77 protein-coding genes (1 of these 77 running past the window's edge) are annotated in these 84,565 nt (G+C 32.9%); 31 read left to right on the plus strand and 46 right to left on the minus strand.

Features of this window, described 5'->3' with window-relative positions; all coding sequences use genetic code 11:
- The 6 genes from ACE01P_RS14320 to ACE01P_RS14345 all read right to left on the minus strand — a co-directional run.
- Window positions 1-304: the start of a DUF58 domain-containing protein gene (locus ACE01P_RS14320; RefSeq protein ID WP_379698968.1), read on the minus strand. It extends 1,028 nt beyond the left edge of the window; the window shows 304 of its 1,332 coding nt (coding positions 1-304); its start codon is at window positions 302-304; the stop codon falls past the left edge of the window.
- Window positions 305-325: 21 nt separating this feature from the next.
- Entirely contained in the window at window positions 326-937 is a 612-nt protein-coding gene (locus ACE01P_RS14325; protein WP_379698970.1) for a hypothetical protein, read from the minus strand.
- Between the two features lie 125 nt (window positions 938-1,062).
- The gene (locus ACE01P_RS14330) at window positions 1,063-2,076 is read right to left on the minus strand and encodes an AAA family ATPase (protein ID WP_379698972.1); all 1,014 of its coding nucleotides are present in this window, start codon (window positions 2,074-2,076) and stop codon (window positions 1,063-1,065) included.
- 38 nt (window positions 2,077-2,114) lie between these two features.
- Window positions 2,115-3,317, minus strand: a complete 1,203-nt coding sequence (locus ACE01P_RS14335; protein ID WP_379698974.1) for a DUF4350 domain-containing protein — start codon at window positions 3,315-3,317, stop codon at window positions 2,115-2,117.
- The gene (locus tag ACE01P_RS14340) at window positions 3,310-4,083 is read right to left on the minus strand and encodes a DUF4129 domain-containing protein (protein ID WP_379698976.1); all 774 of its coding nucleotides are present in this window, start codon (window positions 4,081-4,083) and stop codon (window positions 3,310-3,312) included. Before ACE01P_RS14340 ends, ACE01P_RS14335 begins: the two co-directional genes overlap by 8 nt.
- Window positions 4,084-4,092: 9 nt before the next feature.
- The gene (locus ACE01P_RS14345; RefSeq protein ID WP_379698978.1) at window positions 4,093-5,073 is read right to left on the minus strand and encodes a stage II sporulation protein M; all 981 of its coding nucleotides are present in this window, start codon (window positions 5,071-5,073) and stop codon (window positions 4,093-4,095) included.
- A 20-nt stretch (window positions 5,074-5,093) separates the two neighbouring features.
- On the opposite strand from ACE01P_RS14345, the gene ACE01P_RS14350 reads away from it, so the two are divergent.
- The 7 genes from ACE01P_RS14350 to ACE01P_RS14380 all read left to right on the plus strand — a co-directional run bounded on the left by ACE01P_RS14350 (window position 5,094) and on the right by ACE01P_RS14380 (window position 11,866).
- A complete protein-coding gene (locus ACE01P_RS14350; RefSeq protein WP_379698980.1) occupies window positions 5,094-5,837 on the plus strand; it encodes an RDD family protein in 744 nt (247 codons plus the stop codon).
- A gap of 108 nt (window positions 5,838-5,945) precedes the next feature.
- Window positions 5,946-6,800 carry a hypothetical protein gene (locus ACE01P_RS14355; RefSeq protein WP_379698982.1) on the plus strand — a complete coding sequence of 285 codons (855 nt, stop codon included), beginning with the start codon at window positions 5,946-5,948 and terminating at the stop codon, window positions 6,798-6,800.
- Between the two features lie 89 nt (window positions 6,801-6,889).
- Window positions 6,890-7,492 carry a trimeric intracellular cation channel family protein gene (locus ACE01P_RS14360; protein ID WP_379698984.1) on the plus strand — a complete coding sequence of 201 codons (603 nt, stop codon included), beginning with the start codon at window positions 6,890-6,892 and terminating at the stop codon, window positions 7,490-7,492.
- 1 nt (window position 7,493) lies between these two features.
- Window positions 7,494-8,441, plus strand: coding sequence for a FemAB family protein (locus tag ACE01P_RS14365; RefSeq protein ID WP_379698986.1), 948 nt, complete (start codon window positions 7,494-7,496; stop codon window positions 8,439-8,441).
- Window positions 8,438-9,580, plus strand: coding sequence for a DegT/DnrJ/EryC1/StrS family aminotransferase (locus ACE01P_RS14370; RefSeq protein WP_379698988.1), 1,143 nt, complete (start codon window positions 8,438-8,440; stop codon window positions 9,578-9,580). The genes ACE01P_RS14365 and ACE01P_RS14370 overlap by 4 nt, the downstream gene beginning before the upstream one ends.
- Window positions 9,581-10,855, plus strand: a complete 1,275-nt coding sequence (locus ACE01P_RS14375) for an O-antigen translocase (RefSeq protein WP_379698990.1) — start codon at window positions 9,581-9,583, stop codon at window positions 10,853-10,855.
- Window positions 10,856-11,029: 174 nt separating this feature from the next.
- Complete coding sequence (locus ACE01P_RS14380) at window positions 11,030-11,866, plus strand: hypothetical protein (RefSeq protein WP_379698992.1); 837 nt, start codon at window positions 11,030-11,032, stop codon at window positions 11,864-11,866.
- On the opposite strand, the gene ACE01P_RS14385 is transcribed toward ACE01P_RS14380, so the two are convergent.
- Window positions 11,846-12,733, minus strand: a complete 888-nt coding sequence (locus tag ACE01P_RS14385; protein ID WP_379698994.1) for a glycosyltransferase family 2 protein — start codon at window positions 12,731-12,733, stop codon at window positions 11,846-11,848. The two genes, ACE01P_RS14380 and ACE01P_RS14385, sit on opposite strands and share 21 nt — an antisense overlap.
- Window positions 12,734-12,814: 81 nt before the next feature.
- On the opposite strand from ACE01P_RS14385, the gene ACE01P_RS14390 reads away from it, so the two are divergent.
- Window positions 12,815-13,639: a glycosyltransferase family 2 protein gene (locus ACE01P_RS14390; RefSeq protein ID WP_379698996.1), complete on the plus strand. Its 825-nt coding sequence runs from the start codon at window positions 12,815-12,817 to the stop codon at window positions 13,637-13,639.
- A 5-nt stretch (window positions 13,640-13,644) separates the two neighbouring features.
- Window positions 13,645-14,049: an FdtA/QdtA family cupin domain-containing protein gene (locus tag ACE01P_RS14395; RefSeq protein WP_379698998.1), complete on the plus strand. Its 405-nt coding sequence runs from the start codon at window positions 13,645-13,647 to the stop codon at window positions 14,047-14,049.
- Here ACE01P_RS14395 and ACE01P_RS14400 read toward each other — a convergent pair.
- Genes ACE01P_RS14400 through ACE01P_RS14410 form a run of 3 tightly spaced genes read right to left on the minus strand, consistent with a single transcriptional unit; the run spans window position 14,036 to window position 16,545 of the window.
- Window positions 14,036-14,971, minus strand: a complete 936-nt coding sequence (locus ACE01P_RS14400) for a glycosyltransferase family 2 protein (protein WP_379699000.1) — start codon at window positions 14,969-14,971, stop codon at window positions 14,036-14,038. The two genes, ACE01P_RS14395 and ACE01P_RS14400, sit on opposite strands and share 14 nt — an antisense overlap.
- Window positions 14,972-14,977: 6 nt before the next feature.
- Complete coding sequence (locus ACE01P_RS14405) at window positions 14,978-15,862, minus strand: glycosyltransferase (RefSeq protein WP_379699002.1); 885 nt, start codon at window positions 15,860-15,862, stop codon at window positions 14,978-14,980.
- Entirely contained in the window at window positions 15,862-16,545 is a 684-nt protein-coding gene (locus ACE01P_RS14410; RefSeq protein WP_379699004.1) for a cell division ATP-binding protein FtsE, read from the minus strand. The genes ACE01P_RS14405 and ACE01P_RS14410 overlap by 1 nt, the downstream gene beginning before the upstream one ends.
- 343 nt (window positions 16,546-16,888) lie before the next feature.
- Here ACE01P_RS14410 and ACE01P_RS14415 point away from each other — a divergent pair, with 343 nt between their 5' ends.
- From ACE01P_RS14415 to ACE01P_RS14460, 10 genes are all read left to right on the plus strand, one after another.
- Window positions 16,889-19,903, plus strand: coding sequence for a tetratricopeptide repeat protein (locus ACE01P_RS14415; protein ID WP_379699006.1), 3,015 nt, complete (start codon window positions 16,889-16,891; stop codon window positions 19,901-19,903).
- Between the two features lie 97 nt (window positions 19,904-20,000).
- Window positions 20,001-20,864, plus strand: a complete 864-nt coding sequence (locus tag ACE01P_RS14420; RefSeq protein ID WP_379699008.1) for a PhzF family phenazine biosynthesis protein — start codon at window positions 20,001-20,003, stop codon at window positions 20,862-20,864.
- 190 nt (window positions 20,865-21,054) lie between these two features.
- Window positions 21,055-22,809 carry a TonB-dependent receptor gene (locus ACE01P_RS14425; RefSeq protein ID WP_379699010.1) on the plus strand — a complete coding sequence of 585 codons (1,755 nt, stop codon included), beginning with the start codon at window positions 21,055-21,057 and terminating at the stop codon, window positions 22,807-22,809.
- A gap of 176 nt (window positions 22,810-22,985) precedes the next feature.
- Window positions 22,986-23,435 (plus strand): hypothetical protein, encoded by a 450-nt coding sequence (locus ACE01P_RS14430; RefSeq protein ID WP_379699012.1) that lies wholly within the window; start codon window positions 22,986-22,988, stop codon window positions 23,433-23,435.
- A gap of 506 nt (window positions 23,436-23,941) precedes the next feature.
- Complete coding sequence (gene asnB / locus ACE01P_RS14435; protein ID WP_379699014.1) at window positions 23,942-25,618, plus strand: asparagine synthase B; 1,677 nt, start codon at window positions 23,942-23,944, stop codon at window positions 25,616-25,618.
- Window positions 25,619-25,933: 315 nt separating this feature from the next.
- Window positions 25,934-27,550: an asparagine synthase B gene (asnB, locus tag ACE01P_RS14440; protein ID WP_379699016.1), complete on the plus strand. Its 1,617-nt coding sequence runs from the start codon at window positions 25,934-25,936 to the stop codon at window positions 27,548-27,550.
- Between the two features lie 323 nt (window positions 27,551-27,873).
- Window positions 27,874-29,814 (plus strand): DNA topoisomerase (ATP-hydrolyzing) subunit B, encoded by a 1,941-nt coding sequence (gyrB, locus tag ACE01P_RS14445; protein WP_379699018.1) that lies wholly within the window; start codon window positions 27,874-27,876, stop codon window positions 29,812-29,814.
- A gap of 113 nt (window positions 29,815-29,927) precedes the next feature.
- Window positions 29,928-30,863 carry a malate dehydrogenase gene (gene mdh, locus ACE01P_RS14450; RefSeq protein WP_379699020.1) on the plus strand — a complete coding sequence of 312 codons (936 nt, stop codon included), beginning with the start codon at window positions 29,928-29,930 and terminating at the stop codon, window positions 30,861-30,863.
- Window positions 30,864-31,088: 225 nt separating this feature from the next.
- Window positions 31,089-34,079: a protein translocase subunit SecDF gene (gene secDF, locus ACE01P_RS14455; RefSeq protein ID WP_379699022.1), complete on the plus strand. Its 2,991-nt coding sequence runs from the start codon at window positions 31,089-31,091 to the stop codon at window positions 34,077-34,079.
- 87 nt (window positions 34,080-34,166) lie between these two features.
- Window positions 34,167-34,778 carry an acyloxyacyl hydrolase gene (locus tag ACE01P_RS14460; protein ID WP_379699024.1) on the plus strand — a complete coding sequence of 204 codons (612 nt, stop codon included), beginning with the start codon at window positions 34,167-34,169 and terminating at the stop codon, window positions 34,776-34,778.
- A gap of 56 nt (window positions 34,779-34,834) precedes the next feature.
- On the opposite strand, the gene lgt is transcribed toward ACE01P_RS14460, so the two are convergent.
- From lgt to ACE01P_RS14485, 5 genes are all read right to left on the minus strand, one after another.
- On the minus strand, window positions 34,835-35,767 hold the full coding sequence (gene lgt, locus ACE01P_RS14465) for a prolipoprotein diacylglyceryl transferase (protein WP_379699026.1): 933 nt from the start codon (window positions 35,765-35,767) through the stop codon (window positions 34,835-34,837).
- A 61-nt stretch (window positions 35,768-35,828) separates the two neighbouring features.
- Window positions 35,829-36,074 (minus strand): membrane protein insertion efficiency factor YidD, encoded by a 246-nt coding sequence (yidD, locus tag ACE01P_RS14470; RefSeq protein WP_379699028.1) that lies wholly within the window; start codon window positions 36,072-36,074, stop codon window positions 35,829-35,831.
- 67 nt (window positions 36,075-36,141) lie between these two features.
- Complete coding sequence (gene cysS, locus ACE01P_RS14475; protein ID WP_379699030.1) at window positions 36,142-37,623, minus strand: cysteine--tRNA ligase; 1,482 nt, start codon at window positions 37,621-37,623, stop codon at window positions 36,142-36,144.
- 72 nt (window positions 37,624-37,695) lie between these two features.
- Window positions 37,696-38,367 (minus strand): GTP cyclohydrolase I FolE, encoded by a 672-nt coding sequence (gene folE, locus ACE01P_RS14480; protein ID WP_379699032.1) that lies wholly within the window; start codon window positions 38,365-38,367, stop codon window positions 37,696-37,698.
- A 203-nt stretch (window positions 38,368-38,570) separates the two neighbouring features.
- Complete coding sequence (locus tag ACE01P_RS14485) at window positions 38,571-39,767, minus strand: pyridoxal phosphate-dependent aminotransferase (protein WP_379699034.1); 1,197 nt, start codon at window positions 39,765-39,767, stop codon at window positions 38,571-38,573.
- 123 nt (window positions 39,768-39,890) lie between these two features.
- On the opposite strand from ACE01P_RS14485, the gene ACE01P_RS14490 reads away from it, so the two are divergent.
- The 5 genes from ACE01P_RS14490 to ACE01P_RS14510 all read left to right on the plus strand — a co-directional run bounded on the left by ACE01P_RS14490 (window position 39,891) and on the right by ACE01P_RS14510 (window position 47,638).
- Window positions 39,891-41,216 (plus strand): PDZ domain-containing protein, encoded by a 1,326-nt coding sequence (locus ACE01P_RS14490; protein WP_379699036.1) that lies wholly within the window; start codon window positions 39,891-39,893, stop codon window positions 41,214-41,216.
- 142 nt (window positions 41,217-41,358) lie between these two features.
- The gene (locus tag ACE01P_RS14495; RefSeq protein ID WP_379699038.1) at window positions 41,359-43,995 is read left to right on the plus strand and encodes a gliding motility-associated C-terminal domain-containing protein; all 2,637 of its coding nucleotides are present in this window, start codon (window positions 41,359-41,361) and stop codon (window positions 43,993-43,995) included.
- A 31-nt stretch (window positions 43,996-44,026) separates the two neighbouring features.
- On the plus strand, window positions 44,027-44,953 hold the full coding sequence (locus tag ACE01P_RS14500) for a type IX secretion system membrane protein PorP/SprF (RefSeq protein ID WP_379699040.1): 927 nt from the start codon (window positions 44,027-44,029) through the stop codon (window positions 44,951-44,953).
- Between the two features lie 10 nt (window positions 44,954-44,963).
- A complete protein-coding gene (locus tag ACE01P_RS14505; protein ID WP_379699042.1) occupies window positions 44,964-47,093 on the plus strand; it encodes an OmpA family protein in 2,130 nt (709 codons plus the stop codon).
- Window positions 47,094-47,158: 65 nt separating this feature from the next.
- Window positions 47,159-47,638 (plus strand): hypothetical protein, encoded by a 480-nt coding sequence (locus tag ACE01P_RS14510; protein ID WP_379699044.1) that lies wholly within the window; start codon window positions 47,159-47,161, stop codon window positions 47,636-47,638.
- 73 nt (window positions 47,639-47,711) lie between these two features.
- On the opposite strand, the gene ACE01P_RS14515 is transcribed toward ACE01P_RS14510, so the two are convergent.
- On the minus strand, window positions 47,712-48,092 hold the full coding sequence (locus tag ACE01P_RS14515; RefSeq protein ID WP_379699046.1) for a DUF1573 domain-containing protein: 381 nt from the start codon (window positions 48,090-48,092) through the stop codon (window positions 47,712-47,714).
- A 254-nt stretch (window positions 48,093-48,346) separates the two neighbouring features.
- Here ACE01P_RS14515 and ACE01P_RS14520 point away from each other — a divergent pair, with 254 nt between their 5' ends.
- Window positions 48,347-50,980, plus strand: coding sequence for a valine--tRNA ligase (locus ACE01P_RS14520; protein ID WP_379699048.1), 2,634 nt, complete (start codon window positions 48,347-48,349; stop codon window positions 50,978-50,980).
- A gap of 158 nt (window positions 50,981-51,138) precedes the next feature.
- On the opposite strand, the gene ACE01P_RS14525 is transcribed toward ACE01P_RS14520, so the two are convergent.
- The 5 genes from ACE01P_RS14525 to ACE01P_RS14545 all read right to left on the minus strand — a co-directional run bounded on the left by ACE01P_RS14525 (window position 51,139) and on the right by ACE01P_RS14545 (window position 59,441).
- Window positions 51,139-52,452, minus strand: coding sequence for an APC family permease (locus ACE01P_RS14525; protein ID WP_379699050.1), 1,314 nt, complete (start codon window positions 52,450-52,452; stop codon window positions 51,139-51,141).
- 140 nt (window positions 52,453-52,592) lie between these two features.
- Entirely contained in the window at window positions 52,593-54,821 is a 2,229-nt protein-coding gene (locus ACE01P_RS14530; protein ID WP_379699052.1) for a TonB-dependent siderophore receptor, read from the minus strand.
- Between the two features lie 233 nt (window positions 54,822-55,054).
- Window positions 55,055-55,780, minus strand: coding sequence for a hypothetical protein (locus tag ACE01P_RS14535; protein ID WP_379699054.1), 726 nt, complete (start codon window positions 55,778-55,780; stop codon window positions 55,055-55,057).
- Window positions 55,781-55,883: 103 nt separating this feature from the next.
- Window positions 55,884-57,035 (minus strand): PepSY-associated TM helix domain-containing protein, encoded by a 1,152-nt coding sequence (locus ACE01P_RS14540; protein ID WP_379699056.1) that lies wholly within the window; start codon window positions 57,033-57,035, stop codon window positions 55,884-55,886.
- 81 nt (window positions 57,036-57,116) lie between these two features.
- Window positions 57,117-59,441 carry a TonB-dependent siderophore receptor gene (locus ACE01P_RS14545; RefSeq protein ID WP_379699058.1) on the minus strand — a complete coding sequence of 775 codons (2,325 nt, stop codon included), beginning with the start codon at window positions 59,439-59,441 and terminating at the stop codon, window positions 57,117-57,119.
- Between the two features lie 216 nt (window positions 59,442-59,657).
- Here ACE01P_RS14545 and ACE01P_RS14550 point away from each other — a divergent pair, with 216 nt between their 5' ends.
- Window positions 59,658-60,818 (plus strand): MFS transporter, encoded by a 1,161-nt coding sequence (locus ACE01P_RS14550; RefSeq protein WP_379699060.1) that lies wholly within the window; start codon window positions 59,658-59,660, stop codon window positions 60,816-60,818.
- Between the two features lie 70 nt (window positions 60,819-60,888).
- Here ACE01P_RS14550 and ACE01P_RS14555 read toward each other — a convergent pair whose 3' ends face one another.
- The 7 genes from ACE01P_RS14555 to ACE01P_RS14585 form a co-directional block, all read right to left on the minus strand.
- Window positions 60,889-61,482, minus strand: a complete 594-nt coding sequence (locus tag ACE01P_RS14555) for a hypothetical protein (RefSeq protein ID WP_379699062.1) — start codon at window positions 61,480-61,482, stop codon at window positions 60,889-60,891.
- A gap of 73 nt (window positions 61,483-61,555) precedes the next feature.
- Complete coding sequence (locus tag ACE01P_RS14560) at window positions 61,556-62,032, minus strand: DUF6265 family protein (protein ID WP_379699064.1); 477 nt, start codon at window positions 62,030-62,032, stop codon at window positions 61,556-61,558.
- 157 nt (window positions 62,033-62,189) lie between these two features.
- Window positions 62,190-64,499: a DNA topoisomerase 3 gene (locus ACE01P_RS14565; RefSeq protein ID WP_379699066.1), complete on the minus strand. Its 2,310-nt coding sequence runs from the start codon at window positions 64,497-64,499 to the stop codon at window positions 62,190-62,192.
- 99 nt (window positions 64,500-64,598) lie between these two features.
- Complete coding sequence (locus ACE01P_RS14570; protein ID WP_379699068.1) at window positions 64,599-65,012, minus strand: lysozyme inhibitor LprI family protein; 414 nt, start codon at window positions 65,010-65,012, stop codon at window positions 64,599-64,601.
- A 6-nt stretch (window positions 65,013-65,018) separates the two neighbouring features.
- Window positions 65,019-65,447, minus strand: a complete 429-nt coding sequence (locus ACE01P_RS14575) for a hypothetical protein (RefSeq protein ID WP_379699070.1) — start codon at window positions 65,445-65,447, stop codon at window positions 65,019-65,021.
- Window positions 65,448-65,485: 38 nt separating this feature from the next.
- Window positions 65,486-65,980 carry an SRPBCC domain-containing protein gene (locus ACE01P_RS14580; RefSeq protein WP_379699072.1) on the minus strand — a complete coding sequence of 165 codons (495 nt, stop codon included), beginning with the start codon at window positions 65,978-65,980 and terminating at the stop codon, window positions 65,486-65,488.
- 157 nt (window positions 65,981-66,137) lie between these two features.
- On the minus strand, window positions 66,138-68,045 hold the full coding sequence (locus tag ACE01P_RS14585) for a S9 family peptidase (protein WP_379699074.1): 1,908 nt from the start codon (window positions 68,043-68,045) through the stop codon (window positions 66,138-66,140).
- A 265-nt stretch (window positions 68,046-68,310) separates the two neighbouring features.
- Here ACE01P_RS14585 and ACE01P_RS14590 point away from each other — a divergent pair, with 265 nt between their 5' ends.
- Window positions 68,311-69,096 (plus strand): DUF5995 family protein, encoded by a 786-nt coding sequence (locus ACE01P_RS14590; protein WP_379699076.1) that lies wholly within the window; start codon window positions 68,311-68,313, stop codon window positions 69,094-69,096.
- 6 nt (window positions 69,097-69,102) lie between these two features.
- Here the strand turns inward: ACE01P_RS14590 and ACE01P_RS14595 are convergent, their stop codons facing one another.
- The 4 genes from ACE01P_RS14595 to ACE01P_RS14610 all read right to left on the minus strand — a co-directional run bounded on the left by ACE01P_RS14595 (window position 69,103) and on the right by ACE01P_RS14610 (window position 70,913).
- The gene (locus ACE01P_RS14595) at window positions 69,103-69,444 is read right to left on the minus strand and encodes a hypothetical protein (RefSeq protein WP_379699078.1); all 342 of its coding nucleotides are present in this window, start codon (window positions 69,442-69,444) and stop codon (window positions 69,103-69,105) included.
- Window positions 69,445-69,456: 12 nt separating this feature from the next.
- A complete protein-coding gene (locus ACE01P_RS14600) occupies window positions 69,457-69,780 on the minus strand; it encodes a hypothetical protein (protein WP_379699080.1) in 324 nt (107 codons plus the stop codon).
- Window positions 69,781-69,785: 5 nt separating this feature from the next.
- Window positions 69,786-70,211, minus strand: a complete 426-nt coding sequence (locus tag ACE01P_RS14605) for a hypothetical protein (RefSeq protein ID WP_379699082.1) — start codon at window positions 70,209-70,211, stop codon at window positions 69,786-69,788.
- 105 nt (window positions 70,212-70,316) lie between these two features.
- Complete coding sequence (locus tag ACE01P_RS14610) at window positions 70,317-70,913, minus strand: hypothetical protein (protein WP_379699084.1); 597 nt, start codon at window positions 70,911-70,913, stop codon at window positions 70,317-70,319.
- Window positions 70,914-71,111: 198 nt separating this feature from the next.
- Between ACE01P_RS14610 and ACE01P_RS14615 the strand changes: the two genes are divergently transcribed.
- On the plus strand, window positions 71,112-71,435 hold the full coding sequence (locus tag ACE01P_RS14615; RefSeq protein ID WP_379699086.1) for a hypothetical protein: 324 nt from the start codon (window positions 71,112-71,114) through the stop codon (window positions 71,433-71,435).
- A gap of 225 nt (window positions 71,436-71,660) precedes the next feature.
- On the opposite strand, the gene ACE01P_RS14620 is transcribed toward ACE01P_RS14615, so the two are convergent.
- From ACE01P_RS14620 to ACE01P_RS14630, 3 genes are all read right to left on the minus strand, one after another.
- Entirely contained in the window at window positions 71,661-72,461 is an 801-nt protein-coding gene (locus ACE01P_RS14620; RefSeq protein WP_379699088.1) for a DUF6602 domain-containing protein, read from the minus strand.
- Between the two features lie 69 nt (window positions 72,462-72,530).
- Entirely contained in the window at window positions 72,531-72,800 is a 270-nt protein-coding gene (locus ACE01P_RS14625) for a hypothetical protein (RefSeq protein ID WP_379699090.1), read from the minus strand.
- Between the two features lie 20 nt (window positions 72,801-72,820).
- Window positions 72,821-73,372, minus strand: a complete 552-nt coding sequence (locus ACE01P_RS14630) for a hypothetical protein (protein ID WP_379699092.1) — start codon at window positions 73,370-73,372, stop codon at window positions 72,821-72,823.
- Window positions 73,373-73,714: 342 nt separating this feature from the next.
- On the opposite strand from ACE01P_RS14630, the gene prfA reads away from it, so the two are divergent.
- Together prfA and ACE01P_RS14640 are read left to right on the plus strand one after the other, a co-directional pair.
- Entirely contained in the window at window positions 73,715-74,791 is a 1,077-nt protein-coding gene (gene prfA, locus ACE01P_RS14635) for a peptide chain release factor 1 (protein ID WP_379699094.1), read from the plus strand.
- Between the two features lie 333 nt (window positions 74,792-75,124).
- Window positions 75,125-76,255 (plus strand): hypothetical protein, encoded by a 1,131-nt coding sequence (locus tag ACE01P_RS14640; RefSeq protein ID WP_379699096.1) that lies wholly within the window; start codon window positions 75,125-75,127, stop codon window positions 76,253-76,255.
- 348 nt (window positions 76,256-76,603) lie between these two features.
- Here ACE01P_RS14640 and ACE01P_RS14645 read toward each other — a convergent pair whose 3' ends face one another.
- The 11 genes from ACE01P_RS14645 to ACE01P_RS14695 form a co-directional block, all read right to left on the minus strand.
- Window positions 76,604-76,981, minus strand: coding sequence for a hypothetical protein (locus tag ACE01P_RS14645; RefSeq protein ID WP_379699098.1), 378 nt, complete (start codon window positions 76,979-76,981; stop codon window positions 76,604-76,606).
- A 30-nt stretch (window positions 76,982-77,011) separates the two neighbouring features.
- The gene (locus ACE01P_RS14650) at window positions 77,012-77,371 is read right to left on the minus strand and encodes a hypothetical protein (protein ID WP_286967504.1); all 360 of its coding nucleotides are present in this window, start codon (window positions 77,369-77,371) and stop codon (window positions 77,012-77,014) included.
- Between the two features lie 47 nt (window positions 77,372-77,418).
- Window positions 77,419-77,703, minus strand: coding sequence for a YtxH domain-containing protein (locus tag ACE01P_RS14655; RefSeq protein WP_379699100.1), 285 nt, complete (start codon window positions 77,701-77,703; stop codon window positions 77,419-77,421).
- Window positions 77,704-77,763: 60 nt separating this feature from the next.
- Entirely contained in the window at window positions 77,764-77,916 is a 153-nt protein-coding gene (locus ACE01P_RS14660; protein ID WP_109192514.1) for a lmo0937 family membrane protein, read from the minus strand.
- 37 nt (window positions 77,917-77,953) lie between these two features.
- Entirely contained in the window at window positions 77,954-78,601 is a 648-nt protein-coding gene (locus tag ACE01P_RS14665) for a porin family protein (RefSeq protein WP_379699102.1), read from the minus strand.
- A gap of 44 nt (window positions 78,602-78,645) precedes the next feature.
- On the minus strand, window positions 78,646-79,215 hold the full coding sequence (locus tag ACE01P_RS14670; protein WP_379699104.1) for a DUF4142 domain-containing protein: 570 nt from the start codon (window positions 79,213-79,215) through the stop codon (window positions 78,646-78,648).
- A 291-nt stretch (window positions 79,216-79,506) separates the two neighbouring features.
- The gene (locus tag ACE01P_RS14675) at window positions 79,507-81,291 is read right to left on the minus strand and encodes a CHASE3 domain-containing protein (protein ID WP_379699106.1); all 1,785 of its coding nucleotides are present in this window, start codon (window positions 81,289-81,291) and stop codon (window positions 79,507-79,509) included.
- A 10-nt stretch (window positions 81,292-81,301) separates the two neighbouring features.
- The gene (locus ACE01P_RS14680; RefSeq protein WP_125719171.1) at window positions 81,302-81,751 is read right to left on the minus strand and encodes a response regulator; all 450 of its coding nucleotides are present in this window, start codon (window positions 81,749-81,751) and stop codon (window positions 81,302-81,304) included.
- A gap of 21 nt (window positions 81,752-81,772) precedes the next feature.
- On the minus strand, window positions 81,773-82,324 hold the full coding sequence (locus ACE01P_RS14685; RefSeq protein WP_379699108.1) for a helix-turn-helix domain-containing protein: 552 nt from the start codon (window positions 82,322-82,324) through the stop codon (window positions 81,773-81,775).
- A 158-nt stretch (window positions 82,325-82,482) separates the two neighbouring features.
- Window positions 82,483-82,668, minus strand: a complete 186-nt coding sequence (locus tag ACE01P_RS14690; protein WP_071636919.1) for a CsbD family protein — start codon at window positions 82,666-82,668, stop codon at window positions 82,483-82,485.
- A gap of 109 nt (window positions 82,669-82,777) precedes the next feature.
- Entirely contained in the window at window positions 82,778-83,251 is a 474-nt protein-coding gene (locus ACE01P_RS14695; protein ID WP_379699110.1) for a Dps family protein, read from the minus strand.
- 153 nt (window positions 83,252-83,404) lie between these two features.
- On the opposite strand from ACE01P_RS14695, the gene ACE01P_RS14700 reads away from it, so the two are divergent.
- On the plus strand, window positions 83,405-84,565 hold a 1,161-nt coding region (locus ACE01P_RS14700), incomplete at its 3' end, for a DUF5723 family protein (RefSeq protein ID WP_379699112.1).

Consider the following 84,565-nt stretch of genomic DNA (forward strand, 5'->3'; position numbering starts at 1 on the left):
ACGGAATTTCATCAATAATCTTAACCGAAATTGGAAAAGTATAATGATTTTTCAGATTGATTGTAATTGGATTTAAATCTCCGTTTGATAATTTTTCGGGTGTAATTCTTTCTGCTTCAAGTCCAGTTCGAGCTAAATATAAAAGCATAATATCGAGACCTAAAAAAGTGCCTAAACCTAAAACAAGCAGCCAAACTGCATTATACATATTCGGAAAAATAAAGGCACAGATAAACAATCCTATAATGCCGATAAGCACATAGAAAAAGAAATTGTTCAGATACAGACTTTTTATGAATTTCAAGTTTTCTTAGTTTTATATTTTCTAATAAATTTTAGTGAAGTCATCAAAATTAAAGCCTTCCAGAGATGCTATTTTCCAAACTCCGTTTTCTTTAACCGTTTTCACTTTATATTTAAAATCGCCTTTCCATGACCAAGTCCAATCAAAAGAAGCATTGTTGTTTTCAACTTTCAAATGGTTTACAGTCATTGTTTTCCAATAATTATCTGGATTGTCCTGGCAACTGCACCACGGATTAGCGCCATTTCCAAAAGGAGGTAATTCGCCTTCAAACCATTCAATCTTTTTAGTTTTAAGATTAGAATCTATTTTTAAAGCAATTTTATTGTAATTGTCTAAAAATTGTTGCGAAAAGAAATTGGTTTTCTTCAGTTCTTCCAGCCTTTTTTTATGGGCATTTAAATCTAAACCAATGTATTTGTCTCCTTTTTTATTCGCAATCGGATTGAAATCATTGTTGCTATTTTTCGTTTCTACCCATTCGTACAATTTCTTTACTAAAGCGTCAATCTCCTGTTTGTCATTTTTAAAATAAAAAGAATCTTTTTTGTTTTTTAAGACAACAGCATTTGCAGATTGAAAAACAATCAATAATAGGAGAGAGAATGATATAAGAAGTTTAGATGTTTTCAATGTTTTTTTCTCGTTTTTATTGTTTCAAGTTTAAGGTTTCAAGTTTTTTCCTTCGACTTCGCTCAGGGTGACAAGGCGTTTGCAAAGTTTGGAGTTTGTCCACCATTCACATTCACAATTAATAATTACCTTGGAATTTCTACCGTTTCAATAATTTGTTTAATGATTTCAGAACTTGTAATTCCTTCCATTTCGCGTTCTGGCGCAACAATAACACGGTGCTGTAAAACTGGAATTGCAGCTTCTTTAATATCTTCTGGCGTAACAAAATCGCGTCCGCGGATTGCAGCAAAACCTTTCGAAGCATTCAAAATAGCGATCGAAGCACGAGGCGAAGCTCCTAAATATAAAAAGGCATTTTCACGCGTATTTACCACGATTCTAGCAATGTATTCTAATAGATTTTGTTCTACTCTAATTTGTTTTACCAAACCTTGATATTGTTTGATTTCTTCAGCAGAAAGAATTGTTTTGATAGCATCTAATTTTCCGTGATCTTGTAAAGAATGCTCTCTTTGGATAATTAAAATCTCTTCATTCAATTTTGGATAATCGATTGTAATTTTAAAAAGAAAACGGTCCAATTGCGCTTCAGGCAAACGATATGTTCCTTCTTGCTCAATAGGGTTTTGGGTCGCAATTACCAAAAACGGAGCTTCTAACTGATATGCAGAACCGTCAATTGTAATTTGGCGTTCTTCCATAACTTCAAAAAGTGCAGCTTGTGTTTTTGCTGGAGCACGGTTGATCTCATCAATTAAAATTAAATTAGAGAAAATCGGTCCTTTTTTGAATTCAAATTCAGAGTTTTTTAAATTGAAAATAGAAGTTCCTAAAATATCAGAAGGCATTAAATCTGGCGTAAACTGAATTCTGCTGAAACCAATATTTAAAGTTTTAGCCAATAATTTAGCGGTAATTGTTTTGGCAACTCCAGGAACACCTTCCAAAAGAACGTGACCGTTTGATAAAATAGCTACCAAAAGCTGGTCAACCATTTTGTGTTGTCCAACGATTACCGTTTCGATCTCTTTTTTAATCGTGTTTACGTGTTCTAAAAGAGGCGTAAGATTAAGTCTTGTTTCAAAATTCACATTTTCGTTTGTGATTTCGCTTGATGTTGTATTGATGTCGTCCATAATTTGGTCTATTTTTCTTTTTAAATTTCGTTTAGATTTTAATGTAAAATCTTTTCTATCGCTGTATTTATTTTTAGAAGATCTTCTTCAAGACTTCCATGATAACTATTTCGGTGATCATTAATTAATCGAACCAAGTCGCGAATATCATTTTCGTCTTTTCCTGTTTTATAATGCAATTTGGTTATAAAATCGTCATCGAGTTTGGTTGTGTCAAGCAAATAATCTGTTCTTATTTTTTCTAAAAAGTAAATAATCTTTTTATCAATAATATTGGTGTGATCGCCTTCTTGATAATATAAATTTCCAACGGTTTTGGTAAATTCTACAGTTGAATTCTGCAACGGTTTTATAATTGGAACAATGCGTTGTTTTCTTTTTGCATTGAAAATCATGAAAATAAGAATTCCAATTAAACCTAAATACCAAGCCGATTTTAAAGCAGGCTGACTCCAGATATATCGCAATGGAGAACTTGAAATTCGTTGGTCATTAAAGCTTTTATTGTACCAATAGACATTTCCTTTCGAAATATACGAAACCAAATTTTCAGTATACTGATAGTGATCTTTTTTCAGCAGATTATAATTGGTAAAAGCTACAGGCTGCGTGTGCAGGTAGAGATAACCATTTTTATAAGGAACTTCAATAAAATTAATCTGCTTTTTGTTTTTAGCGCTGTTTTGGTAGCCTAAAACTGTGGTGTTTAAAGTATCTATTTTTGAAAAATAATCACTTAATCCTGTATTCAGAATATGTTTTTTTGAACTTACTTTTTTATTTGCCATCCAAACAGAAACGCTGTCAATTGGCATGAAATCAGTTTTCAATTCGATTTTTAAAGAGTCTAACAATACTTTCGGAAATGCCCTCATGCTTAGAAAAGCATTATTTCCGTGAGAAACAAAATATAAAATCTCTTTCATCGACTGTTCGTCAATATTATTAGCTTCAGAAATATTAACGAAAGTGCCTTTAATTCTATAGGTTTCTACATTTTCTCTCGCATCATATTGAGAATCCAAATATTCGTATGGAGTTTGTGTCGAAATTCGTTCTACTTTTTGTTTAAAAAGAGCATCTGCTTCATGATCAAAAACGTATAATGCGAAAGGAATTTTATCGTCAACAGAGTACGTCGGAGTCCAGTCAATAGGTTTTGGCTGACCTTTGTCTACTAATAATGTTATTCCGAAAATTAAAACCAGAATAGCAATGTATATTTTAACTTTATTATCCATTGCCAAAGGTTTTTAATGCTTTTTTAAATCTGTTTTCAGTCTTTCTGAAGGTTGTATCGTCAATTTCAAATTCGCCGTACCAAATATAATTGTACAAATAAGAAAGATACGTAAACTCTTCTTTATGAGCAGGATTGTGCAATTCGTACAAATAATCAGAATTGGTTTTTTCGATATCCCATTCAATATAATTATTCTGCGCCATTACTTTTAAAAGCCATAAATAATAATATCGAATTGCAATTCTTCTTTCGCCAGCTTCGATACTTTCCTTAATAAGTTTTTCAAAATCTAAAAGATGAATGTTTTTCTCAGCATCAGAATAAAACAAGGTTTTTTTTGCATTTTTTCCAAAAATCCATCTTCCTTCTTGTTTGGCTAAAGCTCTTACAATAAAGTAAATCAGAATAATAACGACCAAAACAGCAATTATTCTGAACAAAATGCCAACAAAATTTAGCGATGTTTTTACACTGCTGAAATTGAATAAATTAAAGATTAGTCTTGCCAGCCAATGCTTAAAATGGTCCCACCAGTTTTTTTCAGGAGCTTTGTATTCGTAGACAAATTCTTTATCGGTATATTTTTTCTTGAAATTCTTTTCGAAATGTTTGGGTTCAACGTTTCTAGAATCTACTTGAATGTCTTTTTCTGTATATTTAATTGCAGTAATTTTTGGAGGATCTATAGTTGGAACAATAGTGTCCTGAGCTTTAGAAATACCGCAGCACAAAAGAAAAGATAAAATAAATAATAATCTTGTCATTACTTGGTCTTAAAGTTTTTCGGCGGTTAAAGAATGAAATTTTTTGTGTACAATAAAAGGGTATATCAAGTAATAAAACGAAATTATTGCAAGTGTAAACAAGATAATAAAACTGCTTAGCCAATTGGGCATATCAATAGAATATCGTGTAATAAAACCTTCTAAAAATCCGGCACTTATCGTGAAAGGAAAAGTGCTTAAGAATATTTTGAAACTGTTTTTGAAACCAATTTTAAAGGAATTTAATCTTGAAAAAGTTTTAGGAAATAGGATAGAAGCTCCAAGAATAAATCCGGCAGTTGTTTCGATTACAATCGCGAAAATCTCCATCGAACCATGAATCCAGATTCCTCGAACGCTTTTCCAGAAAACGCCTTGTTCGTAGAAAAAATACTGAAAAGAACCCAACATAATGCAGTTTTGAAGAAAGACATTGAAAGTTCCGATTCCAGCAAAAATTCCGTAGAAATAACATTTAGCACCCACAAAAAGGTTATTTACCGTAATGCCAATAAAACTTCCCCAATTGCTTCCCGAACCATATACAGCCATTGGATTGCCTTTTTTGATGTTTTCTAAAGTCATATTGACGTAATCGTCGCCTAAAATCAGACGTACAAAATCACGATCGTAACGTGCGGAAAGAACTCCAATTGAAACCGTAATAAAAAACAAAACAAAAGCATAAGCCAAATACCTTTTGTATTCGTAAACCAATAAAGGCACTTCGATTTTAAAGAAATCTACAACTCGATTTTGGTCTGTGCGTTTGGTTTTATAAATTTTTTGATAAATCTGAGAAGCAAGATGATTCAGATACACAACCGTTTTGCTTTTAGGATAATACGTTTGGGCGTAAGATAAATCATTCATCATTTGAATGTACAAATTAGCTAATTCATCAGGATTTTTTTTAGCTTTACCAAAAATTGCCAGCTCAAACTCGAGCCATTTTTCTCTGTTTTGTTTTATAAAGGCGATTTCTCTCATTGTAGGCTAAAATATGAAATATGTCAGAATTATCTATTAATACGACACAAAATGTCAAAATAAATTTTATTGCCGCTTCTGTTGGTGAAAGACTAGGAGCTTTTTTTATTGATTTGTTTATAGTAATCTGTTATATAACAGTAGTTTCTATCGTTATTTTTGATTGGTTAAGACTAGAACGATTGATGACCAATTTGGATAACTGGTCACAAGGTGCCATTTTTTTAATGCTTTATTCGCCAGTTATAGTTTACTCATTGGTTTTAGAAAGTGTTTTTGAAGGACAGTCACTTGGTAAAAAATTATTGAAAATTAAAGTTGTAAAAATTGACGGTTATCAAGCCGGTTTTGGAGATTATTTAATTCGCTGGTTTTTTAGAGTAATTGACTTTTTTACTTTTTTTGGACTTCCAGGACTTATTTCGGTTATTACTAGTCAGAAATCACAACGATTGGGCGATATGGCGGCAGGAACAGCAGTGATTACGTTGAAGAACAGAATTAATATCAGCCATACCATTTTAGAAGAAATCGGAGAATCTTATGTTCCGACTTATCCGTTGGTAATTAAGCTTTCAGACAATGATATGCGTATTATAAAAGAAACTTTTCAAAAGGCAGCGTCTAAAAACGATCATGAGGTTATTTACAAATTAGTGGCAAAAATTGAAAGTGTAACAGGCATCAAAAATCAATCAGGAAATAATAGCGATTTTATACGAGTAATTTTAAAAGATTATAATTTCTATACGCAAAACATGTGATTTTTTTTCTTTGAATAATTAATTGTGTTTTTTAAGTTTTATTGATAATTTTTTAAAATTTCTTCGTAAATTTATATATAGATAATTAATTCGTAAAATTTTAAACAAATGAAAAATGTAAAAACCTTAGTGGTACTGTTCGTATTGTTGTCTGCTTGCGTAAGTTTTGCTCAAAGCGGAAAAAAATTAGATAAAATTATAAAAAGAGATTATCAGATTATAGAATGTACAATTTCTAAAATGTCTGATAAAACCGTAGAATATTCGCTTCCAGGCGAAACCATGCAGATCTCATTAGACGTTTCGCAGATTGCTAGAATCGATTTTGCAAGCGGAAGATCTCAAACTTTTGATGTCTCTCCGAGTACAAGTACAACAGCTCAAAACACATCATCTCCAAGCATTGTAAGTGCAGATATGCAACATAATACAATTGCAGTATTGCCAATTCCTTATGTAAATGCAGACAATCAGCAAGGTTCTGAAGATATGGCAAAATTTGCTCAAAACGATTTGTACAACAAGTTGTTAGATAAATCTGCTAATATTTTTCCGTTGACAGTTCAGGATTTAAGAACAACAAACAGCTTATTGCACAAAGCAGGAATTGACCACAATAATATTGACGAAACGCCAATACAAGATCTTGAAAAAATATTGGGAGTTGATAATATTGTTGCTGCAAAAGTTTCTTATACAATTGGAACCGGGACTACAGCTACAACTTATAACAGCGGAAATGCAAAAGTGAGCGACAACAATAAAAAAGTTACAACAAACGACATCTCGACAACAACCGCAAACAATCAGACGTATTACTACTACACGGTTTATTTTGACATGTACAGAAACACAGATAAAATCTATTCTCAAACGCGTAAACCTTTGCTAGCGCTAAAAGACGGCTGGATGGATTCTATCTCATATTTATTGAAAAGAAGTCCGATTTACGTAAAAAAATAATAAGTATTTCTTGAGTTAGATTTGCTAAAATTATTCCTTACAACTTTGTAACTTTGACCCTTTGCATCTTTGTAACTTAAGAAAAAAAAATGTTTCACCTACTTGATATTATTGGGACAATGGCGTTTGCTATGTCTGGCGCCTTAACAGCAATGCACAAAAAACTAGATCCGTTTGGAGTGTTTATCATTGCATTTGTTACTGCGGTTGGAGGCGGAACGCTTCGTGATGTCTTAATCGGAAGAACTCCTGTAGGTTGGATGCGTGACATGCAATACGTATATGTGATCATTTTAGGATTTTTTCTAGCCATTATTTTCAGAAAAAGATTTGATAAACTTCGAACCTCATTGTTTCTTTTCGATACAATCGGGCTCGGAGTTTTTACTTTAATAGGACTTGAGAGAGGAATTCTAACAGGGCTTCACCCAGCAATTTGTATCGCTTTAGGAACCATGACAGCTTGCTTTGGCGGTGTAATTCGTGATATTTTGTGCAACGAAATTCCAAACGTTTTTCGAGAAGAAATCTATGCAACAATCTGTATTTTTGGAGGAATGGTATTTTTTGGATTACGACAACTCAATTTAAACGATGATATTTTATATCTGGTTACCTCTCTTGTAATTATTGTAATTCGATTAATGGCAGTTAAATACAAATGGCATTTAAAGGCATTTGATCATATGTAGCATGAAATATACTATTAGAAAATACACTCAAGAAGATTATTCAGCTTGGAACGATTTTGTCGCTCAGGCTAAAAATGCTACCTTTTTATTTCATCGCGATTTTATGGAATACCACAAAGATCGTTTCGAAGATTTTTCGCTTTTAGTTTTTGAAGAAGAAAAACTGCGCGCCATTCTTCCAGCCAATAAAAAAGGAAATTCGTTGTATTCTCATCAAGGTCTGACTTATGGTGGATTGGTGTTTTTGTCGAAATTGAAAGCAGAAAAAGTAGAATCGATTTTGGATGAAATTTTACTTTTTTTGAAAGAAAATCAATTTGAAGCCTTTTATTATAAACCAATTCCAGATTTTTATTTTTTGGAAGGTAATAAAGCAATGGACTTTTTTCTAATGAAAAGAGGAGCGGTTTTAGAACATAAAGAAATGAATTTGGCGGTTAATTTGACAATTCCGTTGAAGATTTCGAAAAGTAAGATGAAACACTTCAGACGAATTGAAAATCTTGATTTAGATATTTTTGAAGAAGAAAATTTTGATCCGTTTTGGGAGAAAGTTTTAGAGCCAAGATTGTTGGAAAAATTTGATGCAAAACCAGTTCATTCCAAAAAAGAAATGGAGCTTTTGAAGTCTAAATTTCCTCAAAATATCAAACAATACTCTGCTTACAGAAATGACGAAATTATTGCTGGAATAACCATTTTTGAAACCAAAAATGTAGTTAAATCACAGTACGGTGCGACTTCAAAAGCAGGAGAAGAATTTAGAGCATTGGACTTTTTATTCATCAATCTGATTCATAAATACAAAAGAAAAGGAAAACATTTCTTTGATATGGGAACTGTTAACGAAACAAATGAGTCAGGTTATAATAAAGGACTTTTAAACCAAAAAGAAGAATTAGGCTGTTCAGTTTACAATCAGGATTTTTATAAAATTGAAATAAAGTGATACCATTTTTAGATCTAAAAAAAATAAACGAACCGTATGAAACTGCTTTTCAGGAAAAACTGAAATCGGTTTTAGAAAACGGCTGGTATATTTTAGGCAAAGAAGTGGAAACATTTGAAAAGGCTTTCGCCGAATATTGCCATTCTAAACATTGCATTGGAGTAGGAAATGGTTTTGATGCTTTGGTTCTTATTTTTAAAGGTTACATCGAACTCGGAAAACTCCAAAAAGGCGATGAGGTAATTGTTCCTGCAAATACGTATATCGCGAGTATTTTAGCTATTTTACAAGCTGATTTAGTTCCTGTTTTAGTAGAACCAAGATTGGAAACCTACAACATAAATCCAGATTTAATTCAGGAGAAAATCACTCCAAAAACCAAAGCCATTTTAGTTGTTCATTTATACGGACAATTAGCTGAAATGGAGAAAATAAATGAAATTGCGGTTCAAAATGATTTGATAATTGTAGAAGACGCAGCACAAGCTCATGGGGCTGAAAGTTTTAAACTCCAAAATCAAAATTCAAAATTCCAAGCGAGTGAAAATCTGAAATCTAAAATCGACAATCTAAAATCAACAATCGCCTACAGTTTTTACCCAGGAAAAAACCTTGGCTGTTTGGGCGATGGTGGAGCAATTACCACAAATGATTCTGAATTGGCAAAAGCACTTTATTCGCTTCGAAATTATGGTTCAGAAAAGAAATATCACAACGAGTATATTGGCGTAAATTCGAGACTGGACGAATTGCAAGCAGGTTTTTTAAATCTGAAACTTCCCAATTTAGATTCAGATAATGAGAAAAGAAGAGCAGTTGCAAAACGATATTTAGCAGAAATTAAAAATGATAAAATGACACTTCCGTTTTGGGATTTCTCCGATAATCACGTTTTTCATTTGTTTGTCATTCGAACAGAAAATAGAACAGATTTACAAGAATATTTAGCTCAAAATAATATTCAAACGGTTATACATTATCCAATTCCGCCTCACAAACAAAAAGCTTTTTTAGGCTGGAATAATATGTCTTTCCCTATTACAGAGAAAATTCATCAGGAAATTTTGAGTTTGCCAATGAGCCCAATTTTGACGGAGGCTGAGGTTGATTTTATTATAGAAATTTTAAATCAATACTAATTGAATTTCTATAGAAAAATAATTCAAACAAGTTTGTTTAAGATTGCCTCTTTAAACAGTTTTAGTGTTGTCTTAAAAATCGGAATCGGATTAATTACTTCTAAAATATTAGCGATTTTTGTTGGACCAAGCGGAATGGCTTTGGTTGGAAATCTTCGTAATTTTTTAACTTCAATAGAAAATATTTCAATTTTAGGTTTTCAAAACGGAATTGTAAAATATGTGGCTGAAAACGAAAAAGGTACAGCCGAACGTCGAAAAATAGTTTCTACAGTTTTTATTACTTTATTATGTGTTGCGCTTTTGCTAAGCGGATTTTTATTTTTTACAGCATCTTATTGGAACCAAAAAATCTTTGGAAATAACACCGAATATTTAATTGTTTTTAAGGTTTTAGCGCTGGTTTTGCCAACGTATGGTTTTTCTGTTTTCTTAATTGCTGTAATTAATGGCTTGGGTAAATTCAAAAAAGTAATTTGGATCAATATCATTGGAAATATCATTGGTTTGCTGACTTCCATTTTTCTGATTTTAAAATTCAAAACTGCAGGAGCTTTGTTAGCTATTGTAATTGCACCGGCTTTGTTGTTTTTTGCTACTTTTTATTTGGTTCAGAGAGAGATTTCATTGTTTCGAATTGTAAGATTGGATTCATTCAATTTTAAAATTTTAAGAAACCTTTCGTCTTATTCTTTAATGACGCTTGTTTCGTCTGTTTTAGGCCCTTTTGTATTGCTTGCAATTCGGAACCATATTATTCATAATTTAGGATTCGAACAAGCTGGATATTGGGAATCCATGACTAGAATCTCGTCCTATTATCTAATGTTTATAAGTACTATTTTGAGTGTTTATTTTCTACCAAAATTGTCTAAAGCTCAAAGTAATTTAGAAACTAAAAATATATTTTTTGAGTATTATAAATTTATTTTGCCTGTTTTCATTTTAGGATTAGCCATAATTTTTTTTTCGAGATTTTTTATCATTCGGCTACTATTTACAAAAGAGTTTTTACCCGTAACTGATTTGTTTTTCTGGCAGCTTCTAGGAGATATTTTTAAAGTTGCTTCGCTTATTTTAGGCTATCAGTTTTTTGCCAAAAAAATGACTTCAGCGTTTATTTTTACCGAGTTGTTTTCATTTGCGATTTTGTATTTCTTTTGTCTGTATTTTGTTAAAATCTACGGAATTGAAGGAGTCGTAATAGGGTATGCACTGGAAAATTTTATTTATTTGCTTGTATTATCTGTTTATTTTAAGAAGAGTTTATTTTAATTGACCAATTATGCTTTTCAATACATTAGTTTTGCATTTTTTTTCTTAATAATCTTATTTATTTTCTTTTAAATGAGAAATTTTATTCGACACACCTTTATTTTTTTATTTCCAATTGTATTGGTGCTTTTATTAATTGAAGTTTTTTACCGAGTAACACCAAACAATTACACTGTGAAAAATGAAAATTGTGTGGCAAACTATCAAAATGCAGAGGTTTTGATTTTTGGAAATTCTCATTCTTTTTACGGATTAAATCCAGTTTTTTTTGATAAGACAACATTTAATTTATCTAATATTAGCCAATCACTATATTTCGATAAACTTTTAATTGATAAGCATATTGATAAATTTAAGAAACTTAAATATATTATTTTAACTATAGAATATACAAGTTTAAGCCAGTTGAAAAACACCCATGAAGATATATGGAGGAAATATTATTATCAACATTATATGGACTTGGAAGTTCCTATAATAAACAGTTTTGATCTTAATAGTTGGTTTATTTCAGGAACAAAGAGTTTTAGTTCCAATCTTCAGTTAGTTTCACGTTATTTTTTTGAGAAAACCATTGTAGAGTGTAATAAAAGTGGTTTCGGTACAAATTATACGAAGCAAAGCAGAGTTGGAAATTTAGAGAAAAGCGCATTAATAACAATCAAGAGGCATGAAGACAATTTAATTGATTTTACAGAAAATATCACCGCTATTGAATTGATTATTGAAAAATGTAAAAGCAAAGGAATTCAAGTGATCTTGGTAACAATGCCGGTGTCAAAAAATTATGCAGCAAAGGTGAAAAAAGAAAAATTGAATAAGATTTTTGAAAGTGCTTTACTTTTGCAAAAAATGAATTCGAACACTTTTTATTTGAATCTATTCAATGATTCTCGTTTTTCTAATGATGATTTTTACGATGCAGATCATTTGCATAATGTAGGTGCAGAGAAATGTTCGATGATTGTAAACGATTTTTTAAAAAAGGAATTAACTAAAACGCAATTTTAATTCTAAAGGAATATATTTTATAAAAAGCAAAATATCCAAAGTTCTATAGGCTTTCTCCATTTCAAAATGCAGTCTTTTTAAAAGCGCTTTATTTTCTTCTTTTGTTTGGTTTAAGGCAATTGCTTTTTTTATAACGAGATAGCTAGATCGATTTATCTTTTTGGTTTTAGAGTTAAATCTTTTATAAAATATATTTCCTAAAGAATTGGGAACATCTCTTTTCTGAACTAAAACAGCATCAATAAATTCAAAATTATAGTTTCTTGAAGCTCTAATCCAAATGTCTAAATCTTCGTAAGCTAAATTTTCATCGTAACCATTTAGCTCTTTTAATACTTCTTTTTTTGTCATCGAACTAATAGAACAAATCATGCTGTTTTGACTTAAAATAGCCTTGTAAATGTCTCCAGAAGCTGGTTTTACGATTGCTTTTTTATCAGCATCAACTTTATAATAATAGTTTAGATGCGTTTTATTTTCAGAGATAATTTCCGCATTTCCATAAACTATTCCAAGTCGATCCATTTTAGAATTTAGGAAAGTGTTTATCTGTTTTTCGACACAATTAGCCAATAGCACATCATCTGCAGCCAAATCAATAATGAAATCGCCATTTGATAATTTTAATGCCTTGTTAAAGGTTTTGGTATTGCCTATATTGCTTTCATTAATTAGAAGCTGAATGTGAGGAAAGTTTTCGTGCCATTCCTTAATTTTTTTTACAGAAGAATCATTACTAAAATCATCTGCCACTATAATCTCAATATTTTTGTAAGTTTGATTTACAATAGAAGTTAATGCTTCAATTACAAACTTTTCGTGATTGTAACACAAGCAAATAACAGTTACTAAAGGCAGATTGTGCATAGGAAATGATCGATTTTAAAATGAATTTCAAGATTCAAAAATAAGAATTGGGATACTATGATTGTTTAATAAAATTGAAAAATGAATATTTTGTTTGAAGAAAAGGATTTGGAAATACTAATTTCGACAATGAACAGAGATTCGTTGGACTTTTTAGTTCCGATGTTTCCGTTTTTGGATTACACGAAAATTTCGATATTAATAATCAATCAGATTCAAAATGAAACCAAACTTAGCTCGAGTTATCCTAATATAAGAGTTATAAATTCACTTGAAAAAGGACTTTCTAAAAGCCGAAACTTAGCATTAGAAAATGCAATCGGAAAAATTCTTTTAATTTCAGATGATGATGTAGTGTTTCAGAAAGGATTTGTTTCAAAAATAATTGATGCTTATAAAAAATATCCTGATGCCACAGCGATAAAGTTTTATGCTTTAAAATCAAATCAAAAACCTTTAAATGCATCTGGGGTTAATTCGAAAGACAGATTAAATGTTTTTGATATTTTGAACACGAGTTCTATAGAATTGACATTAAATAAATTTCATATTGATTATGGAAAACATAAATTTGATGAAAATTTTGGTTTAGGCGGAATCTTTGAAATGGGAGAGGAAGCCGTTTTTTTATCCGATTTAAAGAAGGATGGAAAACAGCTTGTTTTTCAACCTGAAATAATTGTCGTGCATGATGATCTAACTTCTTCAAATAAAAAAGATATTGCAGAAAGGTATTTTATTAGCGGAGCAATGTTTACGAGGATTTTCGGAAAAAAATATATTTTTTGGATTTTCTTAAAAATGTTTTTTGATTTAAAGCATAAGAAAGTAAAAATAAAGAACCTGAAAACCATTTTTAAAAGCGCAATAAAAGGACACAAAACGTATCAAAAAATACAAGCATGATCTTGATGAATAATAAAGTACAAATTATACCAATTCCGAAAATAGAAGAACGAAGAGGTAATCTTTCAGTAATTGAAAATGATACTGTTCCATTTGATATTAAAAGAGTGTATTATTTGTACGATGTGCCGGCTGGAGCAGAAAGAGGAGGACATGCACATAAAAACCTACGACAATTTTTGGTGGCTTTAAGCGGAAGTTTTGATGTGGTTTTGAAAGATGGAGAAAAAGAACAAATTATTACCTTAAATAAACCTTACGAAGGGTTATTGATTAATCCAGGGATTTGGAGAGAGTTGCAGAACTTCTCTTCCGGTTCTCTTTGTTTGGTGATCGCTTCAGAAGTTTATATGGAAGAAGATTACATTAGAAATTTTGATGAATTTATAAAATACGCTAATTGTAAATAGAAAAATCAATTCCATGCTGTTTTAGTTTTCTTTTTAGCTTCAAAGAAAATTGTAAAAAGATAGGAGGAGTCTTTAATAAAATCCTAATTTTAAAAGGAATATTTTCTTTATCGACATCTTTAAAATAAAGGTTCATTTTGGTTTTATTTCCGAAAATGTAATAATGCAAAGCATATTCAATTCGATAAATATCAAGAAACTTTTTAAGTGATGGATTCTCTTTTTCGAAGATTTTAAATTGTTCGAAATCCATTAATATCCTCGAATTTATTTTTTGTTTAGTTAAGCTATTGTCAACATCGTAATCGTAAACGGCAGTAGTTTTATTAGTAATCGCTACTGGAAAACGGATTCCGATTTTTGTCCAAAGTTCTAAATCTTGCCCATTTGTTATTGCTGGAGTGAATTCTCCGATATTTTCTAATATTTCTTTTGAAACAGCTAAAGAAGAAGTCCAAGTAATTCTAAAAGGCTTGTTCGAAAAAAAATAATCGGGTACAATTCCTCTAAAAGATTTCTCTATTCCGTCATAATGCGGAATTTGAAAATGTTTTTTAGAGATTCTTATTTTATGACGCGAACAATACAAACCGCAATTTGGGAAATCAACAATTAATTTATGTAATTCTTCCAGATGATTTGGAAACCAATAATCATCGGCATCGAGAAAGGCTATAAATCTTCCTGACGATTTCTCAATTCCAAGGTTTCTGGCAACAGATGCGCCTTGATTCTTTTGGTTGAAAATTTGAATCCTATTATCGTTAAATCTTCTTACAGTAGCTTCGCTTGCATCTGTAGATCCGTCATTTATTATAATGATTTCGTAATCAATAAAAGTTTGATCGAAAATACTTTTAATCGTGTTTTCGATATGATCGGCTTTATTGTACAACGGAATAACTACAGAAAAAAAGGCCATAATTGATTATTTTTTTAAATCGCAATAAAATCCTAATTTGTAAAAATCTAAAAGATATAAATTTGGATTTTCGGAAGTTAAATTAGCTAAGATTCTCTTTTTTGTTATTCTATAAATGACTCTTGCAATTCCAGTTAGGCCTAAATTATTTAAAAAGGAATGAACTTTTGTTAATCGAGTGCTTTTTGGATCAATTTTATGGAAGCGAACTAAGTTGTATAAGTTTTGAACTGCTATTTTAGATTTTTCAATGAAAGTGATGCTGTCCTCATTGTTGTAATGAATCAAAAGATTTTGGATATGTGCAACAGGAACAGAATTTAAACGCAGATTTTCTATAAAAATCAGATCTTCATATCCATAATCTTTTATAAACTCAGGAAATGGAAATTGTATTAGGATTTCTTTTTTTAAAAGCAAATTCCAGGTGAATACAAAATCGTAATTGTTTTTAAATCTTTGATTTAAAGATTTAGTTTCTCTTTTTATGCCATACTTCCATCGAAGCAGTTTTTCTTTAGAAGGAAAAACATCGGGGTATTTTACACCGCCAAAAATTACGGATGGCGAATTTGAAAGAGATTCAATATAATTTTTAAGATAAAATTCATTCTCTGGCAGAGCATCTGCTTCCATAATCAATATAAAATTATATCTTGATTTGAAGCACAATAAATTAATATTTCGTCCTCTGCCTAAGTTTTCAGTATTAATCGAAAAAGAACAATTTGTGAGATTGTTTATCTGTTTGTTTTCGTTGATAAAGTTTTTGCTAAGATCATCTTGTGCTAAAATTTCATATTCAATTCCCAAATTATCGGCTTGCCGCTTAAGTTCTAAAACAAGCGGTAAAACATTGTAATTATAAACCGGAATTAAAATGGAAAGCATTACACGCTTCTTTGCACCACTTCGAAGATTCTTTCATCTTCACATTTTAGGGTTTTAGATGGGAATTTCATCAATAAAGCGTAATCGTGAGTTGCCATAATAATCGTTTTTCCAGCAGCATTGATCGCTTTTAAAACTTCTAAAACCTCAGAACTAGTTTGTGGGTCAAGGTTTCCTGTTGGTTCGTCGGCTAAAATAAATTCTGGATCGTTTAGAAGTGCTCTTGCAATTGCAACACGTTGCTGTTCTCCACCAGAAAGTTGGTGAGGCATTTTGTTTACGAAATCTTTCATGCCTACTTTGTCCAAAACTTCGTCAATTTTGTGTTGCATGGCTTCTTTTTCAACCCATCCTGTAGCTCTTAAAACAAAAAGCATATTGTCTTTGATTGAACGGTCTGGAAGAAGTTTAAAGTCTTGAAATACGATTCCGATTTTACGTCTTAAATACGGAATTTCGCTTTCTTTTAAAGTTGCTAAATCAAATTCAACAATATGTCCTTCACCTTCAACTAACGGTAAATCAGCATATAAAGTTTTTAGAAAACTACTTTTTCCAGAACCAGTTTTACCGATAATGTAGATAAACTCACCATGATTAACATCCAGGTTAATGTGAGATATAATTTTTCTTCCTTCTTGATATATAGTGACTTCTTTAAGAGATAGTACGGTTTGTGACATAATAAAATTGGTTTGAATGGTAAAAGTAATAAGATAACGCCTGTATTCAAAATAAATTTCGCTGATTTCTGAATAAAATTGCTAAAAAAGACAATAATAAAAATAACCATTTAAGCAATATAAGCGCATTTTTGTGGCATGTGTGAGAAGGTTCTTGCTTATAATAACTTACGTAACTTGTATCGTTTAAAATTATAAGTATTAGAAATTTTGAGAATCAATAAATTGAAGTTTCAGAAAGCGTAAAATAGTTATAGTTTCATAATTTGTTCATAATAAAACGGCAAAACGTTTCGTTATAAACCGTATAAAATGATACATTTGAATACTAAATATTATTAAAATGCGTAAACTTTCCAGGTTCTTTTTATTCCAAATTTTCCTTGCTTCGTCTATAGCTTCAGCACAAAAATCGGCTATTTATACGTACGAATTAAAGGATTTTGACAAAGCACTGGCTTTATATAACGACAAACAATATGCTTCGGCACAATTGATTTTTGAAAAAGTAAAAAACAATACCACAAATGAAGAAGTACAGTCTGACTGTGCTTTCTATATTGCGAATTCTGCCATTAGAACCAATAAAGCAAATGCCGATGCTTTGGTGGAGCAATTTGTAAATGATTATCCAACAAGTACCAAACAGAATCAAGCTTACATTGAAGCGGCGCAATTTTTCTTCGAACAAGGAAATTACCCAAAAGCTTTGCAATGGTTTGATAAAGTTGACGAAAGCTACATGAGCAAATCGGAAGCTGATAAGTTTAACTTTATGAAAGGTTACAGCTATTTTAATGCTAAAAAGAAAAAAGAAGCAACGAACTATTTTAACAAAGTGGTGAATTCTAAAGAATATGGTTCTCAAGCTAAATATTATTTAGGATTTATGGCGTATGAAGGTGACGATTACAAAGAAGCTACGAAGTATTTTGATGAGGTTTCAGGCGAAGAAAAATACAAAGAAAAACTGTCGTATTATCAAGCTGATATGAATTTCAAGTTAGGAAATTTCCAAAAAGCGATTGATTTAGGACAGCAAGCGATGGGTAAATCAAACGACATTGAAAAATCGGAGCTTAATAAAATTATTGGAGAAAGTTATTTCAACCTAAAACAATACGGAAAAGCAATTCCGTATTTGGAGCAATACGCAGGTAAAAAAGGAAAATGGAATAATACCGATTTCTACCAGTTAGGTTATGCGTATTATGAGCAGAAAGAGTACGAAAAAGCCATTTCTCAGTTCAATAAAATTATTGAAGGAAAAGATTTTGTAGCTCAAAATGCTTATTATCATTTAGGTTTAAGCTATTTAAATACGGGTAAAAAGCAAGAAGCTTTAAATGCTTTTAAAAATGCTTCTGAAATGGATTTTAATGCTCAAATTCAAGAAGATGCCGCTTTAAATTATGCTAAATTAAGTTATGATATCGGAAACGCTTATCAAGCTGTTCCTGGTATTTTATTGGATTTCCTTAAAAAATATCCAAACAATTCAAGCCGTGCAGAAGTAGAAAAACTTTTAGTTGATTCTTATATTTCTTCTAAAAACTACAAAGAAGCTTTAGCTTTATTAGAAAAAAATAGAACTGCGGAAAACAAAGCGGCGTACCAAAAAGTGCTTTTTTACCGCGGATTAGAATTGTACAATGAAAACAATTACCAAGAAGCGGGTAAAATGTTTAAAAGTGCTATCAGCGAACAAAAAACGCCTGAATTTACAGCGCGTGCAACTTTCTGGAAAGCAGAAACAGAATATTTGAATGATGATATGCAAAATGCGCTCTTGACTTACAAACAGTTTGCTGGAATGGCTGCTGCAAAGTCTACAGACGAATATAAAAATATCAACTATAATATTGGGTACACATATTTTAAACTAAAAGATTACGATCAGGCGGCGAATTCTTTTCAAGCGCAGATTGATAATTCGCCTTCAGATAAAAACCGTTTAAACGATTCTTATTTGCGTTTGGGAGATTGCCGTTTTGTGACTTCAAAATATAGTGCGGCAAACGAAGCGTATGCAAAAGCAATTGCCGCAAAAGGAGTAGATGCAGATTATGCGCAGTTCCAAAAAGCACTTTCTTACGGATTTATGTCAAACAATGCTAAGAAAGTAGACGAGTTGAATAACTTTCTTCAGATGTACAAAAAATCGTCTTACCGTGACGATGCTTTGTTTGAATTAGGAAATACTTACGTTGCTGAAAAGAAAAATGATCAAGCAATTAAAACGTATGATCAGTTGATTTCTGAATTTAATAACGGATCGTTTACTTCAAAAGCAATTTTAAAACAAGGTTTGATTTATTACAATTCAGATCGTGATCAACAGGCTTTAACGAAATTTAAAAAAGTTGCAGCTGAGTTTCCGAAGACTCCAGAAGCTCTTGAAGCAGTGGCGACAGCAAGATTAATTTATGTTGATTCTGGAAAAGTAAACGAATATGCAACTTGGGTTCGTACGTTAGATTTCGTTGCGGTTACAGATGCAGAACTGGATAACGATACTTACGATGCAGCTTTCAAACAATACAGCCAAAACAATTCTAAGCAAGCGATTACTGGTTTTGCTGGTTACGTTTCTAAATTTCCTAATGGATTACATGCGGTTGAAGCTAATTTCTATTTAGCACAACTTACTTACGCAGAAGGTTCTGAAACGAAATCTGTTGCCAATTATCAGTTTGTAATCGATCAGCCTAGAAATGAATTTACAGAGCAAGCTTTAAATAGATTGGCTCAGATTTATTTGAAAACAAAAGATTGCGATAAAGCGATTCCGGTTCTAACAAGATTAGAAAGTGAAGCTGATTATCCGCAGAATAAAACTTTTGCACAAGCCAACTTGATGAAATGTTATTACGACAAAAAAGATTATGACCGTTCTGTAGTGGCTGCTGAAAAAGTATTAGAAAACCCGAAATCAGATGCAGGAGTAAAAGCAGATGCACAAATTATTGTAGCGCGTGCAGCAATGCAGACAGGAAATGAAGATAAAGCAAAAACTGCTTACGCAAAACTTTCAGCTACTTCAAAAGGAGAATTGGCTGCAGAAGCTTTGTATTACGATGCCTATTTCAAAACAAAAGAAGGAAAATTTGAGGCTTCGAATACTGCAGTTCAAAAGCTGGCAAAAAGTTATTCTGCTTATAAATATTACGGAGCAAAAGGTTTGGTATTAATGGCGAAAAACTTCTACGGATTGAAAGACAGCTATCAAGCGACTTATATTTTGGATAATGTAATCAACAATTTTACAGATTATCCAGACGTGGTAGAAGAAGCGAAGAGAGAATTAAGCGCTATCAAATCTGAAGAATCAAAAACGAATTCGTCAATTAACCGATAAAGATAAAATAGATGAAAGAAGCAAGAAGCAAGAATAAGATTGATAAGTCTTTCTTCTTTGTTCTTGCCTCTATTCTCTAAAAAGAAAAAAGAAAGAAATGAGTTTACCTTTTTACATAGTTGATGTTTTTGCTGATAAAAAATATGCTGGAAATCAGCTGGCGGTTTTTTTAGATGCTGAAAAATTGAGTTCGAAAGAAATGCAGCAAATGGCACGTGAGATTAATTTCGCGGAAAGCACATTTGTTACTAAACTAGATAAAGAAAATAATAAAGCGGAGATCAGAATTTTTACTCCATCTCAAGAAATGCAGTTTGCGGGTCATCCGATTATTGGAACTTCTTGGGTTTTGATGAATAAAGTTTTTGATCATTCGCCAAGCGAAATAAAATTAGAAGTTCCGATTGGACCAATTGCAATCAATAAAACCGAAGATTTGATTTGGTTGAAAGCAGCACAGCCAAAGTTTTGGGATACTTTTTCTAAAATAGATTTTACATTTTTCAGCAATTTGCAAGTAAGCGATTTCGAAAATCAGTTTCCGATTCAGGAAGTGACAACAGGAAGCGCTTTTGTTATGGTGGGATTAAGCAGTAAAAGAGCTTTGGAAAATTTGGTTTTAGATAAAGATAAAACAGATGAATGGCTGAAGAATCATTGTAAAACAAGTCACAGAGGTCTTTACTTTTATTACTTGGAAGGTTCAAAATTGTTTAGCCGAATGTTGTGCATCGAACATAATCAATTGGTAGAAGATGCAGCAACGGGAAGCGCGAGTACTTGTTTGCAGGCTTTTTTACTGAAATATCATTTGCCAGAATTCGAATTAACAAATCATCAGGGAGATTATATTGGTCGTCCATCTGAGATTTATTTTAAAGGAAAAGTAACTGGCGAACAGTACGATATTAATATTGGAGGAAAAGCTCAGTTTGTGGCTAAGGGAGAGTGGGAAGCTTAATTGATTTTAGATTTTAGAATGTAGATTTTAGATTTAAGAAGGAACAAAGAAGAAAGAAGCGAGAGCCAAGAATAAAGAAAAAGAGTTAGAATTTAAAAGAATAAAGAGTCAAGAAAAAGAGAAAATAAGGTATAAGAGTGAGAGTCTTTTCTCTAGCTTCTTTCCTCTGTTCTCTTAAAAAGAAAGAAATATGAAATTAAACTGCCGACATAAAATCATCATTTTGTTAGTATTATTTGCTGCTCAGTTTTCGTTTGCACAGGTAAAGAAAAACGAAACTATCGGAACTGAGACCGTAAATGTTGTAAAGCCGTATTCGCCAACTATTTCAGATGCTTTTAAAGTGAAAGAAACGCCTTCGCTTGACGATAGTGGTAATCAGCCAAAAGAAGTAATTAAATACAGTATTTTGTCTGTTCCTGTGGCATCAACTTTTACTCCTTCTAAAGGAAAAGCAGAAGGTGTGGAGAAAGCGAAAAAAGAAAGATTGTTTAATAATTATGCGACTGTAGGTGTTGGTAATTACGGTACTTTAAACGGTGAATTATTTGTAAACCAAGATTTAGGAAACAATGATTATGTGGCGGGAATGTTTCGCCATCACTCTTCTCAAGGCGGAATTAAAGACGTAGAATTAAACGATGAGTTTTACGATACAGCAATTAATGTTGGATACGGTCAAAACAATAGAGATGTAACTTGGGGAGTAGATTTAGGATATCAAAACCAAATTTACAATTGGTACGGACTTCCTTCAGATTTTGGTTCTACGATTCCAGATCAACGTTATGATTTGGTAAACAGTATCAATCCAAATCATTCTTATAATACTATTTCGCTTGGCGGAAATGCAGAATTTAATGAAAGTATTTTTAGTAAACTTTCAGCAAGATTTACGCATTTTTCAGACAGTTATTCTTCATCAGAAAATAGATTTTATGTAAAGCCGACTTTTACCGTTGATGTAATGGATCAGGCAATTAAAACAAATGTTATTGTAGATCACGTAAGCGGTTCTTTCAAGAATAATTATTTTCAGGACAATACAGAAGCTTTAAAATATAGCTTCACAAATGTTGGAATCGAGCCAAGTTTTGTAATCAATGAAAATGAATGGACATTAGAATTAGGAGCGGGAATTTATTACAGTGGAGATTCTGAAAACAGTGGAAACAAGTTTTATTTCTATCCAAAAGTAAATGCTTCTTATAAATTAGTTGGCGATTTAATGATTTTCTACACGGGAGTAAATGGGGCTTTAAACCAAAATTCTTATGCAGATTTTGTGACGGATAATCCTTTTTTATCTCCAACTTTAAACATGCGCCCGTCAAGCACGCAATACAATGTTTTTGCTGGTTTAAAAGGAAAATTGGCTAGTAATGTAAATTATAACTTGACTGCTTCTTATTTGAATGAAAAAGATAAAGCTTTGTTTAAAGCAAATGATTATACAGAAGTTGTTACAAATGAAGATTATGCTTTCGGAAACTCATTTGCAGTGGTTTATGAAGATATTAGAACTTTCCGTTTCTACGGAGAATTAAAAGCGGATATCTCTCAAAATGTAACTTTCGGAATCAACGGAACTTTTAATAGTTATAATACGGATAATGAGGTTCAAGCATGGAATTTGCCTTCAATGAAATTAAGTTCGACTTTAGACGTTAATATTACGAAGCAGTGGTACGCAGGATTGAATGTGTTTTATGTGGGCGAAAGAAAAGATATGCAGACCAATGCTTCTTTAGGACTAAATCCTGAGACAATAACCCTGAAAAGTTATTTTGATGCCAATGCTCATTTAGGGTATAAATTTAGCGAACGTTTGACATTTTTCTTGAAATTGAATAATATTGGAAATCAAGCTTACGAAAAATGGCTGAATTATCCTGTACAAGGATTCCAAGTTTTAGGAGGCGCAAATTATAAATTTGATTTTTAAGGCTTAATGCCGAAAAGATACCAGGGCACTAAAACATTTTAAATGAATGTGCCTTTTTTTTTCAGCCATGAACTCATGAATTTTTTGGAGTAGATTCGTGAATTCGTGGCTGTTTTTTTTAATAAAGAAAAAACCTTTGCATCTTTGTACCTTAGAACCTCAGTACCTCAAAAGAAATGACTTTTAAAGAAAAAATATATTCTCACTATACTCAAATGGTTCAAGACAGAATGGATATTTTTAAAGACATGATTTCTGGATTGACCGAAGATTCAAAAAATGATGCCAAAGGTTCTGCTGGCGACAAACACGAAACTGCTTTGTCGATGATGCATATTGAGCAAGAAAAATTGACAAATAAGCTTAAAGAAGCAATTGAGCAAAAAGGAATTTTGGATAAAATAGATCCGCTTAAAACGACTGAAAATATAGTTTTAGGGAGTTTAGTAAAAGCCAACGGAATTTATTTATATGTAAGTGTTGCGCTTCCAAAAATTGCAATTGACGGAATTAATGTTATTGCACTTTCACCGCAATCTCCTTTAGGGAATCACTTAATGGGGAATAAAGTAGGATTTCAATTTGAAATTAATAAGACGCATTATACTATAGAAAGTGTAGAGTAGGTTTTTTTCTGCTTTGTCATCTTTGTCAAAGTTTGAAACTTTGACAAAGTTCTGTACGCAAAAATGGTCTGCGCCCAATCTTGTCATTTCGACGTAAGGAGAAATCTCCACAAGTAACTCCGCAACGTAAATCGCCAATCTTTGTAGAGCTTCTTGCGGAGATTTCTCCTTACGTCGAAATGACAAATAGGATGTTGCCCTTGCTAAAATTATAATTCGAGAACAACTTTTCTTTTTCTCTTTACGAATCTTTCATTTGTAATTAAAAAACTCAAAATTTAATTCAAAAAACTAGATTAAACTTTAAATTTTAAAGCAGTTTTATACTCAAAATTAAAATTTTCAAGTTTAAGGCTTTTTTTTATATTAAAATTTTACATTTAGAATGTAAATTGGTTGTTTTGGTTAATATTTGTAATTGATATTGCCTAATGTGTTTTTCGATTGTAACTAATACTCCATCTTTGCCCTATCAAATTAAAATTTAAAACTAAAAATATAGAATTATGTGTGGAATTGTATGTGCCTTTGATCTTAAACAAAAAGCCGAAGCGTTAAGACCTCAAGTATTAGAAATGTCAAAAATCATTCGTCACCGTGGACCAGACTGGAGCGGAATTTTCAGTAATGATAAAGCGATTCTTTCTCACGAGCGTTTGGCAATTGTAGATCCAGCGTCAGGAAAACAACCTTTATTTACTGAAGATAAAAAATTGGTTTTGGCTGCAAATGGGGAAATTTACAACCACAGAGATCTTCGTAAGCAATTTGCTGGTAAATATAACTTTCAAACTGAAAGTGACTGTGAGGTTATTTTAGCTTTATATAAAGAAAAAGGAGTAAGCTTCGTTGATGAATTAAACGGAATTTTCGGATTTGCAATCTACGATGTTGATAAAGATGAATATTTTGTTGCTCGTGACCATATGGGAATTATTCCATTGTATATTGGATGGGATCAGCACGGAACTTTCTATGTAGCTTCTGAGTTAAAAGCTTTAGAAGGATATTGTACAAAAATCGAATTATTCCCTCCAGGACACTATTTGTCAAGCAAAGACGGAGAATTTGTACAATGGTACAAAAGAGACTGGACTGAATATGATGCTGTTAAAGATAACGAAACTAGTATTCCAGAAATCAAAAAAGCGCTTGAAGCAGCAGTTCACAGACAATTAATGAGTGATGTTCCTTACGGAGTTTTACTTTCAGGAGGTTTAGATTCTTCTATTACTTCAGCTGTAGCTAAAAAATTCGCTCAAAAAAGAATTGAGTCTGATGATACAACAGATGCTTGGTATCCGCAATTGCACTCTTTCTCAGTAGGTTTAGAAGGTTCTCCAGATTTAGCTGCGGCAAGAAAAGTAGCAGATCATATCGGAACAATTCACCACGAAATCAAATTTACAATCCAAGAAGGTTTAGATGCAGTTCGCGATGTAATTTACAACTTAGAAACTTATGATGTAACTACAGTAAGAGCTTCGACTCCAATGTGGTTAATGGCGAGAGTGATCAAGTCTATGGGAATCAAAATGGTTCTTTCAGGAGAAGGAGCAGATGAGTTGTTTGGAGGATATTTATATTTCCACAAAGCGCCAAACGCAAGAGAATTTCACGAAGAAAACGTTCGTAAATTAGGTAAACTTCACATGTACGATTGTTTACGTGCAAACAAAAGTTTAGCAGCTTGGGGAATTGAAGGTCGTGTGCCATTCTTAGATAAAGAATTTATGGATGTTGCAATGCGCATCAACCCACAAGATAAAATGATCAACAAAGAACATCCGATGGAAAAATGGGTTGTTCGTAAAGCTTTTGAAGATATGCTTCCAGAAAGTGTTGCTTGGAGACAAAAAGAGCAATTTTCTGATGGGGTAGGATACAGCTGGATTGATACTTTGAAAGAAGTTGTAGGTAGAGAAGTTTCTGATGAGCAATTAGCAAACGCTAGATTTAAATTCCCATTGCAAACACCAACTTCAAAAGAAGAATACTATTATCGTTCAATCTTCTCTGAGCATTTCCCAAGTGATGCAGCAGCATTATGTGTGCCTCAAGAAGCAAGTGTAGCTTGTAGTACAAAAATCGCTTTAGAGTGGGATGAAGCTTTCAAAAACCTAAACGATCCATCAGGAAGAGCAGTAGCAAATGTTCACGATGATGCTTATGTTAAGGCTTAATTAAGAGTTTAATTTTTAGAATTAGTATATATTTTTTTAGGAAAAACGTTCTCTAGCGAGAGCGTTTTTCTTGTCTAAAGTCATTTAATTCTCTAAATTTCTGATTTACTGCAGATAGGCAATGATATTAATTGATTTTCTTTTGATATATTTGATGTCCGCAGTATTATCGTTAAATACTAAATATTTTAACGGATTTAATAATGGAAAGCAAAAATTAATATTTAGTTTTGCTTTCAACCAAAAATTTTAATGATTTTTTAATGTTCGCTTCATTGCTGAACAATATTGAGAATAAAATAAAAAAAGAATATTATGTCTGGATTGTTAGCCGTAATTGGTAAAGGAAAAGACCCGAAGCTTGTAAAAGAACTTTCTGAAAGAATGTCGCATCGTGGTCCTGATGAAAGTGATGTTCGCATTATGGAAAATGGTAGTATACTTTGTCATGAGAGTTTATCGATTATCGATCTTAATTCGGGTAGACAGCCAATTCAAGGAACTGATAAGGCATGGATGGTGCATGATGGCGAAATTTATAATTATCAGGAACTTAGAAATACAGTTTTAAAGAATCATACTTTTAGAACAGAATCAGATTCGGAAGTAATTGTACATCTTTACGAAGAATTCGGATATGATTTCTGCAATAAACTAGACGGAGATTTTGCCTTTGTGGTTGTTGACGGCGATAAATATATTGCAGGTCGCGATCCGATTGGGGTTAAGCCTTTGTATTATGGTTTAGATGAAAGAGGAAGGATCTATTTTTCATCAGAAATGAAAGCCATTGCAGATCAATGCAAATCGTTTTCTACTTTTCCTCCAGGGCATTATTATACTGCAAAAACAGGTTTTGTAAAATACTATCATCCAGAATACGAAGATCATAAAAATGCAACTCAATCATTAGATTTAGGGTTGATTCGTGAAAGTTTGATTCAAGCTACACGCAAGCGTTTATTGGCAGAAGTTCCTCTTGGAGTTGTGTTGTCAGGAGGTTTAGATACTTCTTTGATTTCGGCTATCGCTTCAAGATTGTTAAAAGAAAAAGGAGAGAAACTGCACTCGTTTTCTATCGGATTAGATGCTGAAGCACCAGATAACGTTGCAGCTAGAAAAGCGGCAGAGTTTTTAGGAACGGAGCATCACGAAATACATTTTTCTGTAGAAGAAGGAGTGAAAGTTTTAGAAAAAGTCATTTATCATATCGAAACGTACGATATCATTTCTGTGCGTTCAGGTGTTCCAATGTTTTTGCTTTCTAAAGCAATTGCAGATCAAGGCATAAAAGTGATTTTGTCTGGAGAAGGAGCGGATGAAGTTTTTGGAGGACATTTGTATTTTAGAAATGCGCCTTCAGAGGAAGAATTTCAAGATGAAACAATAGAAAGAGTTCAGAAGCTATTTACGGCCGATTTACTTCGTGCAGATAAAACGACAATGGCAAATGGTTTAGAAGTTCGAATTCCGTTTTTGGATACAGAATTTTTAGATGTTGCCATTCGAATTAAAACAGAAGAAAAACAGCCAAAAACGTATGATGGCGTTGAAAAATACATTTTAAGAAAAGCATTTGATACTCCAGAAGATCCTTATTTGCCTTCAGAAGTTTTATGGAGACAAAAAGAGCAATTTTCTGATGGAGTTGGTTACAATTGGGTTGATGAATTAATTGAATATTGTGCTTCACAAGTTACAGACGAGCAATTGGCTGGGGCTAGTGCTGAATTTCCATATAATTCTCCAACGACTAAAGAAGCGTACCTGTACAGATCGATTTTTCATAAATTCTATCCACAGGTCAGCGCGGCGCAAACTGTTCGTAAATGGATTCCAAAATGGCAAGAAAACCAAGATCCAAGCGGAAGAGCAAATGCTGCCCATTTGAATGGAAATTTTGAAGCTGTGAAAACTACTGTTATTGCTTAAAAATTGAAATTCCAAAATTTTTGAAATTCCAAATTCCAATTTGGGAGCAGATATAGAAAAGCCGAAATATTATTATTTCGGCTTTTTGATTTAATGTATGTTTTGGAATTTCAAAAAGCTTCAGTTTTTTACGTTATTTCTATTTTTAGAAATTGGAATTTAAGAAAATTAGAAATTAAATTCATTTTTGGACTTATTTTTTAGTTTTTCAGACAATTGTGTTAATAACTTAAGCGCTTTATGTCGTATTTTACTGGGTATATAGCTCGCGTTTTTATATATTTGCGTGTTAGACAATAATTACATTTTTTAGAATAAATTATATGAGCGAAGAAATCAAGAAGAACAATTATTCAGCAGATAGTATTCAGGCATTAGAAGGGATGGAGCACGTAAGAATGCGTCCGTCGATGTATATTGGTGATGTGGGGGTTCGAGGACTACACCATCTGGTTTACGAGGTTGTTGATAACTCTATTGATGAGGCGATGGGAGGACATTGTGATACGATTAGTGTTGCAATAAACGAAGATGGTTCGGTTACAGTTGAAGATAACGGTCGTGGTATCCCAGTTGATTTACATAAAAAAGAAGGAGTTTCTGCACTTGAGGTTGTAATGACTAAAATTGGTGCCGGAGGTAAATTTGATAAAGACTCTTATAAAGTTTCTGGAGGACTTCACGGTGTTGGGGTTTCTGTAGTAAATGCACTTTCGGTTCATATGAAATCGACTGTTTTTAGAGAAGGAAAAATCTACGAACAAGAATACGAAAGAGGAAAATCATTATACCCTGTTAAACAAATTGGAGAAACAGAAAAAAGAGGTACTCGCCAAACTTTTTTCCCAGATGATACAATCTTTACTCAGACAACTGAGTTTTCATACGATACGCTTTCAGCACGTATGCGTGAGCTTTCTTTCTTAAATAAAGGAATCACAATTACTTTTACAGATAAAAGAGAAGTTGATGATAAAGGCGAATTCAGAAGTGAAGTATTTCATTCTGATGAAGGTCTTAAAGAATACATTCGTTATTTAGATGGTAACCGTGAGCCAATTGTTTCTCACGTTATCAGTATGGATAATGATAAAGGAGAAATTCCAGTTGAGGTTGCTTTAATCTACAATACAAGTTATACAGAGAATATTTTCTCTTACGTAAATAATATTAATACTCACGAAGGAGGAACGCACTTACAAGGTTTTAGAAGTGGTTTGACAAGAACACTTAAGAAATATGCAGATGCCTCTGGGTTATTGGATAAATTAAAATTCGAAATTGCTGGAGATGACTTCCGTGAAGGATTAACGGCGATTATTTCGGTAAAAGTATCTGAGCCTCAATTTGAAGGTCAGACAAAAACAAAACTTGGGAATAGAGAAGTAGTTTCTCCGGTTTCTCAAGCAGTTGGAGAAATGTTAGAGAATTATTTGGAAGAAAATCCAAATGATGCGAAATTAATTATCCAAAAAGTAATCTTAGCGGCACAAGCACGTCACGCAGCGAAAAAAGCGCGTGAAATGGTACAGCGTAAAACCGTTATGGGCGGTGGTGGATTGCCAGGAAAATTATCTGACTGTTCTGAGCAAGATCCAGCAAGATGTGAGGTTTACCTTGTCGAGGGAGATTCGGCTGGTGGAACAGCAAAACAAGGTCGTGATCGTAACTTTCAAGCAATTCTGCCATTACGTGGTAAGATCTTGAATGTTGAAAAAGCGATGCATCATAAAGTATTCGAAAACGAAGAGATTAGAAATATCTTTACGGCTTTAGGAGTAACAGTTGGAACTGCAGAAGACAGTAAAGCGCTTAATTTAGAAAAACTAAGATATCATAAGGTAATCATCATGTGTGATGCCGATGTCGACGGTAGTCACATTTCTACCTTAATATTAACGTTCTTCTTCCGTTTCATGAAAGAGTTAATTGAAGAAGGTCACGTATACATCGCAGCTCCTCCTTTATACTTAGTTAAAAAAGGACAAAAGAAAGAGTATGCGTGGAATGATGTTCAACGTGATCAGGCTAACGAAAGAATGGGTGGAAGCGCTGCTATTCAGCGTTATAAAGGTCTTGGAGAGATGAACGCGGAACAGTTATGGGAAACTACAATGGATCCAAACTTCAGAACTTTACGTCAAGTAAATATTGATAGTTTAGCAGAAGCAGATCAGGTTTTCTCTATGTTGATGGGTGATGAAGTACCACCTCGTAGAGAGTTTATCGAGAAAAATGCAGTTTATGCAAATATTGACGCATAAAATGAAAAATTAATAATTTCAATTCGTTTAATTGTTTAAATTTACTAGACAATTAAACGAATTGTCTTTTTAAGGAATAGACAAATAAATTAATAACCGATAAAGTAAAAAATATGAAAGTTACCATTGTAGGAGCAGGAAATGTTGGAGCTACATGTGCAGATGTTATTTCTTATAGAGGAATTGCGAGCGAAGTAGTATTGTTGGATATTAAAGAAGGTTTTGCCGAAGGTAAGGCATTGGATATTATGCAGTGTGCTACAAACACAGGGTTTAATACCAAAGTTTCTGGAGTTACCAACGATTATTCTAAAACTGCTGGAAGTGATGTAGTAGTAATTACATCAGGAATTCCGAGAAAACCAGGAATGACAAGAGAAGAATTAATCGGCATTAATGCAGGAATTGTGAAGACAGTTGCTGAAAATGTATTGAAATATTCTCCAGATGCAATTATTGTGGTAGTTTCCAATCCAATGGATACTATGACGTATTTAGCTTTAAAAGCTACAGGTCTTCCAAAAAATAGAATTATAGGTATGGGCGGTGCTTTAGATAGTTCTCGTTTTAGAACCTATCTTTCATTAGCATTAGACAAACCAGCAAATGATATTTCTGCAATGGTAATTGGAGGTCATGGCGATACAACTATGATTCCGTTAACTCGTTTGGCATCTTACAACGGGATTCCAGTAACACAATTTCTTTCAGAAGAAGTATTGCAAAAAGTTGCTGCAGATACGATGGTAGGAGGAGCAACGCTTACAGGTCTTCTTGGAACTTCTGCTTGGTACGCGCCTGGAGCTTCTGTAGCTTATTTAGTAGACAGTATTTTGAACGATCAAAAGAAAATGATTGCTTGTTCTGTATTTGTTGAAGGTGAATATGGACAGAACGATATCTGTATTGGTGTACCGTGTATAATTGGTAAAAATGGAGTAGAAGAAATCGTCGATATTAACTTAAATGATCAGGAAAAAGCATTATTTGCTAAAAGTGCAGATGCAGTTCGTAGTATGAATGATGCCTTAAAAGCTATTTTAGTATAATAAAAACGGCAAAAAAGAAAAAAAGCTGCACTTTTGCAGCTTTTTTTTTGAGATTAATTAATAAATAAATTGGTTAATATTTTCGTTAATTATATATTTGCTCGGTTTAAAAAAAAATTGGTAATTCGTGATCTCGTATTTTTGTTTTAGAAAATCATGTCAGGGCTTATTTTATGGGACTTTAAAACAAAATCAAAAATAAAACATAATTAATTTTTAGTAATAATGCAGAATAAAGGACTTATTAAATTTTTCGCAATTCTATTTGCATTGGTAAGTATTTACCAACTATCCTTCACTTTTGTGGCAAATAGTGTCAAAAGTGAAGCTAAAGCTTTCGCAGGAGATAATCCTGATAAAGAGCTGAAATATTTAGATTCTATTGGTAAAGAAAAAGTATTAAACCTTGGTTTTACTAATTTCACTTACAATGAAGTGAAAAACAAACAGCTTAATAAAGGTCTTGACTTAGAAGGAGGAATCAACGTAATTCTTCAAATTTCTATTAAAGATGTATTAAAAGGTTTGGCTAATAATTCTAAAAATCCAGTTTTTAATAAATCATTAGCTGATGCATCTGCAAACTTAGAAGGAAATAAAACATATTTAAATAAGTTTTTTGAAGCTTTTGAAGCAAATTCAAAAGGAACTGTAAAATTAGCATCTCCAGATATCTTCGCAAACAGAAGTCTTCAAGGAGAAGGTGGTGTAGATTTTCAAATGTCTGACGCGCAGGTTCAAAAAGTTATCAAAAGAAAAGTTGATGAGTCTGTAGAAAGTGCTTTTAAAGTATTAAGAGAGCGTATCGACAAATTTGGTGTTACACAACCAAACATCCAAAAATTAGGAGAAACAGGAAGAATCTTAGTTGAGCTTCCAGGTGCTAAGGATGTTGATAGAATTAAAAAATTATTAGGTGGAAAAGCTCAATTAGAGTTTTGGGAAACTTTCAAAATTGAAGAAATTGGTAATTTCTTAGTATCAGCAAACGAAGCTTTAAAGAAAACTGAAGTTAAAAAGACTGAAACTAAAACTGTTGCTAAAGATTCATTAAATGCATTATTAACTGATGCTAAAGATTCTTCAGACGTTAAAAAAGGAAATAATCCTTTATTTGATAAAATGATCGTTCAAGGTGGTGGACCGGTTTTAGGATACTTTGCTCCTAAAGATACTGCTGCTATCAATGATTATTTCAAAAGACCAGAAATTAGAGTATTATTGGCTGCTGACCAACACTATGCAAAATTTGTATGGAGCAAGCCAACAACTCTAAAAGATCCAAAAGCTAAAGATATTAAAAACGCAGCAGATATTGAAGCTGTTGAATTATACGCTTTAAAAGGAAACAGAGACAATAACCCAGCGATGAGCGGTGGTGTTGTAACTGATGCAAAAGACACTTTTGATCAAATGGGTAAACCAGCTGTTTCTATGCAAATGAACAGCCAAGGTGCTAAAGTTTGGGAAGAATTAACAGGAAGAGCTTTTTCTCAAAAAAGTTATATTGCTATTGTATTAGATGATATCGTATATTCTGCTCCAGGTGTAACAAGCGGTCCTATTGCTGGAGGAAGATCTGAGATTACAGGTTCATTTGATGTTGCTGAAACTAAAGATTTAGCTAACGTATTAAATGCAGGTAAATTACCAGCTTCTGCAGATATTATCCAATCAACTGTTGTAGGTCCATCTTTAGGACAAGCAGCTATTGATGCAGGTACAATCTCTTCTGTATTAGGTTTCTTATTAGTTTGTGTTTGGATGGTATTCTATTATGGTAAAGCTGGTTGGTATGCAAACCTTGCTTTATTATTAAACTTACTATTCTTATTCGGAATTATGGCAAGTTTTGGTTTTGTATTAACATTGCCAGGTATTGCAGGTATCGTACTTACATTAGGTACAGCGGTAGATGCGAACATTATTATCTACGAAAGAGCGAAAGAGGAATTACGTGAAGGTAAATCACTTTCTGAGGCAGTTCAAGCTTCTTACGGATGGCATGGTGCAATGCGTTCTATCATTGATGCTAACGTTACTCACGTTTTAACTGGAGCTATCTTATTTATCTTCGGAACAGGTCCTATTAAAGGTTTCGCATTAACATTATTAATTGGTATCGTAACTTCATTGTTTACATCAATCTTTATTGCTAGAATCTTTATTGATAGAAATATTGCAGGAAAAGCAGATTTAACTTTCTGTACAAATATTACTAAAAACTGGTTTACAAACTTCCACTTTGATTTTATTAAAGTTAAGAAATTCACTTATATCTTCTCTTCTATTGTAACTGTAGTAAGTTTAGTTTCTATCTTCTTCGTTAACGGATTAGATGAAGGTGTTGATTTTGTTGGAGGAAGAACTTTCCAAGTTAAATTTGAAAAAGCTGTTGATGCAACTGTAGTTTCAGATGAATTATCTGCTGCTTTCGGTACTCCGGTTGAAGCTAAAATTTTAGGTGATGATGATCAATTGAAAATCACAACTAAATATAAAATTAAAGAAGATGGTGTAGCTATCGATGAGGAAGTAAACCAAAAATTATACGCTTCATTACAGAAATATTTCCCAAATACAACTTACGATAAATTTATCAACTCTTTTGATGGTAAAAAAGTAGGTGTATTGCAAGCTTCTAAAGTTGGAGCTTCTATCTCTGAGGATATCAAAACTAACTCTTACTGGGCAGTTCTTGGTGCAATGGCAGTTATTTTCTTATACTTAATGGTATCTTTCCGTAAATGGCAATATTCATTAGGTGCGATTGCAGCTGTTGCTCACGACGTTGTATTTGTATTAGGAATCTACTCTTTATGCTACAAATTCATGCCATTCCACATGGAAATGGATCAGCACTTTATCGCTGCGATCTTAACTGTAATTGGTTATTCTATGAACGATACTGTAATTGTATTTGACAGGGTAAGAGAGTTTATTATCGGAAACCGTAAAGGAAGTTTCGAAGATATCGTAAACGCTTCTATTAATACTACATTATCAAGAACATTGAATACTTCATTAATGATGATCATCGTATTATTAACGATGTTTATCTTCGGTGGAGAATCTATTAGAGGATTTATCTTCGCTATGTTAATCGGTATTATTGTAGGTACTTACTCTTCATTATTCATCGCAACTCCAGTATTGGTGGATACGATTTCTAATGATGAGAAACACACAATCGAAGACAAACATAATAAAGCATAATTACTGTTTTAATTATATAAAAAAAAGATCCAGCGAAAGCTGGATCTTTTTTTTGTGCTATATTTAAAAGGAATTTTAAAACGGTTTATGACAAGAAAATTACTTTTATGCTTGCTATTCCTTTTAGCTCTAAAAACGATCGCGCAGGAGCGTAATTCGCGTTTTTCTTTAGGTTTTAACTATGGTTTTGGAAGTGAATTTAATAATAGAAACTATACGTTTACAAATCATTTTTATAAAGTTCAATTATATTATAAAATAAAAGAAACAAAGCATTTTCAATATCAGATTTTAGCTCAGCCTGAGATTAATTTTGCCGAACATCAATTATTGAATTTTTATTTTGTTAAACCTGATGCGTCAAATTATCAGCAAAAAAGAGATGAGTATACACGATTAAAAGATGTTCGCGAATATGTGCTTAATTGTGGTTTTTTAATTCGTAAACCTTTTGCTAAAGTTTGTTCTTTTTATGTTTTAGGAAGTATTGGTCCAATGATTACAGATACAGAAACCGAGCGTATGTCTAAAGGTTTTGCTTTTGCCGATGTTTTAGCGGTTGGTATTACTGCAAATTACGATAAGTTTCAGTTTGATATTCGTCCAAGCATAAGGCATGTTTCTAATGCGGGTTTGGGAAGTAGTAATGCGGGATATAATACAAAGAATATTGAATTTGGTATTTCGTATCAGTTATAAAAAGAAAATGCCCAATATGTGAAATATTGGGCATTTTGTATTTGATTGAAATAATTTTATGATTCAGCTAAAGGATTTCTCTGAGCTCTTATGACAAAGAAAAGTCCAATAATGATAAATGGTATGCTTAACCATTGTCCTGTTGAAAATAAGCCTAATTCGCTTTCAATACCGCCTTGGCTTTCTTTTACAAACTCTACAATAAAACGAACAACAAATAAAAGCACTAAAAATAATCCGAATAAAAGACCAGATTTAAGTCTTGCGTTTGTTTTCCAATATAAAAAGAATAAAATTGCAAAAACAAAAATATAACAGAATGCTTCGTACAATTGTGTAGGATGTCTAGAAGGAACTTCTGCTAACAATGTTGCAAATTTTGGATCTGTTGCAATTGCAGTATAAGCTTCTTTTGGATCTGGAATTCCCGTTTTTTGTACCGCTTCAGCTTTGCTGAATGTATCGTGAAGGAAACGGATTCCGAAAGCAGATGAAGTTTCGTGGCCGATAATTTCAGAATTGAAAAAATTTCCTAAACGAACAAAAATAGCACCGCTAGCTACAGGGATTACCACACGGTCTAAAATCCATAATAAAGAACGTTTAAGTATTTTTTTGCTATAATAGTACATTGCAATAATAATCGCAATTGCTGCTCCATGACTTGCTAATCCTTGGAAACCTGTAAATTGAAACTCAGGTTCGAATTTAAACGGAAGAAAGATTTCTAAAATATGATTTCTGAAATATTCCCAATCATAAAAGAAAACATGTCCTAAACGCGCTCCAATTAAAGTTGCCAAAACAGTCCAAACGAACAAAGAATCTAGTTTTTCAATTGATTCATTTTCTCTTTCGAAAATCTTTTTCATTAGGAACCATCCTAATCCAAAAGCAATTACAAACATTAAGCTGTAAAAGCGAATCATAAAAAATCCTAAGTTGATTCCCTCAGAAGGATTCCAAACTAAATTTAAGGCGTGTGTCATGTATGAAATTTTTATATCTGTAAAAATAAATATTTAATGTAAAGTACCGCTTTCTAAAAGGTTAATGTTTATGGTTGCATTTCTTTTCAGGCACAGGATCGTAGCCGGTTCGTCCCCAAGGATGACAACTTAAAATACGTTTAATGCCTAAATATCCGCCATAAAACAATCCATGAATTTGCAATGCCTGAATCATGTAAGTCGAACAAGTCGGCTCAAATCTGCAGGAAGCAGGTGTAAACGGCGAAATGGCAGTTTGATAAAAACGAACCAAGAGCACAAACGGATATATTAGAATTTTCTTCATTTAAAAATCAGTGATTTGTGTTCATTATATGGTGCCGCTTTTTAGCAGAACTGAATATAAAAACTTTTTATTGAATACTAAACGTAGTTCCTTCTTTTCCGTCTTTAAGCTGAATTCCTAAAGCAATTAATTGATCGCGAATCTGATCAGAAAGCGCAAAGTTTTTATCTGCTCTGGCTTGATTTCTCATTCCGATAAGCATATTTACCACGCCGTCTAATTTGTCGCTATCTCCATCAGCAGCTTTGTCATCGTTGAGACCTAAAACGTCAAACACAAAAGCATTTACAGCTTTTTTGAAATCAGCTAAGTCATTAGAAGAAATGGTTTCTTTGCCGTCTTTTAATAAGTTGATATAACGAACAGCTTCAAATAATTGCGCAATTAAAATTGGCGTATTGAAATCATCGTTCATTGCATCGTAGCAAAGTTGTTTCCAAGCTGAAAAGTCAATAGAACTTGTGTTTCCTGGAGTAATATTTGGTAAAGCATCAACAGCTTCCATTAATCTTTTGTATCCTTTTTCGGCAGCAACAATGGCATCATCAGAGAAATCTAAAATACTTCTGTAATGTGCTTGAAGCATGAAAAAACGAGTTACTGAAGCAGAAAATGGTTTGCTTAAGATGTTGTTGTCTCCGCTAAGAATTTCGCCTGGAAGAATATTATTTCCAGTCGATTTTGCCATTTTCTTTCCGTTTAAGGTAAGCATATTGGCATGCATCCAGTAATTTACTGGTGCTTGACCTGTACAAGCTTCGTTTTGAGCAATTTCACATTCATGGTGAGGGAATTTTAAATCCATTCCGCCTCCGTGAATGTCAAAATGATTGCCAAGATATTTGGTGCTCATTGCAGTACATTCAAGGTGCCATCCAGGGAAACCATCGCTCCAAGGAGAAGGCCATCTCATGATATGTTCTGGTTCCGCTTTTTTCCAAAGTGCAAAATCTTGAGGATTTCTCTTGTCAGATTGTCCGTCAAGATCACGCGTATTTGCTAGCATATCATCGATATTTCTACCGCTTAAGATACCGTAATTATTGGTTTCGTTATATTTAACAACATCAAAATACACAGAACCGTTGGCAACGTAAGCGATACCTTTATCGATTATTTTTTTAATAATTTCAATTTGCTCAATAATATGTCCTGTCGCTGTAGGTTCAATGCTTGGAGGTAAAAAATTGAAGGCTTTTAGAATGTTATGAAAATCTACAGTGTAGCGCTGTACAACTTCCATTGGTTCCAATTGCTCCAAACGTGCTTTTTTAGCAATTTTATCTTCACCTTCATCCACATCGTCTACGATATGTCCAACATCGGTAATATTTCTAACATAACGAACTTTATAATCTAAATGCAGAAAATATCTGAAGATTACGTCAAAAGACATAAAAGTTCTCACGTTACCCAAGTGAACATTGCTATATACCGTAGGTCCACAAACATACATTCCAACGTTTCCTTCATGGATTGGTTTGAAATCTTCTTTTTCGCCAGAAAGCGAATTGTATATTTTTAAAGGCTGACTTGTATATAGAGGCATAGTTTTGCTTGTTGTAATTTGTTTAAATTTTGATTTTAAAAAGCATTAATCTATTTAATGATTAATCAAATTTTAAAATTGAGTATCTAATTTGATATAGTCAAGAAATTCTCTCTTCGTTTGTGGATCTTGGAATTTTCCTCCGAATTCAGAAGTTACAGTGCTGCTTTCGATATCTTTAATTCCGCGAGAATTTACGCAAAGGTGTTTTGCATCAATAACACAGGCAACATCTTCTGTTCCTAAAGCTTTTTGTAATTCTTGAACAATCTGCATAGTTAGACGCTCCTGTACTTGAGGTCTTTTTGCATAATACTCAACGATACGATTCATTTTTGATAAACCGATAACGCGTCCGCTTGAGATATAAGCTACGTGAGCACGTCCGATAATTGGCAGTAAGTGGTGTTCGCAAGTAGAGTAAACCGTAATGTTTTTTTCTACAAGCATTTCGCCATATTTGTAATTGTTGTCAAAAGTCGAAGCTTTTGGCTGTTTTGCAGGGTTAAGACCTCCAAAAATTTCTTTTACAAACATTTTTGCAACTCGGTTTGGAGTTCCTTTGATGCTGTCATCTGTCAAATCCATTCCAAGAGTTTGCAGAATGCTTTCAACATCTTTTTTAATTTTTTCTATTTTTTCTTCATCAGTGATATCAAAAGCATCATCTCTAAGAGGATTTTTTGCATTACTGCTAAAGTGATTATCTCCTATTTCGTCTAAAAATTCTTCGTTGTTTATCATTAAAAACTACTATTAGTAAATGTATTCCTTTTTTAAGGGGGTAAAGATAATTAATAAATAGGAAACCTTTTCTATGGTTTTTAGGAATTAATTACTCGTTTTTGGATATAATTTAAAATTTAAGGAGAAATACTGTTATTAAAAACAAAAAAGACAACAACGAAAAACGTTATTGTCTTTTTAAATCTATTATAATGAATTGATTATCTGTTGTTGTAAACCAATAAAGCTTCCTTTAAAATGTTTACGGCTGTAATCAAATCTTTTTTATTTAAAACATAAGCAATGCGAACTTGATTCAGTCCCATACCAGGTGTCGAATAGAAACCTTTCGCAGGAGCGATCATTACCGTTTCGCCATTTAAATCGTAACTTTCTAAAAGCCATTGTGCAAAATCGTCTGAATCTTTGATTGGAAGTTCTGCAATACAATAAAAAGCGCCTTTTGGTTTTGTTACAATAACACCATCAATCTTGTTTAATTCGGCGATTAAAGTGTTGCGGCGTTCTTTGTATTCTCCAATTACTTCGTCAAAATAACTTTGAGGCGTATCAATTGCAGCTTCACAAGCAATCTGCTCAATAGTTGGCGGACTCAAACGTGCTTGAGCAAACTTCATTACAGTTGCCAAAACATCTTTGTTTTTTGTCACCAAACAACCAATTCTTGCTCCACACATACTGTAACGCTTAGAAACAGAATCGACCATGATTACGTTTTGCTGTACATCTTCTAAATTCATTACAGAAAAATGTACATCATCGCCATCATATAAAAACTCACGATAGACTTCATCAGCGATTAAGTATAAATCGTGCTTTTTAATTAAGCTAGCAAGCTGTTTAATTTCTGCTTCAGAATATAAATATCCAGTCGGATTTCCAGGGTTGCAAATCAGAATGGCTTTTGTTTTTGGTGTTATTAGTTTCTCAACTTCATCAATGCTTGGCAAAGCAAATCCTGTTTCGATAGTAGAAACAAGAGGCACTACAGTTGCACTTGTAGAAGAAGCAAACGCGTGATAATTAGCATAAAAAGGTTCTGGGATAATAATTTCATCTCCCGGATCTGTAATTGTGGCCAGTGCAAAAAGTAAGGCTTCAGAGCCACCAGTTGTTACAATGATGTCTTCTGTGTTAACGTTTACATTTTGGCGCTGGTAAAATTTTGCTAATTTTTTTCTATAGCTTTCATATCCGGCAGACGGACTGTATTCTATAAGTGTCAAATCAATATTTTTTACCGCCTCGATGGCCACTTCCGGTGTCTTGATATCCGGTTGACCAATGTTTAAGTGATACACCTTGTGTCCTTTTTTCTTTGCTAAATCAGCAAAAGGAGCCAGCTTGCGTATCGGAGATTCGGGCATGTTTTTTCCCTTGAGTGAAATTGTCGGCATGAGTATAAATTATTGAAGTGCAAATTTGCGTATTTTTTTCGTATTTAACGTAAATAATAAGGGTACTTCTAAAAATGTAACAATAATAAATATATTTAGTAATTTTATAATAAAATATTGTCAATGAAAAAATATATAGTATTGTTTTTTGGGTTATTCTTACCTTTTTTGCTTTTTGGACAAGGCGATTTTATATTGGAAAACAATGCAACAAAGGCTACAATCCCTTTTAAACTGATAAATAACCTTATTTTTATTCCAATAAAAGTAAACGGAGTGGAGCTAAATTTTCTGCTAGATTCAGGTGTTGAAGAAACAATTCTCTTTAGTATGGATGAAAAACAGGAAGTTAGTTTTAACAATGTGGTGAAAATTAAACTCCGTGGATTAGGAAGTGAAGAAGAAATAGAAGGTCTAAAATCAACAAGGAATATTCTAGAAACGCATGGTCTGAAATCAAGCGACCATATGGTTTTTATTATCTTAGATCAAAGCTTTAATCTGTCTTCGCATATCGGAATTCCTGTTAACGGAATTATCGGCCATAAATTCTTTAGAAATAATCTTGTTGAAGTAAATTATCAGAAAAAGAAAATAATAGTGCATGCGAAGGGCAATAAGTTTCAGGAAAAACTAAACAAACAGTTTAGAATGGTTCCAATAACTGTAGAAAAGGCTAAACCTTATGTAATGACAACGGCTACAGTAAATGATCAAGAAATTCCGGCGAAGCTTTTAATTGATATTGGAAATAGCGATGCTTTTTGGGTTTTTGAAAATGATAAAATAAAGCTTCCAAATAAAAATTTTCCTGATTTCTTAGGAAAAGGATTTAGCGGTGATATTGAAGGGCATCGCGCTAAAATTGATAAATTTTCGATTGATGAATTTGATTTTAAAAAACCAATAGTCTCTTTTCCTGATTCAGCATCCATTCGTAACGTTAAGATGGTTCCAGGACGTATTGGGTCTGTTGGAGGCGAAGTTTTGAAACGATTTACTCTGGTTTTAGACTATGGAGAAAAAAAACTGTACTTAAAAAGAAACAGCAAATTTGGAGAACCGTTTACTTATAATAAAAGCGGAATCACAGTTCAGCACAACGGACTTCAGTGGGTGCAGGAAACGGTGCATTTAGAAACGGTGCGAGTTGCCTCTACAATGGATGAATTGCAGGAAAAAGATAGAAATGATAATAATTTCAAATATAAATTTGCTCTTAAACCTGTTTATGAAATAGTTAATGTGCGAAAAAATTCTGCAGCCGAAAAATGCGGATTGCAAAAAGGAGATATTATTGTGAGTATTAATAAAAATCAACCTTATAAATATAGTCTTCAGCAAATAAATAGTCTTTTAAAGTCGGAAGATGATGTTTGGATTAATATGGAAGTCGAACGAAACAGTTTGGTGCTGAAATTTAGATTTAAATTAGAAGATGAATTGTAAAAAAACATTCAGTTGTATTTTTATTGAAAAACCTTGATTCATAATGCTGTATAGTAGGAATGTCTTTATTTTGTGAAAATAAGTTTGTTAAAAATTAGTTTTTTAGTTAAATATTTTCTTATGTTTAGCAAAAATTTAATTTATGGCAAAAAACTACTTTAGTTACCTACATTTTGTATTATTTTTTATTTTTTTTACGCCACTTTCTTCAAAATTATATGCCCAATGTGCTGGTGACGACAATGTAAACGAATTAATTTGTGATGTTGCTAATCCGATTTATCAATCTGTAAATTTATTTTCTTTACTAGGAGGTTCTCCAGTTCCTGGCGGAACATGGACAGATGATAATAATCTACAAGGCTTAAATCCTTCAACGGGTATTTTAAATGCTCAATTTATCCTCAGCGGAGGAGAATATCACTATACCTATACAGCTCCGGCAACTTCGGGCTGTACAGATAACAAAGCTGTAGTTACAATTACTATAGGTGCATACGTTGGAGTGGGATCTCAAGCAACAGTTTGTAACGAAAACCAAAAGTTTAATCTTTTTACAGCATTTGACAGTAAAGTGATGGGGCCGCATGTAAACGGAAAATTTACTACTAGTACCGGTCTACCCGTAGATCCTATAATAGATATTGGGAATTACACAGTCAAAACTACACTTGATTTTATTTATACTGTGCCACCTGTGCTTGCGTGTTCTCCTAACTCAAAATCGACCAATGTACAAGTAACCATTTATATAGCTCCGAAAATTGGTCAGCCACAAGATTTGGAGTTATGCGGAACTACAGATTTGGCTGGCTATACTGATTTAGATTTGTTTGATCAGTTAAGTGGAGGCGACAAAGGAGGAACTTGGACGGGGATAGGACTAACTTCTCCTACAGATCATAATATTAATCTTCAGGAATTATTTGATACAAGTGGACCTGGCACATACTCTTACACCTATACTGTTTTAGCAGTTCCTGGTAATAGTATATGCGCTAATAAAGATGTTACAGTACGTATAAGTCTAGAGAAAAGACTTGATTTTTCAGGGTCTAAAATTGAAGTTAGTAAAGATATCTGCGAATCTGAAATTGCAACGGCGACTTATTCGGCAAAAATTACTCAAGGTCCAGATAATATTCCCAATGGAACTTATGATGTTAATTTTAGTGTTGTAGGGCCAGGAGTATCAGCATCTGAGAATGTAAGAGCAAATTTTATAAATGGACAATTTAACTTTGGAATACGTTCCTCTTATTTTAGGCAAGTAGGGCAGTATACCATTACAGTTACGAGTATATCGCCTACGACGGGAAAAGGAAAATGTGTCAATATTTTTAGTCCATTTTCAAACGTTTTAAACATCTATCCACTGCCACTTTTAACTAATGCAACATTGACTTCGCTTCCGATTTGTCAAAATGATGCTGGATTAATCCAGCTTACAACGCCTCAATTGATTGACGGAACTTATCGTATTTGGTACAACATAAATGGAGACAATCTTGCTTTGGGAGAAACAGCTGTAATACAATCTGTTGGCGGAAAAGCATCTTTTACAATTCCAGGAAATTTGAATATAAGAAGCGGTCTGTCAGTAATTACTATTTACAGCATCACGAATATAACAAATCCTTCACCTCAATGTACTAATAGAGCAAATGTTGCAGGAAATCTGTATATAAATCCGTTGCCAAACGCTGCAACCGTAACTGCGGCAGTTAAAGATTTTTGTTTGAATGCGCCAGTAACCGTAGAAGTTTCGGGTTTAGGGAATTTAACGAATGCAAGTATTTCTTATGCATTATCAGAAAGTAATATCTCTGCTGTTCAAACCATAACTAAAGCAGTAACAAATGGTAAATTAGATTTTATTATTCCTGCCGAATTGCTTTTAAATACAGGCTCGACAAAAATTACATTATTGAATTTAACGAATACAGTCACAAATTGTGTTGTAAATCTAATTAATGTTACAGACGATTTTATAATAAATCCGATTCCGCCTGCGCCAATTGTGATAGATCAGAAATTTTGTAAAGTTGATGAAGCGGTAATTGCCAATTTAGAACCAAACGGAACTCAATACAAATGGTATAATTCGGCAACAGCAACAACGCCGCTAGCATTTGATTATGTTTTAAAAACAGAAGATTATTACGTTAGAGAAACCTCTGCCCAAGGCTGTACTTCAGAACCGGCAAAAATTTCAGTTTTAATATACGATACGCCAGCACCAGAAATGAACGAAGCCGCAGATTTTTGCGGACTAGCAAATCCAAAAATAAGCGATCTGTCTAATAAAACAAACGTTCCTTCAACGGTGGCTTGGTACGATGCAGTCGACGGAAATTTACTCCCATCAACCACATTATTAGTTCATAATGCAATTTATTATGGATATGATTTGAATGAGACAACAAGATGTATGTCTGAAAGTTATAAAGAAGTAAAAGTTTCACTTCAAGACTGCGAGGTTGCGCAGTACGATTTCTTTATTCCAGACGGATTTTCTCCAAACGGAGACGGTGTAAACGATTCATTTGTGATAAAAGACATTGAGTTTTTATATCCAAATTATGTGCTTGAAATTTATAACAGATACGGAAATGGAATGTATAAAGGAGATAATAGTAAACCAGCTTGGGATGGCAAAAATTACGAGAAAAGCGGTATCGCTGGAGGTATTGCGCCCAACGGAGTTTATTTTTATGTGCTTCATTTTAATAAAGACAATAGACCTCCAAAACAAGGTCGTCTTTATTTAAATCGATAAATCTCTTTTACATTTTTAATATAATTTTCAAATGAAAAAAATAATACTCCTTATAAATTTCCTTTTCTGTTTGTCCGTTTCTGCCCAGCAAGACCCAGAATACACGCATTATATGTACAATATGAGCGTTGTCAATCCTGCTTATGCAACGGGAGTTCCTGCCATGATGAACTTTGGAGGATTATACAGAACACAGTGGGTTGGCGCTTATGGTGCTCCAAAAACGTTTACATTTTTTGGACATACAGCGATTAATGATAAAATAGAAGCTGGAATCTCATTCATTTCTGATGACATTGGTGACGGTGCAAAAAAAGAAAATAACGTTTATGCCGATTTTGCTTATGTTTTAAAATTAGGAGGAAAGAATAAATTATCGCTAGGTTTAAAAGCTGGATTTTCGTCTATGCAAAGCAATTTTAACGGATTTAGATTTACAGATCCAGAAACCGATTTTGCTTTTTCAGAAAATATAAATGCAACCAAACCCAATATTGGAGTAGGAGCTTACTATTTTAGAGACAATCTTTATGTTGGATTATCTGCTCCGAATTTGTTGAAGTCAAAATACATTGAAGAAAAATCAGGAGTGAATGCTTTTGGTTCTGAAGAAATACATACTTTTTTGACAGCAGGTTATATTTTTCAGGTTAGTGATAAAGTGAAATTCAAACCAGCATTTATGTCAAAATTTGTAAAAGGCTCGCCAATAACTTTAGATGTTACTGCGAATGTTTTGTACAATGAAAAGTTTGAATTTGGAGCCGCATACAGAATTGACGATTCAGTAAGTGCGCTTTTCAATATCAATGTGACTCCGACATTGAGAGTGGGCTACTCTTACGATTACACGCTTACAAACTTCGGACAGTTTAATTCTGGAACACACGAAATTATGCTGTTATTTGATTTGGACTTGCTAGGAAAAGGATTTGATAAATCTCCAAGATTCTTCTAAAATGAAAAATATGAAAAAATTACTCGTTATTATATTCGTATTTTCAATACAGTTTATAAATGCACAAGATCAAGAATTGGCCAGAGCAAAACGTTTTTTTGATAAAACGTATTACAGTGAAGCTATTATTTTATACCAAAAATTAGCAGACGAAAGACCTTCGCAAGAAGTCATTAAAAATCTAGCCGATTCTTATTTCTATACTAATGATCTAGTAAAAGCACAACGCTATTATCGTCTTTTGGTTTCAAATTATAGCAATAATTTAGACCGAGAATATTATTTTAGATACGCTCAGACTTTAAAAGCAACCAATAGCAATGACGATGCAAATGCCAATTTAAAGGAATATTATTCTAAATCTGCCAATGCAGAAGATATTGTCAATTTCGAAAAAGAATTAAAAACCTTAGAAAATGTCACCGCAATTGGTAAACGTTTCGAGATTAAAAATCTTCCTGTAAATACTCCAAATTCAGAGTTTGGAGCTGTAAAATATAAAGAAGATTTAGTTTTTGCAGGAGTAAAATTGAAGCCAGGTTTGTTTGATAAAAAATACAAATGGGATAATGAAACCTATTTAAATTTGGTTTCGATTCCGCTTAAAAACATTAATTCGGCAGATTCTATCGTTCATTATTTTGCTAAAGAATTAAAAACCGGAATGCACGAATCGAATGCTGTTTTTACAAAAGATGGCAAAACGATGTATTTTACGAGAAACAATTCTAAAAACGGAAAGAAGAAAAAAGACGACAATAAAATCTCCAATCTTCAAATTTTTAAAGCAGAATTGGTAGAAGGAAAGTGGACGAATATTACATCGCTTCCATTCAATAGTCCGAATTATTCTGTTGAGCATCCTGCTTTGAGCGCCGATGAAAAAGTATTGTATTTTGCTTCTGATATGCCAGGATCTTTGGGCTCTTTTGATATTTATTCAGTTAATATAAATAAAGGTGCATTTGATACTCCGAAAAATTTAGGACCAGAAATTAATACTGATAAAAGAGAACAGTTTCCTTTTGCTTCGGCAGATAACAAACTTTACTTTTCATCAAATGGGCATTTAGGTTACGGATCTTTAGATGTTTTTGTTTCTGAAATAAATGGAAATGAATATTCAAAACCCATAAATGTTGGACTTCCTTTAAATTCTAATTTAGATGATTTTGCTTTTAATATTGATTCAAATACCAAAGAAGGATTTTTTGCTTCGAATAGAGAAGGAGGAAAAGGAAGCGACGATATTTATCAATTCAAAGAAATAAAAGATTTAATTGTTGAAGATTGCAAACAGTTTATCGCGGGAACAATTACAGATATTGATACGCAATTGGCTTTAGAAAATGCAACAGTAATATTGCAAGATTCTGAAAACAGGACCTTAAATACGATTACAACTTCTGCTGACGGGAAATTCAGTTTTACAGTTGCTTGCGAAGCTTCATATAAAATTTCTGCTTCCAAAGAAAATTACACTAATGCGTCTAAAACATTGACTTTAGATAAAACAAGAGATAAAGTTAACGACGGTTCTTTAGCATTAAAATCTTTAGAAATTATCAAACAAGAAGAAAAGCAAATTGCTGAAAATAAGAGAAAGCAAGAAATTATTATTGAAGAAGAAAACAAGAAAAAAGAAGCTTTAGCAGCAATCGAATTAAAAGATAAGGAGAAAAAAGCGAAGGAAGCAGCAATCGTGGCTGCTGAAATTAGAAAGAACGAAAAAGTAAAAGAAATTTTAGCGAAGGAAAAAGATATTGTAAAAGACAAAGACCGTTTGATCATTAAAACAGATCCGATTTACTTTGATTACAATATGTGGTATATCCGAAAAGAATCAAAAGTAGTTTTAGGAAGGGTTGTAGAGCTGTTGAAGAAATATCCAGACATGAAAATCGAAATTGGTTCACACACCGATTCTAGAGGAAATGATAAGTTTAATGAAAATCTTTCTCAAAAAAGAGCCGATTCTACTAGAGAGTTTATCATTCAGTCAGGTATAGATCCTAAACGATTGACGGCAAAAGGTTATGGAGAATATGTGCCAATTATAAAATGTAAAACAGACGAATCTTGCTCTGAAGAAGAACACGAATTGAACAGAAGATCTGAATTTGTAATCAAAAATTTATAAAATTATTGTAAGGAGAAAGTCTTTTTTCTTTAATTTTATAGTGATATCAACGAAATAGAAAAATTATGAGAAATCTAACCTTGTCTTGTTTGCTTTTATCCTTAATCGGATTGCAAAGCTGTAAAAATGAAGAAAAACAAAAAGCTGCCGAAGCTACAAAAGCAGAAGGAGAAGCAGTAGTAAGCACTGCATGCTACAAAGCAATTTATGAAAAGGATACAGTAGATTTAAAATTGAATACTTTAAAAAACGGAAAATTAGCTGGAGATATGATTATGAAGGTTGCGCCTTCAACTGTTAGAACAGGAGAAGTGACGGGCGAGTTTCATGGTGATACTTTGTTTGTAGATTATACTTTTAAAGACAATGTGAATGGAGAGAAAATATTCAAGAATCCGATGGCACTTTTAAAACGTAATAATCAGCTTATTTTGGGTAACGGAACTATGCAAACTACAATGGGAGTTACTTATTTAGTAAAAGACAAACCAATTGATTTTGAAAGCGTAAAATATAAATTTGACACAGTAGAATGTGCTAAATAAAAAAAGAGCTCTAAAAAAATAAAGCCGTTTCTAGTTAAAGAAACGGCTTTTATTATTTTAGAAATTTAAATTCTTATTGAACTTCACCCTTAATTTTAAGAGCGACTCTTCCGTCAGGATAATTTACTGCATTTGTTTCAACAGTAATTGTTTTGCGAATAGGTCCTGCAACCATATTATATTTTACATCGATTTTTCCTTTTTTGCCCGGCATGATTGCTGCCGCAGGTTTGGTTACAACGATTGAACTTAGAGTAGATTCTGCACCTGTAATTAATAAAGGAGCATCACCAGTGTTTGTAAACTCAAAGGAACGAAGTCCGTTGTCACTCTTAGAAATTTTTCCATAATCAATTGTATTGTCTGGGGCTGCAAATTCAATTTTCGGGCCATTTTGTGCATAACTTACTGCGCTAAACAATAAGACTGCAATAAAAGAGGCTGCATTTTTCATATGAAATCTTTTTTTTAATTGTAAGTAAATATACATTCTTTTAATTAACACACAAATTATTATTTCTCTTTTTATAGTCTACTTAATTATTTACTTTTGCTGTCAGTTAGAAATACAAAAATTGAACCAAAATTTCGTTTATTTGTTTAACTGTTAAATTGTTTAACCGATCTTCCTAAATGGATTTCAAAAAACGATTAAACAAATTAACGATTAAACGAATAAATAAAAAGTAAACGATTAAACATATATAAATGACAATTCCAGCACAATTTGACGCTAAGACGATTGAGAGTAAATGGTATGATTACTGGATGAAAAATAACTATTTTCATTCAGAACCAGATCATAGAACACCGTACACTATTGTAATCCCGCCGCCAAACGTCACTGGAGTCCTTCACATGGGACATATGTTGAACAATACAATTCAAGATGTTTTAATTCGTAGAGCGCGTCTTAAAGGATTCAACGCTTGTTGGGTTCCGGGAACGGATCACGCTTCTATTGCTACTGAAGCAAAAGTTGTAGCGAAATTAAAAGCAGAAGGAATCAATAAAAATGATTTGACTCGTGAAGAATTCCTAAAACATGCTTGGGAATGGACAGATAAATACGGCGGAACAATCTTAGAACAACTTAAGAAATTAGGTGCTTCTTGCGATTGGGAACGCACTAAATTTACTATGGATCCAGATATGTCTGCTTCTGTAATTAAATCGTTTGTTGATTTATACAACAAAGGATTAATTTACAGAGGATACCGAATGGTAAACTGGGATCCAGAAGCAAAAACGACTTTATCTGACGAAGAAGTAATTTACGAAGAACAACAAGGAAAATTATTTTTCTTAAAATATAAAATCGAAGGTTCAGAAGATTTCTTGACTATTGCTACAACACGTCCTGAGACTATCTTCGGAGATACTGCAATCTGTATCAACCCGAACGATGAGCGATTTACACATTTAAAAGGTAAAAAAGCAATCGTTCCAATTTGCGGTAGAGTAATTCCAATTATTGAAGACGAATATGTAGATGTAGAATTCGGAACAGGATGTTTGAAAGTAACGCCTGCGCACGATATGAACGATAAAACTTTGGGTGAAAAACACAACTTAGAAATCGTTGATATTTTTAATGAAGACGCAACTTTAAACAGCTTCGGATTACAGTATCAAGGAAAAGACCGTTTTGTAGTTCGTAAGGAAATTGAAAAAGAACTTGAAGAAATTGGAGCTTTAGCAAAAACAGAAATTCACTTAAATAAAGTTGGAACTTCTGAAAGAACAAAAGCGGTAATCGAACCAAGATTATCAGACCAATGGTTCTTAAAAATGGAAGAATTGGTAAAACCAGCAATTAAGTCAGTTTTAGAAACAGGAGATATTAAATTACATCCAAAACGCTTCGAAAACACTTATGCGCATTGGTTAAACAATATTCGCGATTGGAATATTTCTCGTCAATTATGGTGGGGACAACAAATTCCAGCGTACTATTATGGTGACGGAAAAGAAGATTTCGTAGTTGCTGAAAACATCGAAGATGCTTTGAAATTAGCACAGAAGAAAACTTCAAACTTGAAACTTGAAACAAAAGATTTAAAACAAGATGTTGACGCGTTAGATACATGGTTCTCTTCTTGGTTATGGCCAATGTCTGTTTTTGGTGGAATTATGGATCCAGAAAGTCCAGATTTTAAATACTATTATCCAACAAATGATTTAGTAACTGGTCCAGATATTTTATTCTTCTGGGTTGCGAGAATGATCATTGCAGGTTACGAATATGCAGGCGAAAAACCATTTACAAATGTATATTTGACTGGTTTGGTTCGTGATAAACAACGTCGTAAAATGTCTAAATCATTAGGGAATTCTCCTGATCCTTTAGATTTGATCGATAAATTCAGTGCAGACGGTGTTCGTGTAGGATTGCTTTTAAGTGCTTCTGCAGGAAACGATATCATGTTTGATGAAGAATTATGTAGTCAAGGAAAAGCATTTTCAAACAAAATTTGGAATGCCTTCAAATTGATTAAAGGTTGGGAAGTTTCAGAAACTATTCCACAGCCAGAATCTTCAAAAGTGGCAATCGAATGGTACGAAGCGAAGTTGCAACAAACTTTAGTTGATATTGAAGATAATTTCGAGAAATACAGAATTTCAGATTCTCTTATGGCGATTTATAAATTGGTTTGGGATGATTTCTGTTCTTGGTTCTTAGAAATGATTAAACCTGCATACCAACAGCCAATTGACAGCGTAACTTTCGCGAAAGCGATCGAAATGTTAGAAAACAACTTGAAGTTATTGCATCCGTTCATGCCTTTCTTGACAGAGGAAATTTGGCAATTGATTGCTGAAAGAACTCCAGAAGAAGCTTTAATTGTTTCGACTTGGCCAGAAGTAAAACCATTTGACGCAAAATTAATTGCTGATTTTGAAAACTCAATTGAGGTAATTTCTGGAATTAGAACGATTCGTAAAGACAAAAATATTCCGTTTAAAGATGCAATCGAATTAAAAGGAATCAATAGCGAAAATGTTTCAACTTATTTTGATTCAATCATAACGAAATTAGGAAACGTTTCTGCTTTCGAATATGTTTCTGAAAAAGTAGACGGCGCATTGTCTTTCCGTGTAAAATCAAATGAATATTTCATTCCGATTACAGGAAACATCGACGTTGAAGCTGAAATCGCAAAACTGACAGAAGAATTGAATTACACTAAAGGATTCCTGAAATCTGTTGAAGCAAAACTTTCAAACGAGAAATTCGTAAACGGAGCTCCAGAGAAAGTTCTTAATTTAGAAAAACAAAAACAAGCCGATGCATTAGCAAAAATTGCTACAATCGAGCAAAGTTTGGCTGGTTTGAAATAAGAAATCAAATTTAGTTTATAATACAAAACCCGACAGTTTTTGAAAGCTGTCGGGTTTGTTTTTTTTCGCCACGAATTCACGAATTTATTTTTTATAATCTTTAAGCAAAACAAATAATTCGTGAATTCGTGGCTATCTTTTTTTTAAAAGAATTGTAGCTATCTTTTCTTCTTCAAAGCCAAAAATAAAGGATAAGAAATAATCGTAATTGCAACAATAATCATAAAGCTTTTTGGGTCGCTGTAGATAAACCCTCCCAGTAATGCGATTGAAAATATAATAGCGAGTATGGTTGTCCACGGATACCAAAACGAACGATATGGTCTTGGTAAATCTGGTTCTGTGGTTCTTAGTTTTAAAAGAGAATAATAAGCCAATCCCCAAACGATTATCGAGATAAAAGCGGCGAATGAAAATAATACTTCGAACGAGCCTATGCAAATTAAAAACAAACTGAAAAGAGACGAAACCAGTAGCGCAACAATTGGTGTTCCTCCTTTGTTTACGTTTGTTCCTTTTTCAATAAAAAATCCGTCACGGCTTAATCCGTAAAGAATTCTTGGCGGAATCATCATAAAAGCATTCAAAATACTAATTAAAGAAAAGATCGAAATTACGGTTACGATTTTGGCGCCATTTTCTCCGAAAAGAATCTTTGCAACATCGGCAGCAGCCAGATTAGATTTTGCTAATGTTTCGATTGGCAGAACATGAAAAAATGCTGCATTAACCAAAATATAAATAGCAACTACAAGCAAAACGCCACTATATAAAGATTTCGGAATATTTTTGCTTGGATCGTCATTTTCTTCTGCGAAAAAGCAAACGGCATTCCAGCCATTATAAGTTCCGATAATTAATTGTAAAGATTTAAAAAATCCAAAAATAAGTCCGATTTGAAAGATGGAATTATCTGTTTTAATTGGCGGAATTTCAACTCCAGAATACATAAAGCAAGCTACAACCAAAGCCACAAAGCAAATCACTTTTAATAAACTCGTAATTTGCTGAATCAAACTTCCGTTTTTAACTCCGCTTAAGTGAAGCAAAACAAATGCAACCAATAAAGAAATCGATAATACCGTTGAATAATTTGCCAATTGCGGAAATAAAATAATCGTGTATTCGCTAATTACAATGCAATAAAACGCAGGCGGAATTGCATTTACAATATAATCGTACCAGCCAGAAAGAAAACCTGCATACTCGCCCAAAGCTCTTTTGATATAATTGTAAGATCCGCCGGCTTTTGGCAGCATAGTTGCCAGTTCTGAATACGAATTTGCTCCCAATAAAACATATAAACCTCCAAAGAGCCAAGAAGCCAAAATAAGCCAGTAATTGTTTAGCATTTCTGCAATAGTTCCGGGTGTTCTTAAAATTCCAACACCGATTGTTCCTCCAATTAAAACGGCGATATTAAAACTAAGGCCTAAACTTTTTTGTAATTGGTTTTTCTTGGAATCTGACATTCTTGAATTTGTTTTTATGGATTATAATTTCAAACAAAAATAGTGTTAATTGAATTAGGATTGGACTAAAAATAAAAATCCCAAGATTTTCGAGTGAAACTGAAAATCTTGGGATAAAATCAAAACTCTAATTCAATATTTTAGAACTTGTAACGCAAGCTTGTCATTACTTGACGAGGAGCGATTGGGTTCACGCTATAATTCTCGTGAACAGTATAATTTAATTCGTTTGTAATGTTTGATAATTTGCAAAGAATCGAGAATTTTCTCCAAGTATATCCAACAGAAGCATCAATTGTAACATAACCTTCTAATGGAATTTCTCTGTGGTAAATACCATCAGGATATTTAACAAGATCTGTACTATATTGGTCATTCCAACCGCCCATACGATCACCGATATAGTTTCCAATTGCTCCAACAGATAATCCTTTTATGAAACCTTCTTGAATAGTATAATAGAAACTTAAGTTTGCTGTGTTTGCTGGAGTTCTAACAAGACGATCACCTTCAATAAAACTTCCGTTTAAGCCAGATGTTTTAGTGTAACGCATATCGTTGTAGCTGTAACCTGCAATAATGCTAAGTCCGTCAATTGGTCTTGCAGTAACGTCAACTTCAACACCTTTACTTTTAGTTTCTCCACTTAAAACTTTTACGTTTGTATCTGTGTTTAAACTTCCATCAGCTTTAAATTCTGCTGTTTGAGCCAAGTTGCTGTTTGTAATTTGGTAAACAGTAACATTTGTGCTTAATAATCCTTTTAAGAAATCAGTTTTGATACCAGCTTCATATTGATCAATAATAGATGGCTCAATTGGTTTTAAATCTGCTGTAGTTCCTGTGTTTGGAGTAAACGAAGTAGAGTAGCTACCAAAGATAGAAACCTCTTTTCTAGGTTGGTAAATTAATCCAAATTTTGGAGAGAATGCATTGTCCAATTTTTTAGCTCCTACTGTAGGTACTGCATTTTCAGGTTTAACGGTTTGTTTGCCGCCAGCAAAAGTTTCTTTGTAAGTTGTAACTTCAGCTTCTTGCCATGACCAACGTACACCTGCTAATACTTTGAATTGCTCTGTAATTGAGATTAAATCTTGAAAATAGACACCAAAACGATTCGTTTCTGTTTTTGCAATCTGAGTCGCTCTCGCATCTGGAATGTCATTTCTTTGCGTTGACGGATCAAAGTTGAAAAGATTAATTGTGTCATAATTTGCAGGATTAAATGCAAAAGTATAAGCTGTTGCAAAAGAGTTTTCCCAGTCTGCACCTGTAAATACTTGATGTTTAATTGATCCTGTATTAAAGTTTCCTTGAAGACTTAATTGATCTCCTAAGATTTGTTCTGAGTTATCATTTTGAACTAAAGGTCTTGTCCAGTCTCCGTTATCTTTTACAGTAGATAATTGTGCTGTAGATTTTGAAGCTCTGTCATAAGTTTGGTAAGAGCTATTGAAATTAAGCTTCCAGTTTTTATTGAAATCATGATTCAACAATACAGATGCACTAGCAGATTTTGTAGTACCATTAGACCAAAGTGATCCGAAAAAAGCATTTCTAGGCAAGTCAAGAATTTGTGTGCCGATAATTCCAGTTCCAAAATCAGGTGTCCAGTCTGCGCTTAAGTAATCTCCTTGTAATGTAATTTGAGTTTTAGGATTAATTACAAAAAGCAACGATGGATTTACATATACACGTTTGTTTTTTACAACATCTCTAAAGCTTTCTGAGTTTTCGTAAGAACCATTAATTCTAAAAGCGATTGATTTCGTAAGACCTCCATACAAATCAAAAGCTGGTTTGTAATAAGAGTAGCTTCCAATTTGCATTGAAACTTCTCCACCGCTTTTAAATTGAGGTGTTTTGGTTACTAAATTAACAATTCCTCCAGGCGCTACGTTTCCGAATAATAGGGCAGAACCACCTTTAAGGAATTCTACTTTATCTAGACCAGAAACATCAGGAATTGATCCTGAATTGTAACGGAATCCGTTTTTAAACATATTGTTTGCAGACATGTCATAACCTCTAGAAAAGAAAGATTCCTGAGCACCACCACGAGCAGAACCAACGTAAACACCGTTAGCATTTTTAAGAACCTCGCTTAATCTGATAGCCTGTTGTTGTTCGATAACTTCAGAACCAATAACTTGTATGCTTTGTGGATTATCCATTGGTTTTAATCCAGAGCGAACAGCTGTTACCGGTTTTGGTTCTTTAGTTTTAGTAACAACTACTTCATTTAAAATTTCTCCCTTTTTATTCTTAACAGTATCGTTTACTGAAGAAGTAGATTCGGTGCTTGAATAGTCTTGCGCATAAGAGGCAAAACTCAATAATCCTAACGCAAATAGTAAATTATATTTCATGTTATTTATTTAGATTCAATAAAAATAGATCGCCGCAAATATACAATTGACTAAATGTGTTAACGAAATTTTAAGATCGTTTTCTTACTTAAACCTTACTTATTGTTTTCTTAAGATTGTCTTAAGGATTTTCTAATGTTATTTTAATTTAGTATTAATAGAAATAAAAAAACCTTGCCGTTAAGCAAGGTTTTTTAAATTGAAATTAAATCTAAGAATGAAGTTTTCTAAATTTATTTTACTGCAATTTGGTAAGTAGCCATTTTCCAGATTTCATCGTATTTTTTTCCATTGTGTTCACCAGCAGATTTCTCAGTATAAGCGAACTCAACCATATAATTTCCTGACCAAATAGGAGTAAAAGAGATTTCTCCTTTATCATTTGTCCACAATTCTTTTTCCCATCCGTTTGGAGCGATTACCTTAATTTTTTGAGATTTTGCAATAGCACCTTCGTATAAAGCAGAAACGTTAACCGCAGTGTTCTTTTTCGCTACATCTGCATTTTCAGAGAAAACGCTAATTTTATTATTGTTTGCAGCAGCCACATTTCCAGCCGATTTATTTCCAACAACAACTGTTGCGCTTGAGTTATAATCTAATTTCATTGTTCCGTAAACATCTCCAACTGTGTGGTGCATTACAATTGTGTAAACTCCATCTTCATCAGGTGTAAAGAACGCTTGATATTTATTTTCTAAAGCTTTAGACGTTAATTTTGTTTCTTTTTTTGAAGGAGAAATTACTACTAGCGAAAAATCTTTTAAATCAGAAAACCATTTATCAGCTTTTGTAATGTCGTTATCAGAGAATTCTCCAAAGTAAACAGAAATTTCCTGAGCTTTTCCTTTTGTTCCTGTAGCTTTTGTATCAATCCAAAGTGCGTGAGCAAAAAGCTGAGGTGCAGCGAAAAGCATTAGAAACAAAAAGCTTACTATTTTTAAAGTATTTGATTTCATAAGATCAAGTTTAAATGATTAGATATTTTTTACAAACATAAGTCTTATTTAGAATAATTAAAAATAAAATTCACAAAAAGCGCAATAAATAAAGGGAAAATCTTTAGGAAACCGTTTTTTTCTTCTTATTATTTCTTCCCCACCAAATTAAGAAACCTGTTATGGGCAAACTTGCAGCAACCAGACTGGCAAAAAAAGCAAGAACCTTTCCTGGAAATCCGAGGATACTGCCAACGTGCAAATCATAATTTATAAATCTGAATTTCTCCCCGTTGCTTTTATCATTATAAGTTGTAATTCGGAGCGATTTGGCTGTTGATCGGTCAAATTCCATCGATACATCATCAAAACGGTTTTTGTATCGCACAAAGGTTTGAAAAGTGGCCAAAGAATCTTCTGCTTTTGGAACAAACAAATAATAGCTTTTGGCGTTCGGATTTGCTTTTTTCGTCGCAGCGAATATTTTATCTGTGGCTGTAATTTTAGAATATTGAGTAGTATCAGAAACTAATTTTTCTTTTTTGAATGTTTTTCCTCCGTTAAATAACCATTGAACGCCTTTATCATAACATTCAAAAGCCCAAACCAATCCGGTAAGCGCAATAATTAAAGCGAAAATCATCGTGTAATATCCCAAAATATTATGCAAATCGTAGTTTTTACGTTTCCACTTTGTGGTGTTTTTCCATTGAAACCAAAAGCGTTGTTTTGCTGCACTTTTATTTTTCGGCCACCACAAAATTAAGCCTGTAATTAATGAAATAATAAAGATGATAGTTGCCGTTCCTGTGATTGGATCGCCAATTTCGCTTCTAAAACAAAGTGTCTGATGCAACGCTCGCACAAAAACAAAAAACTCAAAATTATATTCTTCCAGTTTTTGCACATTTCCTGTATACGGATTTACATAAGCGTATGTATTTTGATAACGATTCCAATACCAAATTGCGTCTTTATCTAATTCTTCAAAAAACCAGACAATAACAGTACGTTTATCATCATTTATAATCCTTGCGCCAGAAAGCTTTTGGTTAGGATGAACTTTTGCATTTGCTTCTTCGGCAATTTGTATCAGTTGGCTAATAGGAAGTTTTTTGCTTTCGACTTTATCTACATAATAATATTCATAAATTATGGGACGCAATTCTTCTTCAAAAGCATACAAACAGCCCGTAACTCCAAGGATAATAACAATTAGACCAGAAGATAATCCTAGCCATAAGTGAACCTTCTTTATAAAATTTTTAAATGTCATGTTTCTATAAACGCTTTTATCAAAAAAGCACCTCATGACTTTTGCTGAGGTGCTTTTTATATTTAAATTTTTAATTTGGTTTTAAAACTTAATAGTTAAACTAGCCAAAATATTGGTTGGAGCTTGAGAAGTTCCCCAGAAATCCCAGTATTTTTCGTTTGTTATATTGTTAAATTTCAAACCAACTCTCCATGATGTCTGATCATAATATACAGATCCATTAAGAGTAGTGTAAGAAGGCATATAAAAAGTATTATCGGCAGTAAAGAAATTTTTGTCAACATAATTTGCACCCAAACCTAAACCAAGACCTTTCAGTTTGTTTTGGAAAGTGTATGAAGTCCAGAAGTTTACTGCGTTTTCAGGAGAAGATGTGGCTTTATTTCCTTCAATAGTAGGATCCGAAGCTTTTACAATTCGATTGTCATTATAACCATATCCAGCAATAATGCTTAATCCGTTAATTGGAGTTGCCATTACTTCAAAATCAAAACCTTTACTCACTTGTTTTCCGTCTTGTTCTGTAAAGCCTGTAGCATTTACTCTTGTCGCATTATCGATTGTAATGTTGTAATAACTTGCAGAAGCCGTTAATTTTTTATTGAAAGCTTCAGCTTTAATTCCTCCCTCATATTGCACCGCATAAATAGGATCTAAAACGAATTGCGTTGCATCTGGCTGTGTTACCGGCTGCATATTTTGGAAACCATTCATGTAATTTCCGAATACAGAAACTTGATCTTTCACTAATTCATAAACCAATCCAAGTTTCGGAGCAAGAGCAGTTTGGCTATATCCTTCAACAGTTCCGACTTTTTCACGATCAAAATTATCCAAACGTAAACTCAACATAGCCGAAAGACGATCTGTAAAGTTGATTACATCAGACGCATAAACACTAAATGTTTTTTGATCTGCAACTGGAGATGTGGTAAGAACAAGACCTGCGTCAACAGCTTTTCTTCTGATAGGAGAGAACGGAGTAGTAACATCAATATTATCAAGAGTGAAAGTAGTTCCTCCAGAAAAAGCTCCGCTGTAAAGTCTGTAATTGATACCTGCAAGGAATTTATGTTTGATGTTACCAGTTGAAAACTTTCCATTTAAATTTTCCTGAATGTTAGTGTAGTTGTTATAAATTGGTCCCCAAAGTCCAACTCTTCTAGCTACTTGCGTTGGAGAACTCCAAACAGCATAACTTTGGTAACTGCGTTCTACATCTTCGCCAACAAACGAGAATAAAGTTGTAGATTTCCAGTTTTCTGATATTTCATATTCTGCTTGCGCGAAAACCTTAGTTGCTTTTGTTTTCGCATCATTATCATCATGAAACATCGATTTTCTATAATTTATTTGCAAATCATTCGGATTTGTAATTCCAGAAGTTGCTGCATAAGTATTGTAAGTACGTCTTGTATTATTTACGTTATAAAGTTCAGCATCAATATTGAAAGTCAATTTTTCAGATGCTTTGTAAGTAAGACTTGGCGCAAAAAGCAAAGCATTATTGAAACCATAATCTAGAAAACTTTTCTCTCTGTTAACCGCCATATTTATTCTGAATAAAACACTTTTGTCTTTATTTAATGGAGTGTTCACATCAGCAGTAAGTCGGTTTAAACCATAACTTCCAGTAGTGTATGAGACTTCGGCAGCAGTGGTTTCATGAGGTTTTTTGGTTACTAAATTTACAACTCCTCCAAAAGAAGAAACCGTAGAACCAAATAAAGTTCCAGATGGACCTTTTAATACTTCAATTCGTTCTACGTTTCCAAGATCAACAGAAGAACGTCCAGAAACTGTTTCCATTCCATTTCGAGCATTTACTCCAGTCGAGAATCCTCTGAAAATTACTCCAACACCTCCCGAAGGATAACTAATTGAAACTACACCAGGTGAGTTTTGTACGGCACTTCTAATATCAACAGCTACTTGTTCCTGTAAAAGTTCTTTGTGAATAACGCTGTAAACCTGTGGATTTTCAAGATTCTTAAGAGGCATTCTCGCAACGTAATCTGTTTTTTTAGATACAATGCTTTTCGGACTATTAATGATAACTTCTTTTAATTCTTTATTCGAAACTTTCAGTTGTAAATTAACTGTTGTAGTCTCGCTTTCTGCAACTGTAACTTCAGTTTCTGCGGTTTCATAACCTGCTAAAGACACTTGAAGTGTATAAGAATTTGCTCTTACTTTATTGAAATCGAAAGTACCATCGTCATTAGAAACAGTACCGTATTTAGAGTTTTTAAGAATAATATTTACTCCCGCTGCAGCGTCGCCGTCTGAGGTAGTTATGGTTCCTTTAATTTTTCCGTGATTTTGTTGTGCAAAAATCGATAAGAACGAAAATAAAAAACTGATTGAAAATAGAAAACGTGAAGTCTTCAGGCTGAGATAATTCATTGCTACTTTTTAATTGGTTTATAAAGTGTTTTTATTTAGAATGAATAAAAACAATGCAAATGTAGAAATTAAAATAACTTTAACAATTTTTATTTTTACCATTTGTAAACTAAATTGTTAAATGTTGATTCTGGAGCAATTATCAAAATTCTTATTTGAAATTGTAGTGCGATAAACTTTAAAAAGCCTTAATTTTGCGGTCTGAAAAATGACTTCATGATTTTACCATTCTTTAAAAAGATTCAAAATACGCCTAGAGGATATCGTATTGCCAACACTGTTTTTTTCTTTCTGTCAGGTTTTGGTTATTCTTCTTGGGTTTCAAGAATTCCACATATACAAGCGCAACTAAAATTATCTGAAGCCGAATTTGGAGCCGTTTTATTTGCTTTTCCAATCGGTTTAATGCTCACAATGCCTTTTACAGGAAAATTATTAAACAAATACAGCAGCCGTTATATAATGCTTCTCGGAGCAGTAATGTTTAATGTGGCGCTGTCTTTGCCTGGTTTGGCAGCTTTTGTCTGGCAGTTGGTAATCATACTTTTATTCTTTGGAGCGTCTCGTAATATTTTTAATTTATCGATAAATGCACAATCTCTTGAAGTTCAGAAATTATATCCAAAATCTATTATTACGCGTTTTCATGCCGTTTGGAGTATCGCTGTTTTTTCAGGAGCTGGTTTAGGATATGTAATGGTAACGCAGAAAATTGCGCCATCGCACCATTTATTAGGAGTAAGTATTTTTATGCTAGCGCTAACGGCTTGTTTTTATCCGATGAGTATTCATAATGAGCCTGTTCCAGTTAAGAAGAAATTCTTCTCTATGCCCGAAAAAAATCTAGTAAAATTTTCTCTGATTTGTTTTGTTTCTATGGCTTGCGAAAACACAATGTACGACTGGAGCGGAATTTATTTCGAAAATATATTAAAAGCCTCTCCAAAATTAACCAGCGCAGCCTTTGTATTTTTTGCATCGGCAGTAACGTTAGGTCGTATTTTTGGCGATTATGGTGTAATGAAATTTGGAACTAAAAAAATCCTGCTTTACAGCGGAATATTAATCACATTAGGGTTTGGCGTTTGTTTTGTTCTGCCTTATGCGTATCCAACTATTTTCGGGTACGTTTTAATCGGATTTGGTGTTTCTTGCGTAGTTCCTTTAGTATTTAGTATTGCAGGAAGATCTTCAAAATTAAGCAGCGGTTCTGCCTTAACTTCTATATCTACAATTGGTTATTTAGGATTCTTGTTGGTTCCGCCAATGGTTGGTTTTATCTCTGAATATTTAAGTATGAAATGGGCGTTTCTTATTATGGCGCTTTTAGGAATTTTGATGATCTTTATGGTGAATAAGATTGGGGAGAATGAGTAGTTTTTTTAGGTTCTGAAATTACTGAGACTACGAGTTTTTATCTCAATATTCATTTTAAGATAAATCATTTTTAGTTCTTTTTTTCCAATTTAATTCCCTTCAAATTAAGTTTTTTGCTTTTGTCCTTATCTAAATCGTATGACTCAAGAAAAAGATTATTTGTTTGTGGAAAATTATCTACTAATAAATGAACTTGATTTAAATTCATAAGTTCTTTTGTGCTATCACGTTCGGTAATTTGATATAATATGCCATTTAACTTTGAGTTTTTATGATTTTCAAATTCAAAGTTTAATGTTGCAGAACTTTTGGATGTAATATACTTTAAATATAAACTATCTTTATTTTGATTACAATAGCCGAATTCTATTGTACGTCTGTTTTTCTTATTTAATTTTAAATTTTCATATTTTGTATGAAGAGTTATTTTTCCTTTATAAAAATTCGGTTTATCTGTTTTAGATATTTCTAAATCATAATAACAACTTTCAAGAGTATCTATTTTGTTGTTTCTTATTAATTTATATTGATTTGTAATAGTATCATTTTTTTTGATGAGATATATTTCTATTTCTTCCGTTCGATCTGGAAAATTAAGTCTCATCATGCTTCTTAGATACTTTTTACTTTTATCTAATTTTTGAGAATTTGAATTTTTTGACATGTATTTTTTTTCTTCCTTTTGACAAGAAATAGTGAAGAAACAAACTATAAAGATTAGAAGTAAATTCCTCATTTTACTTCTTCTCCATTACAAACTTCTCAGAACTCGGTTTTCCGTTTATATTCCCAGAAATTTCTGCTGTCAAAGTATTATTTGCACCTTTTGTATAAGAGATTTTTTGAGGATAATCGTGTTTTGCATTTTCAAAAACCAATTGTTTATCTGTTTCTGAAGTAGAAGGGAAGAAGACTGGTTTATCATCGTTCTGTCCTTTTACAGTTGCTTTGTAAGTCAATGTTTCGCCCAATTGCGCTAGAATAATAGTTTCAAAATGAAGCGTGTCTTTTCCTTTTACAAAGTAAGATGAAGCGCTGAAAGTACTGTCGTTCAGTTTTTGCCAATTCTCAGATAAAACGCCTTCTGGAGTTTTGTTTTCCCAGTTTCCAATTAACCAATCTGCTTTTTTGATTTTGTCTTTTTCAACAGTTTCTTTTTTCTGGCAAGAAACAAAAGCTATGATAAGTGCGATAAGGGTAATTTTCTGAAACATATTGATGAGATTTTGGGTTTGTAATGAAGTACTAAAGTATGAAAATTTTTTCCGCCACGAATTCACGAATTATTTTTTTCGAATTTATTCGTAAAATTCGAGACAAATTAACATAATGATTAGCAATAAAAATTCGTGAAATTCGTGGCTAAAAAAACTATACGCTTGCGCTCAAAATCGAATAAACCAATTCTTTTGTTGGTTTTTGATCTTTTAGTTTTTCGCGGACTTCATCAAAAGTCACTTTAAAATCACAGCCCGATTTATATTCGGCGCAGCCATAAGCGGTTTTACCTTTTAAGATCGTTCCTTTTTTACATTTAGGACAAACCAATGCGTCTGAACTTTCTTTTGGTTCGGCTTTTTTATCTGTTTTCTTTGGTTCGAGTTTCAATTTGTAATTTTCTTCAAAACGAATTAAACCCTCAACACTTCCAGATTCGGTTTTAAAACCTTTTATATTTACCGTTGAACCTTTTTGAACCAATCGTAAATATTGACTTTCCGTGATTTTTTTATCATGAAAAACAAAAGGCAAAACAAAATCGCAACCTGATTTGTATTCACTGCATCCAAAAGCAGATTTTCCTTTAATCAGATTTCCTTTTTGACATTTCGGACAAGTTTCTGCTGAAATTCCGGCAGCTTTCTTTTTCTCTTTTTCTGCTTTTACAACAGGTTTCTGAATCGTTGCGGCATGCGAAATATTAGCATGTTTGGTTTCGCTACGAACTTCATAAACCAAAGCTTCAACCATGCGTTTCATATTTCTGATGAATGCAGCTGCGGTAAAAGTTCCTTTTTCGATATCTTTTAATTGCTTTTCCCAAGTTCCTGTAAGTTCGGCCGATTTTACTAATTCATTCTGAATCGTATCAATCAGCTGAATACCAGTTAAAGTTGGCAAAACCTGTTTTTTATTTCGAACAATATATTGGCGTTTGAAAAGCGTTTCGATAATATTCGCACGCGTTGACGGACGACCGATTCCGTTTTCTTTCATCAATTCACGTAAATCTTCGTCATCAACCTGTTTTCCAGCGGTTTCCATTGCACGCAATAAAGTCGCTTCGGTAAACTGATTGGGCGGTTTGGTTTCTTTTTGAAGAAATGAAGGTTCGTGCGGACCTTTTTCACCCACAACAAAACTCGGCAGTAAATCAGGTTCTTTTTCTTTCGCATTCGGATCTTCAAAAACAACGCGGAAACCTTTCTTCAAGATTTCTTTTCCTGTTGCTTTAAAAGTCACATCAGCGGCCTTTCCGATAACTGTGGTATTTGCAACCAAACAATCATCATAAAAAACAGCAATAAAACGTCTCGTAATAATATCGTAAACCTGCTGTTGATTATGAGGCAGATTATTTTGAACTCCAGTTGGAATAATCGCGTGGTGATCGGTTACTTTTTTATCATTGAAAACCTTTGGAGATTTCTTGATTTTTTTCTCTAAAATAGGCTGAGTTAATTCGGCATAATTAGTTAATTTCTGGAGAATCCCAGGCACTTTTGGATAAATATCTCCAGGTAAGAAAGTCGTATCAACTCTGGGATAGGTGATTACTTTCTGCTCGTACAAAGTCTGCGCAATCTTAAGCGTTTCTTCCGCAGAAAAACCAAATTTTTGATTGCAATAAACTTGTAAACCAGTCAAATCAAAAAGTTTTGGAGCGTATTCGTTCCCGTTCTTTTTTTCAACAGAAACAATTTCGAAATCACTTTCTTTAACCTTTGCGGCGATACTTTCTCCATCTTCTTTGTTTAGAAAACGACCTTCTTCATAACTGAAAAGTGTTTCTCTATATAAAGTCTGTAGTTCCCAATACGGTTGAGGTTTAAAGTTTTCGATTTCTCTAAAACGCTCTACAACCATTGCTAAAGTTGGCGTCTGAACGCGTCCGATAGACAAAACTTGTTTGTAACCGCCATGCTTTACGGTGTACAAACGCGTTGCATTCATTCCTAAAAGCCAATCTCCGATTGCTCTAGAAAATCCAGCGTAAAATAAATTATCGTAATTGGCTGAAGGTTTTAAGTTTTCAAAACCTTCTTTAATAGCTTCGGTAGTAAGTGACGAAATCCATAAACGCTGAATTTCGCCTTTGTAATGTGCTTCGTTCATTACCCAACGCTGAATCAATTCTCCTTCTTGTCCAGCATCCCCGCAGTTTATAACCACTTCGGCTTTCTCAAAAAGACTTTTAATGATTTTAAACTGTTTCTGAATTCCCGAATTCTGAACGACTTTAGTTTCGAATTTTTCGGGAAGCATGGGCAAATTATTCAAATCCCAACTTTTCCAGTGCGGTTTATAATCGTTGGGTTCTTTTAAGGTACATAAATGCCCAAAAGTGTAGGTCACAGCATAACCGTTACCTTCGTAATAGCCATCGTGCTTGGTATTGGCACCCAAAACAGATGCGATTTCACGTGCTACACTTGGTTTCTCGGCAATACAGACCTTCATTTTCTCCTTTCTTGATTAATAGGCGAAATTAGGGAATTTTGTAGAAAGGGGCAAAGGTTGTTAGGAACAAAGAGGCAAAGGTTTTTCTAAAATGAAAGTTTAATATTCAAACATTTTGTAATATCCCTCCAGTTCGACCGCTCTCGATTTCACAATTTCTTTCTTTCTGTTTTCGGCAACGGCATACCACATCGAGCCTTGTTGCACTTCGTAAAAGTATTTCGAAATAAAAGCATATTCTTTATCGCGATAAACAAGCCATTGTTTTTGAGATTCCTTTAAAGTTTCAAAAGCTTCTTTTGGGAGTTTTGTTTTTAGTAAATTGTAATATTTGTTCAATTCTTTGTCCCAAGATTCGCGAGCTTGTATGGTGCAATTGCACATGTCTGCGTTAGAAAGATTTTCTTTATTTAAACATTTGGATTCTAAAGCATCGATTGGATACTCTTTTTTGGTTTGTGAAAATGCTACGATTGATAAAAACAGAAAGATCAAAATGAATGTTTTTTTCATCCTAATTTATGATTTAAATATATCAATTCCTTTCATCCAGAAAATTTCCGATTCTAAAAATTGAAGTTTGGTTTTAACCACTTTGTCGCTTTTATCTCTCGGATTTTTGGTTACAAATCGAGCCGATGAATTAGTAAAATCTAAAGTATATTTTGAGTCAAAATCTTCTTTTTTATTTGCCGAAAAAGTAATCAGATTGTCTTTTGCGCTCCATTTTCCTTTTCCGTATTTATTGTCTTCCGCTGGATTTCCACCTTGTATTTTCGAATAGGAATGAAATTCAAATGTTCCGTTTGGATTTAAAGTCAGTTTATATTCAACGGTGTGTTTTTCTTTTTCAGAAAGTGAACGAGAATAGTTACCTGCAAATTGATTCGATTGCGCAGATAATGTGACGCTAGAAATAAAAAGTAAAGTCGCAATTAGTAATTTCATTGGTTTGGTTTTATTGGTTGTTATTTTTAAATAGTATTCTAATTATTAATCATCGGATCCAAATTACTATCCTTATTTCTCAAATCCAATCCGCCCTCGTAAACCGATTTAAGATTAGTCAGATAAAAATGCCAGCCGTTTGAACAGCCTAGTCTAATGTATTGCTTCGAATAGTCATCTGTTGGAATATTATGATGGCGAAGTTCTACAATCGTGTAATCGTCTTTCTGACTTAGTTTTATATCAACAAGACAGCTTCCTTCAAAAGTAAATTGCAATTGGTCTGTTCCATTCGCAGAAACTATTTTTCCTAACATCGAATCATCATACAAATACCAAAGCCAATCATAGGTATTATCTTTTTCAGCATTTTTGTCTTTACTTATAGATTCTTGATTCGCACCAAAAAAAGATACTTTTTCAAGAAACCATTTTTCTAACTCATTTGCTTTGGTCCAAGCGTCATAAATATCTGAAAGCTTAGCTTTAACGGCTATTTTTTTGGTGAAAGAAGTCCAATCGAAGTTTTCCATGAGAGCTGATATTATTTTCAAGTTAAAGAAAAGAGAATCAATTAAAAGATTGTATAAAAACAAATATAAGATATTTCGTCTAACTTTTTATTTTACAAAAAGCTACGGAAAAAAGTTTCTCCGCAGCTTTTTAAATGAAGTTCAATTTTGATAGTGTTTATTTCTTCTGTTTCAAATGTTTATCTAGAAATTTTTCCATCGCGCCATAAAAATCAAAACGATTATCCTGATTATGAAATCCGTGGCCTTCGTCATTTTTGACCATGTATTCTACAACCACTCCGCGTTTTTTTAAGGCTTCAACCATTTGGTCGCTTTCTGCTTTGTTAACTCTCGGGTCATTTGCTCCTTGTGCTATAAACAAAGGTGTTTTAATCTTGTCAGCATGTAAAGCAGGCGAAGCAGAAGCCAACAACAAACTGTCTTTTTTAGGATCTCCCACCATTTCGTGAAACTGATCAAGATAAGGCTTCCAATAAGGCGGAATCGTGTTCATAAACGTAAACAAATTGCTCACGCCCACATAATCTACTGCAGCTGCGTATAAATCTGGAGTAAAAGTGATTCCAGCCAGCGTTGCATAACCGCCATAACTTCCGCCATAAATAGCAATTCTATTTGGGTCTGCGATGCCTTCTTTTTTCAACCATTCAACACCATCGGTAACGTCGTCTTGCATGGTTTTTCCCCATTGTTTGAAACTAGATTCCCAAAATTTCTTTCCATAACCGGTGCTTCCTCTATAATTCATTTGCAAAACAGCATAACCGCGATTTGCTAAAAACTGAATCTCTGGATTATATTGCCAGCCATCTCTTGCCCAAGGCCCACCGTGAGGATTAATAATAACGGGAAGATTTTTTGGATCAATTCCCAACGGAAGCGTTAAGTAGCCATGAATTTCCAAACCATCTCTCGATTTATACGTAATAGGTTTCATGTAACTCATGTGTTTTTCTTCAATCCAAGGAAACGGATTGGCGACTTCTTTAACTTTTGTAGTTTTAAAATCGTATAAATAATATTTTCCTGGAGTTCTATCGTTACCAGCCCAGACTATAGCTTTCGTTCTTGCATCGTCGTAGCTTACAATTTGGGTTTCGTAACCTTCAATTTGTTTTTTCAGATTGTTTTTGATTTCCTCCCAATCTTTATCAAAAAAATGCTCTTCCTGTTTTTCAGCTTCCCAAACTACAGAAGTCAAAGATTGCTTTTTTCGGTCGTAATTAATGGCGTCCAAATCGTAGTTATTGTCGGCAAATAATTCTTTTACATTTTTTTTACCAATAGGATCATATTCAACCAAACCTATTTTGTCCTTGCCGATGTTGCTCAGCGCATAAATGTTTTTATTGTCTTTGTCGAAAGAAGAAGGCGTAAAAACATCTTTAAAAGTTGTGGTAATAAAAGGTGTAAAAGGCTCTTTATCAGAATTTCGATAATTCCAAGTAATGTTTACGCCGTCAGTTTTAGAAGCAAGACGAATCGCACCGTTATTGTCTGTCACCCATCCGTCAAAATTTTCTTTATTGTTGTAAAGTAATGTCAAGGTTCCAGTTTCGACGTTCAAAAGATACGGATCAAAATATTCTTTAACCCTTTTGTTAATTTGTACAATCAGTTCTTTTTCTTTGCCTTGCACATCAAGCAAATCATCTATAATGTCACTCCTAACACCCGGAAAAGGCGTTAATGCTTTTAAGTCGGTTCCATCTGCTTTTACCGAAAAAAGCTGAAAATTTTCGTCTCCGCCAACGTCTTGCGCGTATATAATTCGGTCACCTTTCCAGAAATAACTGAAAATGCTTCGCAGCGTATCATTAGTTACACGAACAGCTTTAGTGTCGTTTACTTTTTGAACAAAAACATTGGTTTTTCCTTTATAATCGGCACGATAGCTGAAATAATTTCCATCTGGCGAAATTCTGAAAGAGCTTTTTTCTCCATTTTTGAAGAAAGTCTTTACGTCGATTAATGGTGCGGGCGTTTCTTTTGGTTCCTGTTTGCAGGAATTTAAAGCCAATGCCAAAATAACTAAAACGGATAAAATGGAATTTTTAATCATATTTTGCTTGTTTTTGGGATGATTGATGAATTATAAACACTCTAGTAAATATATTGATAATCTGTTTTTTATAATCTCAAAAATAGGAAAAAGATTTCAATATGATAGAGGCTGAATTATTTTGTGGATTTACAAGGATTGCATCAAGTTCTTCATTTTTTTGTAAGATAAAAAAGTCGTTTATTCCAAAAAACAACGTTAATCGAAAGCTTAAAATAAGTATATTCGTTTCTCTCAATTTAAATATAACCAATTAGAAATGAGTATGAAACAAGCGGAAAATATAAATGAAGTAATTCTATTTTTGGATGAAATAATAGAAAGATCAAAAATAGAGCAGAGCAATCTAGGTTTATTTGCGATTCTATATCGTGAAGTTACGGTAAGAGTGAAAGAAGGAATTCTTGCAGGTGCTTTTCAGAATGGAGAGCGAATGGAAAAATTAGACGTCATTTTTGCCAATCGATATTTGAAGGCTTATTATCAATATCAAGCCAAAGAAAAACCATCTGAATGCTGGGGATTTGCCTTTGAACAAGCCGAAAAGTTTTGGCCAATTGTCTTGCAGCATTTACTCCTCGGAATTAACGCCCACATCAATCTCGATTTAGGAATAGCTTCGGCTGAGGTTAGTACGGTAGAAGATATCGAAGATTTAAAGCATGATTTTGATCAAATAAATTTCATTCTCAGCAATTTGGTAGGAGGTGTCGAAAAATGCTTAATCAAAATCTGGCCAACACTCACGTGGATCCTAAAATTTACAGGTAAAGTAGACACTTTCTTTATCGATTTTAGTATGGAAACCGCACGAAATGGCGCATGGAAATTTGCCAACGAATTTGTAGCCGTTCCAGAAAACGAAAGAGAAGCCTGCACGCAATTACGTGACCAAAGAATAACCGAAATTGCGCGATTGGTTTCTAATCCAGGATATTTTGTTAGCGCCGTTTTCAAATTCATTCGCCTGTTCGAAAGAGGAACGATCGCTCAAAAAATAATCGATATGCAGATTATGGAAGAAAAAAATATGGAATGTGCTGTCGCGTGATTTTCGTTAAACTTCTACATACTCAGATTTTCCTTTTTCGTTTCCGTTAGTGAGCCATTCCCAATCTAGAGACAATTTTATTTTTCCGTTTTCTGTCAGCGTAATTTGGGCTAATGCTTTTCCTGCTTTCAGTTCGTTGTCTGTTGTTAAGCATTGATACAGCATATTTAATTTATCGTCTTTCAATTCGGCAATAATTTTTCCATATTTAATTGTTCCGCCAAAATAATCGGCTGTTACGAGATTGTTGTCTTGTTTGTAATTAAAAACAGTTTCTGTATTCACTTGTCCGCTTTCTGAATTCTGAATAAGTGCAAATCGTTTATTGTTGAAGTTGAATTTTGACATTTTGGTTTTGGGTTAGTTATGTTTTTTTATTATTCTATATCTTATTCTCTCAAATTCGTCTTGCATTTCATGTGTTTCGTAAATTTTAATGATTTCGAGTTTTCCTTGTTTTACTAGAATCTCTAAGTCATCACTTGAAATATCATTAGCAGAAAAATTTAAAGAGTTTTGATCAATCATTATAAACCAAGGCATCCACATTACACCCCACATTTCCCAATAATATTCAAATTCATAACTATTGAGTTCTGTGCATTGTTTTTCTAATTCTAACCAAAGTAGATTTATTCTCTCAGTCAGTTCGCTGTCTGTGTAATTCCTTTTATAATCTATCACTTCTACTATTTTAAGTTTATGATTTTATTGATTTTTTCAAGAATGCTGTTTGCATATTCAATAGTTAGCCAATCGACGATTCGTATTGTTTGAGAATCTTTTTGAATAATAATGGAAAAATGAGATTTTGAAAATAGATAATTAAGGCGCGTATAAAATTTTGTTTTTTCGATTCCTAAATCTAAAATACTGATTTTTTTAATTTCAGAATTTATGTATTCTTTAGGTTTGGCGAAAAGTTTGTTTTTACTGATGACTTTTATTTTTTGAGGTGAAATTTCCAAAATCACTTTTCCAAAAGTATTCCAGAGCCAGATATATAAAACGAGAATAAAGACTCCTAAAAAAGGAATTACGGACAAAATGTAATTTAAGGCTGATAATGCATAAGTGTTTTCTGCGGAAGAGATTGGCAGAATAATTAATATCATAAAACACAAAATTAAAAGAACAAATGGAAAAAATAGTGCTATTATCCAGTTTGGTTTATTTTTAATTGTTATAGTTTCGGTCATTAATTTTATGTTTTGTAAATGTTAGTTTCCTAGATTTTTCTGAATTAATGAAATTAGTAATCCAACGGTCAAAATAATGATAAAGATAAGCCATCCATATCCTTGGAAGCTTTTTATATTTTTATTTCCTGTATGTAATTTAAAATAGGACTTCGTGACGTTTTTTAAATTTTGTGCTAGTATTTCGTAATTCGATACTTCAAACGAAGTAATTGTTATTTTCTTTAGCTCGAAAAATTCAATCGTAATTTGTCGGCCTTTGTAGACTTCAATTCTACTAGAATCATGTGAAGAATTTATTTGGTAATTACCTTCAGAAACCTTTCTTATATCGTCTAGTGAGACTTTTTTAGTTTTAAAAAGCAAAGGATATTCAACAGATAAAAATTCATCCGTCAGTTCTACTTTTTTTGAACTTAATAACATGTATAAACAACCTAGCGCGAAGAAGCAAAAGAGTGAAATTATAACCCACATTGCTCGATAATCGGCTTTCTGATAGGGTTCTAATTCGGGATTATAAACCAAATAACCTATTGATAAAAAAAATAGCATTCCAAATATGCTGAATCCAATTTGAAGAGAACTTGGATTTGCAATTATTTTATTATTACTCATGTTTAAATGTGATGTCTAATTTTATCGATTTCGTCAAAATGTAATTTGACTAAAAACAAATATAAGATATTCCATGTAGGATTTTTGATTTATAAAATTGATTATGAAAAATCGGTTGTATACACTCGATTGTTTGCAATCACGTAAATATAATTTAGTGTTTCTAATTTTGTTTCATTGAAAAAGCAACTAAAAATCATGGAAATACAAAATAAAGAAAGAGCCGAAGAATTGTTAGAATTAATAAATAAAGGAAGATATTTTACCAAACTAAAACCAGAGCCTAAAGAAAACAATTCGTTTACGATACCGCTAAAAGTATCTTCTTATAACGAATTAAATCTAATGGTTTCAGATTTGCTAAAAGCAAGTATTATTCTACTTAATCCAGAAGCTAAAAGTTTATCGAGTTTCACAAAAGACAATGAGCCTAATGTAATGACTCTTCTTGAAATTGCTTTGCAGTTATTGCCAGAGGATGAAATGGAATTGTTGGATGAGGTTTATAAGGTTGGGAGGTGAGTTTTGGGTATAAAAAAGCGCAAAGAGTTTTTTAGACTTTTGCGCTTTTTTTATTTCTATTTTAAAATAAAATCAAGTAAGATATCTATGAAAATTTTGAGCCAATTTTTCTTTTTTTGTTTTCTTCCATTATAATACAAATTTTGATTTTATTTGGATTTCTTGCACGAGTGACACCCTCGCGCCAGCGTGGGGCACGGATTGAAAATCCTTAAGTTAAGGTTTTCAGTACTGCCTCATAATAATTGAGGGAAAACTGATCGAAGTCAAATATTTCTTTATCATTGGCTCTGATAAAAAAGGCTCAGGTGGTGTGAAGCAATACAACAAATATATGAATAGTGGTAAACTCATTTCGTTAGCAGGAATTTCTAGGAAAATATTGTTTTTCTCTAATTTAATTTGAGAATTTATGTAATCTTTAAACAAACATTCTGATGCATATGCTGAATGAAAAATGATTCCATGATCGATGGTGAAAATTAAGTCTGGTAAATCTGTCGGTTTAAAAATTCCTTTGTTTACTTGTTGCAGTAAATAATTAGATATTTTTTCTAATGATTGGGATTTATTACTGAAAATAATACTTGGAATACTATGGTCAGTAGGAGTATACCCTGTTGGCATCAAATGTATATTTCTTTTCAATTTTTTAACAGATGCTATCTGTTTTAAAGCGCGATGAAATTCAGAACTTTCTGTTAAAGTCGAGATATCAGGTTTTACTTCAATAGCTGCATGAACGCCCTCAGCGAGAATAATATTTCTAACGGGAGTTACAAGTCTGGGATGATTTGGAGCAAGTAAAACACAATCAATTTCTTGTGAATTGTCATCAATCGAATATATTAAGCCTTTTTGTATTTGAAATGATTGAGGAAAGAAACTTTCAATAAATTGCTTTACGCTTAGTTCTTTTGCATCACCGGTTTTTTTTGTGTCTTTTGTAAAGGAACTTTCTGTTGGTTCAAAAATAATCTTAATATGTCTAAGATTTTCTTTTATTGCATCTAATATAACTGACATAATTTTTTTAAAATACTGATTTAGATATGGTTGTAAAATAAATTTGATAAAACACAGGGGTATAATATTTTAATTTCTTGCGGAAGAACTTCCTCCTCCAAATGCCCCAATTCCAATAATAAATCCAAGCCAGTAAGTAAATCCAGTATTATGTTCAGCATAGATTCCAATATTAAAACCAAATAGTTTTCCAATTAAAGAAAAAACAATGATCATTCCATGCCAAATACCTGAAAAAAAGCCTGATTGATACGATTCATAATGTTTGGGAGCACAAGACACAAAGCTAGTTACCAAAATTAGTAGCAATAGTCCAATAGTAATTTTTTTTGCTTTCATTTATTTTTATTTAAGTCCAATTATTTAATTTCCTTCAACATCTTTAGCAATTCTGGAATTTTACCTACTTGCGTTTCTGTCCAGAAATAATTTTCATAATCTATAACTCCATCATCTTTAAGATATATTGATATTCTTCGAGAAGAGTTTTGAATTTTAAAACTAAACATTATTTCTTTTGAATTAAAAACATATGTAGTTGATTGGTTTTGTTCTGTTTTATCTTTCAGATTTGGAATGACATATTGCTCTAGAAAGATTATAAATTCATCAACTTCATTTAAATCAATCCATGAAGATTTGAAATTATTGTTATTTGCGTGATATTTTAGAGTTATATCCAATTGTAATGATTTTACTTTTCTATTAGATTTCAAATCAATTACTTCAATTGGAAAGAAAGAAACTATGTCAGAAAGTCCAGACTTAAATTCTGCTTTTATATTCCAATCTCTATTTATTTGAGTAATTTCTGCATTCTCAATAAACTTGCGTGTTTCAGAATTCTTTCCTTGAGAATAATTTTGCGTTACTGCAAAGAGTAATAAGAATAAGATAAACAGTTTTTTCATTTGTAAAGTTTGTGGTTGTTAGTTAGTAGTTTCAAAACTAATGACTTAAAATCTAAATACATTACGGAAAACCGTAAACGATTTTATAAATACTAAAAATCTAGCCCTGATAGTCCCGAAGCTTCGGGAGGCATCCTTTTTGGGCAAACGAAAACTTCTTAATTAAAACCGAAGACTTTCTGCCTAAAAAAAGAGTAGTCCCGATAGCTATCGGGACAGGAAACAGCTCCTAAAAACAATCGTAATTCCACTAAATTTTCCCCTCAAAAAACACAAAAAATCAATTCTAGAATTTTCCACAAAAATTTTGTAATTTTGCAGTCCAAATAAAGGAAAAAGAAAATGTTAGATAGACTTCAATATGTAAAGCAGCGATTTGATGAGATTTCGGATTTGATTATTCAGCCGGATGTTATCTCTGATCAAAAGCGTTATAAGCAACTGAACCAAGAATACAAAAGTATTAAGGCTTTGGTTGAAAAGAGAGAAGAATACATTGTAGTTTTGGCAAATATCGATGAGGCTAACGAAATTATTGCTGACGGTAGTGATGCTGAAATGGTGGAAATGGCCAAAATGCAGTTGGATGAAGCTAAGGAGCGTTTGCCAGAATTGGAGGAGGAAATCAAATTTATGTTGATTCCGAAAGATCCTGAAGATGCTAAAAACGTTATGGTGGAGATTCGCGCGGGAACGGGTGGAGATGAAGCGAGTATCTTTGCAGGTGACTTATTCAGAATGTATACTAAATATTGCGAAAGCATGGGGTGGAGAACTTCTGTTGTAGATATGAACGAAGGTACTTCGGGAGGTTTCAAAGAGGTTATTTTTGAGGTTTCTGGAGAAGATGTATACGGAACTTTGAAGTTTGAAGCGGGTGTTCACCGTGTACAACGTGTTCCGCAGACTGAAACTCAAGGTCGTGTGCATACATCGGCGGCTACGGTTATGGTTTTACCAGAAGCGGAGGAGTTTGATGTTCAGATCGATATGAACGAAGTTCGTGTAGATTTCTTCTGTTCGTCTGGACCTGGAGGACAATCAGTAAATACAACGAAATCGGCTGTACGTTTAACGCACATTCCAACAGGATTGGTGGCGCAATGTCAGGATCAGAAATCGCAACATAAAAATAAAGACAAAGCCTTAATCGTATTACGTTCTCGTTTGTACGAAATGGAATTGGCGAAAAAACAAGAAGAAGATGCTTCTAAACGTAGTTCTCAGGTAAGTTCTGGAGACCGTTCGGCAAAAATCCGTACGTACAACTACGCTCAAGGTCGTGTAACAGATCACAGAGTTGGTCTTACACTTTACGATCTAGGAAACATCATGAATGGTGATATCCAGAAAATCGTTGCCGAGCTTCAGTTGGTAAACAATATGGAGAAATTGAAAGAAGCTTCAGAAGTTTACTAACGTAAACTTCTTAGATGCTAAGATACTAAGTTGCTAAGGTTCTGAGTTTTTCTCTTGGAACTTATAAATAAAAAAAGCCGAACAAAATGTTCGGCTTTTTTTATGGAAAAAACTTAGTATTGAAGCTTCAGGTTAATAGCGCAAAGAAAAACTCAGAGCCTTAGTATGTTAGTGCCTTTAGGAAAAAACTTAGAACCTTAGCAACTTAGTGTCTTAGAATCTTAATTATTTCAAAAAAAAATGTATTTTCGATTCGTTTTATAAGAAAATATTTAATTAAAGTACAAAACATGCCCCAGCCTAACATGATAAATAGGTTTAATCTTAAAATGTATGAAGAAAATAATTTTACTTTTTGTTTTAGCTTTAGGTATTGCTTCTTGTTCTAGCGATACGCCAACGCCACCGGAAGAGACTCCGACTTATGCAGATACGAAACCTACTCAGACGAAGTACAAAGCGTATTACGGAGAAAAACTGACTAAGTCTTCTGGTTCGGCTAAAAGTGCAGAAACGGGTTCGGGTACAGAAACTGTTAAGCCTATTTCTGTTATTGTTTATCCGTTAACCAAAACTATTTCTTTTTCAAATATATTTGAGAATACGACTTTTCAATACGCTATTCTCAATACAGAATACAGTGGTTCTGCGATAATTTATACTTTTAAAATCAATGAAACGACTTACACTTGTAAGATTACAGAAAAAACACTTTCTGCTCCAGCATCTGTTGTAATTTCTTCAGGCAGTGTTAGCTATAGTTTTACGGTTACAGAAATAGATAAGAAAAAAATAAAGAAACTGCTAATAAAAGAAGTTGCTACTTCGCCAAATGTGGTAAGTGCATATAGCAGAGAATATTTCTATTCGGATACGTTGGTTAGATCAATGGTTTTTCGTTATAAAGATCCAAATACTTTGGCAGATGTAGTTCGTGACATCAAATACAATTACAACGGATCGAAATTGGAAAGTAGAGAAACGGCTGATAAAAATGGTGTTTTAATCTCTAAAGTAACTTATCAGTATACTAATAATTTGATTATGAAAGCTGTTTTTACCAATGCTGACGGAAAAGTAACTTCAATAACAAAATACGAATACGACGGATTCGGCAGAATTACAGGTATTTTTGCCGGAAACAGTACAGAAACAAATTATGATTTAATAAGATATCATAGTTACGAAAAGAATAAATTGCTGACGGTTTATACCAACTCTAAAGAGACTTTTAGAGATACTGAAGTTTCTATTTATGATGAAACACGTAAGCTTTTTATGGTGACGCAGGATAAAAGTTTAGATCCTTTTATTTCTTTGCCAATAACAGAAACTACTTATACCAATACCGAAGGTCAAGTAACGAAATATCCAGACAGAAGCTATGAGTTTTCTGATGATGGTTATGTCCTAAAAACGGTAAGCGAAGCTGATACAACAATATATTCTTATAGAGAAGAGTAGTGGATAAAGATGGTTAAAACCAAAAAGCCGAACATTTTGTTCGGCTTTTTGGTTTTAAATAAAGACAAAGAAAGAAAACCTTTGTTACTTTACCCCTTTGAACCTTTGTACCTCAAAGAAAAAAAGCCCAACCTACTTCCCCAAAAGTAGATTGAGCTTTTTTGTAAAAATATATAGTGACGGTCTTGTTTCATCAATCGTTTCCCCAAAAACGTATGATGAAGTTAGACACCTAGAAATACTCTCGTATATTCAAAACATTTATATAGATTCGAGTAAACGTATACACCATTTTTTATCATTATTTCGCTAAACTTTTCCATAATAATTTAAATTAAGTTTGACAAATTACTCTCTAGACGGTTCATATTGTGATGACTCTTCTTCATCTTCGGAAGATTCATGATGAGGTTTCGAAACCAGATTCGTTACGATAAGTTGAACGATAGAACCCAAAACACCTTTAAACATCGAATCGCCTTTTCCGACAATGAATCTCTTTGCGAGATAACCAATTCCGATACTAATTGCAGATTGTGCAATATGGCTTTTAAAACCAACTGTTTCGTTGATTTCTTCGACCGTGTTTCGAATCAAGTTTATTGGCTTTAGGTTTTCCTTAATGTCATCGATATGGTCTTTTATGGCGCACCATTCTGTATCCTGGCGAACTTCTAATTCCTCGATTTTTCGATTTAACTGATCAATATTGTAAATAGCCTCCATAGTCTTTTTATGTTTATTAATAAATTAAATCTACTTTTTTGTTTCTTTTAGAATACTTGAAATGATAGTATTTCCGATCGGAGTTTTTATCAATTTATGATGTGATTTTACAACCACAATCACTACAATAAGATAAAATAGCGCCATGATAAAAAAGCCGTAGTAATACTCTCCAAGTTCTTTTCCAATCCATAAACTGATCCCGATATTTAGGAACAAAGTGAAAAATGCAACAACAATACCAATCGCTATCTTTGAAGCCAATGATGAAGCACCATCAGCTACTGAACATACCGTTTTTAGTTTTAATAATTCTAAACTTGTTTTAGCATAGTTTTCAGCTTTTTCATAAAGATTTAAGTCCTCGTTTGTTGTTGCATTTGGTTCCATGATATAGGGTTTTATGGTTTGAAAATTTCACTAATTAATACTGCAGATTAATAGTTTGATTTTACTGTTTTAACGTCGTCTTTCAGCGTATTGTAATCTTCTTTAACTTGGTTAAGTTTAGATTTTCCTTCTTCGATAATTTCTTTACCGTTTGAAGTAATTGTGTTTACAACGTTGTCAAATTTTGTTTTAAGATTATCTCCGTAATCTTTTGATTTATCTTTGATTTTTTTTCTTGTGTTTGACCCTTTGTCTGGTGCAAATAAAACACCTATGAATGCTCCCGCCGCTGCGGCTCCTAAAATTCCTAAAATTGTGCTACTAGTTTTCATAATAAATTAATTTTAATGGATTAATATTTAATAATTTGTTGATTTAATAAAATGTGATTTTTAAATTTCTCGACCTTTAATAAGTCGAAGCAATACTGCAATAATGGCAATTACCAATAGAATATGGATAATGCTTCCGAAACTGTAAACAAAGAACCCAAGAGCCCAAAGTATCACCAAAATCACTGCGATTGTATATAATAAATTTGACATGGTTTTTTATTTTAGTGGTTAATAATTAATTTTTCGTTTAGTTTAACTTATACGAAAGGTATAATGTCAAGTTGCTATTTTTTGCGTCTGGAACCGTAAAGGTTGTTCCTGCGACAGTTCTTTCTTTTCCAACAGTTGTTAAACCGTAGTTGTAACGAACACCAATACTGATTGGGTCAAAATCAACTCCAACACCTGCAGCGATACCTGCGTCAAATTTTGCAAGATCATCTCTGTCAATTTCTTGATCAAAATCGAAAGATCCGTCTCCCGTTATTTTTGAACTTACTAAGTACGATGCATAACCACCGGCGTGAATATTAAAGTTCTTAGTTACATTTACCCTAACTAGTAATGGAACTTCAATATAATTCAGTTTAAATTTTGTACTCCCACTTGCAAAAGCATTATTGTATTCAAATTCTGCTCCTTTTGTGGTAAACAAAATCTCTGGCTGGATGGCAACGAAATCTGAGATAGGAAGCGTGGCGTAAACCCCAGCATTAAACCCGTATAAAATATTGTTGTCATCGACGTCATCTCCACTACCGTATAGGTTCGACATATTGAATCCTCCTTTTACCCCAAATTCGGTATTTACATTATTGTCCTGAGCGTGCAGCATTCCAAACGAAGCTGATAAAAAAAGTGTTAAGGCGCATAAAAAATTGGCTTGTAATTTCATAGTAGATAATTTAGTTAATAGATAGATAAAAAGATAATAGGCGTTTATTCATTTTGTTTTTTTATTCTTTCAGCCTCTCGTAAGAGTTTGTATTGTTCTGGTAAAAATCTAAGAACCAGTTCTAAAATTTGTTTATCATTTGTTTCTCTAGAAATAGTTTCAAGTAACTCAATCTGGTCGCATATCGCGTCTGTCATGGCATCTAAATAGATGCTGTTAAAATCATTATTACTAGCATCTACGAGGTTGTACAGGTCTCGTTTGTGCATGGCATTTATTTCAGTAATGACAATGAGCTTTGATGTGGCCATTTTTGTTATTTCTTCAAGCAATTGATTTTCTTGAACTTCGATTCTTTTGCTTAATTCCTGAACAATAACATCTGAACTTTTTTGTTGCGCAATTTGACTTTTAGAAATAATAGATTTACTAACATTCGCCACCGAAATAAAAAAAAAGACTTCTGTTTCTTCTCTTTCATTTTTTGCAAAAGCCTGATTTTTCAAAGTATTTTCAATCGGATTAATCTTTCTGCAAGACGTGATGCATATAATTAATACGAATAAGAAAAAGACTTTAAAATACACAGTCTTTAAGTGGGGTATTGCTTTCATTATTACTTCCTGAAGTATTACATTACAAAGATGCTAACGAATGAAAGATTTTCCTTTACAGCATAAAAATGAATCGTTATATAATTCCCATTATAGAATTTTTTAAAGGGTTTATCCTTTTAAAATCAATGGTTTGTGGAGTTTGAGTTTAGTGTAAAAAAAAAGAAATTATAGATTTTTCTATAATTTCTTTTTCTGTTTTAGGTATGATGTCGAGATTTTTTTTCTTACAAATAAGTTGAGAAACAATCTCTTTTACAATTTTTAAGGTTTTCGAATAAAAATAAAACTTTAATCGGGAAGAAATACCGTAAATGTTGAGCCTTTACCCAAAGTGCTATCGGCTGTAATATGTCCTTTATGGTTTTCGACAATTTTTTTGCAGATCGCCAATCCGATTCCGGTTCCTGGATAATCTGTTTTAGAATGAAGGCGCTGGAAAAGAATAAAAATAGTTTCTTTAAACTGCGGGTCAAATCCCATTCCGTTATCTGTAAAAGTGATTTTATGAAATTTCTTTACAGATTGTTCCAAAATTTCTGGATAATCGGAAGAATTCACTTTTTCACTAGAAATTGAAATTTCAGGTTCAATATCAGGCTGACTGTATTTTAAAGAGTTTCCAATTAAATTAATAAACAGCTGTTCGACTTGATAAGGAATTACAGAAAGTTTAGGAAGTTTAGAAACCTTAATAACAGCTTTCTTTTCTTCAATCATTTCTGCCAATTCAGATTCTGCGTTGCTCAGAAGTTCGTTCAAGTTTACTTTAATGAATTCTTTTTTCGTGGTATTCGTTCTAGAAAACAGCAAAAGATCGTCTATTAAAACACGCATTCTTTTTGCTGAACTTTCAATTTTGGTGATATAATTTTTACCGCTTTCGGACATTTTTTCTTTATCGGCATCCGAAACTCTCGAAATAAAAGTCTGTATTTTTCGAAGCGGTTCTTGCAAATCGTGACTCGCAACGTGATTGAAAGAAGCCAATTCTTTATTGCTTTTTTCTAATTCTTTATTTCGTTCCTGCAATTCGATATTTAGAAGATGTTCGTCTGTAATATCAAAGTTAATTCCAAGCAAAATTTTACTGCCTTGTTGATCGGTAACTAGTTTTCCTGTTGTTTTAAAATAACGGACTTCAAAATCTGGGCGTACGATTTTATAGTACACAAACGGAAGATGTTTTTTGTCTAAAATTCCGTCTATGGCTTTTGCCACAGATTCTTTATCGTCTGGATGAACATATTTTAAAAGTGTCGCTTTATTTGGAGCGAAAGATTTTGGCTCAAGGCCTAATAATCGAAACTGATTGTCTGAAAAATCTATTTTATCCGAATCTAAATCCCATTGCCAAGTGCTGAATTTTCCAATACTTTCAGATTCAGAAATCAAACCGCTTGAGATTAAAAGTTTTTTATTGAATACTTTCAAACGCTCAAAATCACGGCTAATTTGTCTGTAAGATAATAAGATGAAACACAAGGCAACCAAAAATAACGAAATAGAAAAAAGTGGACTTAATGAAATTTCGGCATCGTAAATTTTAAGCCTTTTTTTAAGATACGTTTTTTCAATATCGTTCATTTCGTCGACCTTAAAACGAATGTTTTCCATCAAGATCCTTCCGCCAAACATGTGGTTGTCTAGCTTTCTTTTGTCATATGTTTTTGGATCGCTGTACTTTAAACAATTTTCAAAAGAAACAAAGCGCTGTGTTATGAGCTTAAAAAGTTTCTGAAGATTTTCCTGTTGCGGTTTGTTATCAGCAGTTAGTTTTTTTAAGGTAATAAAGGAAGTATTTACCTTATCGCGCGAATAGATGTAAGGAGTTAAAAAACGGGCATTGCGAGTGATGATGTATCCTCGCTGGCCCGTTTCTGCATCTTTTATAGCCGACATTAATCGTTCGAGCTGTATGTTAATTTCGTAAGTATGCATAACCAATTTACTCGATTCGTTCAAGTCTTGATTATGTTTGTAAGCGATTGAAGAAAGAAATAACAGAATGAAAACTGCGATTACAAAAATAACTCTCAAAGAGTTTGAAGAATTAAAATTTGGTATCCATTTCATTGGTATGCTCTTATTTTAGTCGCAGCAAGAAATTATCACGGTTTAACCCAGAGGTATGATAGTGCCAGTTTACAGTTACGACTTCATTAATTATTTTTTTCAATGTATTGAAATCGCTTGGCTTTTTGATGTAAATATTAGCTCCTTGAATAAAAGTATCTTCAATATCTTCTTCAGAAGAAGAAGTAGAATAAATGGCAATAATTATATCTTTTAAGTGGTCCGTTTTTTTGATTTCAATCAAACATTCTTTACCTGTTTTCTTAGGCATGTTCAAATCTAGAAACAAAATATCTGGAAGTTTATTGTCTGGGTTCATCAAATGATCCATCAACTGCATTCCGTCATGAACAAAATTTACATTTGTCTGTATTTTTATTTCTTCGAACGCATCTTTAAAAAAAAGACGGTCATCTTCATCATCATCGGCCAATAAAATGTGTAATGCGTTTTTTTGCATTTTGAATGTGGTATTTGGGTTTTATTTTAAATTTTCTCTTCGTTTCTTAATAATTCTCTGAAAAGCAGATGGAGTAATTCCAGTTGTATTTTTAAACTGTGTACTCAAATGCGCAACGCTCGAATAATTAAGTAAAAAAGCAATTTCAGTCAAACTCATTTCGTTGATAATGATTAGCTGTTTTGCTCTTTCAATTTTCTGCAAAATAATAAAATTTTCAATAGAAGAATAAGTTACTTCTGAGAAAACATTTGATAAATAGCCGTAACTGTGGTTTAGCTTTTCTGCCAAAAACACAGAACTTTTGTAATTATTGCTGTCGTCCATAAATACAAGTTCGATAATCGCATCTTTTATTTTTTGGACTAATACACTTTTTTGATTTTCAACTACTTCAAAACCACACGGAGCCAAATTTGTTTTTAAATTCTCCAATGCTTCGGCATCTAGATTGTCTTCAATCTCAATTTCACCAAAGCCTAGAGTTGTAAAATTTATGTTATTTTGTTCTAGGTTTTGTTTTAAATAAAGAGAGCAAATAGTGTTAATGTCGAACTTTATAAATAGTTTCATTTTATAGAAATTTGGTTAAAGATACTTATTTTATTTGGTGTTTTTGCTTTTAAATGATATAGAATTACAAGTAAATGTGATTTTAAAATAATTTTTTCAAAAAAATACCGCCTAATATTTTTTACTAGACGGTATTTCCCTGATTGAGTTGCAAGGATTTACAAATCAGACAGGATTTGATGAAATTCTTCTTTTGTTTTTCCTAGTTTTTGCTGAAGTTTTCCGTACATTTCATCTTCTTTTCCTTCAGCAAACATCAAATCGTCATCTGTTAATTCAGCATATTTTTGCTTCAATTTTCCTTTTAACTCATTCCAGTTTCCTTTTATTTCTGTAGTATTCATGATCGTGTTTTTTTATTGTTTTATGTAATGTAAAATTGCAAAACTTCAGTCGGCCTTTTGTTACATTTATTTTTTTGACTGTTGCATAATTTTCATTTTTGCACTTTTTTTATTCCTGATATCTTCTCAGAATCCAAGCCATTTTTTCGTGCTCCTGCAGTAATCCTGTTACAAAATCGGCAGAACCTATATCATTATTTTCGTTTTCAAAAACAGGAATATAACCTCTAAATTCGGTTACCAATTGTTCATGGTTTTCTAAAAGTTCAGATAGCATATTTTTTTGTGAAGCATATTCTTTAGGAGATTCTTTCAAAGTAGAATTATCTATAAACTCTTTCATTGTCCCGATTGTTTTTTCTCCCAATTGATTGATGCGTTCTGCAACTTCATCAATATTAGCCTCAAGAACGCGGTACTGTTCTTCAAACAATTTATGCAGTTCCATGAAGCTATTTCCTGAAATATTCCAGTGAAATTTTCTAGTTTTTACATATAATGTCATTTCATTTGATAAAATTGTTGCTAAAATAGTAGCGCTCTTTTTTAAATTCTTTGCGGTAATTCCAATATTTGGGCTCATAATTGTCTGTATATTAGGTTGTTCTCAAAGATACTTTTGAAGCCTCTTTTTTTCTTACATAATTCATCAAAGAAGTTACATGAATTCAATGTTTTCTTAACCTTTTTAGGTTTTAATTGTTGTAGTTTTGCGCGCAACTAAAACTAAATTTTAATGAGAAAACAATTACCTATTTTATTTTTTTTAATTATTTCTTTTAGCGCAAAGGCACAATCCTATTTAGGCTATTTTCATGACAACTATGCGGGAGTGCAAAGCGTTTTATTCAATCCGGCTTCTATTGCAGATTCAAGATTTAAGACAGATATAAATCTGTTTTCTATTAGTGGTGCTGTAGAAAATGACTTATATGGCGTTAAATTATTTGATGTTTACAAAGACGGATATGATTTCGAAAGCCAGTCAAAAGTATCTCCAAAAAATGCTAACAACGGATTGGCAAATTTTGATATCATGGGACCATCTTTTATGTTCAATATTGCACCAAAACATACTTTGGCTGTTTTTACAAGAGCAAGATCTGTTTCTAATATCAACAAACTTAACGGTTACCTTGTAGATCAGGTAAAAGACGGATTAGATCAGTCTGAAAGCTTTAATTACAATTTAGGAAATCCAAACGCATCATCTCATTCTTGGGGCGAACTTGGAATTTCGTATGCAGCTGTTTTATTTCAAAAAGATCAGCACTTTTTAAAAGGAGGTTTAACTGCTAAATATCTTCAAGGAGGTATAAATGGTTATGTTCACGGAAAAGATGTGAGAGTTGCTTATGTTGAAAACGCAGCAGATCCGAAAGAAGGATCTTTAGTTTCAAATGGTCAAGTTACCGTTGGAGGTAGTCAAGATTGGGAAGCAAATGATGATTACGAATTTGATTCGAAATCACGCGGATTTGGTTTTGATTTTGGTTTGGTTTACGAATGGAGACCAGATTACGACAAATATGATGTTAGCAAAGCAAAACCAGCAGACAATAATTTTAGAGATTTAAATAAATATAAATTACGTTTCGGTTTATCGGTAACAGATATCGGATCTATCAATTATAAAAACTCAAAAGTTGACACTTATAATGCAAACGGAGTTATTACGCAAGAGATGATCGACGAGGCATCAGATTTATATGATTTCTTAAATGAACATTATACTAAAATTTCAAGTTCAAAAGGAGTAAAAACAAACTTGCCAACTGCGATTCGTGCAGATGTAGATTGGAATATGTATAATAAATTCTATTTGAATCTTAACGGAGACATTAATATGGTTTCTACAAGTAAATTAAACGGTTACGGAATTGCTGATAGAGTTACA

This window comes from Flavobacterium sp. HJSW_4, from assembly GCF_042436695.1.
Classification (GTDB): domain Bacteria; phylum Bacteroidota; class Bacteroidia; order Flavobacteriales; family Flavobacteriaceae; genus Flavobacterium.

Coding starts and splice junctions, on each gene's coding strand:
- ACE01P_RS14335 (WP_379698974.1), bottom strand. CDS start 3,317: ATGGATAATAAAGTTAAAATATACATTGCTATTCTGGTTTTAATTTTC.
- secDF (WP_379699022.1), top strand. CDS start 31,089: ATGCAGAATAAAGGACTTATTAAATTTTTCGCAATTCTATTTGCATTG.
- ACE01P_RS14690 (WP_071636919.1), bottom strand. CDS start 82,668: ATGAATACTACAGAAATAAAAGGAAACTGGAATGAGTTAAAAGGAAAA.
- ACE01P_RS14425 (WP_379699010.1), top strand. CDS start 21,055: ATGAAATTAAACTGCCGACATAAAATCATCATTTTGTTAGTATTATTT.
- ACE01P_RS14395 (WP_379698998.1), top strand. CDS start 13,645: ATGAATAATAAAGTACAAATTATACCAATTCCGAAAATAGAAGAACGA.
- ACE01P_RS14415 (WP_379699006.1), top strand. CDS start 16,889: ATGCGTAAACTTTCCAGGTTCTTTTTATTCCAAATTTTCCTTGCTTCG.
- ACE01P_RS14655 (WP_379699100.1), bottom strand. CDS start 77,703: ATGAAAACTAGTAGCACAATTTTAGGAATTTTAGGAGCCGCAGCGGCG.
- ACE01P_RS14565 (WP_379699066.1), bottom strand. CDS start 64,499: ATGAAGGTCTGTATTGCCGAGAAACCAAGTGTAGCACGTGAAATCGCA.
- ACE01P_RS14545 (WP_379699058.1), bottom strand. CDS start 59,441: ATGAATTATCTCAGCCTGAAGACTTCACGTTTTCTATTTTCAATCAGT.
- ACE01P_RS14625 (WP_379699090.1), bottom strand. CDS start 72,800: ATGAAAGCAAAAAAAATTACTATTGGACTATTGCTACTAATTTTGGTA.
- ACE01P_RS14330 (WP_379698972.1), bottom strand. CDS start 2,076: ATGGACGACATCAATACAACATCAAGCGAAATCACAAACGAAAATGTG.
- ACE01P_RS14660 (WP_109192514.1), bottom strand. CDS start 77,916: ATGTCAAATTTATTATATACAATCGCAGTGATTTTGGTGATACTTTGG.
- ACE01P_RS14550 (WP_379699060.1), top strand. CDS start 59,658: ATGATTTTACCATTCTTTAAAAAGATTCAAAATACGCCTAGAGGATAT.
- asnB (WP_379699014.1), top strand. CDS start 23,942: ATGTGTGGAATTGTATGTGCCTTTGATCTTAAACAAAAAGCCGAAGCG.
- ACE01P_RS14385 (WP_379698994.1), bottom strand. CDS start 12,733: ATGCACAATCTGCCTTTAGTAACTGTTATTTGCTTGTGTTACAATCAC.
- ACE01P_RS14675 (WP_379699106.1), bottom strand. CDS start 81,291: ATGAAATGGATACCAAATTTTAATTCTTCAAACTCTTTGAGAGTTATT.
- ACE01P_RS14345 (WP_379698978.1), bottom strand. CDS start 5,073: ATGAGAGAAATCGCCTTTATAAAACAAAACAGAGAAAAATGGCTCGAG.
- ACE01P_RS14485 (WP_379699034.1), bottom strand. CDS start 39,767: ATGCCGACAATTTCACTCAAGGGAAAAAACATGCCCGAATCTCCGATA.
- ACE01P_RS14645 (WP_379699098.1), bottom strand. CDS start 76,981: ATGGAGGCTATTTACAATATTGATCAGTTAAATCGAAAAATCGAGGAA.
- ACE01P_RS14495 (WP_379699038.1), top strand. CDS start 41,359: ATGGCAAAAAACTACTTTAGTTACCTACATTTTGTATTATTTTTTATT.
- ACE01P_RS14535 (WP_379699054.1), bottom strand. CDS start 55,780: ATGAAATCAAATACTTTAAAAATAGTAAGCTTTTTGTTTCTAATGCTT.
- ACE01P_RS14460 (WP_379699024.1), top strand. CDS start 34,167: ATGACAAGAAAATTACTTTTATGCTTGCTATTCCTTTTAGCTCTAAAA.
- ACE01P_RS14560 (WP_379699064.1), bottom strand. CDS start 62,032: ATGTTTCAGAAAATTACCCTTATCGCACTTATCATAGCTTTTGTTTCT.
- ACE01P_RS14350 (WP_379698980.1), top strand. CDS start 5,094: ATGTCAGAATTATCTATTAATACGACACAAAATGTCAAAATAAATTTT.
- folE (WP_379699032.1), bottom strand. CDS start 38,367: ATGATAAACAACGAAGAATTTTTAGACGAAATAGGAGATAATCACTTT.
- ACE01P_RS14595 (WP_379699078.1), bottom strand. CDS start 69,444: ATGTCAAAATTCAACTTCAACAATAAACGATTTGCACTTATTCAGAAT.
- ACE01P_RS14575 (WP_379699070.1), bottom strand. CDS start 65,447: ATGAAATTACTAATTGCGACTTTACTTTTTATTTCTAGCGTCACATTA.
- ACE01P_RS14490 (WP_379699036.1), top strand. CDS start 39,891: ATGAAAAAATATATAGTATTGTTTTTTGGGTTATTCTTACCTTTTTTG.
- prfA (WP_379699094.1), top strand. CDS start 73,715: ATGTTAGATAGACTTCAATATGTAAAGCAGCGATTTGATGAGATTTCG.
- ACE01P_RS14515 (WP_379699046.1), bottom strand. CDS start 48,092: ATGAAAAATGCAGCCTCTTTTATTGCAGTCTTATTGTTTAGCGCAGTA.
- lgt (WP_379699026.1), bottom strand. CDS start 35,767: ATGACACACGCCTTAAATTTAGTTTGGAATCCTTCTGAGGGAATCAAC.
- ACE01P_RS14500 (WP_379699040.1), top strand. CDS start 44,027: ATGAAAAAAATAATACTCCTTATAAATTTCCTTTTCTGTTTGTCCGTT.
- ACE01P_RS14605 (WP_379699082.1), bottom strand. CDS start 70,211: ATGATATTAATTATTCTGCCAATCTCTTCCGCAGAAAACACTTATGCA.
- ACE01P_RS14640 (WP_379699096.1), top strand. CDS start 75,125: ATGAAGAAAATAATTTTACTTTTTGTTTTAGCTTTAGGTATTGCTTCT.
- ACE01P_RS14410 (WP_379699004.1), bottom strand. CDS start 16,545: ATGTCACAAACCGTACTATCTCTTAAAGAAGTCACTATATATCAAGAA.
- ACE01P_RS14340 (WP_379698976.1), bottom strand. CDS start 4,083: ATGACAAGATTATTATTTATTTTATCTTTTCTTTTGTGCTGCGGTATT.
- ACE01P_RS14650 (WP_286967504.1), bottom strand. CDS start 77,371: ATGGAACCAAATGCAACAACAAACGAGGACTTAAATCTTTATGAAAAA.
- ACE01P_RS14365 (WP_379698986.1), top strand. CDS start 7,494: ATGAAATATACTATTAGAAAATACACTCAAGAAGATTATTCAGCTTGG.
- ACE01P_RS14400 (WP_379699000.1), bottom strand. CDS start 14,971: ATGGCCTTTTTTTCTGTAGTTATTCCGTTGTACAATAAAGCCGATCAT.
- cysS (WP_379699030.1), bottom strand. CDS start 37,623: ATGCCTCTATATACAAGTCAGCCTTTAAAAATATACAATTCGCTTTCT.
- ACE01P_RS14430 (WP_379699012.1), top strand. CDS start 22,986: ATGACTTTTAAAGAAAAAATATATTCTCACTATACTCAAATGGTTCAA.
- ACE01P_RS14580 (WP_379699072.1), bottom strand. CDS start 65,980: ATGGAAAACTTCGATTGGACTTCTTTCACCAAAAAAATAGCCGTTAAA.
- asnB (WP_379699016.1), top strand. CDS start 25,934: ATGTCTGGATTGTTAGCCGTAATTGGTAAAGGAAAAGACCCGAAGCTT.
- ACE01P_RS14615 (WP_379699086.1), top strand. CDS start 71,112: ATGGAAATACAAAATAAAGAAAGAGCCGAAGAATTGTTAGAATTAATA.
- ACE01P_RS14555 (WP_379699062.1), bottom strand. CDS start 61,482: ATGTCAAAAAATTCAAATTCTCAAAAATTAGATAAAAGTAAAAAGTAT.
- ACE01P_RS14590 (WP_379699076.1), top strand. CDS start 68,311: ATGAAACAAGCGGAAAATATAAATGAAGTAATTCTATTTTTGGATGAA.
- ACE01P_RS14525 (WP_379699050.1), bottom strand. CDS start 52,452: ATGTCAGATTCCAAGAAAAACCAATTACAAAAAAGTTTAGGCCTTAGT.
- ACE01P_RS14510 (WP_379699044.1), top strand. CDS start 47,159: ATGAGAAATCTAACCTTGTCTTGTTTGCTTTTATCCTTAATCGGATTG.
- ACE01P_RS14570 (WP_379699068.1), bottom strand. CDS start 65,012: ATGAAAAAAACATTCATTTTGATCTTTCTGTTTTTATCAATCGTAGCA.
- yidD (WP_379699028.1), bottom strand. CDS start 36,074: ATGAAGAAAATTCTAATATATCCGTTTGTGCTCTTGGTTCGTTTTTAT.
- ACE01P_RS14405 (WP_379699002.1), bottom strand. CDS start 15,862: ATGCTTTCCATTTTAATTCCGGTTTATAATTACAATGTTTTACCGCTT.
- ACE01P_RS14530 (WP_379699052.1), bottom strand. CDS start 54,821: ATGAAATATAATTTACTATTTGCGTTAGGATTATTGAGTTTTGCCTCT.
- ACE01P_RS14540 (WP_379699056.1), bottom strand. CDS start 57,035: ATGACATTTAAAAATTTTATAAAGAAGGTTCACTTATGGCTAGGATTA.
- ACE01P_RS14630 (WP_379699092.1), bottom strand. CDS start 73,372: ATGAAAAAACTGTTTATCTTATTCTTATTACTCTTTGCAGTAACGCAA.
- ACE01P_RS14620 (WP_379699088.1), bottom strand. CDS start 72,461: ATGTCAGTTATATTAGATGCAATAAAAGAAAATCTTAGACATATTAAG.
- ACE01P_RS14505 (WP_379699042.1), top strand. CDS start 44,964: ATGAAAAAATTACTCGTTATTATATTCGTATTTTCAATACAGTTTATA.
- ACE01P_RS14610 (WP_379699084.1), bottom strand. CDS start 70,913: ATGAGTAATAATAAAATAATTGCAAATCCAAGTTCTCTTCAAATTGGA.
- ACE01P_RS14520 (WP_379699048.1), top strand. CDS start 48,347: ATGACAATTCCAGCACAATTTGACGCTAAGACGATTGAGAGTAAATGG.
- ACE01P_RS14360 (WP_379698984.1), top strand. CDS start 6,890: ATGTTTCACCTACTTGATATTATTGGGACAATGGCGTTTGCTATGTCT.
- ACE01P_RS14665 (WP_379699102.1), bottom strand. CDS start 78,601: ATGAAATTACAAGCCAATTTTTTATGCGCCTTAACACTTTTTTTATCA.
- ACE01P_RS14390 (WP_379698996.1), top strand. CDS start 12,815: ATGAATATTTTGTTTGAAGAAAAGGATTTGGAAATACTAATTTCGACA.
- gyrB (WP_379699018.1), top strand. CDS start 27,874: ATGAGCGAAGAAATCAAGAAGAACAATTATTCAGCAGATAGTATTCAG.
- ACE01P_RS14695 (WP_379699110.1), bottom strand. CDS start 83,251: ATGAGCCCAAATATTGGAATTACCGCAAAGAATTTAAAAAAGAGCGCT.
- mdh (WP_379699020.1), top strand. CDS start 29,928: ATGAAAGTTACCATTGTAGGAGCAGGAAATGTTGGAGCTACATGTGCA.
- ACE01P_RS14685 (WP_379699108.1), bottom strand. CDS start 82,324: ATGAAACTATTTATAAAGTTCGACATTAACACTATTTGCTCTCTTTAT.
- ACE01P_RS14680 (WP_125719171.1), bottom strand. CDS start 81,751: ATGCAAAAAAACGCATTACACATTTTATTGGCCGATGATGATGAAGAT.
- ACE01P_RS14670 (WP_379699104.1), bottom strand. CDS start 79,215: ATGAAAGCAATACCCCACTTAAAGACTGTGTATTTTAAAGTCTTTTTC.
- ACE01P_RS14355 (WP_379698982.1), top strand. CDS start 5,946: ATGAAAAATGTAAAAACCTTAGTGGTACTGTTCGTATTGTTGTCTGCT.
- ACE01P_RS14420 (WP_379699008.1), top strand. CDS start 20,001: ATGAGTTTACCTTTTTACATAGTTGATGTTTTTGCTGATAAAAAATAT.
- ACE01P_RS14585 (WP_379699074.1), bottom strand. CDS start 68,045: ATGATTAAAAATTCCATTTTATCCGTTTTAGTTATTTTGGCATTGGCT.